General features: G+C 51.8%; 105 protein-coding genes and 1 riboswitch (2 of these 106 cut by a window edge). Of the genes, 27 read left to right on the top strand and 78 right to left on the bottom strand.

Annotated elements, in window-relative coordinates; translation table 11 throughout:
• The 3 genes in view from metH to metA are tightly spaced (each overlapping or abutting the next) and all read right to left on the bottom strand, a layout consistent with a single transcriptional unit that may run on beyond the window.
• Nucleotides 1-427, bottom strand: partial view of a methionine synthase gene (gene metH / locus ABNT34_RS08560; RefSeq protein ID WP_348730626.1) — the 5' end (the start) only. It extends 2201 nt beyond the left edge of the window; the window shows 427 of its 2628 coding nt (coding positions 1-427); it begins with the start codon at nt 425-427; its stop codon lies beyond the left edge, outside the window.
• The gene (locus ABNT34_RS08555; RefSeq protein WP_348730624.1) at nt 427-1491 is read right to left on the bottom strand and encodes a homocysteine S-methyltransferase family protein; all 1065 of its coding nucleotides are present in this window, start codon (nt 1489-1491) and stop codon (nt 427-429) included. The genes metH and ABNT34_RS08555 overlap by 1 nt, the downstream gene beginning before the upstream one ends.
• Entirely contained in the window at nt 1488-2420 is a 933-nt protein-coding gene (gene metA, locus ABNT34_RS08550; RefSeq protein WP_348730622.1) for a homoserine O-succinyltransferase, read from the bottom strand. Before metA ends, ABNT34_RS08555 begins: the two co-directional genes overlap by 4 nt.
• A gap of 146 nt (nt 2421-2566) precedes the next feature.
• Here metA and ABNT34_RS08545 point away from each other — a divergent pair, with 146 nt between their 5' ends.
• Nucleotides 2567-3517 (top strand): hypothetical protein, encoded by a 951-nt coding sequence (locus ABNT34_RS08545; protein ID WP_348730620.1) that lies wholly within the window; start codon nt 2567-2569, stop codon nt 3515-3517.
• A gap of 99 nt (nt 3518-3616) precedes the next feature.
• On the opposite strand, the gene recA is transcribed toward ABNT34_RS08545, so the two are convergent.
• Together recA and ABNT34_RS08535 are read right to left on the bottom strand one after the other, a co-directional pair.
• Nucleotides 3617-4672: a recombinase RecA gene (gene recA, locus ABNT34_RS08540; protein WP_348730618.1), complete on the bottom strand. Its 1056-nt coding sequence runs from the start codon at nt 4670-4672 to the stop codon at nt 3617-3619.
• 42 nt (nt 4673-4714) lie between these two features.
• The gene (locus tag ABNT34_RS08535; protein ID WP_348730617.1) at nt 4715-5227 is read right to left on the bottom strand and encodes a nicotinamide-nucleotide amidohydrolase family protein; all 513 of its coding nucleotides are present in this window, start codon (nt 5225-5227) and stop codon (nt 4715-4717) included.
• 34 nt (nt 5228-5261) lie between these two features.
• Here ABNT34_RS08535 and mutS point away from each other — a divergent pair, with 34 nt between their 5' ends.
• Nucleotides 5262-7838 (top strand): DNA mismatch repair protein MutS, encoded by a 2577-nt coding sequence (mutS, locus tag ABNT34_RS08530; RefSeq protein ID WP_348730615.1) that lies wholly within the window; start codon nt 5262-5264, stop codon nt 7836-7838.
• Between the two features lie 91 nt (nt 7839-7929).
• On the opposite strand, the gene rpoS is transcribed toward mutS, so the two are convergent.
• From rpoS to ABNT34_RS08470, 12 genes are all read right to left on the bottom strand, one after another.
• A complete protein-coding gene (gene rpoS / locus ABNT34_RS08525) occupies nt 7930-8928 on the bottom strand; it encodes an RNA polymerase sigma factor RpoS (protein ID WP_031567858.1) in 999 nt (332 codons plus the stop codon).
• Nucleotides 8929-9006: 78 nt separating this feature from the next.
• Nucleotides 9007-9699, bottom strand: coding sequence for a peptidoglycan DD-metalloendopeptidase family protein (locus ABNT34_RS08520; RefSeq protein ID WP_348730612.1), 693 nt, complete (start codon nt 9697-9699; stop codon nt 9007-9009).
• Between the two features lie 175 nt (nt 9700-9874).
• A complete protein-coding gene (locus ABNT34_RS08515; RefSeq protein ID WP_348730610.1) occupies nt 9875-10453 on the bottom strand; it encodes a YqaA family protein in 579 nt (192 codons plus the stop codon).
• 20 nt (nt 10454-10473) lie between these two features.
• Nucleotides 10474-11130 (bottom strand): protein-L-isoaspartate(D-aspartate) O-methyltransferase, encoded by a 657-nt coding sequence (locus ABNT34_RS08510; protein WP_348730608.1) that lies wholly within the window; start codon nt 11128-11130, stop codon nt 10474-10476.
• Nucleotides 11130-11882, bottom strand: coding sequence for a 5'/3'-nucleotidase SurE (surE, locus tag ABNT34_RS08505; protein ID WP_348730607.1), 753 nt, complete (start codon nt 11880-11882; stop codon nt 11130-11132). Before surE ends, ABNT34_RS08510 begins: the two co-directional genes overlap by 1 nt.
• Nucleotides 11883-12947, bottom strand: a complete 1065-nt coding sequence (locus ABNT34_RS08500) for a tRNA pseudouridine(13) synthase TruD (protein WP_348730605.1) — start codon at nt 12945-12947, stop codon at nt 11883-11885.
• A complete protein-coding gene (gene ispF / locus ABNT34_RS08495; RefSeq protein ID WP_348730603.1) occupies nt 12944-13429 on the bottom strand; it encodes a 2-C-methyl-D-erythritol 2,4-cyclodiphosphate synthase in 486 nt (161 codons plus the stop codon). The genes ABNT34_RS08500 and ispF overlap by 4 nt, the downstream gene beginning before the upstream one ends.
• Nucleotides 13426-14118, bottom strand: a complete 693-nt coding sequence (gene ispD / locus ABNT34_RS08490) for a 2-C-methyl-D-erythritol 4-phosphate cytidylyltransferase (protein WP_348730601.1) — start codon at nt 14116-14118, stop codon at nt 13426-13428. The genes ispF and ispD overlap by 4 nt, the downstream gene beginning before the upstream one ends.
• Nucleotides 14115-14399, bottom strand: coding sequence for a cell division protein FtsB (gene ftsB / locus ABNT34_RS08485; RefSeq protein WP_031567841.1), 285 nt, complete (start codon nt 14397-14399; stop codon nt 14115-14117). Before ftsB ends, ispD begins: the two co-directional genes overlap by 4 nt.
• A 67-nt stretch (nt 14400-14466) precedes the next feature.
• Nucleotides 14467-15150 (bottom strand): hypothetical protein, encoded by a 684-nt coding sequence (locus ABNT34_RS08480; protein WP_348730599.1) that lies wholly within the window; start codon nt 15148-15150, stop codon nt 14467-14469.
• Between the two features lie 122 nt (nt 15151-15272).
• Nucleotides 15273-16565 (bottom strand): phosphopyruvate hydratase, encoded by a 1293-nt coding sequence (eno, locus tag ABNT34_RS08475; protein ID WP_348730597.1) that lies wholly within the window; start codon nt 16563-16565, stop codon nt 15273-15275.
• A 56-nt stretch (nt 16566-16621) separates the two neighbouring features.
• Complete coding sequence (locus ABNT34_RS08470; RefSeq protein ID WP_348730595.1) at nt 16622-18262, bottom strand: CTP synthase; 1641 nt, start codon at nt 18260-18262, stop codon at nt 16622-16624.
• A gap of 243 nt (nt 18263-18505) precedes the next feature.
• On the opposite strand from ABNT34_RS08470, the gene ABNT34_RS08465 reads away from it, so the two are divergent.
• Both ABNT34_RS08465 and ABNT34_RS08460 read left to right on the top strand, forming a co-directional pair.
• Nucleotides 18506-19582, top strand: coding sequence for a helix-turn-helix transcriptional regulator (locus ABNT34_RS08465; protein ID WP_348730593.1), 1077 nt, complete (start codon nt 18506-18508; stop codon nt 19580-19582).
• Between the two features lie 69 nt (nt 19583-19651).
• Nucleotides 19652-20833, top strand: a complete 1182-nt coding sequence (locus ABNT34_RS08460) for a nuclear transport factor 2 family protein (protein ID WP_348730591.1) — start codon at nt 19652-19654, stop codon at nt 20831-20833.
• A 9-nt stretch (nt 20834-20842) separates the two neighbouring features.
• On the opposite strand, the gene mazG is transcribed toward ABNT34_RS08460, so the two are convergent.
• From mazG to rlmD, 3 genes are all read right to left on the bottom strand, one after another.
• The gene (mazG, locus tag ABNT34_RS08455) at nt 20843-21664 is read right to left on the bottom strand and encodes a nucleoside triphosphate pyrophosphohydrolase (protein ID WP_348730589.1); all 822 of its coding nucleotides are present in this window, start codon (nt 21662-21664) and stop codon (nt 20843-20845) included.
• Between the two features lie 67 nt (nt 21665-21731).
• Complete coding sequence (gene relA / locus ABNT34_RS08450) at nt 21732-23921, bottom strand: GTP diphosphokinase (RefSeq protein ID WP_348730587.1); 2190 nt, start codon at nt 23919-23921, stop codon at nt 21732-21734.
• 32 nt (nt 23922-23953) lie between these two features.
• The gene (rlmD, locus tag ABNT34_RS08445; RefSeq protein ID WP_348730585.1) at nt 23954-25291 is read right to left on the bottom strand and encodes a 23S rRNA (uracil(1939)-C(5))-methyltransferase RlmD; all 1338 of its coding nucleotides are present in this window, start codon (nt 25289-25291) and stop codon (nt 23954-23956) included.
• 123 nt (nt 25292-25414) lie between these two features.
• Between rlmD and barA the strand changes: the two genes are divergently transcribed.
• Nucleotides 25415-28225: a two-component sensor histidine kinase BarA gene (gene barA / locus ABNT34_RS08440; RefSeq protein ID WP_348730583.1), complete on the top strand. Its 2811-nt coding sequence runs from the start codon at nt 25415-25417 to the stop codon at nt 28223-28225.
• Between the two features lie 36 nt (nt 28226-28261).
• Here barA and acpS read toward each other — a convergent pair whose 3' ends face one another.
• The 11 genes from acpS to rpoE form a co-directional block, all read right to left on the bottom strand.
• On the bottom strand, nt 28262-28639 hold the full coding sequence (gene acpS, locus ABNT34_RS08435; RefSeq protein WP_348730581.1) for a holo-ACP synthase: 378 nt from the start codon (nt 28637-28639) through the stop codon (nt 28262-28264).
• Nucleotides 28639-29370: a pyridoxine 5'-phosphate synthase gene (pdxJ, locus tag ABNT34_RS08430; RefSeq protein WP_031567821.1), complete on the bottom strand. Its 732-nt coding sequence runs from the start codon at nt 29368-29370 to the stop codon at nt 28639-28641. The genes acpS and pdxJ overlap by 1 nt, the downstream gene beginning before the upstream one ends.
• A gap of 34 nt (nt 29371-29404) precedes the next feature.
• Complete coding sequence (locus ABNT34_RS08425) at nt 29405-30109, bottom strand: DNA repair protein RecO (protein ID WP_348730579.1); 705 nt, start codon at nt 30107-30109, stop codon at nt 29405-29407.
• Nucleotides 30109-31026: a GTPase Era gene (gene era / locus ABNT34_RS08420; protein WP_031567814.1), complete on the bottom strand. Its 918-nt coding sequence runs from the start codon at nt 31024-31026 to the stop codon at nt 30109-30111. Before era ends, ABNT34_RS08425 begins: the two co-directional genes overlap by 1 nt.
• Nucleotides 31019-31690 carry a ribonuclease III gene (gene rnc, locus ABNT34_RS08415; RefSeq protein ID WP_348730577.1) on the bottom strand — a complete coding sequence of 224 codons (672 nt, stop codon included), beginning with the start codon at nt 31688-31690 and terminating at the stop codon, nt 31019-31021. The genes era and rnc overlap by 8 nt, the downstream gene beginning before the upstream one ends.
• Nucleotides 31691-31698: 8 nt before the next feature.
• Complete coding sequence (lepB, locus tag ABNT34_RS08410; protein ID WP_348730575.1) at nt 31699-32562, bottom strand: signal peptidase I; 864 nt, start codon at nt 32560-32562, stop codon at nt 31699-31701.
• A gap of 164 nt (nt 32563-32726) precedes the next feature.
• Nucleotides 32727-34526, bottom strand: a complete 1800-nt coding sequence (gene lepA, locus ABNT34_RS08405; RefSeq protein WP_348730573.1) for a translation elongation factor 4 — start codon at nt 34524-34526, stop codon at nt 32727-32729.
• A 127-nt stretch (nt 34527-34653) separates the two neighbouring features.
• Nucleotides 34654-35187, bottom strand: a complete 534-nt coding sequence (locus ABNT34_RS08400) for a SoxR reducing system RseC family protein (RefSeq protein ID WP_348730571.1) — start codon at nt 35185-35187, stop codon at nt 34654-34656.
• 102 nt (nt 35188-35289) lie between these two features.
• The gene (locus ABNT34_RS08395; protein ID WP_348730570.1) at nt 35290-36252 is read right to left on the bottom strand and encodes a MucB/RseB C-terminal domain-containing protein; all 963 of its coding nucleotides are present in this window, start codon (nt 36250-36252) and stop codon (nt 35290-35292) included.
• Nucleotides 36249-36890, bottom strand: a complete 642-nt coding sequence (locus ABNT34_RS08390) for an RseA family anti-sigma factor (protein WP_348730568.1) — start codon at nt 36888-36890, stop codon at nt 36249-36251. The genes ABNT34_RS08395 and ABNT34_RS08390 overlap by 4 nt, the downstream gene beginning before the upstream one ends.
• A 25-nt stretch (nt 36891-36915) precedes the next feature.
• Entirely contained in the window at nt 36916-37491 is a 576-nt protein-coding gene (gene rpoE, locus ABNT34_RS08385) for an RNA polymerase sigma factor RpoE (RefSeq protein WP_348730566.1), read from the bottom strand.
• A gap of 258 nt (nt 37492-37749) precedes the next feature.
• Between rpoE and nadB the strand changes: the two genes are divergently transcribed.
• Nucleotides 37750-39357, top strand: coding sequence for an L-aspartate oxidase (gene nadB / locus ABNT34_RS08380; RefSeq protein ID WP_348730564.1), 1608 nt, complete (start codon nt 37750-37752; stop codon nt 39355-39357).
• Between the two features lie 84 nt (nt 39358-39441).
• Here the strand turns inward: nadB and ABNT34_RS08375 are convergent, their stop codons facing one another.
• From ABNT34_RS08375 to ABNT34_RS08365, 3 genes are read right to left on the bottom strand one after another with little or no spacing between them, the layout of a single operon-like run.
• Nucleotides 39442-39717, bottom strand: coding sequence for a hypothetical protein (locus tag ABNT34_RS08375; protein WP_051685851.1), 276 nt, complete (start codon nt 39715-39717; stop codon nt 39442-39444).
• A 46-nt stretch (nt 39718-39763) separates the two neighbouring features.
• Nucleotides 39764-40240, bottom strand: coding sequence for a hypothetical protein (locus ABNT34_RS08370; RefSeq protein WP_348730563.1), 477 nt, complete (start codon nt 40238-40240; stop codon nt 39764-39766).
• A gap of 3 nt (nt 40241-40243) precedes the next feature.
• Nucleotides 40244-40495 carry a succinate dehydrogenase assembly factor 2 gene (locus ABNT34_RS08365; protein ID WP_031567789.1) on the bottom strand — a complete coding sequence of 84 codons (252 nt, stop codon included), beginning with the start codon at nt 40493-40495 and terminating at the stop codon, nt 40244-40246.
• Between the two features lie 145 nt (nt 40496-40640).
• On the opposite strand from ABNT34_RS08365, the gene ygfZ reads away from it, so the two are divergent.
• From ygfZ to ABNT34_RS08345, 4 genes are all read left to right on the top strand, one after another.
• Entirely contained in the window at nt 40641-41615 is a 975-nt protein-coding gene (gene ygfZ, locus ABNT34_RS08360; protein WP_348730560.1) for a tRNA-modifying protein YgfZ, read from the top strand.
• A 7-nt stretch (nt 41616-41622) separates the two neighbouring features.
• Nucleotides 41623-42114, top strand: a complete 492-nt coding sequence (locus tag ABNT34_RS08355) for a peptidylprolyl isomerase (protein WP_348730558.1) — start codon at nt 41623-41625, stop codon at nt 42112-42114.
• A gap of 140 nt (nt 42115-42254) precedes the next feature.
• Nucleotides 42255-43286: a DUF2804 domain-containing protein gene (locus tag ABNT34_RS08350; protein ID WP_348730556.1), complete on the top strand. Its 1032-nt coding sequence runs from the start codon at nt 42255-42257 to the stop codon at nt 43284-43286.
• Nucleotides 43287-43344: 58 nt separating this feature from the next.
• Entirely contained in the window at nt 43345-43842 is a 498-nt protein-coding gene (locus tag ABNT34_RS08345) for a CreA family protein (protein ID WP_348730555.1), read from the top strand.
• A gap of 118 nt (nt 43843-43960) precedes the next feature.
• On the opposite strand, the gene ABNT34_RS08340 is transcribed toward ABNT34_RS08345, so the two are convergent.
• The 10 genes from ABNT34_RS08340 to xerD form a co-directional block, all read right to left on the bottom strand.
• Nucleotides 43961-47518, bottom strand: coding sequence for a M1 family aminopeptidase (locus ABNT34_RS08340; protein WP_348730553.1), 3558 nt, complete (start codon nt 47516-47518; stop codon nt 43961-43963).
• A gap of 10 nt (nt 47519-47528) precedes the next feature.
• The gene (locus tag ABNT34_RS08335; RefSeq protein WP_348730551.1) at nt 47529-48410 is read right to left on the bottom strand and encodes an ABC transporter ATP-binding protein; all 882 of its coding nucleotides are present in this window, start codon (nt 48408-48410) and stop codon (nt 47529-47531) included.
• Nucleotides 48411-48649: 239 nt separating this feature from the next.
• Nucleotides 48650-49330 (bottom strand): Fe2+-dependent dioxygenase, encoded by a 681-nt coding sequence (locus ABNT34_RS08330; RefSeq protein ID WP_348730549.1) that lies wholly within the window; start codon nt 49328-49330, stop codon nt 48650-48652.
• Nucleotides 49331-49394: 64 nt separating this feature from the next.
• Nucleotides 49395-51680 carry a catecholate siderophore receptor Fiu gene (locus tag ABNT34_RS08325; protein ID WP_348730547.1) on the bottom strand — a complete coding sequence of 762 codons (2286 nt, stop codon included), beginning with the start codon at nt 51678-51680 and terminating at the stop codon, nt 49395-49397.
• A gap of 492 nt (nt 51681-52172) precedes the next feature.
• On the bottom strand, nt 52173-52715 hold the full coding sequence (locus tag ABNT34_RS08320) for a hypothetical protein (protein ID WP_348730546.1): 543 nt from the start codon (nt 52713-52715) through the stop codon (nt 52173-52175).
• A gap of 340 nt (nt 52716-53055) precedes the next feature.
• On the bottom strand, nt 53056-54582 hold the full coding sequence (gene lysS, locus ABNT34_RS08315) for a lysine--tRNA ligase (RefSeq protein WP_348730544.1): 1527 nt from the start codon (nt 54580-54582) through the stop codon (nt 53056-53058).
• A gap of 158 nt (nt 54583-54740) precedes the next feature.
• A protein-coding gene (prfB, locus tag ABNT34_RS08310) for a peptide chain release factor 2 (RefSeq protein WP_169739306.1) occupies nt 54741-55839 on the bottom strand; the annotation gives its coding sequence in 2 pieces (ribosomal slippage) (nt 54741-55763 and nt 55765-55839; 1098 coding nt in all).
• Nucleotides 55840-55960: 121 nt separating this feature from the next.
• Complete coding sequence (recJ, locus tag ABNT34_RS08305; protein WP_348730542.1) at nt 55961-57685, bottom strand: single-stranded-DNA-specific exonuclease RecJ; 1725 nt, start codon at nt 57683-57685, stop codon at nt 55961-55963.
• Between the two features lie 4 nt (nt 57686-57689).
• Nucleotides 57690-58409 (bottom strand): bifunctional protein-disulfide isomerase/oxidoreductase DsbC, encoded by a 720-nt coding sequence (gene dsbC / locus ABNT34_RS08300; RefSeq protein WP_348730540.1) that lies wholly within the window; start codon nt 58407-58409, stop codon nt 57690-57692.
• An 18-nt stretch (nt 58410-58427) separates the two neighbouring features.
• A complete protein-coding gene (xerD, locus tag ABNT34_RS08295; RefSeq protein WP_348730538.1) occupies nt 58428-59351 on the bottom strand; it encodes a site-specific tyrosine recombinase XerD in 924 nt (307 codons plus the stop codon).
• A gap of 101 nt (nt 59352-59452) precedes the next feature.
• On the opposite strand from xerD, the gene fldB reads away from it, so the two are divergent.
• Both fldB and ABNT34_RS08285 read left to right on the top strand, forming a co-directional pair.
• Nucleotides 59453-59995, top strand: coding sequence for a flavodoxin FldB (gene fldB / locus ABNT34_RS08290; RefSeq protein WP_348730536.1), 543 nt, complete (start codon nt 59453-59455; stop codon nt 59993-59995).
• A 144-nt stretch (nt 59996-60139) separates the two neighbouring features.
• Nucleotides 60140-60228, top strand: a riboswitch (cyclic di-GMP riboswitch).
• Between the two features lie 122 nt (nt 60229-60350).
• Nucleotides 60351-60722, top strand: a complete 372-nt coding sequence (locus ABNT34_RS08285) for a DUF3718 domain-containing protein (RefSeq protein ID WP_348730534.1) — start codon at nt 60351-60353, stop codon at nt 60720-60722.
• A gap of 22 nt (nt 60723-60744) precedes the next feature.
• On the opposite strand, the gene ABNT34_RS08280 is transcribed toward ABNT34_RS08285, so the two are convergent.
• Nucleotides 60745-61941, bottom strand: a complete 1197-nt coding sequence (locus ABNT34_RS08280; RefSeq protein ID WP_348730532.1) for a crosslink repair DNA glycosylase YcaQ family protein — start codon at nt 61939-61941, stop codon at nt 60745-60747.
• 9 nt (nt 61942-61950) lie between these two features.
• Nucleotides 61951-62679, bottom strand: coding sequence for a methyltransferase (locus ABNT34_RS08275; protein ID WP_348730530.1), 729 nt, complete (start codon nt 62677-62679; stop codon nt 61951-61953).
• A gap of 90 nt (nt 62680-62769) precedes the next feature.
• Between ABNT34_RS08275 and srmB the strand changes: the two genes are divergently transcribed.
• Nucleotides 62770-64026: an ATP-dependent RNA helicase SrmB gene (srmB, locus tag ABNT34_RS08270; RefSeq protein WP_348730528.1), complete on the top strand. Its 1257-nt coding sequence runs from the start codon at nt 62770-62772 to the stop codon at nt 64024-64026.
• Nucleotides 64027-64105: 79 nt separating this feature from the next.
• On the opposite strand, the gene ABNT34_RS08265 is transcribed toward srmB, so the two are convergent.
• From ABNT34_RS08265 to ABNT34_RS08245, 5 genes are all read right to left on the bottom strand, one after another.
• Complete coding sequence (locus ABNT34_RS08265; RefSeq protein WP_348730526.1) at nt 64106-66055, bottom strand: hypothetical protein; 1950 nt, start codon at nt 66053-66055, stop codon at nt 64106-64108.
• Between the two features lie 258 nt (nt 66056-66313).
• Complete coding sequence (locus ABNT34_RS08260; RefSeq protein ID WP_348730524.1) at nt 66314-68587, bottom strand: DUF5916 domain-containing protein; 2274 nt, start codon at nt 68585-68587, stop codon at nt 66314-66316.
• A gap of 150 nt (nt 68588-68737) precedes the next feature.
• The gene (locus ABNT34_RS08255; protein WP_348730522.1) at nt 68738-70036 is read right to left on the bottom strand and encodes an inosine/guanosine kinase; all 1299 of its coding nucleotides are present in this window, start codon (nt 70034-70036) and stop codon (nt 68738-68740) included.
• 86 nt (nt 70037-70122) lie between these two features.
• Nucleotides 70123-70905: a peroxide stress protein YaaA gene (gene yaaA, locus ABNT34_RS08250; RefSeq protein ID WP_348730520.1), complete on the bottom strand. Its 783-nt coding sequence runs from the start codon at nt 70903-70905 to the stop codon at nt 70123-70125.
• A gap of 48 nt (nt 70906-70953) precedes the next feature.
• Entirely contained in the window at nt 70954-72573 is a 1620-nt protein-coding gene (locus ABNT34_RS08245) for a response regulator (RefSeq protein WP_348730518.1), read from the bottom strand.
• Between the two features lie 272 nt (nt 72574-72845).
• On the opposite strand from ABNT34_RS08245, the gene tal reads away from it, so the two are divergent.
• The 3 genes from tal (at nt 72846) to ABNT34_RS08230 (ending at nt 75793) form a co-directional block, all read left to right on the top strand.
• Nucleotides 72846-73799: a transaldolase gene (tal, locus tag ABNT34_RS08240; protein ID WP_348730516.1), complete on the top strand. Its 954-nt coding sequence runs from the start codon at nt 72846-72848 to the stop codon at nt 73797-73799.
• 27 nt (nt 73800-73826) lie between these two features.
• Nucleotides 73827-75443, top strand: coding sequence for a glucose-6-phosphate isomerase (gene pgi / locus ABNT34_RS08235; protein ID WP_348730514.1), 1617 nt, complete (start codon nt 73827-73829; stop codon nt 75441-75443).
• 176 nt (nt 75444-75619) lie between these two features.
• Complete coding sequence (locus ABNT34_RS08230; RefSeq protein WP_084164207.1) at nt 75620-75793, top strand: DUF3545 family protein; 174 nt, start codon at nt 75620-75622, stop codon at nt 75791-75793.
• 133 nt (nt 75794-75926) lie between these two features.
• Here ABNT34_RS08230 and ABNT34_RS08225 read toward each other — a convergent pair whose 3' ends face one another.
• The 8 genes from ABNT34_RS08225 to ABNT34_RS08190 all read right to left on the bottom strand — a co-directional run bounded on the left by ABNT34_RS08225 (nt 75927) and on the right by ABNT34_RS08190 (nt 83863).
• Nucleotides 75927-76199 carry a hypothetical protein gene (locus ABNT34_RS08225; RefSeq protein ID WP_348730512.1) on the bottom strand — a complete coding sequence of 91 codons (273 nt, stop codon included), beginning with the start codon at nt 76197-76199 and terminating at the stop codon, nt 75927-75929.
• Between the two features lie 111 nt (nt 76200-76310).
• Nucleotides 76311-76973 carry a uracil-DNA glycosylase gene (ung, locus tag ABNT34_RS08220; RefSeq protein WP_348730510.1) on the bottom strand — a complete coding sequence of 221 codons (663 nt, stop codon included), beginning with the start codon at nt 76971-76973 and terminating at the stop codon, nt 76311-76313.
• Nucleotides 76974-76976: 3 nt separating this feature from the next.
• A complete protein-coding gene (thrC, locus tag ABNT34_RS08215) occupies nt 76977-78263 on the bottom strand; it encodes a threonine synthase (protein WP_348730508.1) in 1287 nt (428 codons plus the stop codon).
• Between the two features lie 55 nt (nt 78264-78318).
• A complete protein-coding gene (gene thrB / locus ABNT34_RS08210) occupies nt 78319-79251 on the bottom strand; it encodes a homoserine kinase (protein ID WP_348730507.1) in 933 nt (310 codons plus the stop codon).
• Between the two features lie 2 nt (nt 79252-79253).
• Entirely contained in the window at nt 79254-81713 is a 2460-nt protein-coding gene (gene thrA / locus ABNT34_RS08205) for a bifunctional aspartate kinase/homoserine dehydrogenase I (RefSeq protein WP_348730505.1), read from the bottom strand.
• Nucleotides 81714-81915: 202 nt separating this feature from the next.
• A complete protein-coding gene (locus ABNT34_RS08200; protein WP_348730504.1) occupies nt 81916-82887 on the bottom strand; it encodes a diguanylate cyclase in 972 nt (323 codons plus the stop codon).
• The gene (locus tag ABNT34_RS08195) at nt 82887-83501 is read right to left on the bottom strand and encodes a hypothetical protein (protein ID WP_031567715.1); all 615 of its coding nucleotides are present in this window, start codon (nt 83499-83501) and stop codon (nt 82887-82889) included. Before ABNT34_RS08195 ends, ABNT34_RS08200 begins: the two co-directional genes overlap by 1 nt.
• Nucleotides 83498-83863: a response regulator gene (locus ABNT34_RS08190; protein WP_348730502.1), complete on the bottom strand. Its 366-nt coding sequence runs from the start codon at nt 83861-83863 to the stop codon at nt 83498-83500. The genes ABNT34_RS08195 and ABNT34_RS08190 overlap by 4 nt, the downstream gene beginning before the upstream one ends.
• A gap of 330 nt (nt 83864-84193) precedes the next feature.
• Here ABNT34_RS08190 and ABNT34_RS08185 point away from each other — a divergent pair, with 330 nt between their 5' ends.
• Nucleotides 84194-85936, top strand: a complete 1743-nt coding sequence (locus tag ABNT34_RS08185; RefSeq protein WP_348730500.1) for an ATP-binding protein — start codon at nt 84194-84196, stop codon at nt 85934-85936.
• 104 nt (nt 85937-86040) lie between these two features.
• On the top strand, nt 86041-86946 hold the full coding sequence (locus ABNT34_RS08180) for a recombination-associated protein RdgC (protein WP_348730498.1): 906 nt from the start codon (nt 86041-86043) through the stop codon (nt 86944-86946).
• 65 nt (nt 86947-87011) lie between these two features.
• On the opposite strand, the gene ABNT34_RS08175 is transcribed toward ABNT34_RS08180, so the two are convergent.
• The 14 genes from ABNT34_RS08175 to ABNT34_RS08110 form a co-directional block, all read right to left on the bottom strand.
• Complete coding sequence (locus ABNT34_RS08175; RefSeq protein ID WP_348730496.1) at nt 87012-87851, bottom strand: HDOD domain-containing protein; 840 nt, start codon at nt 87849-87851, stop codon at nt 87012-87014.
• A 10-nt stretch (nt 87852-87861) separates the two neighbouring features.
• On the bottom strand, nt 87862-88275 hold the full coding sequence (locus ABNT34_RS08170; protein WP_348730494.1) for an HIT domain-containing protein: 414 nt from the start codon (nt 88273-88275) through the stop codon (nt 87862-87864).
• Nucleotides 88276-88285: 10 nt separating this feature from the next.
• On the bottom strand, nt 88286-90904 hold the full coding sequence (locus ABNT34_RS08165) for an ATP-binding protein (RefSeq protein ID WP_348730492.1): 2619 nt from the start codon (nt 90902-90904) through the stop codon (nt 88286-88288).
• Between the two features lie 163 nt (nt 90905-91067).
• Nucleotides 91068-92606, bottom strand: a complete 1539-nt coding sequence (locus ABNT34_RS08160) for a leucyl aminopeptidase family protein (protein WP_348730490.1) — start codon at nt 92604-92606, stop codon at nt 91068-91070.
• 36 nt (nt 92607-92642) lie between these two features.
• Nucleotides 92643-92855: a (Na+)-NQR maturation NqrM gene (gene nqrM / locus ABNT34_RS08155; protein ID WP_031567696.1), complete on the bottom strand. Its 213-nt coding sequence runs from the start codon at nt 92853-92855 to the stop codon at nt 92643-92645.
• 203 nt (nt 92856-93058) lie between these two features.
• Nucleotides 93059-94291, bottom strand: coding sequence for an NADH:ubiquinone reductase (Na(+)-transporting) subunit F (gene nqrF / locus ABNT34_RS08150; protein ID WP_348730488.1), 1233 nt, complete (start codon nt 94289-94291; stop codon nt 93059-93061).
• Between the two features lie 25 nt (nt 94292-94316).
• On the bottom strand, nt 94317-94925 hold the full coding sequence (gene nqrE / locus ABNT34_RS08145; RefSeq protein ID WP_348730486.1) for an NADH:ubiquinone reductase (Na(+)-transporting) subunit E: 609 nt from the start codon (nt 94923-94925) through the stop codon (nt 94317-94319).
• 10 nt (nt 94926-94935) lie between these two features.
• Entirely contained in the window at nt 94936-95565 is a 630-nt protein-coding gene (locus ABNT34_RS08140; RefSeq protein WP_348730484.1) for an NADH:ubiquinone reductase (Na(+)-transporting) subunit D, read from the bottom strand.
• On the bottom strand, nt 95558-96346 hold the full coding sequence (locus tag ABNT34_RS08135) for a Na(+)-translocating NADH-quinone reductase subunit C (protein ID WP_348730482.1): 789 nt from the start codon (nt 96344-96346) through the stop codon (nt 95558-95560). The genes ABNT34_RS08140 and ABNT34_RS08135 overlap by 8 nt, the downstream gene beginning before the upstream one ends.
• Nucleotides 96339-97544 carry an NADH:ubiquinone reductase (Na(+)-transporting) subunit B gene (locus ABNT34_RS08130; protein WP_348730480.1) on the bottom strand — a complete coding sequence of 402 codons (1206 nt, stop codon included), beginning with the start codon at nt 97542-97544 and terminating at the stop codon, nt 96339-96341. The genes ABNT34_RS08135 and ABNT34_RS08130 overlap by 8 nt, the downstream gene beginning before the upstream one ends.
• Before the next feature lies 1 nt (nt 97545).
• Nucleotides 97546-98886 carry a Na(+)-translocating NADH-quinone reductase subunit A gene (locus ABNT34_RS08125; RefSeq protein WP_348730478.1) on the bottom strand — a complete coding sequence of 447 codons (1341 nt, stop codon included), beginning with the start codon at nt 98884-98886 and terminating at the stop codon, nt 97546-97548.
• A 348-nt stretch (nt 98887-99234) separates the two neighbouring features.
• Nucleotides 99235-100425 (bottom strand): enoyl-ACP reductase FabV, encoded by a 1191-nt coding sequence (gene fabV / locus ABNT34_RS08120; RefSeq protein ID WP_348730476.1) that lies wholly within the window; start codon nt 100423-100425, stop codon nt 99235-99237.
• A gap of 118 nt (nt 100426-100543) precedes the next feature.
• Nucleotides 100544-100879, bottom strand: a complete 336-nt coding sequence (locus ABNT34_RS08115) for a BolA/IbaG family iron-sulfur metabolism protein (RefSeq protein WP_348730474.1) — start codon at nt 100877-100879, stop codon at nt 100544-100546.
• A gap of 120 nt (nt 100880-100999) precedes the next feature.
• Nucleotides 101000-101548 carry an alpha-ketoglutarate-dependent dioxygenase AlkB gene (locus ABNT34_RS08110; protein ID WP_348730472.1) on the bottom strand — a complete coding sequence of 183 codons (549 nt, stop codon included), beginning with the start codon at nt 101546-101548 and terminating at the stop codon, nt 101000-101002.
• 123 nt (nt 101549-101671) lie between these two features.
• Here ABNT34_RS08110 and ABNT34_RS08105 point away from each other — a divergent pair, with 123 nt between their 5' ends.
• The 5 genes from ABNT34_RS08105 (at nt 101672) to ABNT34_RS08085 (ending at nt 105840) form a co-directional block, all read left to right on the top strand.
• Nucleotides 101672-102823 carry a methyltransferase gene (locus ABNT34_RS08105; protein WP_348730470.1) on the top strand — a complete coding sequence of 384 codons (1152 nt, stop codon included), beginning with the start codon at nt 101672-101674 and terminating at the stop codon, nt 102821-102823.
• A gap of 2 nt (nt 102824-102825) precedes the next feature.
• A complete protein-coding gene (locus ABNT34_RS08100; protein WP_031567670.1) occupies nt 102826-103386 on the top strand; it encodes a YajG family lipoprotein in 561 nt (186 codons plus the stop codon).
• A gap of 3 nt (nt 103387-103389) precedes the next feature.
• Nucleotides 103390-103977 (top strand): peptidylprolyl isomerase, encoded by a 588-nt coding sequence (locus ABNT34_RS08095; protein WP_348730468.1) that lies wholly within the window; start codon nt 103390-103392, stop codon nt 103975-103977.
• A 121-nt stretch (nt 103978-104098) separates the two neighbouring features.
• A complete protein-coding gene (locus tag ABNT34_RS08090) occupies nt 104099-104419 on the top strand; it encodes a hypothetical protein (protein ID WP_348730466.1) in 321 nt (106 codons plus the stop codon).
• Between the two features lie 74 nt (nt 104420-104493).
• Complete coding sequence (locus tag ABNT34_RS08085) at nt 104494-105840, top strand: MFS transporter (protein WP_348730464.1); 1347 nt, start codon at nt 104494-104496, stop codon at nt 105838-105840.
• Nucleotides 105841-105901: 61 nt separating this feature from the next.
• Here ABNT34_RS08085 and ABNT34_RS08080 read toward each other — a convergent pair whose 3' ends face one another.
• The 3 genes from ABNT34_RS08080 to ABNT34_RS08070 all read right to left on the bottom strand — a co-directional run bounded on the left by ABNT34_RS08080 (nt 105902) and on the right by ABNT34_RS08070 (nt 107658).
• A complete protein-coding gene (locus ABNT34_RS08080) occupies nt 105902-106144 on the bottom strand; it encodes a helix-turn-helix transcriptional regulator (protein WP_031567660.1) in 243 nt (80 codons plus the stop codon).
• 414 nt (nt 106145-106558) lie between these two features.
• Entirely contained in the window at nt 106559-106900 is a 342-nt protein-coding gene (gene erpA / locus ABNT34_RS08075; RefSeq protein ID WP_031567658.1) for an iron-sulfur cluster insertion protein ErpA, read from the bottom strand.
• A gap of 56 nt (nt 106901-106956) precedes the next feature.
• Nucleotides 106957-107658, bottom strand: coding sequence for a DUF6776 family protein (locus ABNT34_RS08070; RefSeq protein WP_348730461.1), 702 nt, complete (start codon nt 107656-107658; stop codon nt 106957-106959).
• An 80-nt stretch (nt 107659-107738) separates the two neighbouring features.
• Between ABNT34_RS08070 and ABNT34_RS08065 the strand changes: the two genes are divergently transcribed.
• The 4 genes from ABNT34_RS08065 (at nt 107739) to hemL (ending at nt 112392) form a co-directional block, all read left to right on the top strand.
• The gene (locus tag ABNT34_RS08065; protein ID WP_348730459.1) at nt 107739-109445 is read left to right on the top strand and encodes a chloride channel protein; all 1707 of its coding nucleotides are present in this window, start codon (nt 107739-107741) and stop codon (nt 109443-109445) included.
• A gap of 63 nt (nt 109446-109508) precedes the next feature.
• On the top strand, nt 109509-109928 hold the full coding sequence (locus ABNT34_RS08060) for a CopD family protein (RefSeq protein ID WP_348730630.1): 420 nt from the start codon (nt 109509-109511) through the stop codon (nt 109926-109928).
• Nucleotides 109929-110082: 154 nt separating this feature from the next.
• The gene (locus ABNT34_RS08055) at nt 110083-111093 is read left to right on the top strand and encodes an aspartate carbamoyltransferase (protein WP_348730457.1); all 1011 of its coding nucleotides are present in this window, start codon (nt 110083-110085) and stop codon (nt 111091-111093) included.
• Between the two features lie 18 nt (nt 111094-111111).
• Nucleotides 111112-112392, top strand: coding sequence for a glutamate-1-semialdehyde 2,1-aminomutase (gene hemL / locus ABNT34_RS08050; RefSeq protein ID WP_348730455.1), 1281 nt, complete (start codon nt 111112-111114; stop codon nt 112390-112392).
• An 18-nt stretch (nt 112393-112410) separates the two neighbouring features.
• On the opposite strand, the gene ABNT34_RS08045 is transcribed toward hemL, so the two are convergent.
• Both ABNT34_RS08045 and ABNT34_RS08040 read right to left on the bottom strand, forming a co-directional pair.
• Complete coding sequence (locus tag ABNT34_RS08045; RefSeq protein ID WP_348730454.1) at nt 112411-114564, bottom strand: winged helix-turn-helix domain-containing protein; 2154 nt, start codon at nt 114562-114564, stop codon at nt 112411-112413.
• Nucleotides 114565-114970: 406 nt separating this feature from the next.
• Nucleotides 114971-115343, bottom strand: the final stretch of a protein-coding gene (locus ABNT34_RS08040; protein ID WP_348730452.1) for a winged helix-turn-helix domain-containing protein. 1778 nt of this gene lie beyond the right edge of the window; 373 of the gene's 2151 nt are visible here — the last part of the coding sequence; its start codon lies beyond the right edge, outside the window; the stop codon is at nt 114971-114973.

Raw genomic sequence — 115343 nt, 5'->3', positions numbered from 1 at the left:
CGGCCTGACCGACTTCATCAAAAGCCATCACGACCACAGCAGCACCATAGCGGCGTAGTAATTTTGCCTGTTGAATAAAAGGTGCTTCCCCTTCTTTTAAGGAAATCGAATTGACCACCGCTTTGCCCTGAATACATTTCAGTGCGGCTTCAATCACTTCCCATTTCGACGAGTCGACCATGATCGGCACCCGGGCGATATCCGGCTCACTGGCCAGCAAATTCAGATAACGCACCATGGCAGCTTTGCTGTCGAGCATCGCTTCGTCCATGTTGATATCGATGATTTGGGCGCCATTTTCGACTTGCTGCCGTGCGACATCCAAGGCGGCTTCAAACTTGCCGTCCATAATCAGTTTTTTGAAGCGGGCAGACCCCGTGACGTTGGTGCGCTCACCAATGTTAATAAAGCGGGCTTGTTGTTGCATCACCACTCCAACGAAAAGGCTTCAAGACCAGCCAGATTAAAACTGTGACTGACCGGCTTCGGCTCGCGCGGCGGTAAGCCGGCAACGACATCCGCAATAACCCGGATATGCTCCGGCGTAGTACCGCAGCAACCGCCGACGATATTAATAAAGTTATTGTTGGCCCAGTCCCTGATTTCTGCGGCCATATCTGTAGCATTCAGGTCATATTCGCCAAATTCATTTGGTAAGCCGGCATTCGGATGCACAGAAGTGGCACATTCGGCGATGGCCGCCATCGTCTCGACATAAGGCCTTAATAGATCCGGGCCTAGCGCGCAGTTCAGGCCAAAACTGACCGGTTCGACATGCGCCAGTGAGTGATAAAAAGCTTCAGTGGTCTGGCCCGATAAAGTCCGGCCCGATGCGTCTGTGATAGTGCCGGAGATCATCACCGGCAGTTTATAACCGAGCTCGTCAAACACCTGCAGCACTGCAAAAGCAGCGGCTTTGGCATTTAATGTATCAAAAATGGTTTCCAGCATGATGAGGTCCGCGCCACCTTCAATCAGCGCGTGAGTCGCTTCGTTATATGCGGCAACCAGCTGATCAAAGCTGACATTGCGATAACCCGGGTCATTCACATCCGGCGAAATCGACGCCGTGCGGTTCGTGGGCCCCAAAATACCGGCAACAAAACGTGGTTTTGCCGGATTTTTCGCGGTGAACTCATCACAAGCCTGCCGCGCCAGACGCGCTGCTTCGCGGTTAATCCGCGCCGCCAGATGCGACATATCGTAATCTGCCATCGCAATAGTGGTGGCGTTAAAACTGTTGGTTTCCAGAATGTCCGCGCCAGCCTCGAGATATTGACGGTGTATGGACAGAATCACTTCAGGCTTCGTCAGGACGAGTAAGTCGTTATTGCCTTTGAGGTCTGAAGGCCAGTCGGCGAATTCAGTGCCGCGATAATCCGCTTCCTGCAGCTGGAAATTCTGGATCATGGTGCCCATGGCACCATCCAAAACCAGAATTCGCTCCGCCAGAATTTGCTTAAAGCGTTCTGCGCTTAACCGGGCACTCATACTGCTCTCCCCTCGCCTACGCGCGCTAAATCAAATGGTGTGGCCTGATAGACATAATAATTCAGCCAGTTACTGAATAACAAAAAGGCATGACTCTGCCACAGTTTCATTGGGCCTTTGCTTGGATCGTTGTCACGGAAATAATTCTCCGGCACTTTGGGGCTTAACCCAGCGGCGAGGTCACGCTGATATTCATCATTTAGTGTAGTTAAATCATATTCCGGGTGGCCAGTGACAAAAATCCGGCTACCGCTGGAATTTTGCAATAAATATGCGCCGGTGGCGTCGGCTTCAGCTAATACGTGAATATCCGGGTGTTGTTGGTATTTTTGCTTTGGCACCTGTGCATAACGTGAATGCGGCACCAGGAAACTGTCATCAAAACCGCGCACTAATGGACACAACGGCTGCACCACATTTTGCCAGTACACACCGGATAACTTCTCGCCACGGATCTCGCGCTGCAAGCCGTAGTAATAGTAAAGAGCCGCATGCGCAGCCCAGCAGAGGAATAAGGTGGATGTGACGTGTCTATCAGCCCAGGCGAGTATTTCGGATAACTGTGGCCAGTAACTGACGTCCTCATAATCGACCAGACCAAGCGGTGCACCAGTGATAATCAAGCCGTCGTAATTTTGCTGTTGTACATCGGAAAAATAACGATAAAAGCAATTCAGATGACTTTCCGGTGTGTGTTTGCTGACATGGTTGTCCAGCCGGATCAGTTCGATATCTACTTGCAGCGGACTGTTCGCCAGCAAACGCAATAACTGAATTTCTGTGGTCACTTTATTTGGCATCAGGTTCAGAATGGCAATACGCAGTGGACGGATATCCTGAGTGCGGGCCCGGCTTTCAGTGATAACAAAAACATTTTCCGCCGACAAGGCTTCCACGGCTGGTAACTGATCTATCACTTTAATAGGCATAAAGGCTCCACAACACCACAAAGATGCGTCACTTTGCCGAATCGCCCATTAATTGTCAACTTCTATACGTTTAGACGTCCATTTGATATTTTGAAATACTGGGTTTTCAGCTCTATGCTGGAAGACATCTTAGATTCGGAGTGACCATGAAATTAATTGGCTGCATCTGTGGTCTGGTGCTCAGCCTGACCTGTACCGCCGAGCCTGTATTACCAAAACCTGAGGAAATTCCGGTTTATATTCGAGACGATGTCTACGAAGATTATCTGAAGTTTCTCAATGGCCGGCCTGTATTGAGCATTGTGGATTTTCGTGGCATCACTATGCGCCGTGATGTCGCAGATATGGTGTTGCTACAGCAAGCATTGGCTTTGGGCGGTTTTACCAAGAATTTTTATTATCAACCTGGCAAGTTTAATTTCCGTAATACCAAGATGCTGGAAAGTGGTGATTCCCTGCTAAGTTTTGATACGTATTGGCTGACAGATGCCAAAGCGCTCGCGGGCAAAGTTTTTATCAGCGAACCTGTGGTGCGGCGCGGTGAATATTTAGCCGGCATTTATACCAGCCCCGAGAATCTGCCAGTGCTTCGCACCCGGACTTTAACCGAGCTACGTAAATTTAGCGGCGTGTCTACACCTAAGTGGCGTACTGACTGGGAGACGATGCAGGCTTTAGGTTTAAAAGAGCTTGTGCAAGAAGATGAATGGCTCAGTCAGGCCCGGATGGTGCATATGCGTTGGGTTGATTTTATGCTGATGCCTTTTTTTCATGATGAAAAAGGTATCTATCAACTGGAACAGCTGCGCTTAAAAGTAGTGCCTGGTGTCGCCATATTACTCAATGACAGTCGGCATTTTGTTATCAGTAAATCTCATCCGGACGGCCGCTTTGCCAATGAGGCGTTGAATAAAGGTCTCAGAATTTTGCGGGAAAATGGCAGGATTGAGCAGTTGTACAAACAAGCTGGGTTTATGTTGCCGGAAAATTCAGTACAGATATTGAATTTACCTGCAGCAAAGCCTAAAACAAAGCCTGCTTTACATTCGACATCGGCCGCGTCGACCGCGCCGACGACTCAAGGGCATGAGCGTTAGCAGTAAAAAATGGCCCACTTGGGCCATTTTCTGTGTCAGTTTTGTACAACAAGTCCGTCAACTGCTGAAAGACTTGTCACACAGTAGTCAGCATCCAGCTTAAAACTCTTCATCAAGCTCAGCGGGTTCAGCGGCTAACTCTTCGATGGCCGGAGCACCTTTGGTCGGTTGCAGTAACAAGCGGTTACGCAGCTCAGTTTCGATCTCCTGCGCCACGGCTGGGTTTTCAGCCAGATACTTCATCGCATTGGCTTTACCCTGACCAATCTTATTACCTTTATAGGCGTACCAGGCACCGGCTTTATCGACCAGTTTTTCAGCAACACCCAAATCAATCAGCTCGCCGGTTTTACTGATGCCTGCGCCATACTGGATAATAAATTCAGCCTGACGGAATGGTGGTGCGACTTTGTTTTTCACTACTTTGACACGGGTCTCGTTACCGACCACTTCTTCGCCTTCTTTGACAGAACCAATACGGCGAATATCCAGGCGGACTGAAGCGTAGAATTTCAGGGCGTTACCACCGGTGGTCGTTTCCGGGTTACCGAACATCACACCGATCTTCATCCGGATTTGGTTGATGAAAATGCACAAGGTGTTTGAGCGTTTGATGTTACCGGTCAGTTTACGCAGCGCTTGGGACATCAGACGGGCTTGCAGACCGACATGGCTGTCGCCCATGTCGCCTTCAATTTCTGCTTTTGGCGTCAACGCAGCTACAGAGTCGACGATGATCACATCTACTGCTGCAGAACGGACCAACATGTCGCAAATCTCTAAAGCCTGTTCACCGGTGTCTGGCTGTGACACCAACAGGTCGTCGATTTTAACGCCGAGCTTGCCGGCATAAATCGGATCCAAAGCGTGTTCGGCGTCGATAAACGCACAGGTTTTGCCAAGCTTTTGCGCTTCTGCAATCACCTGGAGGGTGAGAGTCGTTTTACCTGAAGATTCAGGACCATAGATTTCAACGATTCGGCCACAAGGTAAACCACCAATGCCAAGGGCAATGTCCAAACCCAAAGAGCCGGTAGAGATAGCATCAATCTCCAGCGAGGTGTTATCACCCAACTTCATGATTGAACCTTTACCGAACTGACGTTCGATTTGGCTTAAGGCTGCGCTGAGGGCTTTTTGTTTATTGTCGTCCATCTGGAACTCCGGAAAATGGGTTTCGCCTGAAATGCTGTATGCTCATACAGTAGTTGAATCAGTTTGTGCTGTCAACAACTGAATCATCTGCTGCAAAGCAAAATCGATACTTTGTTGCCGGACCGCCGATCTGTCGCCGTGTAGCAAAATTCGCACTGTCGCGACGGCACCCAGCAGATAAAAACCAAAACAGACAGTCCCCACCGGTTTTAATGCACTGCCACCATCCGGGCCAGCGATACCGGATACCGCGATAGCGCAATCGGCGCCGGCAGCGGCGGCTGCGCCTGTCGCCATTTCACCGACTGTCTCTTCACTGACAGCGCCAAACTGCAGTAATGTCGCGCTTTTAACGCCCAATAACTGCTGTTTGGCTTTGTTGCTGTAAGTGACAAAACTGCGGTCCAGATAGGCAGAACTGCCGGGGATCGCGGTTAATGCATACGAGATACCGCCGCCGGTACAGGATTCGGCGGTGGTGATACTGAGCTTTTTCCGCAATAATAGCTGACCCAGTGCAGAGGCCAGTGTCTCGGTATGGGCCGGAACTGTCATTTTCATTCCATTTTGGGACATCAGAATTTTAATTATGCCGTCAGAAATCCAGACCGGGCAAGCAACAACTGCCCATACGCCGATGATGCAACAATACCTCGCGCTCAAAGCAGAAAATCCGGAGATTTTGCTGTTCTACCGGATGGGCGATTTTTATGAGCTGTTTTATGACGATGCAAAAAAAGCAGCGGCATTACTGGATATCTCGCTGACCAAACGCGGTCAGTCGGCCGGCGCCCCGATCCCGATGGCAGGCGTACCGCATCATGCGGTGGAAAACTATCTGGCGCGTTTGGTACAGCTTGGTGAATCCGTGGCGATTTGCGAGCAAGTTGGCGACCCTGCCACCAGCAAAGGCCCGGTTGATCGCAAAGTGGTACGGGTGGTAACGCCCGGCACTGTCACCGACGAAGCCCTGTTACAGGAACGTCAGGACACTTTACTGGCTGCGGTTTATCTGCATAAACAACAATTTGGCTTGGCGTATCTGGATTTAAGTGCCGGCCGTTTTGTACTCACTGAATTACCGGGCCAAGACGACCTGGCCGCGCTGTTGCAGCGGCTCAATCCGGCTGAATTATTGTATTGTGAAGACCAGCCGCTACCGGAATTAGTGTTGGCCCGCAAAGGCGCGCGCCGCCGTCCGGTATGGGATTTTGAACAAAGCAGCGCCGAACGCGCTTTGTGCCAGCAATTCGGCACCCGTGACTTACAGAGCTTTGGTGTGCAGGACGCCCGTTTAGGTTTGATGGCTGCCGGTTGCCTGTTGCAATATGTCAAAGATACCCAACGCGCCAATCTGCCGCACTTACGCAGTATTTCCTTAGAAAAACACAGCGACCATATAGTGTTGGACGCCGCAACGCGGCGTAATCTGGAGCTGACCCAAACGCTGAACGGCCAATATGCGCATTCTCTTGCTGCAGTGCTCGACCAATGTCAGACAGCGATGGGCAGCCGGTTGTTAAAACGTTGGATCCACGCCCCGCTGCGCGATCAGGCCATTATCACTGAGCGCCATCTGGCGGTCAGTGAATTGCAGCAATATGATGCCGAGTTACAACCACTGCTGAAACAAATTGGTGATATTGAGCGGATAGTCGCCCGCCTGGCGCTGCGCAGTGCCAGGCCACGCGATTTCGCCAGATTACGTCAGGCGTTGCAGCAATTGCCGGAACTGACACCGCTGCTGAGCCAGCTGCAAAGCCGGCGCCTGCAGCAACTGGCTGCAGACTGCGAACCAATGCCGGCCCTGACTGCATTGTTAGAGCGCGCCATTATCGACAACCCGCCAGTGCTTATTCGGGATGGTGGTGTCATCGCAGAAGGTTATTCCGCTGAACTTGACCAATGGCGGGCTTTAGCCAAAGGCGCAACCGATTATCTGGAACAGCTGGAGCAACGCGAGAAAGCCCGCACCGGCATTGCTTCACTGAAAGTTGGTTTTAATAAAGTCGCCGGTTATTACATCGAAACCGGTCGCGCTGCCGCCGATGCGGTGCCGCCGGATTATATCCGCCGTCAGACGCTGAAAAATAACGAACGCTACATTATTCCGGAATTAAAGGAATATGAAGACAAAGTACTCGGCAGCGAAAGCAAGGCCCTGGCGCTGGAAAAACAGCTGTATGAACAACTGTTTGATTTGATAGCACCGGATCTGGCCGCACTGCAACAACTCGCAGCCAGTTTGTCGGAACTGGACGTGTTGACTAACTTCGCCGAACGCGCGGTACGACTGAACTATTGCCAGCCAAGGCTTGTGGCGGAAACAGGCATCCATATCGAGCAAGGCCGTCACCCCGTTGTAGAGCAGATGACCAGTGAGCCTTTTATTGCCAACCCGCTTGAGTTGACTCCCAACCGGCATTTGTTGGTCGTGACAGGTCCGAACATGGGCGGTAAATCGACTTATATGCGCCAAGCCGCCCTTATAGTGCTGATGGCCTATATCGGTAGTTTTGTGCCGGCTCAAGCTGCCACATTGGGGCCGGTGGACCGTATTTTTACCCGGGTCGGTGCTTCTGACGACCTGGCGTCCGGGCGCTCGACTTTTATGGTGGAAATGACTGAAACAGCGACCATTTTGCATCATGCCACGGCGCAAAGCCTGGTGTTGATGGATGAAATTGGTCGCGGCACCAGTACTTACGATGGTTTGTCTCTGGCCTGGGCCTGTGCCGAGTACCTCGCCACTAAACTCAAAGCACTGACTTTGTTTGCCACCCATTATTTTGAACTGACCGATTTACCTGCGTTATTGAGCGGTGTCGCCAACATCCATCTGGATGCGGTTGAACACGACGAACACATTGTGTTTATGCATCAGGTACAGCCGGGTGCTGCCAGTAAGAGTTATGGTCTGCAGGTGGCGCAGCTTGCGGGGGTGCCAAAAACCGTGATCCAGCAGGCGCGGCGTAAACTCGCGGCACTGGAACAACAGCAGCCTAAGGCGGACAGCGCAGCAAAAGCAACCTTGCCGGCGCAGGCCGATTTGTTTACAGAAGCTGCCCCACACCCGGTGCTGACACAACTGGCCGATGTTGACCCGGATGATTTAACACCTCGGCAGGCGCTGGATTTACTCTTTGCGCTTAAACGGCAGCTGTAACCAGCATCAAGCCAATGCCTGCATATCGCAGGCAGAAAAAAGCGGGAGTTGAAGTGCCCCCCGCTTTTTTTGCCTCAGTATGCCGGGCAGTTTATTCCTGAAACAGCGTCTCGATATTCAACCCCTGATGCGTGACAATTTCACGCAGCCGGCGCAGCGCCTCGACCTGAATTTGTCGCACCCGCTCACGGGTCAGGCCAATTTCGCGGCCAACATCTTCTAAAGTCGAAGGTTCATAACCGAGTAAACCAAAACGCCGGGCCAATACTTCACGTTGTTTTGGGTTCAGTTCTTCCAACCAGACCACCAGATGCTGCCGGATGTCGGCATCCTGCAGTTCAGTTTCCGGCCCCAGCTCTTTTTCGTCAGCCAGAATATCCAGCAGTTGTTTTTCCGAAGACCCAGCCACCGGCGTGTCGACTGAAGTGATTTTTTCATTCAGTTTCAGCATTTTGCGCACTTCTTCGACCGGACGGTCTAAGGCAGCGGCAATTTCTTCCGGCGTCGGTTCATGGTCCAGCCGCTGCGATAACTCGCGGGCAGCACGTAAATAAATATTCAGTTCTTTCACCACATGAATAGGCAACCGGATGGTCCGGGTCTGATTCATAATGGCGCGTTCAATGGTCTGGCGGATCCACCAGGTGGCGTAAGTGGAGAAACGGAAACCGCGTTCCGGGTCAAATTTTTCCACGGCGCGGATCAGGCCCAAATTGCCTTCTTCAATCAAATCAAGCAGCGCTAAACCACGATTGATATAACGCCGGGCGATTTTCACCACCAGCCGTAAATTACTTTCAATCATGCGTTTGCGGGCGGCTGCGTCGCCTCTTAAGGCTAAACGGGAAAAGTAGACTTCTTCTTCGGCGCTGAGCAGCGGCGAGAAACCGATTTCGCCGAGGTAAATTTGTGTTGCGTCCATCGCGCGTTGACTGTCGTCACGGGTGAACACATCGTCAGGTGTATTATCTTCTTCGGTGGCGAGGCTTGCCATATCCGGCTCTGCTGATTCGTCATCCAGCATCGCCACGTCTTCTGTCAATTCCGCTTCCTTGAAATCAACTACTTCATCTTCATCTTTTTGTCCCATATCCGTCTCCCAGATCTGCAAGGGTCACGCGTCAGTGCCAGAAATCCGTTCTTCAATGATGCGATTGTGTGCTGTTATTTATTTCAGATAACGCAGCGGATCGACAGATTTTCCCCGATAGCGGATTTCAAAATGCAGTTGTATACGGTCTGCATCGGAATTGCCCATTTCAGCGATGGTCTGTCCAGCTGCCACCGATTCGCGTTCTTTCACCAATAAACGGTGATTGTGGGCATAAGCACTTAAAAAATCGTCATTATGTTTAATGATAATTAAGTTGCCATAACCCCGCAGTGCATTGCCGGCGTATACCACCTGACCTGCTGCTGCCGCTTTAACCGGCGTCCCGTAAACACCACCAATATCAAGACCTTTGTTACCGTGTTCCTGACTGGAAAATTTCGCTAATATCGGGCCTTTCACTGGCCAATGCCATTGCCGAACGTTTCCATTAATGGTACTGCTTGCGGTTTTTTCGGGTTCTTCGACCCGTTCATTTTGACCATAACGCTTTTGATTTTGCGGTGCAACTACTTTAGCGCTTTTTGATGCAGTGTCGGAACTGTTTGAATTTGAATAGTTCTTATTTGATTTGAGACTAGTGGTGGCAGGGTTACGCCCGCTGCCAGCATCTGTACTAGTGTTTGAAACAACCAGAATTTGACCGACATAAATGGTATAAGGTTCAGCGATGCGGTTCAGCCTGGCCAGACTGCGATAATCCATGCCGTTACGAAAGGCGATTGAAAATAACGTATCGCCGCTTTTCACCTGATAGGTGTCTGCCTGCGATAATTTGCTGGCAGATTTGCGGCTCTGCCAGCTGTCGACCGGCGCCGGGCTGCTGTTGACGCCACAGCCGGATAACATCAGACAAAACCAGAAGGTCAGCCCGACCTGACTGACACGCGCCACGCTGTAACCAGCCTGAACTTGTTGCAAAGAATCAGCCATAAATCAGATACGCAAGACCGCCGAGGGCCACAGTGCCCCAGCCTAAGATATCCACGATTTCGCGCAGTTTGGCCTGCATTTTTGCACCGCCCCAGTACATCAAGCCGGCCACCAGAAAAAACCGGCTGGCCCGGCCAATAAAAGACGCAATAACAAAAGGCAAAAACGCCATATGCATCAAGCCGGCACCGACGGTAAACAACTTATAAGGAATTGGTGAGAAACCAGCGATAAACACCACCCAGACGCCATACTCGTTAAACCAGCGCTCAACTAACGCAAAAGTTTCCTGATAGCCCATATATTGAATAAACGGCAATACCACTGGTTCATACAACATATAGCCCAACAGGTACCCAAACATACCACCGAGCACTGACGCCAGCGTCGTCAGCCAGGCCAGCCGCCAGGCGCGTTCCGGGTGCGCCAGTGCCATCGGTGCCAGCATCACATCGGGTGGGATCGGAAAAATCACCGACTCAGTGAAACTCAGGCCAAATAAATAACGCTCGGCGTGACGGTGTTTGGCCCAGACCAGCGCTTTGTCGTACATCCACTGAAAAATCCGCAAAAAAATCTCCTAACAATCAATCAGGCCAGTTCGCCCGGCACTAAAGGCACAAACCGCACCGCTTCAACATCGGTCGACGGATACGCATCCTGCTGTCGGGTATAGACCCTGAGCATTTGCTCCTGTGCGCCCACCGGGATCACCAAACGTCCGCCGTCTACCAGCTGATGCAACAAAGCATCCGGCACTTGGGTTGGCGCTGCGGTGACGATAATACAGTCAAAAGGGGCTTTACTCTGCCAGCCCAGCCAGCCGTCGCCGTGTTTCATTGCGACATTGTGCAGATCCAGTTGATGCAGCCGGCGCTTGGCCTGAAACTGCAACGACTTGATCCGTTCCACTGTACACACCTGCGGAAATAACCGCGCCAGAATGGCGGTCTGATAACCGGAACCAGTGCCAATTTCCAGCACTTTTTTCGGCAACCAGGGCGTATCATCCGTGTTGGGTTGCAACAATAACTCAGTCATCCGCGCGACAATATAGGGCTGCGAAATCGTCTGGCCCTGGCCTATTGGCAATGCGGTATTTTCATAAGCTTTATGCGCTAAAACCATTTCAACAAAATGATGGCGCGGGGTTTGCGCAATCGCCTGTAACACCTCGGTGGATTTGATGCCATCGGCCTGAAGTTTTTGCGCCAGCACCTGGGCGCTGCGGGAAGTCACAACAGCCATCAGAAACGGATCCCTTCCAGCCATTGCTCTAGCGGTTGCAGACTGCGGTACGCCGTCATGTCGATTTGCAACGGCGTAACCGAGGCATAGCCATTGGCGATGGCATAAAAATCCGTGCCTTCGCCAGCGTCCAGTTCCGGCCCTAACGAGCCATACCAAAAAATGCGCCGGCCCCAGGGATCTGTGGTACTGGTCATGGTTTCAGCTTTGTGCCGACGGCCCAGCCGTGTCACCTGAATGCCTTTGAGTTCACTGAGCGGCACACCAGGCACATTGATATTCAGAATTTGGTCGGCCGGTAACGGGTGCGATTTCAGTTGTTGAATGACTTTGACCGTGACATAAGCGGCAGTGGCAAAATGTTCTTCATCGCGGCTCGCCAGTGACACGGCAATGGCCGGTAAACCCAGATGGCGGCCTTCAGTGGCGGCCGCGACAGTACCGGAATACAACACATCATCGCCAAGATTGGCGCCATGATTAATGCCGGCGACGACTAAATCCGGCGTTTTGTCACACAGCTGGCTAATCGCCAGATGCACACAATCGGTCGGCGTGCCGTTTACCGCGATAAAACCATTGTCTAGTTGCTGAGTGCGCAGTGGGTTTAACAGCGTCAGCGAATTACTGGCGCCACTACAGTTGCGATCCGGCCCGACCGTGGTCACTGTGGCAATCTCCGCCAGCGCCTGCTGCAACACTAAAATGCCTTTGGCGTACACACCATCATCATTACTGAGCAAAATCCGCATTTAGGACTCCAGAGCAGCGATATCCCGGCGGATATCCTGATAATTCACCAACTCCCTCAGCACTGAGGTGGCAAAACAACCTGCAGGCAGGGCAAAACTGAGCTCGAGTGTATCATGCTGCCATTGATAACTCAGCGCTTTTGGCACCAGCCGCACCGCGCGGCGTTCGGTATTCACATTGAGCGCCACCAAACCATCCACCCAATGCTGCCACGGCGCTAGTTGTTGCTGCTGCCAGGCAAGCGCCTGATCTTGTTCCAGTATTTTTCCAATTCCGGGCAGAATCGCCGTCGGATGAATATCCTGCTCCAACAACCGGCGCTGAATCTCGCTATCTAACGGGTCCACCTGAAACACTGAGCCTGAGCCATCCAACTGCACGACGCTGCCAGGTAATAAGGTCAGGAAACCTAACTGCTGTAAACGCTGTGACACTTGCTGGTTAAACAGCATCGAGCGGCTGGCAGATAGCGCCAGACCACGAATTTGCCGGTCGCTGATACTGCCGCCACGAAATAGATGTTCGGCCAGTTGCAAATTGCCGCCATCGCGGCCAAAGCGTTGTTCGCCATAATAATTCGGCACGCCAGCGCTGATAAGTTGTAATCGCTGTTCCAGCTCGGCCGCATCGGAGACATTGCGCAGCCGCAGGCGGAAATGGTTTTGTTTGATGGAGCCGATTTTTAGCCGGCGCTGATGGCGTACCGACTGTAAAATCCGCACGCCTTCAATCTGCCAGTCTTGGTAATTCAGTTCCTGCTTGATCGGCACCGGCAAACAAAACCATTGCCGGGTGATGGCATGGCGGTCTTTTAAACCGGCGTAGCTGACTAAACGCGATTTAATGCCGGCCGCTTCAGCGATTTGTTTGCCGACATACTGCGTGTTCTGGCCGATTTTCTCGACCTGCAGCAATAAATGCTCGCCGGCTCCGGTTGGGGTGAAACTCAGTTCTTCATCGACGATAAAATCTTCCGGCGCGCTTCTGAGCAAAGCACGGCAGTTTGGTTCGCCGTACAGATAAGCCAGCGGCGGAAACTGAATATGGGTTGCTGCGTCGCTCATGCGGTTTTCACCAGCAGCACCACGGCTTCAACCGCAATACCTTCTTTGCGCCCGACAAAACCAAGTTTTTCCGTGGTGGTGGCTTTGACATTAACCTGGCTGAATTGGGTTTCCAAATCGGCCGCCAGCACCTGACGCATCGCCTCTATATGCGGCGCCATTTTCGGTGCCTGCGCCATAATAGTCACATCCAGATTGCCGATGGCATAACCCAGCGCTTTGACGTCAGCAAAGACTTTACGCAGCAAGATCCGGCTGTCGATGCCTTTAAAAGCGGCATCCGTATCAGGAAAATGATGACCGATATCGCCGAGCGCAACCGCACCTAACAAAGCATCCGATACTGCATGCAGCACTACGTCGCCATCAGAATGCGCCAATAAACCTTGCGGATAATCGATTTTGACGCCGCCTAAGGTCACCGGGCCTTCGCCGCCAAAAGCGTGCACATCAAAACCGTGGCCAATACGAAAAGGGATCATGCCTGCTCCAGATAAAAGCGTGCCAGAGCTAAATCCTCTGGCTGGGTAATTTTCAGATTGTCAGCGCGACCCGGAATCAGCTGCACCGGATAGCCGGCCCACTCCATCGCCGAAGCTTCATCGGTGATAGCAACGCCAGCCGCTAAGGCGCGTTGCAGCGCATCACGCAGCAGAACGGTAGGAAACAGTTGCGGCGTCAGCGCGTGCCAGAGCTGGCGCCGTTCAACGGTCTCTGCGACCAGACTCGGCCCTTGCGTTTGCACCACGCCTCGTTTCATCGTATCGCGCACCGGGCTTGCCAGAATACCGCCGGTGCCGCTGTGCAGACAGGTGCTGATTAACTGCTGAATGTCCGATGGCTGCACCAGCGGGCGCGCCGCGTCATGCACCAAAGTCCAGGGGAAAATTTCTGCGTCTATCGCCAAGAGGCCAGCCAGCACAGAATCGGCGCGCTCGGCGCCACCGTCAACACGACACACTCTGGGGTCTTTTGCTAAAGATAAAGTCGGAAAATAAGGGTCATTGGGCGATAAAGCTAAAAACAACCGGCGGGCCTGTGGCAATGCCAGTAATTTGCCGGCGGTATGCTCAAGGACGGTTTGATGAGCCAGGGTTAAATATTGTTTCGGCCGGTCGGCCTGCATACGGCTGCCAACACCGGCCGCCGGGATCAACATCGCAATGGTCATTTAGTGCCCTGTTTGGCTACCAGGCGGAAAAACACTTCGTCTTGTTTAATCAGGCCTAATTCGTTGCGCGAACGTTCTTCGATAGAATCCAGGCCACTTTGCAAATCGGCCACGTCGGCCATCAGCATTTTATTACGTTTTTCCAGCTCCTGATTGCTGGCCAAATGCACTTTCAGCTCTTCCTGATGCTTAAAATATTCTTTGACGCTGTGTGGCCCAAACCACAAACGATATTGCAGCGCGCAGACTAGCGCAAACAGGATAATAATTAACAGCCGCATAACAAATCCAAAAATGCAATCTGCCGGTATTATGCAGGCTGTCATCAGCGCTGAAAAGCCCTGCCGCTTATTTTACGCGGCCTGGACGTAAGTCATCGGCTCTGGAGGCATGGGGTTTGGCGAAATTTTGCCAGTTCAGCCGACTCGCCAGCAACATTTCACGCAGACTCAGCAAACGCGGCGTCTTGCGTTCCCCATTGCGCCATTGATGGCCACAGCAGACAGCTGTCAGCACGGCTTTGCTGGGTTTTAACAATAATTTGTTTTGATTATCAGGCTCTTGCGGCCAACCGGCCAGGGCGAACCAGCCATGTTCGTTGCAGTGCAGGCGTTGGCCTTCGCGGTCGATTTCATCAATTGAATCTAACAGGATCTGCTGCAGCCCTTGCTGTGATGCGCTTTGTGGCTGCACATACACCGGCACCAACAAACCTAACTTGGCTGATTTGCTGTAGTAGCTGAAAATACTCTCAGATTCATCCACATGCGGGACCGGGCATTGTTTGCTCTGGCTATGCAGCCAACAGGCATTCTGGCTGTCGAGTGTCAGCGGCGACGGATATTGCAGGATAAGGGTGGCAGCTTCGCGCACATAAAACGGCAAGCTTTTTAACCGGCGCGGTAAAAATGGCAATTGTTCCGGCGGAGATGATGCCAGACGTGCCAGTTCGCGCTCGTACAAGGTATTGCACAGCTCAGCATAGGTCAGGGACTGCTCCGGGTTAAACCAAAGCTGATTTTGCGTCGTCATGGCTGAATGTTAACCAACCCTCTGCTGTTTGACCAGTACTTCAAGGGATTAGCCATAGCCTGGATCACAGGGGCAGTAAGCAAAGAGCCGGCAATTGCCGGCTCTGTGACTTGATCAAAGGATTATTGACCTTTGATTTCTGCACGGCCACGGTACGGTGCTTTCGCGCCCAGTTCCTGCTCAATGCGCAGTAACTGGTTGTACTTCGACACACGGTCAGAACGGCACAATGAACCGGTTTTGATTTGACCAGCCGCAGTACCCACCGCTAAATCAGCGATAAAGGCATCTTCAGTTTCGCCTGAACGGTGCGAAATGACTGCAGTGAAACCAGCATCTTTTGCCATTTTGATGGCCGCTAAGGTTTCAGTTAAAGAACCGATTTGGTTGAACTTAATCAGGATTGAGTTACCGATACCCTGCTCAATACCACGGGTCAGGATTTTGGTGTTGGTGACAAACAGGTCGTCACCAACCAGCTGCACTTTGGTACCAATTTTATTGGTCAGATCTTTCCAGCCATCCCAGTCTGATTCATCCAGACCGTCTTCAATCGAGACGATTGGGAATTTGTCCGCCAGGCCTGCCAAGAAGTCGTTGAATTCATAAGACGTGAATTCTTTGCCTTCACCTGACAGTTTGTATTTGCCATCGATATAGAACTCAGAAGCGGCACAGTCCAGCGCCAGCGTGATGTCTTTGTTAAGCGTGTAGCCGGCAGCAGCTACTGCTTTAGAAATGACGGTTAAAGCTTCTTCGTTTGATTTTAAATCCGGCGCGAAACCGCCTTCATCACCAACCGCAGTATTTAAGCCCTGACTATGCAGCTCTTTTTTCAGCTGGTGGAAAATTTCCGCGCCCATGCGCAGTGCTTCAGCAAAAGATTTGGCACCGACAGGCTGCACCATAAATTCCTGAATGTCGACGTTATTGTCGGCATGCTCACCACCGTTGATGATGTTCATCATCGGCACTGGCATTGAATAGACACCAGGCGTGCCGTTTAAGTCAGCAATGTGCTGATACAACGGGATTTTTTTGTCAGCAGCGGCTGCGCGGGCCACAGCTAAAGACACGGCCAGAATGGCGTTGGCACCTAATTTTGATTTAGATTCAGTGCCGTCCAGGTCGATCATGATCTGGTCGACTTTGGCCTGGTCATAAGCAGACTGGCCCACTAACGCCGCTTTGATTGGGCCATCGATATTGGCTACTGCAGTGCGGACGCCTTTACCTAAATAACGGCTTTTGTCGCCATCCCGCAGCTCTAACGCTTCGCGGGTACCGGTTGAAGCACCTGATGGCGCGCAACCACGACCCATCACACCGCTTTTCAGAAACACATCGGCTTCAACGGTTGGATTGCCACGCGAATCGAGAATTTCACGGGCGACGATATTGATTATTTCAGACATGTTATTCCCCTGTAGACCAAAGCAAAAAAGCCATGCCGACAGGCATGGCTTTTCCATTATTTGGTCGTCTGTTGCTTCTGATATTTATATGCTGCTGCGACAAACCCCTGGAACAACGGATGACCGTCGCGTGGCGTCGAGTTAAATTCCGGATGGAATTGCCCGGCGACAAACCAGGGATGGTTTGGCAGTTCAATCATTTCCACTAACTGATTATCCGCAGATAAACCAGAAATAATCAGGCCAGCCTCTTCAAGTTTCGGAATAAAGTGATTGTTCACTTCATACCGGTGGCGGTGACGTTCACTGATGACGTCCGCGCCATAAGTTTCGCGGGCTTTGGTATTGGCCTTGAGGTTACAGTTTTGGCTGCCCAACCGCATAGTTCCGCCTAAGTCGGAATCGTCAGTGCGAAGTTCGACCTGACCTGCGCTGTCCAGCCACTCGGTGATTAAACCAACCACCGGGTAAGGCGTGTTCTTGTTAAACTCGGTTGAATGCGCGCCTTTGAGACCTGCCACGTTGCGGGCAAACTCAATCAGTGCGACTTGCATCCCCAGGCAAATGCCAAGGTATGGAATTTTGCTTTCGCGGGCGTATTTAGCGGCAATAATTTTACCTTCAACACCACGCTCACCAAAACCGCCCGGCACCAGAATACCGTCCAGGCCTGAGAGAATTGTTGGGCCTTTGGTTTCAACATCCTGTGAATCAATGTATTTGATGGTCACGGTCAGACGGTTTTTTAAACCGGCATGATTCAGCGCTTCATTAACGGACTTATAGGCGTCTTTTAATTCAACATATTTGCCAACCATACCAATGGTCACTTCGCCGGTCGGGTTGCTTTCCTGATACAACACCTGTTCCCATTCGGTCAGGTCTGCTTCCGGACAAGTCATGTAGAAACGACGGACCACTAAATCGTCCAGGCCCTGTGATTTCAACAGCGCCGGGATTTGGTAGATGCTGGACACGTCTTTTAATGAAATCACCGCGCGCTCTTCCACATTGGTAAAGAGGGCAATTTTGGCTTTTTCGTTGGTTGGAATAGCGCGGTCTGAACGGCACACCAGAATATCCGGCTGAATACCGATAGAACGTAATTCTTTCACCGAGTGCTGGGTTGGTTTGGTTTTGATTTCGCCGGCAGTGCCTAAATAAGGCACCAGCGTTAAATGCATAAATAACGCGCGTTCACGACCAATTTCAGTGCCAAGCTGGCGAATGGCTTCCAGGAACGGCAGTGATTCGATATCACCAACAGTACCGCCAATCTCAACGATGGCAATGTCATAACCTTCAGCACCGGCCACAACACGGGCTTTGATTTCATTGGTGATATGCGGGATGACCTGAATGGTCGCGCCCAGGTAGTCACCGCGGCGTTCGCGGCGCAGCACTTCAGAATAAATCTTACCTTGGGTGAAGTTGTTGAGCTTGGTCATCTTGGTGCGGATGAAACGCTCGTAGTGACCTAAGTCTAAGTCGGTTTCGGCGCCGTCTTCGGTGACAAAGACTTCACCGTGCTGGATGGGGCTCATAGTGCCCGGATCGACGTTAATGTACGGATCCAGTTTCAGGATCGTTACCTTCAGGCCACGTGCTTCTAAAATTGCGGCTAATGATGCAGCTGCAATGCCTTTACCTAAAGATGAGACAACCCCACCCGTCACGAAGATGTATCTTGTAGTCATGAGACCCCTGAGACAACGTTGAATTTAATGGACCAATAGCCCATACCCACCAGCAGCAAAGCAGCTTATTCCGGGCGGTAAGATTATTGGTATCAGGACGGGCGGAAAGTATAACAAAGACAAGCTGGCGGCTCAATCAAAATGCCTGCTTGGATCTGTAGTCACTGCCGCTGTCCGCTCCCGGCGCAGCCAAAAAGTGAAAATTATGCTAAAACAGCCAAAGACCAATCACATGCAACTGCTATGACTATTTCTGTACAACTGCTGCTGATATGCAGTGCCTTTGGCGGCCTGAACGGTTTGTTGCTGGCCGGCTATTTCTTTTGCCAGCGCACCGAAGTGCTGACCCACCGTCTGGCCGGCTTATTAGTGCTGATGCTCAGTGTCCGGGTGCTGAAATCGGTGCTGTTTTATTTTAATCCGGAGATTGGCAAACACATTCTGCAGCTGGGGTTGTCGGCATGCTGGATGATTGGTCCGGTGCTGTATGCGTATTGCCTGAGTGTCTGCCAGCCGGAAGCGGCTCAGCGCTGGTATCGCTGGCTGTTGGCGCTGCCCTTTGTGCTGGTATTGCTGACTGGAATGTGGTGGCCCTATGCCGATTATCCAGCCTTGTGGGGTGGCCTGTTATATCGCTTGATAAATTACAGCTGGCTTGGTTTTATTCTGCTGAGCAGCCTTTTGTTATGGCGTCACTACCAGCAAAGCCGCAGCAGCGTGCGGCAATATGGCGTCAGGCACGGTGTGTTATTGCTGCTGTGGTGTAGTAATCTTTTGCTGTGGTGTGCATTTTATTTCGCGTCTTACACCTCTTATATCAGCGGCGCACTGACTTTTAGTCTGTTGTTATGCTGTAGTGCACTGACAGTGTTTTATCACCAACAGCGGCCGGTACCGGCTTATGCCAACAAGAAACTCGATATCAGCACCGCAGAGCCACTGCTGACACAGTTGCAGCACTGGATGCAGACGCAACAGCCTTATCTGGATGCCAGCCTGACGATGCCAAAACTGGCCCGTCAACTGGGCTGGCCAAGCAACAGATTGTCGCAGCTGTTAAATGACAACCTGGCGCAGTCTTTTCCTGATTACATCAACAGCTTGCGTATCAGTCATGCGCAAATACTACTGCGCCGGCAGCCTGTACTCAAAATGCCGGAGCTGGCCGAGCGCTGTGGTTTTAACTCGTTGTCGACTTTTTACAGCGCTTTTAAGAAACACACCGGTATGACACCGGCGCTGTACCGGCAACAGCAGCCCACAACAGTTGCCGGAACAGCTTCCGAAATGATAAATCCGGTATCCGGCATCATGTCCTGAGACTGCGCCTCCCCGCTTCACCCGTTACTCTGAGCGTGGTTTTCATCCCACAGTTCAAACGGAGAAGTTATGCGTAAGATTTACCTGGGTCTGCTGTTCTGTTGTTTTACCGCAAGCGCAGCAGAGCACAGCAAGACCGCCCCCATTGCGCCTGTAATTCAAACCGAAGCCACCAGTCCGGCGGCTTATCAGGCGATCCGCCAGAGTATCCAGCATTATCTGCAGGGCACCTCCTATAACGACCAGGCAAGGATCCGTCAGGCCTTTCATCCGCAAGCCGATTTGTTGCTGGCCAAACCGGAGCAGCCATTCTGGAAAGTGCCGCTGACCGAATATCTGTCCTGGTTTAAGCCAGCCAATGCAGGCCAGTTTACCGGCCGGGTTGGTGAGATCCTCAGTATTGAAATCGACGGCGACATCGCCAGTGCCAAAGCTGAAATTCTGCTGCCGGCAAAAGGCCAGCGCTATGTCGATTTGTTTTTATTAAAACGCATCGATGATCGCTGGCAGATTGTCAGCAAAGCCGCCGCCCAACAAAGCGCCAAACCAACCGGGCAAAGAGTGCTGTTTATTGTGTCCAGCGCGCATTTTCATGGCAACAGCGACCTGCCGGCCGGTGCCAGTTTCTCCGAGCTGGTGAACGCCTACGCCGAATTTAAACAAGCCGGCTATACCGTTGATTTGTTGAGTCCGGCCGGCGGCGCCGTGCCACTGGCCTATATCGACACCTCGGACCCACGGCAAAAAGCCCATTTATACAATCAGGACTTTATGCAGGCGTTAAAACACAGCAAAACTGCGGCTGAACTGAAAGCGGCTGATTATCGCGCTGTGCATTACATCGGTGGCAGCAGCGCCATGTACGGCGTGGCTGAAAATGCGGACATCGCCCGGCTGGTGATGGATATTTATCAACAACACCAAGGCATTATCTCGGCGGTGTGTCATGGTACTGCGGGGATTGTTCATCTGAAAACTGCCGATGGACAATATCTGGTGAAAGGTAAGCGTGTTTCCGGCTACCCCGATGTTTTCGAAAAACAGGATGCTGCGTATTACCGGCAATTCCCCTTTAAGATCCAGCAAACCATCGAAGCGCGCGGTGGCCTGTTCCGGCATGGCAAAGCCGGCCAGCCGCATATCGAAGTCGATGGCCGCCTCATTACCGGGCAGAACTTTCAGTCATCCGCCGGCGTCGCCAAAGCGATTATCGCCCAGCTGCAACAGGAAAAAAAACCGGCCGTGCTTTAGAGTGAAGATTCAGGCAGAGCCGCTGCGCTCTGCCAACTTGACCTGTTCCCAGGCAGCATCCATCTGTGCCAGGCTGGCTTGTCCGACCGGTTCCGGCTGGCTGGCCAGTCTGATTTCAACCTGACGAAAACGCCGCTCAAACTTTTGATTGGCACTTCTGAGTAAAGTCTCCGGCTGAAAACCGGCTTTACGCACCACATTGACCAGCGCAAACATCAAATCACCCAGCTCTTCCGCGAGCGCAGCCTGATCTTGTTGTGGCGCGGCCATTTCCGCTTCGACTTCTAAGATTTCTTCGCGCACTTTGTCCCAGCAGCCGCTGAGATCCGGCCAGTCAAACCCAACACTGGCACAGCGTTTTTGCAGTTTATAAGCGCGGGTCAGCGCCGGTAAGCCGGTCGGTACATTATCCAGCACACTGTGTTGGCCATTGTCACCGCGCTCCGCAGCTTTAATCGCTTCCCAGCCCTGTAAGACTGTGGTCGCATCGGCAGGTGCTGCGCCGGTTGCTTCTGCCGATGCATCCGGAAACACATGCGGATGACGGCGTATCAGCTTGTCACAAATGGCGCGGACGCAGTCGTCAAAGTCAAACCGGCCTTGTTCTTTGCCAATCTGGCTATAAAACACCACCTGAAATAACAAATCGCCCAGTTCGTCCGGCAGCTCATTGATGGCGCCCCGTTCGATGGTGTCGGCCACTTCATAGGCCTCTTCCAGCGTGTAAGGCACTATAGTCTGGTACGTCTGGGCCTGGTCCCAGGCGCAGCCCTGCTCCGGGTCGCGTAATGTCGCCATAATGGCGAGTAAGTCGTTGATATTTTTTGACATCGGTTGAATTCCGGGGATGAATGTGACCGGTATCGCCGTGACAGCAGGCGATACCGGCTCAAGGATTCTACTGCGAGCGCTTCGCCTCAATCACATCGTCAATCTGGCTAACTTTGGTCAGCAATTTGTTCAGTGAATCCAGGTTATACAGTTCGAGCGTCATATAAATCGTCGCCGTTTGCCGGGACACATCGGAGTTACTGCTCATTCTGAGCACGTTGGCTTTTTCATTGGCCAGAATGCTGGTGATATCGCGCAATAGGCCGTTGCGATCGTGCGCCACAATACGAATGCTGGCTTCATACCCTGAAGCATATTGGTCGCCCCAAGTCGCTTCCACCACCCGTTCAGGATGTTGTTCCTGCAGATTTTTAAACTGTTCACAGTCATCGCGGTGCACTGCAATGCCGCGGCCTTGCGTGATGTAACCGATAATGGCATCGCCAGGCAACGGCTGGCAGCAGCCCGCCATATGCGTCAGCAGATTGCCGACGCCCTGCACCACCACATGGCTTTTGCTGTGCGTCTGCATCGGCTTGGAGATCAGCCGCGGGTCAATTTCCGGCGCGTCATGTTTGTTGTGCAGGCTTTGAATGTAATTAATCACCTGCGTGACTTTAATCTCGCCGCCGCCAATGCCAACCAGCAGTTCTTCGATGGAATTGACATTAAAACGCTGCAGCACTTTGACCGGCTGATCTAAAGGCACATTGAGCCGGGCCAGTTCGGTGTCGAGTAACTCTTTGCCAGCCGCATAGTTTTTATCGCGGTCCTGCAAACGGAACCAGTATTGCACTTTAGAGCGCGCCCGGCTGGATCTCAGGTAACCCAAATTCGGGTTCAGCCAATCCCGGCTTGGATTGGCTTCGCGGCCGGTCAGAATTTCGACCTGATCGCCGGTTTTTAACTGGTAGGTAAAAGGCACAATGCGGCCGGAGATTTTGGCGCCGATACACCGATTGCCGACGTTGGAATGCACATAATAGGCAAAATCGAGCGATGTCGAACCGAGCGGCAAATCGACGATATCGCCTTTGGGCGTAAACACATAAACCCGGTCTTCAGTGACCTGATTGCGTAATTCTTCCGCCAGCGAAGAATCGACCACTTCTTCCTGCCAGGCCAGAATTTTACGCAGCCAGCCAATTTTCTCATCCAGCGCACCTTCGCGGCCGGCCGGGCCGCCTTCTTTGTAGCGCCAGTGCGCCGCCACGCCGAGTTCGGCATCTTCATGCATCTGCCTGGTACGGATTTGAATTTCAATAGGCCGGCCCTGCGGCCCCAGCACCACGGTATGGATCGACTGGTAGCCGTTTTGTTTTGGCGTCGCGATGTAATCGTCAAATTCTTTCGGTAAGTGCTGCCAGCTGGTATGCACAACACCCAGCGCGGCGTAACAATCCTGCACCCGTTCGGTCACAATCCGCACGGCGCGGATGTCGTACAGCTGGTCAAATGCCAGATGCTTTTTCTGCATCTTTTTCCAGATGCTGAAAATATGCTTAGGCCGGCCATAGACTTCGCAATCGAGCTTTTCCACCACCATCTGGTCGCGCACCGCCTGCACAAAATCGCGCATATACTGCTCGCGGTCGAGGCGTTTTTCTTCAAGCTGGCTGGCAATTTTTTTATAAACCTGCGGATGCAGATAACGAAACGCCAGATCTTCCAGTTCCCATTTCAGCTGACCAATCCCCAGCCGGTTGGCAAGCGGGGCAAAAATCGCATTGGTTTGTTTAGCGGCCAACACCCGGGTTTCTTCGTCAGCGTTTTTCACGTCCCGCAGATAACAGATTTGTGCGGCCAGTTTGATCACCACAGCGCGCACATCTTCGACCATCGTCAGCAGCATTTTGCGCAGATTGTCAGCTTGCTGCGCATTTGGGGTCTGATTCGGCCCGACCGGGATAGTGCGAATAGCTTCCATCTGGTCCACTGCGTGCAGCATGTTGCAAACCGGCGCGTCGAAATGGGCGTCCAGCGCTGCCACGTCCAGCAGTCTGGCTTCAATCAGCGGGAATAATAAAGCGGCGGTCAGGGCGTCTTTATCCATGCGTAAATCCGCCAGGATCTCAACCATTTCCCAGCCTGTGCGCACTTGTGGACAAGTCGCTTCGGTCAGTTCCTGCTGATTCAGCCACTCGCCTGCGGCCAGCAGGCAAGCGATTTTTTTCTCACTGAGCCCCAAAGAAATCAGCCAGGCCGAGGTTTCCCCTGCATTATATTCCGTGCTGTGTGAGTGCCGGACCGTGACCATGCTTACCTCGAAATATTCAGCGTATTAACTATTTAGCTCAGTTCAAATAATGCCATCAGCTCCAGGTGACTGGTATAGGGGAACATATCCATCACCCCAATTTTGCTAATCTGATAGCGATTTCCCAGTAACACCCGCGCATCGCGGGCAAAAGTAGCCGCATTACAGGAAACGTACAATATCTGTGCCGGTTTGAGTTTGACTATCTCATCCACGGCGCCGGCAGCGCCGGCACGGGCGGGATCCAGAATCACCTTGTGATAGTTTCCGCGGCTCCAGGGCTGGCCTTGCCAGGGTAAATGCAAATCCCCCTGCATGAAACTGCAGTTGCTGTAGCCATTCAATGCTGCATTGGCGGTGGCCCGTTGCACCATATTGGCCACACCTTCGACCCCGGTAACCTGTGCCACCAGCGGCGCAAAGGCCAGACTAAAATTACCGATACCGCAATACAAATCAAGCACTTGATCAGACTTTTCTGGCATAAGCCATGCGATTGCCTGCGCCACCATCGCCTGATTCACCGGCGCATTGACCTGGATAAAATCGGTGGCGTCAAATTGCAGCCGCTGACCAGACGCCAGCCGGTATTCAGGCTGTGGTGTGTCCGGTTGCCAGGCCACAAATTCGTCGCTTTGCGGCTCGCCAATCCACCAGGCTTCCGGCCAGGCAGCTTTTAGCAGGGCTATATCGGTATCTGCCAGCGCTTTGATATGGCGGATCACGACAAAAGCCTGACCATCGGCGTCCAGCACTTCCGCATGAGTAATAGCACTGCCGTGCTGCAACTGAGGCAAAGTCTTACGCAGCACCGACAGCACCGGCGCTATAACCGGGCTTAACACCATACAATGCGGGATATCGAGAATTTCTTTGCCACCGGCCTGGCGAAAGCCAACCTGAAACTGCCGGCTCTGTTTGTCATACCAGACACCAATCCGGGCTTTACGCCGATAACCGCTGCTATTGGCAGACAAGGGGGCTTGCCACAAGGGTGCTTGCCAAGGTAATGCCGACACTTTCAGCTGATGAGCCAGCAAGCCTGCCACCGCCTGTTGTTTTAATTGCAGCGCAGACTCTGGCGCCACAAACTGCAGCTGACAACCGCCACACTGAGCGGCTGACGGACACAGCGGTTTGACCCGTGCTGGCGCCGGCTGCAGCACTTTTTGCACCACAGCGCGGCTATAGTCTTTTTTCTGTTCAATGATACGGCACTGTACCTGTTCGCCCGGCAACGCCGCTTCGATAAAACAAATCTTGCCCTGATGGGTGCTGATGCCCTGCGCTTCGTGGTCCCAGCGCTGCACATCTAAGACGGCGTGTTGAGGCAAATTAGTTTTTTTCTTTGTCTGATAGATGCTTACCATAAATTCCGTTCGGGCCTTGCCTGTGCTGTTCTGCCGTTTGCACCTGGAAAACCGCATAGGTTTTTGCCGGGTGTTATGTCATGATAAATAACCGATAGCCCATTGTAGCAAGCAGTGCCCCAGATGACGAAAATTGCTTTACGCGATTGGATCCTGTTAATTACTTTGTTGCCGACTTTTTTGGCCAGTGCCGGTCTTGGCGGTTATTTCAGTTACGTGCGTTACGCCGATTTATCGCGTTATCTGGCCGATCAGGCAGCAAACATTGCCGAACCTCTGGCTATCGCCTCAGCTTTTGGCCTGCTGCAGCAAGACAAAGCTTACCTACAGCGTTTGCTGGATGTCAGTCATCGTAAAAATTCCCCGCTGGTACGCACCATCGCCATCTTTGACCACCAGCATCAGCTTGTCGCGAGCTCCAATCTGCACAAAGATTTCGCTGAACTGCGCTTAAACAAAGACAGCGCATTGCCTGATTTACCACAGCTTAGCCAGCAGGATAATTACCTGCTGATCCGCGCCCCTATTCAGCTGGAGATGAGCGAAATTCAAGCGCTGGCACTCAGTGCCCGCAGCAATGATGGCCAAACGGCCCGTTTACTGCGCACAGAAGGCCGCCTCGGTTATGTGCTGGTGCAGGTGGATAAAGATAAGGTGATGCTGGCGCAGCAGAGTTCTCTGCTGGTCACGGCTTTGCTGGTGTTGTTATCGCTGAGTCTGGCGCTGATGCTGAGCCTGCGTTTACTCGGCAAACTCAGTCAGCCACTGCAACAGCTGCTGGCGCAGATTGAACGTCTGGCCGAAGGCCGCTTCGAAAGGCACCTGGAGCAACCTTTTATCGGTGAGTTTGACCTGATGCGCCTTGGTGTTAATCAGCTCGCCAACGAGCTGAAACACTATAAAGATGAGATGCAGCATACCGTTGATCAGTCCACCAGCGACTTAATCCAGACCATGGAGCAGCTGGAAATGCAAAACGTGGCGCTGGATATGGCGCGGCGTAAAGCGCAGGACGACAACAAGCTGAAGTCGGAATTCCTCGCCAAAATGAGCCATGAACTGCGCACACCACTGAACGGTGTGTTGGGCTTTACCCGGCAATTACTGAAGACGCAACTCACGCACCACCAGCAGGATTACCTCAATACTATCCAGAAATCAGCCAACAGCCTGCTGTCGCTGGTCAACGACGTGCTGGACTACGCCAAATTAGAAGAAGGCCGCATGCCGATAAATCCGGAGCCTTTTTCCATCCGCGATTTAGTGCACGATGCTGTCGAACTGTTGGCGGTAAACGCTTTTGACAAACAACTCGAACTGGCACTGCAAATAGATGCAGATGTGCCGGATGCGCTGATTGGCGATCCACTGCGCATCAATCAGGTGCTGATGAATATCGCCGGCAATGCGATTAAATTCACCGAACACGGCAGTATTGTGATCAGGCTGCAGCATCAGCCGACTAATGACGACAAAGTCCTGCTGCATTTCGAAATTCAGGACACTGGCATCGGCATAGCCCCAGCGCAGCAGGAACAGCTGTTTCATGGCTTTGCCCAGGCCGACGGTAGCATTGGCCGTCGCTATGGTGGCACCGGCCTTGGTCTGATTATTTCGCAGCGACTGGTTGAAGCCATGGGCGGGCAAATTGGTTTCCACAGTAAAGCGGGCGAAGGTTCAACCTTCTGGTTCAGTCTGGCGCTTTCGGCGCATCACCTGAATGTCAGTGAACCTTTGCCGGTGCAGTTACTGCGGCAAAAAAGCGTGTTGTATCTGGAGCCACAGCAATATTCGCGTGAGTCCACACTGAGTTTACTTAATAGCTGGGGGCTCAGGGTATCAGCCTGCGCCACGCCTGCCCAATTACAACAAGCGTTGGCACAACAAGACCAGTTTGATATTGCGCTGATTGGTCGCACTGTATCGCTGGATCAGCTCAATCCGATTGTTGAGCTGATCCGGCAAATCAAACCACACTGCCAATATTTGTATCTGCTGGTCAATTCACTGTCGCCCAATTTACGTGAAGCTTTACTGCAAAGCGGCGCTCAGGCGTGTCTCGCCAAGCCGGCGCACCAGCGTAAACTGGCGGCTACGCTGGCAAGGCCTTACAACCAGCAGCAAGAGGTGGCCACAACCTCACCCAGTCAGCCCAAAGCGCAGCTGCGGGTGCTGACAGTCGATGACAATGAAGCTAATTTAAAACTGATTAATGCGCTGCTGGGCGAGCTGGTTGAAACGGTCGATTCAGCGACGCAAGGCGCGGAAGCCTGGCAGCTGGCATCACATGCGCATTACGACGTCATTTTTATGGACATCAATATGCCGGTGATGGACGGCGTCACGGCTTGCCAGCGTATTCAGCAAAGTTCGCTGAACGAAGAAACACCAATCATCGCGGTGACGGCGCATACCCTGCCTGGTGAGCGCGAGCGTTTACTGAATCTGGGGTTCTGTGAGTTTTTGAGTAAACCGCTGGACGAACAAATGCTGCAGTACGCGTTAAAAGAATGCTGCCCGGCGTTCAGCCTGCCACAGCTCAGCACTGTGTTCACGCCGCAGGCTCAGTCCGCCGCAACACCTTCGTTACCGCAAAGCCGCCATGTCGACTGGGAACTGGCGTTACAACGGGCGGCGGGGAAAACGGAACTGGCGCGAGACATGCTGCAGCTGCTGCTGGCGAGCCTGCCACAAACCCTGGCCGATTTAGAGAAATATCGCGAGAGTAATCAAAAAGATGCGCTGATCCAGCTGGTGCACAAACTGCACGGTGCCACTTGTTACACCGGGGTGCCGCACATCAAAGCGTTGAGTGAGACCATCGAAACCCAACTGAAAACCGGCGCCAGTTTGTTGCAGCTCGAACCTGAACTGTTTGATTTGGCCGATCAGCTGCAGGATTTACTGGCTGAATCACAGCAGTGGAATTTCTGAGTCTGGCATTGCTGAGGCAGGATTATCGAGTGTGGCTCAGGATTCCAGAATCACAGTAGCCATCGCAAAAGCCTGCTCGTCACTGATCGACAACCAGGTGTGACGTAAACCCAGGCTGGCGGCCAATTCTGCCGCCGCGCCGGTCAGTTCCAGCACCGGACGGCCCGCTTCGTCATTGCGCGTATTAAAGTGCTGAAACGAAATGCCACGGCCGATACCGGTGCCGAGTGCTTTGGCCGCCGCTTCTTTTGCCGCAAAGCGCTTGGCAAAATAACGTGCCGGCTGGGCATGCGCGGCATAAATCACTTGTTCCTCAGCCGTCAGCACGCGCTCAATCAGCCGTGGTGAACGCGCCAGGCTTTGTTCAATCCGGCTGATCTCGACGATGTCCGTGCCAAGGCCAAGAATTGCCATTAGCGACGCGCCTCGACCATCAGGCGTTTCATTTCTGCAACCGCAGGACCCAGGCCGGTAAAAATCGCCTGGGCAATAATGGCGTGGCCGATATTCAGTTCATGCATTTGTGGAATGGCCGCAATCGGCTGCACATTGTGCACATGTAAGCCATGACCGGCATTGACAATCAAACCCAAAGACGCTGCATATTCAGCGGCACTGCGGATACGTTCCAATTCGGCTTTTTGCTGTTTCGGGCAAGTCGCATCGGCATAAGCGCCGGTGTGAATTTCGATATAAGGTGCGCCGCTGCGGGCTGCTGCTTCAATCTGTTTGTGGTCGGCGTCGATAAACAATGACACCAGAATGTTGTTGCTGCTGAGTTCATCCACCGCTGTTTTGATGCGGTCGAACTGGCCGGCGATTTCGAGCCCGCCTTCTGTGGTCAGTTCCTGGCGTTTTTCCGGCACCAGACAGCAAAAATGCGGCTTCAGCTCCAGCGCAATACGCAGCATTTCATCGGTCAGGCCCATTTCAAAATTCAGCCGGGTCTGAATGGTCTGGCGCAGTAAAAACACATCGCGGTCCTGAATGTGGCGGCGGTCTTCACGTAAATGCACAGTGATACCATCCGCGCCATATTGTTCGGCCAACAAAGCGGCATGCACAGGCTCCGGATATTGACTGCCACGCGCCTGACGCACAGTGGCCACGTGGTCGATGTTAACGCCTAAATAAATCGGTTGCATGAATTCTCCGTGACACGCCAAAGCGTGAATAAACTCAGTCTTGCCGGAACAGACTGCGGCTATGCAGTGGTGCCGGGCCCAATAATGGCCGCAGCAACTGCCGGTTTAATTGTTTGGCGCAGCGTAAACTGCTGCTTTTCCAGTCGCCCTGGCTGATGGCGAGCAAATCGGCGCCGAAAAAGCCTTGTGGCGCAGCGACAAAACCATATTCGTGTTGCCACTGGTAATAACAGTCACTATTCAACAGTTCGCCCTGTGCATCGACACTGCAATCCACCGGCACCCCCAGCTCCTGCAGTAACAGCAGCTCAGTCTGGCGCAGCACTTGTTCAAGTTCTGCGCGGGCTTGCTCACTGTTGGCTGCCAGCTGCAACGCCCACAGGCTTTGTACAGCTTGCTGATAAATCTCGAATAACGTATCGGCGAGCACCTGCGCCGGAAACAACCGGCAAATCAGTTCATTCAGATAAAGCGCACTGAACAGCCACTCTTTTTGCAACGGCAAAGCGGCCTGCTGCTCTTCGATACGCCGGACTGTTCTGAGCTCAGTGTGGCCGCTGAGCTCCACCCAACACAAACAAAACAGCGGCCACTGACTTCGGCCGCTGTGTTTTTTCGCTGGCCGGCGGGCGACTGCCCTGATCCGGCCCTGCCCCGGGATCAACAGATCCAGCAGCAACTTTTGGTCCTGAAAGGCCACGCTGTGCAGCAAATAGGCTGAAACGGCGTGTCCGCTCATTAATCTTCGCCGTAACCCAGACTGCGCAAGGCGCGCTCATCGTCGGCCCAGCCGGATTTCACTTTGACCCACATCTGCAAAAACACTGGCTGTTCAAATAAATCTTCCATGTCTTTACGTGCTTCAGAGGCAATAGTCTTAATGCGTTCGCCGGCTTTACCAATCACCATCCGTTTTTGCGTATCGCGTTCGACCAGAATCAAGGCCGCGATGTGGTAGTGTTTTTCTTCCCACTTAAAGCGTTCAATCTCGACCGTGACCGAATACGGCAGTTCGTCGCCGAGAAAGCGCATCAGCTTTTCGCGCACGATTTCGGAGGCCATAAAACGCTGCGAACGGTCGGTGATGTAATCTTCCGGGAAGAAAAACTCGCACGGCGGTAACTGGCTGTGCACAATTTCCCGCAGTTTACTGACGTTGGTGCCTTTTTCTGCCGACAAAGGCACAATTTCCAGGAACTGCAGCTGACTACCGAGCCACTGCAGATGTGGCAGCAGCTCTTCTTTGTCTTTGTATAAATCAACTTTGTTGACCGCCAGGATCACCGGCTTTTTCGCGACAATAAGACGGTTTAACACCATCTGGTCGTCGTCGGTCCAGCGTGTGCCTTCAACCACAAAAATCACCAGCTCGACATCTAAAATCGAGGTGGCGGCAGCTTTGTTCATCAGCCGGTTAATGGCACGTTTTTCTTCGCTGTGCAGGCCCGGCGTGTCGACATACACCGTCTGGTAGTTACCGACGGTATCGATGCCAACAATACGATGGCGTGTGGTCTGTGGTTTTTTCGAAGTAATACTGACTTTCTGGCCAATCAGCTGATTGAGCAATGTCGATTTGCCGACGTTTGGCCGGCCGACGATGGCGACCAGACCAGCAAAAGTCTCGCCGGCGGTTTCTTGTAACAGATCATTCATTTTTTAATTGCTCCAGGATGGCCTGAGCACAATCCTGCTCAGCTTTGCGTCTTGAACTGCCACTGGCCTGCACCGCCTGACGCCCGGCCACTGTACAGCGCACGGTAAAGGTCTGGTCATGGGCTTCGCCTTCGACGGCGACCACGTCATACTGTGGCAGCGCCAGACGCCGGCCTTGCAGATATTCCTGCAACAAGGTTTTTGAATCTTTTTGCACACCAGGTTCGATACTAAGCAGCCGGCTGCCGAACCATTGCAGAATACGCTCTTTGCACGCCTCAGCGCCAGAATCCAGATAAATCGCGCCAAGCACAGCTTCCACCGCATCAGCCTGAATGGATTCACGGCGTGAACCGCCGCTTTTTAATTCGCCGGGGCCTAACCGCAGATGCTGGGCAATGTCGAGCTCGCGGGCTATCTCGGCCAAAGTCACGCCTTTGACCAAAGATGCGCGCATCCGCGTCAAATCGCCTTCACGGGTTTTCGGGAAATTCTGGTACAGCGCTTCGGCGATAACCAGACCTAAGATGGCATCGCCGAGGAATTCCAGCCGTTCGTTATGCTGGCCTTTACAACTGCGGTGTGTCAGCGCCTGCTCAAGCAAGGCGCTGTTGTTGAACTGATAACCGAGCTTTTTTTCAAGTTTACTTAAAGGAGGTAACATTCCCGACCTTATTCAATAGTGCCAAGGCGTTCAAAACGGACGCCAACCGGTACCCAGCTGGGTAACCAGTGATTTGGATCTTCGCTGAATTCAAAACTCATCCAGATAAAGACCGCTTTACCGACCAGATTCTGCTCCGGGACAAAGCCCCAGTAACGGCTGTCGCGGCTGTTGTCACGGTTGTCGCCCATGACAAAATAATGGCCTTCCGGCACGACAAATTCGTTGGTGGCCACGCCCGGCTGACGGTAATAATTATGGATCGGTTCCGGCAACATCGCATTTTGCAGAATGTCATAAGATTTAGTCAGATTCTGCTCAGTGAAGCGTTTCAGTGGATACGGGCCTAAGAAAAACTCGCCTTCGTTTTTAAATTCCTGCCGCAGCGGTTCTACCGTCGGGCACGGCTGATTGCTGGCTTTATCACAAGCCCGCTGAATAAATAACTGTTTGTTTTTGTATATGATTTTATCACCCGGCAGGCCAATCACCCGCTTGATAAAATCTGAAGTCGGGTCTTCCGGATATTTAAACACAGCGATATCGCCATGTTCCGGTTTACCGGTTTGCACCAAAGTGCTGCGCCAGACCGGGTCTTTCACATCATAAGAAAATTTTTCCACCAGAATAAAATCCCCAACCAATAAGGTCGGCATCATCGAACCTGACGGGATCTGGAACGGCTCATAAATGAAGGAGCGGAAAATGGTGATGATTGCGATCAACGGAAAAATATCCCGTGCCGTTTCAGTGACATAAGGCAAAGGCGCGTCTTTTTCGCGTTTTGGTTTAAACACTAAAGTATCGATGAGCCAAATCAGACCTGACACCAGCGTCAGGACGACTAACAGTATTGCAAAATATCCAGCCATGAGATTCTCGTTCCTCGTTCAGATAACCATCTGAGCTTACTGAAAATTGCAGGCCGCTGGCGAGCGCCCTGCCGGATTATATTGTTACCAGCTGTAAGTCCGTTTTGCAGAAAAAACAAAGCACCGGCCTACACAGCGGTGCTTTGTGTGACAAGACAGTAGGTTTATTTACCGACTTTCAGGATGGCCAGGAATGCTTCTTGTGGCACTTCCACGTTACCGACCTGTTTCATCCGTTTTTTACCTTCTTTCTGTTTCTGTAACAGCTTTTTCTTCCGGCTGACGTCACCGCCGTAACACTTGGCCAATACGTTTTTGCGTAATTGTTTGACCGTTGTACGGGCAATCACATGAGCGCCAATCGCCGCCTGGATCGCGATATCAAACATCTGCCGCGGGATCAGTTCTTTTAACTTTTCCGCCAGTTCGCGGCCACGGCTTTGCGCGAAATCGCGGTGGCTGATAATCGCCAGCGCATCAACGCGCTCACCGTTGATCAGAATGTCAACGCGTGACATATCAGACACCTGGAAGCGCTTGAACGAATAGTCCAGCGATGCATAGCCGCGGCTGGTTGACTTCAGCCGGTCAAAGAAGTCCATCACGACTTCAGCCATTGGCAGCTCATACACGACGGCAACCTGACGGCCGTGGTAGCTCATATTCATCTGCACACCACGTTTTTCGATACAAAGGTTAATGACGTTACCTAAGTATTCCTGCGGCACCAGAATATGGGCTTCAACGATAGGTTCACGGATTTCGTCAATATTACCCACCGGCGGCAGGTCGCTTGGGTTGTCGACCATCACTACTTCACCGGCTTTGGTCAGGACTTCATAGACTACCGTTGGTGCAGTAGTAATCAGGTCCAAATCGTATTCACGTTCCAGTCGTTCCTGAATGATTTCCATGTGTAACATGCCGAGGAAACCAATACGGAAACCAAAACCCAGCGCGCTGGAGCTTTCTGGCTCATAAAATAATGACGAATCGTTTAAGCTGAGTTTTTCCAACGCGTCGCGGAAATCTTCATAGTCATCCGAAGACACCGGGAATACACCGGCATAAACCTGCGGTTTGATACGTTTAAAGCCCGGTAACGGCTCAGCAGCCGAGTTTTTCGCTAATGTCAGCGTATCGCCGACCGGCGCGCCTTTGATTTCTTTGATACCGGCGATAACAAAACCTACTTCGCCTGTGCTCAGAATGCCGGTGTTGGTGGCTTTTGGTGTGAAGATACCGACTTTGTCGACTTCATACACAGCGCCACTGGACATGATTTTGATTTTGTCTTTTGCCTGAATTTTGCCGTGTTTAACACGAACCAGCGAGACAACGCCCTGGTAAGGGTCAAACCAGGAGTCGATGATCAAGGCCTGGGTTGGTGCGTCAACATCACCTTCCGGGCAAGGAATGCCTTTGACGATAGTTTCCAGTACATCTTCGATACCGACACCGGTTTTGGCGGAACACTGCACAGCGCCAATAGCTTCAATGCCGATAATGTCTTCGATTTCTTCGGCGACACGGTCTGGCTCAGCCTGAGGTAAGTCGATTTTGTTCAGGACCGGTAATACTTCGAGGTTCATTTCCAGCGCGGTGTAACAGTTGGCAACTGTCTGCGCTTCTACGCCCTGACCGGCGTCCACCACCAGCAGCGCCCCTTCACAGGCAGCCAGCGAGCGGGAAACTTCATAAGTGAAGTCGACGTGGCCCGGCGTATCGATAAAGTTCAGCTGATAAGTTTCGCCATCTTTGGCTTTATAGTTCAGCGTGACGCTCTGGGCTTTAATGGTGATACCACGTTCGCGTTCCAGATCCATCGAATCCAGCACTTGTTCCTGCATTTCCCGGTCAGACAGACCGCCGCAGAACTGGATCAGCCGATCCGATAAAGTCGATTTACCGTGGTCAATGTGGGCAATCACCGAGAAGTTGCGGATATGGGATATTTTAGACATTTTTTCCAATCAAAACTGAGCTGTGAAGCAGCAAGTGAATTCGCAGGCGGCAACGCCGCTGCGCCTTGCGGCAGATTAAAATTGCCGCGAATTGTACTCTAATTCCCTGCTGCTTGCACTGTGTTCTTCAAGCAGAGCGGCCGGCAGCAGAGACCTGTGTTACAGCAAGGTCTGGCAACACCCGGACTAACTGAATTTGCAGCTGACCGGCCCGCCCTTTCTCCACTCGCTGTACGGCCCGGAAAATTGCCGCTGTGGCCAGAACAGCACCAGCAAGCGCTGCTAACTCATGCCATTGCAGCAGTTGGCCGAGTAACAGCGCGGCGATAAATACGGCCAGTGGTAACAGATAAACTAACAACGCAGAACCGAGAATTGCACCAGGCGACACACTGATTTCTACCTGTTGTCCGGGCAATAAAGCCGCTGCGCCCGCCAAAAACAACTGCTGCTGACGCACTGGTAACGCCTTGGCGACCAGGCCGCTGCTGCAGCTGTCCTGTTGATTGCAGCCACTGCAGCTGGTGGAGAGCGGCGTACTGAGCCAAACGCCATCGCCATCCTGCCGCAGCACGGTCGCTGTGACCAGTAACGTCTGCAACGAGACCGCTTCTGGTTGCTGTGGGGTATGGCAGGACTTATCTTCAGAAGGCGTGATCATGGAAAGATCTCAGGCTGAGGCAGAGCACAATTTTACCGGAGCCGCTGGCTGAACTCAATGCAGCAGTCCGCCTGAGGAGCTACTGCATTGGATACAGGCCGATTATTCCACCGCAGCAGCCAGTTTAGCCGCAAGTTCTGGGCGCAATGGCCCGATGACGGTCACGTCCAGATTTTGCCGGGTCGTCACCAGAATAGTAGTGGCGCCATCTCTGAGCTGTTGTTCCGGCAAACGTGCTGTTGGCTGCACAAACACCGAGATTTGATGCAAACCATCACTCAACAACCAATTCGCCAGCACCGGGACACTACGGGTACTGACCGGTGCCTGCTGCGCCAGCAGCTGATAGCCCGGCGGGATCCAATTCAGTTTAAATTGAGCTTGCGGTGCCTGACTGTTCGCCAGCGCATGCGGCTGCTCTGGTAATTGCGCGCTGATCAAGCTTTGCAATTCAGCCGGCAGGCCCGGTTTTAACTGCAGATGCACCACCATCCAGCGGTCCAGCACGACATTTTGTTCATCAACCGTATCGACGCGCAGCGGGAAGCCGGTCTCCGCGTCCTGCCATAACCAATAACTGTAGCGACTGGCGTCACGAGCGCTCAGACGCAGCAGCTGTGCGGTACGGCCTGACAGCGGCACACTGCTGCCCGGTACAATGTCATACAGCTGTTGAATCACCGGCAGCGGCTCAAACAAAATGGCGGGGAGTTCTTTAATCGAGTCATTTTGGGTGACAATCACCGGCGCATCTGGTGCTGCGTAATAGACTTTGTCACCGCGGCGGAAAGTATCAGTGCCAACGCCGTCCTGTAATAACAGCCGTTCCAGTTCCAGCGGCACAGATAAAGAACCAGACTGCTCGTGAATGCCGTGCAGCCAGCGGTAGGTGATTAGCTGATTGGGTCTGACCTGGACAAAGGAGACGTCAAAATTGAATTTACGCACCGCTTGCTGAGTGCGCTCAAACTGCTGCCAGTCGTCGGCCAGCGCCGACAGACTGCAGAGGGCAAGTGCCAGACTGCAGAACCAGCCGGCACTGAAACGGAATGAGGTCAGACTCACTGCTGTTGACCTTTACCCTCATCCGTCGTGTCTTTTTTCGCTTGCTGAGCTGCAGCCTGTTCCATCAGACGGATTTGTTGCTGACGCGCCTGCATCAGTTCCTGCAGCCGGCGTTGTTGTTCCAGCTGCTGTTGCTGCTGCTGCGGGGTAAAGCGGGATTCGACAGAAGTCTGGCTCAGACTCACTGGCGCCGCGACACCACCAATTGGGCTGGTCTGCAGCACCGGCAGCGGCGTAGTCAGCGCATCATCCGGCTTTTGTTGGGTCTGTTGCACGCCAACGACAGCCACAATAGCGACACTGGCAGCAATTGCACCTTGCATCAGCATTTTCCACCAGCCTTGATTCGCCGCTGGTTGAGACCCACCGACAGGGCTTGCAGTTGCTTGCTGTAACACCGGCACTGGTTCTGCCACCAACTGATGGCTGTCTTCCTGTTCCAGCATCGCAGCGAAACGGTCAGCGAAAGCGGTATCCAGCTGCGGCGCCAGTTCCTGCCGGATCACTGAACCCGCCAGCTGATAACGTAACCAACTGGCCTGTAACTGTGGATCAGACAATAACGAATCGAGCTGCTCTGCACTGACGCTTTGATTATCACTGGCCGCGGAGAGCCATTCTTGATGTTCAGACGACATACTAATTCCTGTCTTCGTTGATAAATCAGCCAACAAGTGGCTTCAACTGGGTGTCTATCGCTTCCCGGGCTCTGAAGATCCGGCTGCGGACGGTGCCGATTGGGCAACCCATCACTTCAGCAATTTCTTCATAACTCAGACCGTCCAATTCGCGTAACGTGATAGCGGTACGCAGCTCTTCCGGTAGTTTTTCAATCGTGTCAAATACGACCTGGCGGATCTCTTCGGTTAACAGCAGCTTTTCCGGTGAGTCCTGCACTTTCAGTGCATCGCTGCCTTCGTAAGAATCTGCTTCCTCAGCATCCACATCGGTTGACGGTGGCTTGCGGCCATTGGCAACCAGATAATTCTTCGCACTGTTTACAGCTATCCGGTACAACCAGGTATAAAAGGCACTGTCACCACGAAAGCCCGGTAAAGCCCGGTAGGCTTTAATGAAGGCTTCTTGCGCCACATCTGCTACATCGCCGTGATTAGAGACATACCTTGAGATTAAGTTCGCTAACCTGTGCTGATATTTTCTGACCAGCAGGTTAAAAGCAGCTTTATCCCCTTGTTGTACCCGTTGGACAATCTGCCAATCCAATTCTTGCTCGCTCATCTGGGAGCCGTTCCCCTGTCTCAATACTGCTTTAAATTGTCACTGGCTCTTCTCAAGCGTACTCACTCAGATGAAGGGCTGCGGAAAAAGTTCGGTTTCACCGATAAAAAAGTTACAATAAAATGATCGCCATGCTGTTTTTCGGCATAAAAAGGCGTTTTTCGTTCAGATCATTTGCAGGTTGCGAGCCGTGCGAACGGTAGCGACAACCCGGCAGATCTGGTTAAGATCCTGTTTTTTGTCGGGTAAGTGTATCGCATGCATCATCAAAAAGAACATCGCTGTGACGTTTTAATTGTCGGCAGTGGCGCGGCCGGTTTAAGTCTGGCACTGCAGCTGGCACAGGATCTGAACGTGATAGTGCTGAGTAAAGGCCCGCTGCGCGAAGGTTCGACTTTGTATGCACAAGGCGGCATCGCGGCGGTGTTTGATGAAAACGACAGTATCGCATCCCATGTCAATGATACGCTGATCGCCGGCGCCGGCCTTTGCGAAGACGCCGCCGTGCAATTTACCGCCGAAAACGCCAAAACTGCGATGGAATGGCTGATTGCCCAAGGTGTACCTTTTGATCAGTATCGCGATGACGACGGCGTGCTGAAATACCACCTGACCCGCGAAGGCGGCCACAGCCACCGCCGTATTTTGCACGCTGCAGATGCTACTGGTCGCGCCGTGCAAATCACGCTGGTTGATCAGGTGCGCCGCCATCCAAATATCCGGCTGCTGGAAAATTACAACGCCATCGACCTTATCACAGACCAGAAGCTTGGCATCGACGGCAATCAGTGTCACGGCGCTTACGTCTGGAACCGGGACAACGAACAGGTCGAAGTCATCGCCGCCCGTTTTGTTGCGCTGGCAACCGGCGGTGCCAGCAAAGTATATCTGTATACCTCCAATCCGGATGTCGCGTCCGGCGACGGCATTGCGATGGCCTGGCGCGCTGGCTGCCGTGTTGCCAATATGGAATTTAATCAGTTCCACCCGACCAGTCTGTATCACCCGGACGCACAGAACTATCTGATCACCGAAGCAATGCGTGGTGAAGGCGCTTATTTAAAACGGCCGGATGGCACGCGGTTTATGCCGGATTTTGACGAGCGGGCCGAACTGGCACCGCGTGATATCGTCGCGCGCGCCATCGACTTTGAAATGAAGCGTTTAGGCGTGGCCTGTGTTTATCTCGACATCAGCCACCAGCCAAAAGATTTTATCCTTGAGCATTTCCCGACAATTTATGCCAAATGTTTAAGTGTTGGTATCGACATCACCAAACAGCCCATTCCGGTAGTGCCTGCCGCGCATTACACTTGTGGCGGGGTTATGACCAACCTCAATGGCCAGACTGATATGCCAAATCTGTACGCCATCGGTGAAGTGGCTTACACCGGTTTACATGGTGCCAACCGTATGGCGAGTAACTCGTTACTGGAATGTGTAGTCTTCGCCCAAAGCGCGGCACGGCATATTTTGCAGCAATGGCCGACATCAAAGCCTACACCGGCGCTGCCAGACTGGGATGAAAGCCGGGTCAGTAATTCGGATGAAGAAGTGGTGATCACCCACAACTGGCATGAACTGCGGATGTTTATGTGGGATTTTGTCGGCATAGTGCGCACCACCAAACGGCTGGAGCGGGCGCTGCACCGGGTCGAATTGCTACAGCGTGAAATTCAGGAGTATTACCGCCATTTCAGAGTCAGCAATAATTTGCTGGAACTGCGCAATCTGACGATGGTAGCGGAACTCATCATCAAAAGTGCCATGCAACGCAAAGAAAGCCGCGGTCTGCATTACACGCTGGATTATCCGCAGCAGGCGGCGCACAGCAAGCCGACAGTGCTGCAGCCAGGGCGTGACTAGGTCATTCGCCAGAGACCACGCAAAAGAAAAAGCCGGATTTAATTTCCGGCTTTTTTGTCCCTCAACGCACAGTCAGACGCCTGATTAGGCTGTGGTTTCCGGTTTCTTGCGGTATTTGATAATCAACATCACCACATAAATCTGCAGCGCAGCGGTTGCCAGTTGACCAAGAATAGACTGCAGTTCAAAGTACTTTTCCGCATAGATGTACAAACTGATATTGCCCAGCGCAAAAGCAGCCCAGGTCAGGGCCGGTACGCCGGCAGATTCTTTGGTGCGCAGTAAATGCACAAGCTGCATCAGGGTGGCCACCGGAAAAATAATCGCCGGAATATATCCGACTAATTCAACAAAACTCATAAGAACTTCCTGTTTTTGCAGAGAGGAAAATCGCTGCGATAGTGGATCAACTAAACCACTGCATCAGACCAGCCGGCGCTGGTGGTTGTTGCCAGCGCAGCTGTTGAATGTGGCGCGCCAGCGCGCGCACATCGGCTGCCGATAATGCATCCTGAAACAGCCAAAGCCGCTTTGTCTGACCATCACCGCTACGCCATTGCAGCCAGAATCCCAGCCAGCACTGTTGGCTGTCTGGCAATAACTCACCTTGTTGCATGGATAACTGTTGCTCTGGCGAAGTATCCGCCGAATCTACCGCATCGCTGCGTATTTGCAAACCGCAGTCGAAACTTAGTACCCAACTGCGTTTGGATGGTTGTATCGCAGCAAAACAATAATAAAACACCGGTAACCAGCCGCACTGCAGCCACCAGGACGCAATGACCCCAACACTTCCGGCACTGAGCAGCGCCAGCGACAGCAAACAACAGAGCAGCCGGACATGCCAGACTGAATGCCCGACGCGCAGCGTCCGGCATTGCATATTTTACACCCGCACCCGGTTCAGGATCACCTGAACCAAGGCTTGTAGTTGCGGGTCTGGCGATTGGGCATGGCCCATAAACCAGGCAAATAAATCAGGATCATCACAGGCCAGCAGGCGTTCAAAGATATGTTTTTCCGGCTCTGTCAGCGCGTCGTAACCATGTTCGACAAAAGGCGCCAGCAATACGTCCAGCTCCAGCATGCCGCGGCGGCAGGCCCAACGTAATTTCGGTTTGGTCATTAAAGCAGTCATAACATTCCTGTGAGTACAGCGTGAAACGCCGAGGCAGATAAGGGCTAAATTCTAACAAAAAAATCGCTCAGGGGTTGTGCTTTTGCCGGCTACACCCAATGATCAAGCAACTGTAAATGGTTTCAGTCGGGAGCCCTCCGCTGTTATGCAAAGTTTCTGGATGAGTGCTGAGCAACTGGCTCAGCTGTCAAATAATCTGTCTTCCGCTTTTGTCAGCCCCCTGCCAGCCTTTCAGCTGTTAAAAATCAGCGGTGTTGACCAACAAAAGTTTCTGCAAGGTCAGGTCACCTGTGATGTGACACAAGTCAGCAGCGAACATTTCCTGCGCGGTGCCCACTGTGACGCCAAAGGCAAAATGTGGGGCACTTTCCACTTGTTGCAGGCAGGCGACGACTTGTTATGGCTGGCGTTTCGCGACGAGCTGCAGGCTTCGCTGGCCCAGCTGAAAAAATACGGCGTCTTTTCCAAAGTCAGTTTCACCGAAGTGCAGGACCAATACGCGGTCTTTGGTATCGGCGGTGCAGACAGTGCGGCTTTACTGAGCCAGCTTGGTTATTCGCAACCGGCCATCGGCCAACAACAGGCCGTTGATGGTGGATACTTATTAGGCCTCGCCGCCGATCACTTTGTGTTGATTCTGGCAATCGAACAAGCCAAAACCCTGTGGCAGCAACAACAAGCGCTGATGGCCGCACCAACCCGCTGGCTGGCGCAACATATCGCACACGGCATGCCTTATCTGGAACAGCCGCTACTCGGCGAATACGTGCCGCAGCAGCTGAATCTGCAGGCGTTAGACGCTATCAGCTTCACTAAAGGCTGCTATATGGGCCAGGAAATGGTGGCGCGGATGAAGTATCTGGGCAAAAACAAAAGAGCCATGTACCTGCTCAAAGCCGATACCGAGCATACGCCGGTCGCCGGCAGCGATATCGAACTGCAGCTGGAGCAAAACTGGCGGCGCAGCGGTGTGGTGGTCAATGCGGTGAATATTCAGGGCCAACTGCAACTGCTGGCCGTATTACCAAACGATATCAGCGCAACCGACCATTTCCGGCTGGCGACAGAGCCGGATGTCAGCTTACAATTACAACCTTTACCATATTCCATCACTCCCTGAGGTCCTCATGACTATTCAACACAATAAAGTCGTCGCCATGCACTACAGCGTCAGCGATGCCAACGGCAACGAACTCGACAGCTCTTTTGGCGCCGAACCTTTAGTGTTTATCCACGGCACCGGTTCGCTGATCAGCGGCCTTGAGAAGGTTCTGACCGGTAAACAGGCCGGCGACAAGTTCACAGTTGCTATCGCTGCGGCCGATGCCTACGGCGAACGTCATGACGAACTGACTCAGGCAGTACCTCGCTCGTTATTCGAAGGCATGGAAGTGGAAGTCGGCATGCGTTTTCGCGCTGCAGGCCCGGATGGTCATGAACAATCCGTGATCGTACTGGATGTGACTGACGAAGAAGTAGTCGTCGATGGCAATCACCCACTGTCCGGTATCGACCTGACGTTTGATATCGAAGTGTTGTTAGTGCGTGACGCTACTGCTGAAGAACTGGCGCACGGCCATGCCCACGGCATTGATGGCCACGCTGGTCACGATCATTAAGACACTACGGCTGCCGGGCCACCGGCAGCCGTTTTCATTTTTACCCGCTCCGCCTCACACTTTTCTGCACAACACCAGCCGCTTGGTCTGACCAGAAAAAGCTGATATAAATCTGCTATCTCTGTTTGCGGATCACGCTGATGTCCGAACCTCAATGTTACCAGCCGATGTTGACCCCAGCACCGCTCACGCTGATAAACGCACAAGGCCGCCTGCAACAAGGCCTGTTTGATGCTTCAGTTGCTAATTTGAATCTATCGGCCTTCCATCTGCATTCAGTGCTGGATAAACCGGTCAGCCGGTTGACACAGCATTTTGGCTATAAACAGTTCCAGTTTGTTTGTGTCAGCGGTCCGGACTGGCTGCTGGCAGTGGCCATTGCCGATGTGCGTTATGTTTGCTCTGGTTTTGCGTATCTGTATCAGCAAGGCAAACCAGCGCGCGAATTTGCCCTGTTGGCGCCACTGGGATTTGGCTGTCTCACCAGCGAATCGCCGCAACAAGGCAAAGCGAGCATGGGCAAAGGCGCCAAACAGTGGCAAATCGACTGTGCCGCTACCCGCTGGATATTGTCTGTACAAGCACCCGGCTTGCAGGCAGAACTGCAGCTTAATTTTGATCAGCAACAGCCATTGGCGTTGGCGGCCCCCACCGGTTACAACGGCTGGACTTACACCGAAAAAAACAATGCACTGCGCGTCAGTGGAACCTTGCAGCTCGATGGTCAGCCGCTGGATCTGACTAAAGCCCGCGGCGGCATCGATTTCTCCGCAGGTTTTATGCGCCGTGAAACCAGCTGGCGCTGGAGTTCCATCAATGCTTTATTGGACGGCGTGCCTTTTGGTTTGAATCTGGCGGCGGGTGTTAACGAAACCGGGCTTTGCGAAAACGCCTTGTGGTATGACGGCAACATCCAGCATTTAAGCCCGGTCCGCTTTGAGTTTGATCGCGGTCAAGCCACGCCGTGGCGCATCCGCACATTATGTGGCGAAGTCGATTTAACCTTTGCGGCCGATTTCTGCCGGCAGGAAAAACTTCAACTTGGTCTGTTGGCGAGCAATTTCCGCCAGTATGCCGGGTTTTACAGTGGTACCCTGCGGTTACGCGATGGCCGGGTGCTGCAGCTTGAGCAATGTCTGGGGCTGGCGGAAGATCATTACGCCAAATGGTAACCAGATTCTATGCTGGTTCAGACCATAGGCAATTAATCAGATAAAACAAGGAGTTGTGATGATTCATCTTAAGCGTGTGTTGGCGGCAGGTCTGGTGTTCACTGCGCTCAGTGCCTGTTCACCCAAAGAAGTCGGTGATGTCAGTCTCGGGCTTTTTACCACCAAAGATATTAAAATTCAGACCTTTAACGACCCGGCCATTCCCGGTGTCACCTGTCATATCAGCCATGTTGAAGCCGATTTATCACTGGCAGACCCATCCGATATGTCGATCGCCTGCCGCCAGACCGGTGAAATCACTGCAGCGATGCTGAGCAAAATCGACAAGTCCAAATCCGGCGAAGTGATTTTCACCGCATCGAAAAGTATTTTGTTTAAGCATCTGAAAATCAGACGGATTTTTGATGCCGATAACAGAACTCTGGTGTATTTGTCGTATTCAACCAAAGAAAGTGCCGGCAGTGACAAACACTCGCTGACCACAGTGCCGCTGTGGGGCAGCCAGGCCTGGCAGGAACTGGAAGCGCAGCAGCAGGCGGCTAAAGCGGGTAAATAAGCCAGGCGCCAGAGCTTCGCCGGCAACAAATCAGTGGCAGCAATTCAGTGGTTTTTCCGCAGTTATTGCCGGAAAAAAGAAACCCGCCTATTGGCGGGTTCCTTTTATCAGGAGCTGTTCAAAGCTTGCGGATATTATCCGCCGCATCGCGGTCAATCAGCTTAATCAGCGGGTCGACGCCGATATAAGCCGTGCCTTTTGGCACCACCACACGCAGCTGCTGTGTACCGGATTTGATCCGGTGTTTTTGCAAATAAAGCAGCTGGTTATCGGCCGAAAACTTATCCGGATCTGCGCTGAAAGCACCAATATCGATGTCTTCGTCCAGCGGTTGCTCGGTTTCCGCACCTTTGCCGTCGGCACTGAGCCGTGCCGCCTGAATAGTTAAATCCAGTTGCAGCTGACCGTCCGGTAACTCGGTTTTCTGCAAGTCCAGCACGCGTAAATCATACAAAGTGATGAGCTTGAATTGCTGCTCGATAAAGGCTTTATCTTCAGCGCTGACACCAGCTGTTAAATGACGCAGTAAATCCAGCGTGGTCGGATACGGGTTTTGTTTGTACTGAAATTCCTGCAAAAACGCCTGCAGGTTTGCATCCAGCCGCTCTACACCAATCCGGTCTTTGATTGCCATCATCACGATAGAACCTTTGCGGTAATGGATATACCCCTGGCCTTCGGCGCGCAGCAGCGGTTCTTCCGCCACTTTCTCGTCGGTGCGACCGCGTAAATACCGGTCCAGCTCATATTTTAAGAACTGACGTAATTTGGCCTGACCATATTTGGTTTCCATCACTCTTAGCGCGCTGTATTGCGCCAGCGTTTCCGGGATCACGGCACTGCCCTGCACATTGGCGCTGCCGACCTGATGGCCCCACCACTGATGCGCCATTTCGTGCGCTGTGACGTAATACGGCATGTCGATGCTGTCTTCATTACGCAGGTCATTGATAAAACCAATACCCTCCGAATACGGTACCGTATTGGCAAAGGACTGAGCAAAATCACGATAGCCCGGGAACTCAATAATGCGCATCTGCTGGTGCTGATACGGCGAAAACGCCTTGTTGAAATAATCCAGCGAGTCCTGCATCGACAACATCATCCGGTCAATATTCCATTGATGCGCCGGGTGATAATAGACTTCCAGCGACACGCCCTGATAATCCTGCTTTTTCACCGCCAGCCGCGCCGACAGGAACGAATAGAAGTTAAACATCGGCGCATTCATTTCATAGCGGAAATAACTGCGGCCATCTTGCTGCCATTGTTTTTTCAGATAACCCGGCGCCAGCGCGGTTTGCTCCGAAGCGGTAGAGACAGTCGCGCTGAAATCAATAAAGTCTTCGGCACGGCCAAAACCACTTTCGTTGTAACGACTGCTGTCTTCCAGTTTATGCGCGCGCTGCACTGGCTCCAGGCCTCGTTTACTGCGCTCATGTCGTTCCTGCAGTTCAAAACCGGCGTTGTAACCAAACTGCGGCAACAGCTCCATGTTGTTGATAAAGGTGCCGTTTTCGACCACGGCCACATCAACATCATCATCCTGAAAACCCGGATTGGTGCGGCTCAGTTTAATCGTCATCGCCAGCGTTGCCCCCGGTTGCACTGGTGTGCTGAACTCCAGCCAGGCGGTGCCGAGGCGATTATCGCGTGGGCTTAACGTGGCGCCCGGCGCGATGATCTCCAGCGTGCGGGTGTATTTCGGCCAGTTCACCAGCATCTTGCTGACCGGCTTGTCGAATTTATTCACTAATGTTTGTTCAATCCGGGCATCAACCTGACGTTTCTCCGGATAGATATCAACAAAAGCTTCGACTTTGCTGGCCACCAGAATCGGGTCGTCAGCACCGGCTTTATAGGCTTTTTCATAATCGGCCTGTAAATCCATCTGCTGTTCGACGCTGTCGTATTGATTCAGCACGCGGGTGTTGTAATAAATCCAGCCACCGCTACTGACAAACACCAGACTACCCAGCAGGATCACGGCCTGACCGCCGGCGCCAATCTGATAACGCAGCTGCTGATAACGCACCGCCAGACTCTGTGCCGGCCCGCGCTGGAACATACCAAAACCCAGCACAAACAAAATGGCCGTCAGTCCACCCCAATACAACATGTACCAGCTATGACTTTCTAAGGTCCAGCCAAAGCGGTTTAAGTCGGAGAATGGCGCGGCCGGCGAGGCGGCAAAATGCCACATGCGGTGGTTAAAACCCCAGGCATCCAGCACTTGCGTCACAATGAAATAGACCACAAAGATGCCCATACCGGCATATTTGTTCGGGCTTAACACCTGAATGAGGAACGCCAGTACCACGGTCAGCATAAAGGGCAGGAAGTTAAAATAACCGAGGCGCACCAGATATTGCATCAGGTCCAGATCGTCAAAACCTTTCAGCAGCTGATAACTGATAGTGGCCAGAGCAAAGGCCAGATACATCAGCAACATAGCGCCGGCAACCGCCAGCAGTTTTGACAGCCACAGCACCATATTGGCCACCGGCGTGGCATCGATAATATCGCCAATACCTTGTGAACGCTCGCGCCAGACCACTTCTGCGCAGTAATAAGTCAGGATCAGCACCAGTAATAAACTGCTCGAATCCGTCACTAACTCAATCATAGTCTGGGTTAACGGCCAATCGGCCGTGCCGTAAAAACGCTGTGGCATAAACAAAGGCGCCAGCAGGTTAAAGATACAAATCAGCAGCAACATAAAAAATGGCGCACTGAATATCACTTGTTTGAGTTCAAAGCCAAGCCGCGTGCAGAACTGCGCCCATTGCGACGGGGCCTGCGCTTTGGTTTGCAAGCTCTGAATGGCAAACACCGGCACTGCGCTTTGCGCTTTGGCTTTGCCGGCGCGGGCTTTTGGCGTGAGCGCCAGCGGCTTAAATAAACCACCAAACAATGCCAGCAATATCACGCCCACCGCCAGCCATAACAGCCGGTTTTGCAACAAGACACCGCTGAAACTGACACTCAGGGTATTTTTCTCGACAATAGTCCAGTACCGGGACACGTCGGCAAAAGAGCGTAAACCAAAAGGGTCCAGCAGCGCCGCCATAGTGCGGTACTCCGGCGACTGGGCAAAACTGCCGGCAATCAGATAGAGCACAAACACCACCACAGCCACCAGATACATGGCCTGCATCGATTTAAACTTGCTGGCGATGGTGTAAAACAGCGCCGACAATACAAAGAGCGACGGCAGCGCGAAAATCAGGTAAGCGTCGACATAATAACTGAGCACTGTCGGACCAAACCGCGCCTGGTCGACCCAAGGCATCAGCGAGCCTAATAAAGTCCCGAGCGGCACCATGGCAAACACCAACACCAGCACCAGATAACTGCCAAAAAACCGGCCGAGCTGGTAAGACAAAGGCGGCACCGGCTTGGTACAGACCAGTTCTTCCATTTGGCTGGCGTGGTTACGCAGCGCCGCACTGCTGACAAAATTCACCACCAGAAACATCGAAAAGATCAGCATGGTCGTGATGGTGCGGGTGATGGCAAAAGGCCCGTTGCCCCAGACTTCACCGCCACCACCAATTTGCACGTTATCCGATGCTGTAGCAAAAAACGCCAGTAAAAAAAACAAGATTGAGGTGACATAAAAAGACGGCTGGCGCCGGTAATAACGCCATTCAAACTGGATCATCTGCAGGAACATAAGGTGCTCCTCAGACAGACTGGCGCTGGCGCGCCTGATGCAAACAAGAGAAATACACATCTTCCAGATTGGCGGCGCATGGGCTGAAGCCAACCGGCTGACTGATGGCAAACACGTTCAGCACAGTACGGCCGGCAAACAGTCGTTTAGAGATCACCGGTAATTGCTGCTCCAGTTCGTGCGCTTCGGCCTGACTGACCGTTTTAGTCCAGACCTGACCCTGCAATTCGTCGACCAGCTGCAGCGGGCTGCCAGTCAGCAGGATTTGGCCGCCGGCCAGCACCGCCATCTGTGGGCACAGCTCTGCCACATCATCCACAATGTGTGTCGACAGAATAATGACTTTATCTTCACCAAGGCTGACCAGCAGGTTGTGGAAACGGTTGCGTTCTTCCGGATCGAGGCCGGCAGTCGGTTCGTCGACAATCAGCAGCTGCGGGTCACCGAGCAAAGCCTGCGCGATGCCAAAGCGCTGGCGCATGCCGCCGGAAAAACTGCTGACCGCTTTGTCTTTGTGTTGATATAAATTGACGTGCGCGAGTAAAGCTTCAACAGTTTCACGCCGTGATTTTTTCTCGTTCAGGCCTTTGAGCACCGCCAGGTGATCCAGCAAATCTGCCGCGCTGATGCGCGGATAGACCTGAAAATCCTGCGGCAGATAACCCAAAGTACGACGCAGCGCGTTCGGGTCTTTTAATACATCAATGTCGCCAAAGCGGACGGTTCCGCTATCGGCTGATTGCAAAGTGGCGATGGTACGCATCAGGCTGGATTTGCCGGCGCCATTTGGCCCCAGCAAACCATACATGCCTTTAGGGATATTCAGACTGATATTCTGCAGCGCTTTAACGCCGTTATCATATGTTTTGCTTAGATTTGTAATTGTGAGCATGACCGGGTTGTTCCTGACAAAAGAAGACCAACACAGCATGCCAAAGGCGGTTGTTGACGCCCAGTTAAATACCTTTACAAATTGTGTCGGCTATTTCTTCAATGAAAAGACCTATCCCCAAAGTCATTGGATATTCGGGTAGGCGGCAACTGAGCGAATCGGCATGAGCATAGTTGTCTATGCGATTGCCGTGAGTGAAGGCAGCCAACACCCCCGAATTTTCAAGGACGAAGGGGATATTATAACTCAGCCCACATCCGAACTAGATTATGATAATGCCCGGTCAGTGCCAATACTTCGCTACTATCACCAAGCTGCTGGCGCAGGCTCTGAATTTGCTGGTCCAGCGAATATAACAACGCGCGTTTGGCGTCATCACGAATTTGGCTCTGACTCCAGAAGAAGCTGCAGACCCGTTCGCCACGAGTGACCGGCAATACCTGATGCAGGCTGGTCGACGGATATAAAATCAAATCACCGGCCGGCAGTTTGACCTGATGTTCGCCATAAGTGTCCATGACTTGCAATTCACCACCGTCGTATTCGTCCGGTTCGGATAAAAACAAGGTCGAAGAGACGTCTGTTCTTAAACTTAAAGTGCTGCCCGGTAAAATCCGGATTGCGCCATCGACATGCAAACCATAATGCTCACCGCCGCTGTAGGCATTAAACAATGGCGGCACAGTGCGCAGCGGCAAGGCGGCCGACAAAAACTGCGGATGCTGATACAAACGCTGCAAAATTATCGCGCCCAGTTCACGCGCCAGTGGGCTGTCGACCGCTAACTGGCGGTTATGCTTCACTTGTGCCCCTTGCGGCCCGACTGTGGCACGGCCGTCGGTCCAGCTACTTTGCGCCAGCAAACGGCGGAACTCGGCCACTTCGGCTTTGCTTAACACACCAGGAATATGTAATAACATCAGTTACCTCAATGCGAACAGGCAGCCCGCAGGCTGCCTGAATTGATGACATTATCTATCTTTATCAGAACGCGACATTAACACCCAACTTGGCCGAACGTGGCGCGCCCTGATGGTAACGGCCACCGCCGTTATTCAGTGACTGCACGTATTCTTCATCCAGCAGGTTATAAAGGTTAAATTGCACTGTCACTGTCGGATTCACCTCATAGGTCGCCATCGCATCAACCACCCAATAATCCGGCACTTCCAGCAGCGAATTTGTAGCCGCAACCAGGTTTGTAGTATTCGAGCGGGCCACTGAATCCATGTAACGGGCACCACCACCCAGTTTCAGTTTCTCCAGTGTGTAAGTGCCCCACACTGTGAAAGTGGTTTTTGGTGTCCACTGGATCAGGCCACCGTCGGTTGGCGCACCGCTGTATAAAGCACCACGGGTGATTTTTGGATTCATCAGCGCGATACCGGCATTCAGTTCAAAATTCTGCAGTGGTGAACCAACCAGCGCCAGCTCGAGGCCACGTACGGTTTTCTCGCCAACTGGGACATAAGTATTCAGGTCATCCCGCACCAGTTCGTTTTTATTGACGGTTTCAAACAGCGCTGCGGTCGCGAACAGGTTTTTATCCAGTAACTGCCACTTAGTGCCCAGTTCCAGGTTGGTGCCTTTTTGCGGCTCCAGCATCGGGTTGTTCTGGTTCGTCGCAGCAGTGCTCAGCGAGAAGTTGGTACCGCCCGGTGGCAATTGCGACGTGGCATAAGACAGATACACAGACCCATTTTCTGTTGGTTTGTATGTAGTGCCTACTTTATAGCTCAACAGATTGTCTGATTTGCGCGCTTCAGAGGCGACTAAAGTACCAACCGGAACCGTCTGTGGTGTAGCCGTGCCCTGCACAGTAATGAGGTTAGTATCGGTGTTGTAGTGCTCAGCGCGCACACCGGCACTGACTTGCCACTGCGCATTTAAATCAATGGTATCAAGCAGATATAAAGCGGCAGTACTGGTGTTGCCGTCAGTTTTGGCGCCGGTGCGGACTGGTAATGCGAACACGTCTGCAGTCGACGGGTTATACAGATTGGCATTGACCTGTGTGGTGCCGGTCGGTAAACCCAGTGTGTAGTTCAGCTGGCTTTCAAAGCTGAATTCGATACCAGAGGCAATATTGTGCGTCAGGCTGCCTTGCTGCAAAGTGGCATTCAAGTTGGTCTGGTTAATCAGCAGCTGGTTTTGCTGATCTTTGCCCTGGCGGTTACGGTTCACTGTCCAGGTATTCAGGTCATTTTTAGTCGCCGCCGGTACTGTGATGCCATTGCCGGTATTGATGCCGGTCAGCACATAGTCTTGTGACGACACGCCATAACGGCTGGTATTTTGCAGCTTCACGTTGTCGGCAAAATCATGTTCGACCTTCAGTGTCAGCATATCGGCGACGACGTGGTCAAAATCATTTTTGTTGCCGTAAAAGCTTTCGCGGTCCACTTTGCCAAAAGCCGGCGCCGTGTTGTTCGGGAACGCTGTGGCAATAGCGGCACTGTAGAAGCCTTCCAGACCAATGGTCGGCACGCCGCCGTCCGGGATATTGTCTTGCTGCACATGCAGCAGGTTCAGTGTGGTGCGGGTTTCAGTGTTCAGGCCAAACGCCAGCGAGGTAGCAATACCGGTGATATTGTTTTCCACCACATCACGACCCGGCACACCACTGTCCTGGCGCAGTAAATTCACGCGAATGGCAGCATTATCGATGGCCAGAGTCTGGTTCACGTCGGCACTGACGCGTTTATGCGAGCCTGTACCCACTGTCGCGCTGCCAGTGATAAAGCTATCCAGCGTCGCCGCTTTGCTGCTCATATTGATATAGCCGGAGGACGCGCCACGACCGTTATCGACGCCAGCCGGGCCTTTGGCAATTTCCACTTGTTCAGTGTTAAAAGTATCGCGGCTGATTGTGCCTAAATCGCGGATGCCGTCGACATAAATACTGCTTTGTGTATCAAAACCACGCATAAAAATCGAATCACCGGTCGCGGTGTTGCCGTTTTCCCCCATCAGCATGGTGATACCCGGCGTGTTGCGCAGCGTTTCAGATAAGGTGTTGGCCTGCTGTTGTTGGAACAGCTCTTTTTTCAGCACCACAATGGTCTGTGGTGTATCGACCAGCGGTTTCACTTGTTTGGCAGAGCTGGCTTTTTCGGCAATGAGTTCAGTTGAAATCGCGCTGCCTTTTACTTCGACTTCGGCCAGCTTACCAGTGTCCTGCGCATAAGCAGCCGGCATCGCCAGCATCAGCGCCGAGGCCAGAGCGGCCGGATACGGTTGAGAATGTTTCTTTGATTTGATTAACGACATGGTCAGATCCCTTTTTACTGCCGGTACGGCTGCTTTATTTTTCGGGCGCCATGTTATCGAGATCCATTCTTATTTGCAAATAGGAATTACTCCTATTCGTATTTTATTGATATTTGGCATGGGTTGATGCAGCCTTTGGTGTAGACGTTTGATTGGCTAGCGGCGAAAAACGGTTTGTTGGGGGGCTGGTCTAGCGGCTTTGAGTTAAGGGCTATTTGTCGAGGCAAAGCCAACACCGCCACCACTGCGTTCGCCCGTTCGCGCCTCCCGCGCTCACTCTTGATCGCTCACTCCGCGGCTGCCGCTGCTGGCTTTGTTGGGGTTTGGAGGTAGTAGCTTTAAGCGAAAAGCAGCTCTTGAAGTGCCTGATTTTCGGAAAAACTAAATGACAGTCTTGCTGCTATTGCAGATATTGTTGGGATCTGTCGTTGGTGCTTGAAAAAAACGAACACCCATAGTCCAGTGGAAGCTATGGGTGTCTCAGATTACTTTTTATGGGATAAATGTTTCATTTGAAACAGCTATAAACCCGTGAACAAACCATTCTGGGTAGTCTTTTGAAAATAATTTTATGTCCAGTAAAGATGAATCTATCTGTTTTGACTTTAGAAACTCAGTAGGTGGAATATAAAAATATTTTTTTAATATTAAAGAGCATAGAGACACCGGGACAGCATACTTCACAGACGCCGATTTATTTTCAATGTCATAATATTTTTGAATTTTCACACTAAACTGGTACGTCGAATTAGGCGGCAATATAATAAAATTTTTTGGTTCAAAATCGACATATTGCTCGGATTCACCAATATATGTAGCTTGCGTACCTTTCGTTTTAACATAAAAGCTATCACTAAAAACATCAGGGGAAAAATCACTGGATCTAATGCAATGCGCTTCAGAAGAGTTATTTGTATATCTATACACCACTCTGTCACTCACATCACTGTAAGCCGATTCAAAGTTGTACTTTTCTTTACTTGCAGCATAAAAGCTTGAAAATGCAGCAATAAATATTAGTGTGGAATGCTTCATCTTAGTACCCACAGTAAGTCGGAATAGCTTGACAGGCATGGGGCCTTAATCGACCAGCAGCGACATACAAGGCCCCCCAAACCCTAACATTAACATTTCAGCAACCATAGTAAAAGCCTACCCTCGACACGGACCGGCAAGGAAACACAATGCCCATGCCCCATAATGTGACTCCCAATCATTTATATGCAGCCGTGCCGTTTGCTACGGATTCGCCCTAAACATTTTTGATTTCCATCCGTTTGCGACTGGCACATACGGCACGCTGTGCATAGTGTGCGCTGGGGATGCACATATAAAAAAACCACCCGAAGGTGGTTTTTTTCATCACATCAACAGCTTAGCTGCCGTGTTTATCGCTGTGACGCATATGCGGGAACAGGATCACGTCGCGGATGCTTGGCGCGTCGGCCAGTAACATCACCAAACGATCGATACCGATGCCCTGGCCTGCGGTTGGTGGTAAACCGTGTTCCAGTGCTGTGACGAAATCTTCGTCGTAGTACATGGCTTCATCGTCACCGGCTTCTTTTTGCGCCACTTGTTCGCGGAAGCGTTCTGCCTGGTCTTCCGCGTCGTTTAACTCGCTGAAGCCGTTACCCAGTTCACGGCCGCCGATGAAGAATTCAAAGCGGTCAGTGATCTCCGGGTTATGGTCATTGCGGCGCGCCAGCGGCGAAATCTCGGCTGGGTATTCAGTGATAAAAGTTGGTTGTTGCAGCTTGGTTTCAACAAGTTCGTCAAACACTTCCATCAGGATACGGCCATGACCGTAATTGGCTTTGACTTCAATGCCTAAGGATTTGGCCAGTGTCGCCACCGCTTCACGCGTGGTCAGCTGCTCCAGCTTCACATCCGGGTTGTAGTGCAGGATGGATTCTGTCACTGACATGCGGGCAAATGGCTTGCCGAAATCAAAAATATGGCCCTGATATGGCACTTCTGTGGTGCCCAGCACCGACTGCGCCAAACCACGGAACAGCTCTTCGGTCAGGTCCATCAGGTCGTTGTAATCAGCATAAGCCCAGTAGAATTCCAGCATAGTGAATTCCGGGTTATGCCGCGTCGACACGCCTTCGTTACGGAAGTTACGGTTCAGTTCAAATACTTTTTCAAAACCACCGACCACTAAGCGTTTTAAGTACAGCTCTGGCGCGATACGCAGGAACATTTGCATGTCCAGCGCATTGTGGTGGGTTTCAAACGGCCGGGCTGAAGCGCCACCCGGAATGCTTTGCAGCATTGGGGTTTCGACTTCTAAAAAGCCTTTGCTGTTAAAAAACTGGCGAATGTACGCCACTGTTTTTGAACGGATTAAGAAAGTTTTACGCGACTGCTCGTTGACAATCAGGTCCAGATAACGCTGACGGTAACAGGCTTCCTGGTCAGTTAAACCGTGGAATTTGTCCGGCAGTGGACGTAATGCTTTGGTCAGTAAACGGATCTCATCCAGCCACACGGTTAGTTCACCGGTTTGGGTTTTAAACAGCGTGCCGCTGCCACCGACGATGTCACCTAAGTCCCACTTTTTAAAGCCTTCGTTGTAGACGTTTTCTGCCAGGCTGTCGCGGGCGACATACAGCTGGATTTTCCCACCAACGTCCTGAATCGTGGTGAAGCTGGCTTTACCCATAATGCGGCGCAGCATCATGCGGCCGGCCACAGTCACACGGATTTTTTTCTCTTCCAGCTCTTCTTTGCTCAGGTGCTCATATTGCGCCAGGATTTGCTCTGAAGTGGCGTCACGGCGGAAATCATTCGGGAACGGATTACCCTGTTCACGCAATGCAGCCAGCTTATGTTTCCGCTCGGCGATCAGCTTATTGACGTCCTGATGTTCTTCAATCGGATTGTTTTGCTCAGACATATTCAGTTCCTGATAATAAGCTTTAATACCCTTCACACTTGAAGCCGCAGCTTTGTTGCCTGCGTTCACTCGCCCCAATCACATAGTAAACTATGCTCATGGGGTCTCGTTCTCTGGTCGTCGCGCTGCAACTTCAATTGTTTTGGGTAAACGATGTTTTACAAACCGGCTTTTAAGCTGGCTTCGATAAATTTATCCAAATCCCCGTCCAGCACAGACTGGGTATTGCGCGTTTCGACACCGGTGCGCAAATCTTTGATGCGCGAATCATCCAGCACATAAGAGCGGATTTGACTACCCCAGCCGATATCGGATTTGGTGTCTTCCAGCGCTTGTTTTTCGGCATTTTGTTTTTGCAATTCAAACTCATAGAGTTTGGCGCGCAGTTGTTTAAAGGCGTTGTCGCGGTTTTTGTGTTGCGAACGGTCGTTCTGACACTGCACCACAATGTTGGTCGGAATGTGGGTGATCCGCACCGCAGAATCAGTGCGGTTAACGTGCTGACCACCGGCGCCTGAGGCCCGGTAGGTGTCGATACGCAAATCGGCCGGATTGATTTCGATTTCGATGTCGTCATCGATTTCCGGCGACACAAACACCGAGGCAAAAGAAGTATGACGGCGGTTGCCGGAATCAAACGGGCTTTTGCGCACTAAACGGTGCACACCGGTTTCGGTACGTAACCAGCCGTAGGCATATTCGCCGGTAAAGTGAATGGTACAACCTTTGATGCCCGCGACGTCGCCGTCGGTGACTTCGTAAAGTTCCGGGCTGAAACCTTTGGCTTCGCCCCAGCGCAGATACATCCGCATCAGCATGCTGGCCCAGTCCTGCGCTTCAGTACCGCCAGAGCCGGCCTGAATGTCGAGGAAGCAGTGGTTGGAGTCATTTTTGCCGGAGAACATCCGGCGGAATTCGAGTTTGGCGAGCTGGGCTTCGAGGTCTGCCAGTTCAGTCTGGGCTTCGACAAAAGTCTCTTCGTCTTCAGCTTCAACCGCCAGCTCAACCAGACCAGCAACATCTTCGAGGCCCTGGTCCAGTTTATCGATGGTGTTGACGATTTGTTCCAGCGCTGAACGCTCTTTGCCGAGCGCCTGGGCTTTTTCCGGATTATTCCAGACGGCGGAATCTTCGAGTTCGCGCGAGACTTCTTCTAACTTTTCTTTCTTTGCATCGTAGTCAAAGATACCCCCGAAGCACGTTGGTGCGTTCAGTTAAGTCTTTGATACTGTTATAAACCGGATTGACTTCAAACATGATTTTGCCAGACACCTGAAAAAATAGGCGCCGATTGTAGCAAAATTTCAGCCTGAGGTGCAGCCTTTTCCGGCGTTATGGATGGCCGAAAAGCAGCCAAGAGTTCGACTGCTGGCCGGCGTCAGGCCGGCCATAAATGCCGCACCAGCAATTGCAGATTCTGCTGGTCGCGAAACTCGTTAATGTCCAGCTGATACGCCAGCTCCACTTGCTGAATTTGTGGATTGGGCCAGCTTTTGATGTCGGCATTAAACCAGATGGCATCAAAGAGTTTACCGTCTGCGCCCTGCAGCATCATTTTCAGATGCTTTTCCGCCAGCAACCTTTGTTGTACCAGCTTAAAACGACCATGAAATACCGGCTCCGGAAAGGCCTGGCCCCAGGGCCCGGCGTTTTGCAGCAGCTGCGCCAGACTGATATCCAGCTCCTGCGGCTGTAATTCACCGTCGCTGTAGACCACAGCAGTTAAGTGTTCTGGCTGGATAAAACGGCTGGCCTGTTGGCTTAATGCCTGCACAAAAGCCTCAAACTGCGCTTCAGCGATGGTGAGACCCGCCGCCATGGCATGACCGCCGAATTTTTTAATCAGGCCAGGTTCTGCCGTCGATACCGCTTCGAGCAAGTCGCGCATATGCACACCGGCGACCGATCGGGCTGAGCCTTTTAATTCACCGTTGTCGCCACGGGCGAAGGCTATCACAGGTCTGTGCCAGGCTTCTTTGACGCGTCCGGCCAGAATACCGATCACGCCCTGATGCCAGTCACTCTGGTATAAACATAAACAAGAAGGTAAATCAGCGCTTTGCAACGACAAGCGACTCAGCGCCGCCATGGCTTCCGTTTGCATGCCCTGCTCTATTTCGCGCCGCTCTAAATTCAGGCTATCCAGCTCTGCTGCGAGACGCCGCGCATTGTTGATATCGGGCGATAACAAACAGGCGATGCCAATCGACATATCATCGAGCCGCCCGGCGGCGTTTAAGCGCGGCGCTAAAGCAAAGCCAAAATCCTGCGCGGTCAGCTTAGCCGCTTTGCGGTTCGCCACATCAATCAGTGCCTGAATACCCGGACGCACTTTGCCGCTACGAATACGCTGCAAGCCCTGATGCACCAGAATACGGTTGTTATGATCAAGCGGCACCACGTCCGCCACAGTGCCAAGCGCAACTAAATCCAATAATTCAGCCAAATTCGGCTCTGGTATTTGTGTAAAAGCGCCCTGCTCACGCAGTGCAGCCCGTACTGCTAACAGTAGGTAAAAAGCCACACCGACGCCCGCCAGCGCTTTACTGGGGAAGTCGCAACCGGGCTGATTTGGATTAACAATGGCATCGGCGTCCGGCAATTCGCTGCCGGCCAGGTGATGGTCCGTGACCAACACCCGCACGCCGGCCGCTTTGGCCCGTGCCACGCCTTCGATGGCGGAAATGCCGTTGTCGACAGTGACAATCAGTTCAGCGCCATGCTTAAGCGCCAGCTCAGCCATTTCGACCGACAAGCCGTAGCCATATTCGAAGCGGTTTGGCACCAAAAAATCGACATTGGCAAAACCAAGCGCACGTAAACCAGCCAGTAATGTGGCGGTGCTGGTGGCGCCGTCTGCGTCAAAATCGCCGACAATCAGAATGCGTTGTTGGCGTTGCCGGGCGTCTAGCAACAAGGCCACCGCTTGCGGCATACCTTTGAGCAGCTGATAAGGCAACAGTTGCTGCGCACTGCGCGCCAGTTCAGCAGCGTCAGCAATACCGCGATGGGCGTACAGGCGTTGCAACACCGGATGCACCGGCAATGACAAAGCGGCCGGTGTCAGCACCGGCCTTTGTTGTAAGGTTTTAACCAGCGTCATCAGCTTAGCGTTTCGCCAACTGCGTCAGTGCGGCGGCTAAAGCTGCTGCCGGCTGATAACCTGGAATCATACTGCCGTCTGGTAGAACTATGGCCGGTGTGCCGCTGATGCCAAAGCTTTGTCCCATATGGTACTGTGCCGCGACGTTGCTGGCACATTTAGCCACAGAAACTTCACTGCCCGACTTGGCTTTATTCATCGCACCCTGTTTGTCTTTTGAGCACCAAATTGATTCTAAGGTACTGAACGTCTGGCTGTTTTCACCACCACGCGGGTAAGCCAGATAACGCACTGTAATGCCGGCATCCAGATAATCCTGCATTTCGCTATGCAGTTTGCGGCAATAACCACAATCGGTATCGGTAAACACTGTCACAGCGAATTTTTCATTTTTCGCTTTAAATTCAATCGCTGACGCCGACATTTGCTTAACACCGGCCTGACGCATCGGCTTCATCACTTCTTCATTAACGTGCACTTTGTTTTTTAAATCAAAAACTTCACCCTGGATCAGATACTGGCCATCCGCGCTTGCGAAAAACAAACCCCGGTCAGTAAACACCTGCAGCAGCCCCGGAACCGGCGCATTGGCAACCGATGTTGGTTTGATCCCCAGTTCAGCCAGTTGCTGGGCTAATTTAGGCTCAACCGGCAGGGCCGCGGGAGCCGCCAGTAAAGACACCGAAGGCAATGCCAGCAGCAATGCGGCACAGAATTTTTTCATGATAATTCCTTGTTCATCCTAACCACGCGGATGATGTAACTGATGTAACTGTTTTAACCGCAACTGGGCAACATGGGTGTAAATCTGTGTCGTCGACAGATCACTGTGGCCCAGTAACAACTGTACGACGCGCAAATCCGCGCCGTGGTTCAATAAATGGGTAGCAAAAGCGTGGCGCAGCGTATGCGGCGACAACTCTGCATCGATGCCGGCCACTTTCGCATAAAACTTAATCCGGTGCCAGAACGTCTGTCGCGTCATTTGTGCGCCCCGCTGACTCGGGAACAACACATCAGTCGGTTCGCTCAGTAACAAAGGCCGGCCATGCGCCAAATACCGCTGCAGCCAGTCCGCGGCTTCTTCGCCAAATGGCACCAGCCGCTCCTTCGAGCCTTTGCCAAAGACCCGCAGCACTCCCTGACGGGCATTCACCTGCGGCAAGCTCAGACTGACCAGCTCGCTGACCCGCAGGCCAGACGCATACAACAGTTCCAGCATCACTTTGTCGCGAAACTGGATGGCTTCATTCAGATCAGGCGCAGCCAGCAAGGCCGTCACATCCGCTTCTGATAAGGTTTTTGGCAGTGGCTGGCCCAGCTTTGGGTTGATGACGCCGGCCAGTGGATTCTGCGCAATGTCGCCGCGTTGATGCAAAGTCTGATAAAAACGCCGCAGGCTACTGAGCAGTCGTGCTGTACTGCGCGGTGACAAGCCTTTGTCGTAACGGCTGGCCAGAAAGGCTTCCAATAAAGCCGAATCAGCCTGCGGAAATGGCCGGCCTTGTTGCTCGGTGAAACAGGCAAGCTGGCGCAAATCTGTGCCATAAGCCGCTAAAGTGTGTGCACTGACGCCATCACTGAGCCACAGCTCATCAAGAAACTGTGTGATCAGCGCCTGACTTGCCGCCGATGGCTGTTTTGCGCGTTGCCGGCGATCAGCCATGACTAACCTTCGCAACATTGCTGCGCTTGGGCTGGCTTGGCCCCTCTGATACAATCCGCCCAGCCTGGCTCGCGCCAACACCGCTTTTTTGGATGTGATTGATGAATATTGCCATTTTCTACGGGTCCACCACTTGTTACACCGAGATGACTGCTGAGAAGCTGAAAGTCTTGCTGGAGTCGGATCCGGCTTTGCCAACCAACAGCAGTGTATCACTGCACAACGTCAAACAGCAGCCACTGCAGCGGATGCAAGATTATGATGTGTTGGTCCTCGGCATCTCGACCTGGGATTTCGGTGAACTGCAGGAAGACTGGGAAGCACATTGGGACGACATCGCCGGCGTGAACCTTGACGGTAAAATTGTCGCCATTTTCGGCATGGGTGACCAGATTGGTTACACCGAATGGTTTGTCGATGCGATGGGCATGCTAAGCGATGCCATTGCCGGGCAAAATTGTCAGCGTATTGGTTTTTGGTCGGCCGACGGTTATCAGTTCGAAAAATCCAAAGCCCTGACGCCGGACGGAGAATGGTTTGTTGGTCTCGCGCTTGATGAAGAAAATCAATATGACCAGACCGACAGCCGGCTGCTGCAGTGGAGCACACAGATCCTTGCAGAAATTGCGGAGTTAACCAGTTAATCGCGCTGCAGAGCGCATTTTTGCTGGTTTTCTCATCAAAACGACGCTAAGTAACTGATTCTGTTCAGACCAGTTTTGGTGGAAAAAAGTGCACAAATGTTAAAATAATCCTTGCTACTGCCATTTTATCTGCATAAAATGCGCGGCATCGAAAGGCAAGACAGTTGAAAGACTGCTCACGCAAAGCTTCGGGTCTAAGGGTTGAATCAACCTATGACAGCCGGGCTGCCATCCCAACATCACCGGGATGAAGATCTGCAAAACGTGCTACGTTTTTGCGTCTGTGCAGGAGTCCTGCTCGCCTTTCATCGTATCCCCCTGACTTGATAATTGCCTGACGGCACCGGAGTTAACGATGAACTTTAAAGCACTGTCTGTAATCGCTGTTGTAGTAAGCCCACTGTTTGCCATCACCCCAGCCAGCGCCGACGAGCAAATCGCCCAGTCTCTGTGTGCATATGTCGCAGCGAACGACAAAAACAGCATCCGTAAAACGCTGTCAGACAACCGCATGCGCATCAAAAACGTCTATGATGGTATTCAGTGTGACGGCCTGCCGCTGATCCGCTTTGCCATCAAACACAATGCGGCTGATGCTGCTGAATTTATCGTCAAGCAGTTACCAGGCAGCCAGGTTGCCGGTTCAGGTGACGTGGAATGGGCACAAAGCAATGGCTTCGCTGCATCACCAATCATCGAAACAATCAAAGCCCGCAGCGCCAGCTAATTTCCGCTTTTAGCGCAGAACATCAGCCCGCTTCGCTTTGCAGCAGCGGGCTGATTTCATTGTGGAACCACTGTTGTAGCTTTGGTTCTGCCCGCACTAACACCACCTCAGTACAGCCATTAAAACGGGCATAAGCCTGCAGTGCTTTAGAAAACTGCTGCACAAACCGACTTTTCCCAAGCCATAACGGCGCCAGCAGCAAGTGCTGCAATAACAACACCCCTTGGTCGCGCTGCGCTTTGACATCCATCAGTCCGACATAGGTTGTGCCGTAAAATACCGGCAAACTGTAATAACCAAATTGACGTTTTTCCGCTGGTACATAGATTTCCAGCTGATAGTCCGCAGCAAACCAATGCTGTAAACGCTGGCGCTGGATCAGCAGATTATCAAACGGATTCAACAAATAGACCTGCGTCGCCTTCGCTGGCAGCTGCCATTGCGAGGGATCTGCGTAATAGCTTTGCCCCTGATACTGAAAACAATGCAACACCCCGCTGTGCGCCAGCTCTTTGAGTAAATGGGTCACCGGCGTTTTCATCCCAGGGCGCAGGTAACTGATTTGGCTGGCGGTACCTGCGACATGGCATTGCAGATAACGCTCAATCAGATGCATCGCATATTCACGCTCGTCCGGGACCCGGCAATCGGTGCCGGCCGGTAACACCCGCTCTGTCAGGTCCAGCACTTTCTGAAAACGTTCACGGCGCACCACCATCAGCTCGCCTTGCATAAAGAGCTGCTCTAAAGCTTTTTTGGCCGGCTGCCAGTCCCACCAGGGGCCACTGGCCTCAGTCGTTTTGGCAAAGTCCGCCGCTTTTAACGGCCCTTCGGCGCGGATACGGGCCCGCACTTCGCGCATTTGCTGATGATCTGGTGTGTACCAGTGTTTCTGACCTTGCTGGAGCTGCGTTTTGCGATACAGGCTGAAACGAAAATCCCGCATCGGCAAAAATGCCGCCGCATGCGACCAGTATTCAAAAATCTGTTTTTCAGCCAAAAGGTCATCCAGCCACTGTGGCTGATAGTTTTTCACCCGGTTAAACAACACATGATGATGGGCGCGCTCAACGACGTTAATCGAATCAATCTGCACATAACCAAGCTGTTCAATAACTTGTAACGTGCCGCTGCGCCGGCTTTGCGGGGTACTCAGTTGCTGTTTTGCCAGCAGCAGCTGTAAAAACTCAGCGGGTGACAGTGGTAATGCAGTCGACATCACAACCCCTTAAAAATTCAGATAAAAACCCGCCAGCAATCGGCGATAAGCCGGACTATATTGCCCTTGTTCGTCGCGCACCAGCAATACCGGCAGCTGCTCGGTGGCGACCGGAGCAAGCCCAAGTTCCAGCAACAGCCGCGCCGGGCTTTTGTCCGGCTGGCTCTGTACTGCCTGTGAGCGCAATAAATGCCAGGCACTGTCTCTGGCCAAACCCAGCAAACGCTCTGCTTCCTGTACCGGCAAAATCAGACTAAAACGGCCGTTTGGTACGAGCAATGCGGCTGCGACCTGTAACAAACCGGCAAATGGCAGCTGGTCATTATGGCGGGCCAGTTGTTTTTGCTGGTCCGGATTGGTCAATGCGGCGGTGAAATATGGCGGATTTGACGTGATCTGCTGATAGCGGCGCTGTGCCAAGTGGTCAGCGCTGCCCGGATAGGTTAAAATATCCCGTTCGATAACCCGGATCCGGCTTGGCCATGGACTCTCGAGTACGTTCTGCCGGGCTTGCGCGGCAGCCGCACTGCCCAGCTCGACTGCATCGATAAGCTGCAACGACCCGGTACGCTGCGCCAGCATCAGACTCAGAATGCCGCTGCCACAGCCAATATCCAGGCAATCGCCGCTGGCCGGCACTGAAGTCCAGGCGCCCAGCAACAAAGCATCAGTGCCGACTTTCATCGCACAGTGCTGATGCGACACAAAAAACTGTTTACAACGAAAGCCTGCAGCCATAGCGCCCCGCGCAAAAGGTTGCAGTGTAACGGAAGCTTCAGCTGTCAGTACAGCGTGGCTCCGCCAAGTTAACCCAAAAGGTATTTGACTGTGACTGACCTGACGAGCCCGGATGAGATCCTCCGTTTTGCTGATTTTGATCTGGACCCTGCGCTGGCCCGCGCTTTGGCTGAAGCTGGTTTTGAAAAACCGACCACCATTCAGCAACAAGCGATCCCGGTGGCCCTGGAAGGCCGCGACATTCTGGCCAGCGCGCCAACCGGTACCGGTAAAACTCTGGCGTTTTTGCTGCCGGCACTGCAGTATCTGATTGATTTCCCACGGCGTGAGCCAGGCTTTGCCCGGGTGCTGATCATGACGCCGACCCGCGAACTGGCGTTTCAGATTTTTGAACAGCTGCAGATGCTGACCAAACACAGTGACCTGAACTGCGGCGTGATCACCGGCGGGATCAACTACGGCAGTCATAAAGAAACCTTAGAAAAAAACAACGACATTCTGGTCGCCACCCCTGGCCGGCTCATTGAATACATGAACGAAGAAAGCTTCCAGTGCGACGAAGTGGAAGTGTTAATTCTCGATGAAGCCGACCGCATGCTGGATATGGGCTTTGTCGCCGAGATGGACCGCATTATCAGCGACGCCAGACGCCGCCGCCAGACCATGTTGTTCTCCGCGACCCTCGAAGGTGTTGCGATTGAACGTTTTGCTAAACGCGCCTTAAAAGAGCCGGTGACTGTCGAAGCCGAATCACCACGCCGGGAAAAAGCCAAGATCCAGCAGTGGATCCACCTGGCCGATGATGCTGACCACAAGCTCGCACTGCTGACGCATTTATTGCAACAGCCGGAGATGACCAAGGTCATCGTCTTTATTAAAACCCGTGAGCGGCTGGCGAGTTTAGCGGGTCAGCTTGAATCGGCCGGCCTGAAAACCTGCTGGTTACAGGGTGAAATGCCACAGGACAAACGCCTGCTGGCCGTGTCGCGTTTCAGTAAAGGCCTGGTGCGGATTTTACTGGCCACCGACGTCGCGGCGCGGGGCCTCGATATCGACGACATCAGCCATGTCATCAACTTTGATATGCCGCGCACTGCGGATGTTTATGTGCACCGCATCGGCCGAACCGGCCGCGCTGGCAAAAAAGGTATCGCCATTTCACTGGTTGAGGCGCATGACATTGATATGGTTGGCAAAGTTGAACGCTACACCGAAACACCGTTAAAACGCCGGGTGATTGAAGGTTTAAGACCGAAACACAAAGAAGCCCGGCCTTCGACCAAAACCAAAAAGCCAAAAACAGTCGCGAAGAAAAAAGCGCTGAAAAAAGCCGCTAAAGCCAAATAAATCCGTTTTTAGCGGGCAAAGGGCGCCGCGGGGCGCCCTTTTTTTGCCTGCAGTTAGCTGTCTTTGCGACAGGCAACAGTCAGTTTTTCAGACAAACCGACGCACTACCCTGCACCGGCACGCCGCTATACAGCAAACCACTGAGCTGGACCTGCACCTGACCGGGCAACCAATTGCTGCTTTCATTGGCAAAATGGCACAGCAGATCTGGCACTGTGTCGGCATTTAAATCACTGCTTTGGCAGGCCGGCGCTTTGCCTTTGACCCTGAGCTGCAAATCGCCAAGTTTCAGGCTGCTGTCGATTCTCAAATCCGCGACCCGAATTGTGCTGCTGCCGTAAATGGCCGTTGTCAGCATGCCGTTTAACTTCGGATTGATACAACCCGTGCTGTCGGGTCGGATGGCAAACTGCAGCGGCAGTACTTCCGGCACAAAATCACAGTCGCTGCAAGCCGGCGTTATCGCTTCAGCCAGCGCCTGCACCAACGCCGGTGGTGCATCCGGGGCAAAATTCACCCGCAGCGTATGGCTGGCATCAAGCTTGCCGTTTTGCAATGGTGCCGGATGACTGGCACTGGGCCATTGCCATTTACCGCGAGAAGGCGTCTGCATCGACGTTGCGACAATAAATGCTTGATCAGGCGTCAGTTGCGGCGGTTCCTGGCTCAGTGCAGTGCCATCTGCTGCCGCCGGTTCACCGTTGATGGCACAGCGCACCACTTTGAGCTGACGGGCCTGCGCGCCTTGCTGCAACGGGTTATCACTATCACTGTGATACATCGCAGTCGCCATAATACTACCAGCAGGCCAAGGGCTGCCGTCGGGCAGCAGATGACTGGCTTCGCTGCCACACTGCAAACTATTAAAATTCGCCACCGCGCCTACTGCCAGCGGCGACACCTGGCTGCTGTTGATCAGCGTCAGCACTGCACCAATCGAGGCGCCACCAGCTTTGATACCGGTTTGAATTGCCGGGTTTGGATCTGTCCAGTTGCTGATGATGTCATAAGTCAGGTCGACCACCAGCGGTAATACTGTGGTACCGGTGCCGCTGTACTGATATTGCTGGAAGGCCAGCAAATTGGCGTTGTTACGGCTAATGTCCACCGGTAACGAACGGCCCTTGAGCACCGGCAGCGCGACCGGGCCGCTAAAACTCATCTCGCCATAAGTTTCACCGAGCGCGTTACCACCGAGTACAGGCGCAAAACTCTGCAGGAAATTACCACTGCCAAGCCCACCACCCTGCAATGCGGCCAGCGCCTGTGCACCACCGGCGACAATACAGTCATCACCATAAAAAGCGCTGGCCGGGTTCAGATCAGGCGCAGAGCAATCGCGGGCCGATAAGAAAAACTGGCCGCCAAAATCCGGCACGCGGATGTCATCAATTTGCGCAATGACACAATTACCACTGCTATCACAGGCCTGAAATACCCTTGTTTCCAATCCGGCCAGGCGCGAGTCCGGTAACAGCGGCAGCTGTGGTCCTGAATATAAATTCTGTTTGGTCGGATCTGGTGTGCGCAGAATCACCGACATCGATAACCCATCGGCGCTGGTGGTGCCTAAAGTGATGCCTTCTAAGGCACTGCTGCTGCCATTGGCCGGATCGGTGAAGCTGTCGCGCAAGATGGCAAAACCGTTATTTGGGTTATAAGCCGGGTCCAGATTGGGACTGCAGGGGTTACATTCGGCGCCGTCGCCACCGACATACAGATCAAACTGCAGTTGCGGCAAGGTGTAATCATAGCGGGCGCCGTACAGCGGGTTTTGCGGCGCCAGCGGATCTGTACCCCGGCCGTATCTGGTGCGGTATGGTGTCACGCTGTGATCAAACCGGATCAAAATCCGCATACTGGCACCGGGCACAAACTCTGGCGGTACATCAGACAAACCGACATCTGTGATAGTGGCCCGCAGCTCCCAACCGGTCGGATACGCCGACACCGGTGCACTCAGCAGGCCAATCAGACAAAAATTCAGGAAAAATATAAAGCGACGCAACAGAACAGAAGTCTTCAGCATAAAGATCCCCTTCGTTGTAGCAGGTCCGGGGCAGATACAACGACGGGCTTCCGGCATCGCAGGAATTCAGGCGCCGGACAAAATCACCTGAGGCTTGTCATCTGTGGAGCGCCAGTCATGCATAAGATATTCCTAATATTTATTAGTTGCATTTACATGGACTTGGCAATCAGGCTGACAGCTGGTTGTAAAATGAATCGACACTTTAGCGCGGATAAGGCGGCCAGCTTTGACAAAAGCTGGCCGCGCAGATGGGAATTACAACATCCAGGCGTAGCTGAATTTCAGGAACACTGAGCGGTCATCGCGGGTTAGCTGCTGGATCTCATCGTCGCTATAGGCGTGGTCGCTATAACCGGCAAAAAACAGCGTCTGCGGATTCAGCTTGTAGCTGTACAACAGCTGCATGCCTAAATCCTCTGACTGTTCAGTGACAGGGCCGAGATTATTCGCCGGGTTCTGCCGGATGTCAGAATAAATCAGTGCCAGCCGGACAAAACTGCGCACCGAAAACTGATAACTGAGGCGTAAATCCGTCAGATTGGCCGTAAACACTTCGGCATCATCTGCATCCAGCGTGCGGTAGGTATGTCGCAGCGCGACCTGGGCATGCATATTGGCGTTCCAGCGGATCTCCGGCGCAATCTCCAGGCCATCGCCTAAACGGTTATTGCGAAAATCCAGCTTGTCGCCAAATTCAGATTCCACTTCGATATAAACACCGGACCATGGCTGCACCAGCGCATAAGTGCCAATGGTGTGTTCGGTAAAGAGTGCGGTATTGGCATCAACCACTAACCGGCTACCATCCAGCCGGCTGCCGACGCGGTCGCGCTCAGTCAGCATCAACGACAGCTCTGACTGCAGCGGACCATGCACAATCAACTCAGCTTCGGCTTCTTTTTCCAGCAGTTCACCGGCCTGACTATGACTGATATCCCAGTCGCCACGCAGCTCGATGTTGTTCCACCACTGGCTGTCTGAGAACCACTGATACCCTGCACCGTGCACATATTTGTTCCAGTCGGTCTGCGGCATATAGCCCATATCAGCACGGAAACCGTCGCTGTAGCCGAGATAGCGGCTGTACCAGGTAAAGCTGCGGCTTTCGTGTTCATACGCCAGAAACTGACCAACACCGGACAAATCCTCACCGAGGCGCAACTTCGCTTCACCATCAAACTGCGCCGCCAACTGCTGTGGGTAAGCACTGTCGCTGTGCAGCAGCTGCGCGACCACTTTATCTTGTGCCGTCGCCTGATATTTCAGGTCGAGGCCATGCACATAGTTGTGATAATCGTCGCTGCTGCGCAAGGTGCTGATCCAGCCAAGCGACAGTTTTGGGTTCAGGTCATAGCGATAACGCAGCACGGCGTTGTCGCTTTTTGCATTGATATACCCTAAATCTGAGCTGATATTGCCGGGGATAATAAAAGTGGTGTCTTTGTCATTGGCGGCGAACACGGCAAAAGACTGCTGATCAACGCGGCCAGTCAGCTTCAGACCTGCATCCGGCGATGACACATTACGGGTATACACCAAATCCAGCGGCGAGCTGAAATAGTCGGCATTATCAAGGAAAAACGGCCGTTTCTCGTCAAAAAACAGTGCAAAAGTATCGTTCATCGACACTTGCGCTTCGTCGGCTTCAATCTGGGAGAAATCCGGATTTAACGTGGCATTCAGGCTGATATCCGGCGTAATACCCCATTTCACATCGAGGCTCGGTTCGATATTGCGGTCGCTTTGCCAGTCGCTGTTGCCCTGTGGCGTCACATCGCGTTGCTGCTCTACGCCCATCACCAAAGACGGTACTAAAGTGAAGTGATTGCCCTGGCGTGCACCGCGAAAACCTTCCACAGTTTGCATCTGACAAATCCAGCATGGATCTTCACGCAGAATTTTATTTGTTGATAAGCGGTGACGCACATCCCGCGGATAAAACCGCAGTAGTTCCAGCTTCCAGCGTTGTAAATCGAGCCGGTCGTTAAAATTTAATAACCGCAGCGGAATAGCGACTTCAATCTGATAACCGGTCGCGGTGATTTTACCGGCGCTTTGCCAGATGCCATCCCAGGCGTCGCTTTCGGTTTTGGTGATCTCGTTTTCAATAGCATCGCCTTGTACACCTAAGGCATTGACAAAGAACTGGTAGGCCAGCTTGCTGTCATCATAAGTGTCGAGTTTGATACCGATGCTGTCGTCATCCCACATTTTATCGCGGTCACGGTAATAAGCGCGGATTTGGCTTGGGTCCGGATCTTCGGCGACAAAGCTGATATAAAAAAACTCGCCATCTTCCATCACCCGCGCCATGGTTTTCACCGGCGCCGGCGTGTTTTCTGCCGGCCAGGTGTTATACAAAATCGGCATTTCCCGCGCTTGTTGCCACTGCGGCTCGTTCAGCTCAGCATCCACAACAATTGCTGGCGTGACGCGTGGGATAGACAGCGACTCGGCGGCCAGCACTTCAGCGGAAGTGCTACCGAGCAGCAGCAAACAATAAAATAATGGGGATTTTAAAACAGGCATGCAGCATCCATGAACAAGGCAATCGGGAGTCCGGCGCCAGGCGCCGAAAAATCAGCCAAGTATAAAGATGCCGGCCGGCCTGTACAGAACCATGCGGTCAACACAGGGCAAGACACGGTCAGCGGTCTTGCCTGTTTTCAGGAGTGAGAATTAACGCTCCCAGTAGGCCTCTTCCAGACTGTCTTCTTTTTCCGGCAAACCGCGCGATAAACGTGGTGCACTTTGATTCAGAATGGCGTAGCTGACACGGTTAGCGTATTTACAGATCTGCGCAAAAGACGAATAAGCCAGACAACTTTGTTCATGTTTGCTCGACAACGGCAGCGCGTGACGATGAAAATGATTGGCAGCAATGTCATGCAAAATCGCGGCTAAGGCGCCATCGCCAGCGCCATTGGTATTCTTAATTCGCTCAGGCCCGCCTAAATAGGGGTCGATATGCGAATAGACTTTCAGCGGCTCGGCACAATGCTTTTTCTGCATAGGCCGGCTGAATTCAAATTCGTTGTAATCTGGCAAAGCACCGGATTTAATCGGGTTGGTGGTTTCGCGTTTGACGCTGGCATCGGTGTAACCGCAGAGGTATAAACCTTCAGGACCAGCAGTGACCAGCACCATATCGGTCAGCTCCAGCGCCGCTTCGGCCGCGAGCAGCGGGTCGGTAATGCCGGTCAGCGCTGCTGCTTCTAATTCATTCATCGCCAGCATGTCGACATAGTCGGTGACGGTTTGCAGAATGAGTTCGCGATGTTCTTCCACCAAATGTTTGGTTCCCAGGCTCATCACCACCGGCACACCGTGGCGCTTGGCCAGCTCCAGTGTGCGCAGCATCGCCTGCTGAATGGGCTGGCCGCTGGCGCGCAGCGGGTAAGCGCTTAACACCAGCGCAGCGGCTTTAGCGATAATATCTTCCGGAATAGCATCGGCATTGAGTTCATCCATCGCGCCCGGGTCAATGACAAAAGTGCGCTCGCCATCGGGAGTGATCATCGTAATGCCGCGACCAATATCACCGGCCACGCCTTGCAGATGATTCATGTCGACTTTGCTGCTGGTATGACACAGATAATGATAAGCCGGCGAGCCTAAGGCGATATTGGCCGACATCACGCCAAGCAGCACCGATTTGTCATCGGCCAGCACTGAATAGTTATGGATGGTATTGCCGATAGTGCCGCCGGCGAAATGATCGGAAATCGCCGCACTTTGCACCAGTTCCTGATAAATCTGGTCGGCTTTGCCGTGTTCGACCAGATTCGATAAGCCTTTGCCAATACCGTATTTTTGCAGGAATTCGTCACTGACATTGGCCACCACATCGACAATGGTCTGGTCCAGGCCGACCACATAAGTATCGAGTTCAGGCCTGACCTCAAAACTCGGTAACTGTGGTTTTGGTGAAGACACCGGGAAATAATGCTTCAGTTTACGGCGGCCAGGAAATTTCATAACGGATTCTCAGAGAAGGTCAGTCCAGTATTTTAGCAAAACTGACCTGTGGCGGACTAGGATAAAAATAAGCGCAATGCGCTAGCTCAGCCAGCAGCGACTTCGTCGCGCAAAAACGTCAGTTCATGCGCTTTGGACAGCTCAGGACTAAAACGATAACCCGCCACGTCGAAATGCCGCAGGCCTTCGAGCGAATCCACTTGTTGTTCAATCACATAACGCGCCATCATGCCGCGGGCTTTTTTGGCAAAAAAGCTGATGATTTTATACTGGCCGTTTTTCTGATCTTTAAACTGCACGTTAATCAAAGGCTTCGCCAGCTGTTTGGTTTTGACCGCTTTAAAATATTCCTGCGACGCCAGATTGAGTAAAAACGGCGCTTGCAGTTGTTCAAGTTGCTGGTTGAGACTGTCGGTGATTTGACTACCCCAGAACTGGTACAGGTCTTTGCCGCGCGGATTCATCAGGCTGGTGCCCATTTCCAGCCGGTATGGCTGCATCAGGTCCAGTGGCCGTAACACGCCATACAGACCGCTTAAAATACGCAAATGCTGCTGGGCGTAAGCAAGCTGAGCGTCCGACAAACTTTGCGCCTGCAAGCCCTGATACACATCGCCATTAAAGGCAAACAGCGCGGCTTTGGCATTGTCTGAGGTAAATGGCAGGCACCAGCTGGCAAAACGGGCGGCATTCAAACCAGCCAGTTTGTCGCTGATATGCATCAGCTGACTGAGATCGGCCGGCGTCAGTTCGCGGCACACCGCGTTTAATTCAGCTGCCTGTGGCAGAAAATCTGGCTGCGTCAGCGGTAATTGGCGCGGTAACGGCGCAAAATCCAGATCTTTGGCCGGAGAAATAACCATCAACATCGAAGCATATTCCTGAAGGTAAAACTGCGGCGCGACTATAAGCTGCGCTCAGCTCAGTTGCAACAAGCTGTTCAGCTCTTTCATCACTGCGGCAAACCTTTTGGTGTTGCCTTCATTCAGTTCGCTTTGTTCCAGAATTTCCACGCAGCGCCGCGCCAGTTTAGCGGTGTCTTTCGTCACGCCGCCGATTTTGCTGATGGTCTGTAATAAATTCAGTGCCAGACTGGGGTTGTAAGGCATGTAATCAAAGGCTTTATTAAAAAACTCCAACGCCCGGCCATAATAGCCATTCTGATAGGCATCCAGGCCGTCGTTGTTGAGCGTTTTAATCTCTTCGCGCAGGTTGTCATGCGCTTTGTGTTCACCCTGTATCAGTACTGTCAGCGTATTAGCCAATAAATCGTCGTACTCGGCCATCTCTTCCAGTTGCTGCATAAATTCGTCACTGCGCGACAAATTACCGGCTTCGAAATAGGCTTTGGCTTTGTCGAGACAGGCTTCGGCGCTCAGTGTTTTGCCAGTCTGTGCGGCGTCACTTTTAGCCAGCAGGTCTCTGGCCTCGTCAATGTTGCTGCGTAATATCGCCACGCGCGCCCGCACAGCCAGTTCTTCGTGCAGATAAGATTCCAGCGCAAAACGTTTGCCGATATTGGCCAGAATTTCATCAATCTTTTTGAAATGCCGGGTCTGTTCCAGCTTATTAGCGTCTTTGGTCAGCTCCAGAATGGCGCGGGCATAATTGAGAAAATTGTCTGGCGTATCAAAAATGGAATAACGCGCCGCCTGCTGCAGCCGGGCGTAAATTTTTACTGCATCTTCTTTTAAACCATTGATATTGGCCAGATTCGCCAGCGCTTTTTGCCTTTTATAGTTTTTTGGCGACAGCTTGGTTACTTCGTTCAGCGTTTCGTAGGCATCTTTGTACAGCTGGCGTTTGAGAAACAGACGCGACAACCAGTCCAGTGCTTCTACGCGGGTTTCATCCATTTTGCTCAGTTCCCGCAGCTCAAATTCGGCCTCCAGCCAGCGCTGCTGACAAAAACGGGCAATGGCAAGACCAAGCTTGGCCCAGGCATAGTCCCGCCGGTTCAGAATCGACAAATACAGCTGCTCAGCAGCCTGATAATGTTCAATTTTCAGCAGCAGCTCACCACGCAGCCGCAAAGCAAACACCGCAAATTCCGGGTCGTTTTTAATCACGAGCTCGCAGGAGTTTGCCGCTTCAATAAACAAGTCTTCAGCGATCTCCTGGTAAACCTTATTTAGCACATGTTTGATTTCAAAAGCGCGCATCAGGCGCTTTTCGAGCTGGACAAATGAAAAGGGTTTGAGCAGATAAGAATCCGGTTGCAGTTCAATCACGCCGTGCACTATCTGGCGGTGACTCTCAGCGCTGATAATGATAAAACAGCAGCCTGGCTTTAATAATCGTAAATGTTTCAGCGCTTCAAATAGTTGATAACCATCTTTGCCTTCGCCGAGGTTGAAATCGGATAAAATGAAGTCATATTGGATTTCTGTACAATTGGCAATGGCAGCATTGGCATCCGGAGCTTGGGCAATATGTTCGAAACCGATTTTTTGTAGCATGCCTTTGATGGATGCGCGCACCGGGTCGCAGTCATCCACGACCAACACTTTTTTTGCTTTATAAAATTTGGGATTCAAATGTTGTACTGCCTTCACAAATTGCGACCAAACTGCCGTACATGGCGCAACAGCTTTCTGTCTTTGTTAACACGATCAGAGACAAAAACGCTATATCCGTATGAGGCCGGAACAACCGACTGGAACCAACTATAGTAATCTGACAAAAAATCAGCAACAGACCCGACAGAATTCTGTGTTTTCACGCGTTTTCTGTTGTAATATTTCTACATAATCACGCTTTTAAACGGCCGTACGGCTAAAAATGCGACTAAAAATGGTTAAATAACAATATGACAACACTCCTTGATCAACTCAAAGCTGTCACTACCGTCGTCGTCGACAGTGGTGACCTGAACGCCATCGAACAATTCCGTCCGGTCGATGCCACCACTAACCCTTCATTGTTATTAAACGCCAGTGCTTTGGATTTCGCGAAGCCGCTGCTGAGCGCTGCCGCAATCTACGCCAAAAGTAAAACGGCAGATAAAGCTGAACAGCTCAGCATCGCCAGCGACAAATTCGCCGTTGACGTCGGCACCGCCATCAGCAAATTGGTGCCGGGCCGGGTTTCAACCGAAGTCGACGCCCGCTTAAGTTTTGATACCCAAGCAACTATTGCCAAAGCCCGTCAACTGGTTGCCTTGTATGCAGAAAATGGTATCGGCAAAGACAAAATTCTGATCAAAATCGCGTCGACCTGGGAAGGCATTCAGGCGGCACGCGCGCTTGAGCAGGAAGGCATTCAATGTAACCTGACGCTGTTATTCCACCTGTGTCAGGCGCGCGCCTGTGCCGAAGCCGGCGTATTCTTAATTTCGCCATTTGTTGGCCGTATTCTGGACTGGTACAAAGCCAGCACAGGCCAAAGCTATGATGCTGAAACTGATCCGGGCGTGATTTCTGTGCGCGAAATTTACAATTATTTCAAACAGCATGGCCATAAAACTATTGTGATGGGTGCGAGTTTCCGTAACGTCGGCGAAGTTTTAGCACTGGCCGGTTGTGACCGCTTAACCATTGCGCCAACGCTGCTCGATGAACTCAGTAAACAAAGTGGCGAGCTGGTTGTGCATTTGCGCGATCAAGGCACAACCACTGCAAAACCAGCGGAGCTGACCGAACAGGCGTTCCGCTGGGCGCTGAATGAAGATGCGATGGCCACCGAAAAACTGGCCGAAGGCATCCGTAAATTCGCTATCGACCAGCGCAAACTGGAACAAGTGATCACTGCTGCGCTTGCTTAAGCGCAGCTTTTTTAACAGGAGTTTATTATGTCGTCTGCAGTTTGGAGCCAGTTGGCCACACTGGCCAAAGCCCCGCTGAACCTGCGTCAGGAGTTTGCTGAAGATCCACAGCGCGCAGCACGTTTTACCGCCAAAGCGCTTGGTATCACGCTGGATTATTCAAAAAACCTGATAACCCAAGGTATCTGGCAACAACTGCTGGATCTGGCAACACAAAGCCCGCTCGCCGCAAAACGGGCCGCCATGTTTGCCGGCGACAGAATCAACAACACCGAAGACCGTTCAGTCTGGCATGTGGCACTGCGTGCCCCTGCCGACCAGCCATTACAGCTGGACGGCGAAGATTTACAGGCGCAAATCGCCGCCTGCCGCGCGCAGATGTATGCGTTGGTTGAACAGCTCAATAACCGCCAGTATCTGGGATATCAGGGCAGCCCTATTACCGATTTAGTCTGGATTGGTATCGGTGGTTCCCTGCTTGGCCCGCAGATGGCGCTGGAAGCTCTCACCCCCTACAACCAAAGCCCGGTCAAAGTGCATTTTGCCGGCAATATCGACGGCGCTGTAGTCAGTGATGTGGTGAAACCGCTGAATCCGGCCACCACGCTGGTGTTTGTTGCGTCAAAATCTTTTGGCACTGAAGAAACCAAACAAAACGCCTTAGCGGTACGCCAGTGGTTCCTTGACCATGGCGCCGATAAAGCCGCTATTGCCCAGCATTTCTGGGCAACCTCGTCCAACATCAAAGCAGCGAGCGAATTTGGCATTGATGCCTCACATATCCTGCCGATGTGGGATTGGGTTGGTGGCCGTTATTCGCTGTGGTCGGCTATTGGTTTTCCACTGTGCCTGACGCTGGGTGTGGCGCAATTTGAAAACCTGCTGGCCGGTGCCCGTGATATGGACAGCCATTTTTGCGACGCGCCGCTGGCGCAGAATTTGCCAGTGATTTTGGCGCTGTTAGGCGTCTGGTATATCAATGGCCTGGGTTGTCAGACGCAGGCACTGTTGCCGTACAGCCATTATCTGCGGTTGTTGCCGTCTTATGTGCAGCAACTGGACATGGAAAGTAACGGCAAAAGTGTTGATGTTGATGGCGCAGCACTGACGGCTGCCACAGCTCCGGTGATTTGGGGCGACGCCGGCACCAACGGCCAGCATGCGTATCACCAGTTATTGCACCAAAGTGCCTTAGCGGTACCGGCTGACTTTATTCTGCCAATCAAAGTCTCTCACGATTTGGCTGATCACCATCACCGCCTGGCGGCGCATTGTTTTGCTCAGTCTCAAGCGCTGATGCAGGGTAAAACCATTGCCGAAGCCAAAGCTGAAGTGCTGGCACAAGGTGGCAGCGAAGCCTTAGCTGATTTCCTGGCGCCACACAAAGCATCGCCAGGCAATAAACCCAGCAACACGTTGTTGCTGCCTGAGTTATCGCCCTATTACCTTGGCGCTTTGATTGCACTCTATGAGCACAAAGTCTTTGTGCAAGGCGTGCTGTGGAATATCAACTCGTTTGACCAATGGGGTGTTGAACTTGGTAAGCAGTTATCCACGCCGATTTATCAGGTGTTATCCGGTGCTGCCAGCCATGCTTTTGACAGCTCAACTGAGCAGCTGATCAAACAATTTCAGCAAGCTTAACCTGTTGCCTCCGCTCATTTTTTAAGCACAAAAAGGAACCATAAGGTTCCTTTTTTTTCGCTGCCATTTGCCATTCATCTGCGATTCATTTTTCTGTCATCGAAGTATTTTATTTTGCTAAAAAATGTGGTATCAATTTTGGTGAGAATAACAACAACAATGTAGCGAGGTGAAGTATGGAAAGCTTTGACGACTTACTGACTATGTTGGAACGACCAGCCGCGAAAGCCCGGCCGGTGAAGCGCAAATGGCGCGAAATCGAAGCCGTAAAGGAGCGGCAGCGTCTGAGGAAAGAGCTCGAAGATATCGACTGGAGCTTAGAAGACGACCTGATTGAACAACTGATTTAATGTAAAGAGCCCGACCTTCCCAGGTTGGGCTTTTTACTTTTAAAACTTTGCTCAGTCAGCGATCGCTGATTTGCCTGATAAAAAAACCGGAGGAAACTCCGGTTTTTTATTTGGGCCGGACTTTCACTAACGCCTATGCAGCCCTATCAGGATTGTCACCCACGCGGTTTTCAATGACCGACTCAACCTGCTCGATCGCCTTATTTTGCATGTTCAGATATTTCGTTTTCCAGATATAAAGTCCAAGCAGCAAAACTAAATGTACGTATGATATTGGCGCCCCGCGAGTGAACAAATAAACATCTATCGCAGCCAAAATTATTAGCGCGGCTATAAAACTGTTAAAAAACTTAATGTTATAAGTTTTATGATTTTTTAAACGAAGCAACACCAGCTCGTAGTCCATCTAGCCATTCATCCTTTTTATCTGCTAATCACTATTGGTTTGGATCGGCGCTATGTTTCTGAAACTACAGCCCATCTGCAATCTTTCCATCTACACATGGTAAGCACCGTATCACACCTGCCAATCCACCGGCGTTTTGCCCATCTGCGTCAGCAACTCATTGGCTTTAGCAAAATGGCCGCAACCTAAAAAACCGCGATGCGCCGACAACGGCGATGGGTGCGGCGCGGTCAATACATGATGGCGGCTTTTATCGATAAATTTTTGTTTATTAATCGCGTGGGAGCCCCACAGCAAGAACACCACAGGCTCAGCCTTGGCGCTAATGGCTTTAATTACATTGTCGGTGAAGGTTTCCCAGCCGAGGTTTCGATGTGAATTGGCTTCGTTCGCTACTACGGTCAGCACAGTGTTGAGCAGCAATACGCCCTGGCGGGCCCAGCTTTCCAGATAACCGTGGCTGGGGATGACAAAATCCGGGTATTCCAGCGCCAGTTCTTTGTAGATATTTTTTAAACTCGGTGGCACCGCCACGCCGGGGCGCACCGAGAAACACAGGCCATGGGCCTGATTGGGCCCATGGTATGGGTCCTGGCCGATGATGACGATTTTCAGCTGGTCAAAGCCGGTATAACGAAACGCATTAAACACATCGGCTTCGGGCGGATAAATCACCGTTCCCGCAGCGCGCGCTTGTTTGACAGCTTCAACAGTTTGCTGAAAATACGGCTGCGTTTTTTCCGCGCCAATCACATCTTGCCAGGATAATTGCACTTTTTACTCCAGACTGAGCAACACTTTGCGCAATTCTACAAAATCAGCGGCCAAATCGCCCGCTAAACTTGTTTCCCCCGCCACAGCCGCTAAAGCTGGCGGTAACGCAATCGGATTGCCAAGGATGTTTTCCACCGACTCTTTAAACTTGGCCGGATGCGCAGTGCCGAGGAATAAACCATATTCGCCCGGCTGTAATTCACGTTTTAACGCGCGATAGGCCACAGCCGCATGCGGTTCAGACAGATATCCCAGTTGCGACAGCTGACGCACACCCAGCTGCGTATCTTCTTCATCCACCACTTGCGTCGACAGCGCAGATCTGTGGATCACGCCTTGCGCCAGCAAATCTTCGACCCGCGGCCAGTTGTTCGGTGCGCTGACATCCATCGCGTTAGATAAAGTGGCAACGGTTTTATTGACCTGCCACTGCCCGCTTTGCCAATAACGCGGCACTGTGTCGTTGGCGTTGGTGGCAGCAATCATGCGTTTAATCGGTAAGCCCAGCACTTTGGCGATCAGGCCTGCTGTCAGGTTACCGAAATTACCACTTGGCACTGAGATCACCAGCTGTTCGCGCTGGGCTGGGGTTAACTGCGCAACGGCTTCAAAGTAATAACAAACCTGAGCAAACAAGCGGCTGATATTAATCGAGTTAGCCGAGTTGATATTAAGGCGGCTGACTAAATCGCGGTCATTAAACACTTCTTTGACTAAGGCCTGACATTGGTCAAAATCACCATCGACCGCCAGCGTGTGGATATTGTCGCCAAGGGTGGTGAACAGTTTTTCCTGCAGCACTGAGATTTTGCCTTTCGGGAACAGGATCACCACTTGGACACCCGGTTGACGATAAAACGCATGGGCCACTGCAGCACCAGTATCGCCGGAAGTGGCAGTCACAATAGTTGTGCGGCTGACATTGGAACGTTGTTGCGCAGCGAGTAATGCCCGCGCCATAAAACGGCCACCGAAGTCTTTAAAGGCGAGTGTCGGGCCATGGAACAGTTCCAGACAACCAATGTCTTCAGTGACCGCTGCGACCGGTGCCGGGAAATAAAAGGCCTCGCCAAGCATTTGCTCAAGCTCCGCCAGTGGCAACTCATCACCAATCAGCGCATGTAACAGATGCGCGCTGCGTTTGGCAAAAGGCATCGCCAGCAAGGCGTCGACATCTACTTTCGGCCAGCTGGCCGGAAAAAATAAACCTTGTTGATCACCGAGGCCGATACGCACCGCATCTAAAAAACTGACCTGCTGAGCCGGCACTTTGATATTTCTTAACAACATAATAGTTCCTGGAGCATTGCTCTTAAATCATTGAATTTATTGTTCAAATAACAACTTACAAGGCGCGCGCCCCTGTGGTTGAAAGCCGGCAAATGTGCGTCATCGCATCGGCATTTTTCTCGTAATGCGCCGCCAGATAAGCACGGGCGAATTCCGCCTGCGCTGGTGTGCTGCAAAGCGCAAACAAAGTGGGGCCTGCACCGGAAATGCCGACATGGCCTATGCCCTCTGCCATCAGCGCGGCGCGAATCGCCGGCAACTCCGGAATTAATGGTGTACGTGCTGGTTCTGCCACGACATCTTTGAGTGCCGCAAAAGCCTCGACTTCATCGTCGCTATATAAAGCAGCGACAAAACGCGCCACAGTGCCGGCGAACTGAATACTGTGTTTGAGTGTCAGCTGCTGCGGTAACACCGCCCGCGCCGCTTTAGTCGACAGCACTGTGCCCGGATAACTCAGCACCACTTGCCAATTGGCAAACCACGGCAGCTTACGATACAACAACGGGCTTTCCGGCAACATCAGCTGCAAGCCACCATGTAACGATGGCGCGACGTTGTCATAATGCACACCGCCACTGACGCCGCCCTCACAGACGGCGGTCAGTTCCAGCAATTCGCGTTCGCTGAGCGGATGGCCGAAGTAGTCGTTGAAGGCATAACAAGCCACCACGATGGAACAAGCACTGGAGCCCAGGCCACTACCAACCGGCAGATGCTTCACCAGCCTTAGTTTCAGCCGAGGTAATGTGCGGCCAACCTTCAGCTCAAAAGCGTAAAAGCTGGTCAGCACCAGATTATCGTTGCTGTCGCCGGGTAACTGATGAACATAACGGCCCGCCAGCTCCAGCGACATGGTTTCGGCTTCGCCGAGAATTTGTAACTCATCGCCGAGCAAAGTGCCGTCGATGGCTTCAAAGGCTGCGCCGAGTAAATCAAAACCAACCGAAAAATTCCCGGTGGAAGCCGGCGCAAAATACGACTTCATGCTCAAACCTCCTGCTGCCAGCCGAGTGTGCGCATCACATCGCCAAACACACCGGCCGCTGTCACCGCAGCACCTGCGCCATAACCACGCAGTACAAATGGGATCGGCTGATAATAGCGGGTATGGATCGCCAGCGCGTTTTCACCGTCTTTGACCTTCGCCAGCGGATGGTCCAAATCTAAGGCTTTGACTGCGACTTTACACTGACCGTCGGCGATTTCGCCGATAAAACGCAGCACTTTGCCGCCAGCTTGCGCCGCCGCTACTTTGTCGGCGTACCAGGCGTCCAGCTCTGGCAACTTGGCCATAAAAGTCGCCACATCAGTGCCTGGCGCAAAATCAGCCGGCAACACACCTTCAACTGTGACATCGGCTAAATCCAGCTCGAGACCGGCTTCACGCGCCATGATGAGCAGCTTACGCGCCACATCCATGCCAGATAAATCGTCACGTGGGTCTGGCTCGGTAAAGCCCATTGCTTTGGCTTTGGCGGTCACTTCCGACAGCGGCAGGCCTTTTTCCAGTTCACCAAACAGATAACTTAAGCTACCCGACAAAATGCCTTCAAAAGCGACCAGCTCATCACCGGCGTTTAACAGGCCCTGCAGCGTATCAATCACCGGCAAACCAGCACCGACAGTGGTTTCATACAGGAAACGACGGCGGTGACGCTGCGCAACCTGACGCAATTCACGGTAATAATCCAGGCTTGTGGTATTAGCCTTTTTGTTCGGCGTCACGACATGGAAACCGGCCGCGAGGAACTGGCTGTACTGCGCCGCAATAGCTTCTGAGCTGGTGCAGTCAATCAACACCGGGTTGGTTAAATGATGTTCCTGCACAAATTTATCGAGTACCGCCAGCGAGAACTGGGCTGAGGCTGAAGCCATAGCACCCTGCCATCCTGTCAAATCAATGCCCTGACCGTTTAACAATAACTGGCGCGAGTTGGCGATGCCGTACACGCTTAAACGCACGTTCCGGCCCTGCAGGAACTGCTGCTGGCGCTGGAACTGCGCTAATAATTCACTACCCACCACGCCACAACCGACCAGGAACACGTCGATACTGGGCACATGGCTGAAGAAGTTCTCATGGCAAACTTTCACCGCATTCTGGCAACTTTGTTGCTCGACGACTGCAGAGATTGAGCGTTCGCTGGAATCCTGCGCAATCGCCACGACGTTAACGCGGGCTTGCGATAAGGACGCGAAAAACTTCGCCGCCACACCGCGGTGCTGGCGCATACCGTCGCCGACTAAACTGACAATCGCCATGTCGGTCTGAATTGCCAGTGGACGCAGCAATTTGCCCTGCAGCTCCAGCTCAAATTCAGCTTCGAGCGCGCGTTTGGCGGCGGTTAAGTCGAGCTGTGCCACACAGAAACTGATGCTGAACTCACTGGAGGACTGGGTGATTAAATTCACCGACACCTGCTCGCGCGCCATAGTGGCAAAAATGCGCGACGCCATGCCCACTACGCCTTTGAGACCAGGGCCGGATACTGTGATGAGCGCCAGGTGTTCCAGGCTGGAAATACCTTTGACCAGGCTGTCGCCGCTGTTGTGATTGTCGATACAGCTGCCCGGCGCCTGCGGGTTTAAGGTGTTTTTGATGTAACAAGGGATTTGATAACGCGCCAGCGGCCCAATGGTTTTCGGGTGCAGCACTTTGGCGCCGAAATAAGATAATTCCATCGCCTCGTCGTAAGATAAGTGGTCAATCAGCTTGGCATTTTTGACCTGGCGCGGATCTGCGCTATAAACGCCATCTACATCGGTCCAAATCTCACAGACTGATGCGCGCAGCGCGGCGGCGACAATAGCGGCTGAATAGTCAGAGCCATTGCGGCCCAACAGGCAGAGCTCGCCTTGTGCATTGCTGGAGACAAAACCGGCCAGCACATAAACCTGCGCCGGCTGTTTTTTCACTGCTACGCCCAGCGCAATTTCTGACGCAGGCACATCCGCCACCGCGTTCAGATAATCGCCTTGGCTTTTCACGCATTGCACCGAATCGAGCAGGACAGCTTTCACCTGCTGCGCCAGCAGTAATTCGGTCATCAGCGCGACACTGAATTGCTCACCAAGCCCCAGCAACTGCGCCTTGATATGGTCCGGGCAATAATGCAGTAATTCAACCCCTTGCAACCGGTTGCTCAGTGTCGCATCTTGTGCAGCAACGACCGACTGCAGTCGTTGTTGAGCAGCACTGTCGAGCACGGCTGCCGCATCAGCCAACATTTTCTGCAGCCGTTGCCGCCAGCCATTTAACGCATCCTGATAACCGGTGCCCAGAAAGGCCAGGTCCGTCAGTTCCACCAATAAATTGGTCACCCCATGCGGCGCAGATAAAACCAGTCCAACCGGCTCGGTTTGTGGTTGCGACCGCACAATAGCCGCAACTTCCAGAAACCGCGCCACAGACGCTAACGACGAACCCCCAAACTTAAGCACCCGCATTTTTTGCTCCTCAGATAAAACGCAAAAGGCCCGTGACTGTTGAGGTCACGGGCCTTTTCTCAAGACAATACGCCGCCGACCTCCTACCCCGCAGGGCTGGTGGTAATAATCGTGGTGGTTGTATTGATATTTTTGGTATATTTCATGCGTCTTATATGCGCATTGTTTTAGACGTCTGTCAATCTAAATGTTTAGATTAATTTCAGTTCGCCTTTTTCTGATAGTCCGTTTCGCCGGCCTGATAACAACATACCCGGTTCCGGCCGGTTCTTTTCGCGTTGTATAATGCCATGTCTGCGCAACGAATTAAATCGTCATGCAAGAAATGTTGTTTCGGCTGAAATTCGGCCACGCCCATACTGAGCGTCGCCCGGATAGTCTGCTGGTTAAACAGCATCGAATATTCCGCCACAGCCCGGCAGATCCGCTCGGCAACCTCTGCAGCCCCTTCCAGACCCGTATCAGGCAAAATAATGCCAAACTCTTCGCCGCCATAACGGCCGAGTAAATCGGAATCTCGCAGCAGGCTGCCGATAAACGACGCCAGCTCGACCAACACAAAATCACCGCCCAAATGGCCGTATTTGTCATTCAGATCTTTAAATTTATCCAGGTCAAACAAAATCAGGCTGAGTGAATGCTGATAACGCTGAGCGCGGTGGATTTCCTGCTTCAGCTGCTCTTCCCAATAACGGCGGTTCTGCACTTTGGTCAAGCCGTCCTGCCGGTTGGCTTTTTCCAGTTCAATCAGCGTGCGGCTTAAATGCTGCTGATAAACAAAGGCATCGGTGGCATCTTCAATCAGAATACAAATCAGTGGTTGTTCATGTTGTGCTGTGGCGAGCGGCAGCATAGTACAGTTTTGCGCCATGTACTGGCTGCTGCTGGTGATAGGCCGTAAATGCGGCAGCTTGAATATGTATTGGCGCTGCTCCCAGCTGCTGAACGCCGGCGAATTTAAATCCAGCACACTCATCAGTTTGCGTTTGAGCCAGGCTTCCGGTAAATCGGCAAACACACTGAACAATGACTTCCCCGCCACTTCGCTCAGTTGCAGATTGCCATGCCGTTCAATGAAGGCGTTCAGATAACGGATGTTGTATTCATCATCAATAACAATGACGCCGCTATTGAGTGCAGCAAGAACCGGATTGCAGAGCATCTCCTGAAACATCAATAGGCTTCCAGGATCCGATCCAGAATGTTTTTGATATTACTGACCGCTTCACCCGGGATCAGCAAAATCATATCGCAGTTAAAGGAGTGATCGATAAGCTGATAACTGATATCCACTTTTAGTGCATGCTCCCAGTGAAACGAAGTATTTTTCAGCACATCGGCAACATTGCCGTGGCGCGACGACAGTATTCTGGGCGCAGAATATGACAAACTGTTTTCAATCTGGTCGGCTAAACCGTTTAAGAAAGTGGTGGTCAAAATAGAACTGATGTCAGTCAACATCTCAATTTCTGAGACATCGCCGGCTTCATAACCGAGCAAAGCCGAAATTTTGTGCGCGTTTTCCATTTGATAAAGCACTATGGCTTCACCACGCACGCCTTCATTACCAAAAAAACCCTGACTGACTAATGCAGCTTCAGCATCCTGATAACGGTTTTCGAATTCTTCCGGGATATGCATTGCGCCGACTAACGCGATAGACGGCACCTGCAGATGGACAAAGGTATTGAGGAAACGCGCCAGTTTGTCGCTGGCAAGGCCCATAGCGACGTTGATGATTTCCTGCAGGCAGTCACGCTGCTCTTCACTGAAGCCGAGATTATTCATATGAAACCATACTGTTTCAGCACGCCAATGATTTTATCTTCATTCACCGGTTTTTGCACAAAAGCTAAAGCACCGAGCTCCATCACCCGCTTTTGCATTTCCGGCTGGATGTCGGCAGAAATGACAATAACAAAACAGTCGATGCCTTCGGCCTTAATCGCTTCAAGTACACCGACACCATCTAATTCCGGCATGGTTAAATCAAGAAACACCAAGCCAATTTCCTGACTGCGCAACACGGCCAGCGCTTCCATACCATTGCCTGCTGTCTGAAATTCCGCATCGAAAGATTCCGGGAGACTTTTTCGGACTTGCTTACGGGCTAAAATTGAATCGTCACAAATCAGGACTGGCAAAGCCATGCAGAACTGCCTCTGTATTTCTAATAATTATTTGAAGTTACGGGCAAAATATAACCACTTGCCCCTTTGATTGCAACATCCGTGCGCAGGCTATTGCAAAATGCAGCAGCAGTTTTACTAACCTGCCACGGACTCCGCAGAGTCAGATTTGGGCTATAGTTTGGCAGCCGCATTGCGATGCTGGTCTCTGATCCATTTATTGCGTCACACACAGTGGCCAAATAATGTAGTAAAGTATTTTAATTATTGTTTTTTTTAGCTAATTTTATAGCATTGGCTGGCAGCTCCAGAGCTCTACTGGCGGCGCATTCAGAATTCACAGGATGTCAGATGCAACAAAAAAGCCTTTCGCGTAAGCTGCTGACCAAAGTATTGTCAGTGTATTTCATCCTGACCTTTGTCGTGACCCTCGGCCAAATCGTCGCCGAATACTTTAACACCAAAAACCATATCAACGGCGAACTCGCCACCCTGCAACAGACCATCTCAGGTTCGCTAACCCGGGCGATTTGGGAACTCAACACCCAGCAAGCGCTGATTATTGCCGACGGTCTGTTAGCCATCCCGTCGATTGAAGGCATCATAGTGCGCGATGACAGCGGCGCTGTGATCACCCAGCTTGGTCAGTATGTCGATATCAGCGAGCGCTACAGCAATCAGCTGGTCAAAGAAGGTGTGCGTCTGACCGAACAACAAAGCGGTTTGTTTGGATACACCTTCCCACTGATTTTTGAATTCTCCGGCCGCGCTACCCAGGTCGGCGATGTCACGCTGTTTTCCAGCCGGACTATAGTGCTGGACCGGATTAAAGTGGGCATCTACTTTCTGATCGGCAATGCCGTGTTAAAAACGACCTTCCTGATCATTCTGTTTTTGATCGCATTTCGCAAACAACTGACCTTGCCACTGGCTGAGCTGACCCAACAGATTGAGGAGCTTGAACTCGACAATCTCGAAGGAACCAAAGTCGAAATTCAGCATGGCGACACCAACGAACTGGCCGTGATGGCCGATGCTTTTAACCGCCTGATCGCCCGGGTACAGGATTACAAAGGTCAGCTTGAAAGCACACAAAAACAACTTTTGCAGAGTAATGAAAAACTCGACCAGCACAATCTCATTCTGGAACAGGAAGTAGCCCGTAAAACCTCAGGCCTCAGTCAGGCCATGATGGACCTGCAACAGCAAAAACAAGAGTTGGAAGTGAAACAGCAGGCACTGCGGGAAGAAATAGAGCGCCGCCGTCATACCGAAGACGCCCTGCGCAATAAACAAAGCGAACTGGAAAAACTGGTTAATGATTTACGTCAGGCGCAGGACCGGCTGGTGCAATCCGAAAAAATGGCCGCCTTAGGTGGTTTAGTCGCCGGTATTACCCATGAGGTCAATACACCTGTGGGTATTGGCGTCACAGCCACCAGCTTTCTGGCGGAAAAACTCGCTGCATTAGAACATGCTTATCAGGAAAAAAGCCTGTCGCCCAAAGCCTTGGAACATTTTATTGAAGAAGCCAAACAAGGCACTGAGCTGTTAAACACCAATCTGGTGCGCGCTTCTGAACTGATTGCCAGCTTTAAACAAATCGCAGTAGACCAAACCAGCGAAGCAATCCGCACTATTCAGTTGCAGGAATATCTGAACGAAATTATCCGTTCATTGCAACCACATTTCAAAAAAACTAAGCACTATATCGAAGTGAACTGCCCGGAGAATTTGGTGTTAAGTTGCCCTGCTGGCGCTATTTCGCAGATTTTCACCAATCTGCTGATGAATTCGTTAATCCACGGTTTTGAAGACATGGAAGAAGGCAATATCAACATCACCGTCATCGACGAAGGCAACATTGTTGATATCAATTACAGTGATAATGGGAAAGGCCTGACGGCAGAGCAACTGGAAAAACTGTTCCATCCGTTTTTCACCACCAAGCGGGACCAAGGCGGCAGCGGCCTTGGCACACATATCACCTATAACCTGGTCCGGCAGACGCTCGGTGGTAGTATTCAGGTGCGCAGTGAGCCTGGTCAGGGTCTGGCCTACCATATTCGTTTCCCCAAAGTGCTGAAACGTTGAGCAATCATCCAACCGGCGACGTTGCTTTCTGACGTCGCCGGGTTGTCGCCTTCACCTTTCCGGTTATACTGAGCCCCTTTTCTGAATTGCGGACTCTGCTGACTATGTGGTTTAAAAACCTGCGTGCGTATCAAATTACTGAACCGTTAAACCTCAATATCGACAAACTGGATGCCGCACTGGCTGAGCATAAATTTACCCCCTGCATGGGCCAGGATGCGCTGAAACTTGGTTTTACCTTTCCACTGCACCCGAGCATCAAATCTTATGCCCACCAGCTGGAGCATTTGTTTGTCTTCGCATTAAAACGTCAGGAAAAAGTGCTGCCTGCCGCCGTCATTAACGAAGAATTGCAGCCTAAAATCGACGCGCTGGAAGCGGAAAAAGGCCGGCCATTAGGACGCAAAGAAAAACAGGCGCTGAAAGAGGAGCTGGTCCAAACACTGTTGCCACGGGCATTTAGCCGTTCGACTGTGACGCAGGCGATCTACGATGCGAAAAACAACTGGTTTATCGTTAACACCAGTTCTGCCAGCCGGGCGGAAGATTTACTGGCACTGCTGCGTAAGGCGCTTGGATCTTTACCGGCAGTGCCATGGATTGACAGCAATCAGCTGAGTCAGTCGATGCAGCAATGGCTCAGCAATCAGGCGTTACCGGCAGGCTTCAGCCTTGGTCATGACGCTGAGCTGAAAGCGCCGGATGAAGAAGGTGCCAAAGTACGTTTCAGTAACCACCTGTTGACTACTGATGAAGTACAAAGTCATCTCGAAGACAAGCTGGTGACCAAATTAGAGCTGGTGCAGCCAGAGCTGCTGAGCCTGATGGTTTGTGAAGATGGCAGCATCAAAAAGTTGCAGTTTGAAGAACTGCTGGCAAACAAAAACGATGAACTGGGCTGGGAAGACTTAATCCTGCGCCTTGACGCTGATTTGTTGGTTATGGCAAACGAACTGGCGCAGGTGCTGCAGGTTATCAAAGACCAGGTCCAGCCGCTGGTCAAAGCCTGAAAACAAGCCGGGGCGAATTATTCTCCCCGGTTTAGTTGTCTGGCAGCAGAACCAAAGTACGGCGCCTACATAAACATGGTCTTGGCGTCCTGATAGTTCTGCGCTATCTGCGGGTCCTGCATAAAATTCACCTTAGGGATCAACCCCTGCGCTAAATAATACTCCAGTAACTGTGGTTCATTACTGCGCCGTGGAAACTGTTGCCGCGCAATCGCCGCCAGCCGGACAAAATCGGTATAACAGACGGCATCAGCGGTTTGCAACCCCGCCCAATCCTGTGTCACTTTGATAAAAATGTCAGCAAAACCCCAGCTTTGTAAGATCACGACGCCAATACTGGCCGACAGATCGCGGATCGCATGCCGCAGATAAGTCGGCTCGGCAAACACAGCCGGATACTTTTCAGCCTCAGTTAAAATCGGTAAAGCGCCAATCTGATACACCAGAGCGGCGAGCGTCAATGTATCGAGGTTCAGCGGCACATGCTTATGGTTTTGCTGATAAAACTTCAGGCACGCCATCGCGATACAGGTAATTTCGATAGTGTCGCGCCACAATTCACTCATTTGCTCCAGCACCTGTGGATGCTGGCTGACAAAAAGCTGTTCTAAAGCCATCGCCGTTGCAATATTTTTCACCTGAAACAGGCCAATCCGCGTCACCGCCTGATTTAAGGTATTGACCTTAATACTACGACCCAGAAATGCGCTATTGGCGACTTTCAGCATACGGGCAGACAGCGCCGGATCGCGCGCAATCACTTCCGCCATAGCATGAAGGTTAATATCCGGATCTTCGGCCGCCTGACGGACACGGACCGCAATCTCAGGCAAAGTCGGCAACACCAATAAATTGTTGCGTAGTTTTTCCATCAACAACGTCAATAAAGCATTATCCGCCGACATAGACACTCCTTTAAACCGGTGAACGTGCAGACCAGCGTTGCTGGATCTCGGTTAATTGTAACGCGGAATAAGCCTTGGCAGGGTATTTCCCCCAGACAGGGGCAGGCCAGCTCGGATCCTTTACAAACCGGGCGATATGGTGCAAATGCAACTGAGGCACCATGTTACCAAGTGCCGCCAGATTCAACTTGTCAGGCTGATAATCCTTACGCAGATAAAGACTCAGCGCCCGGCTTTCTGCCCATAACTGCTGCTGCTCAGTCTCAGTTAAATCAATGACATCCCGTGCACTGTCACGTCTTGGTACTAAGATAAACCACGGATATTGCTGGTCATTGATCAGCCTGAGCTGACATAAAGGCCAATCGGCCAAAAACACCGAATCGGCCGCTAACTGTGGGTGTAACTGAAAACTGTCTTGCATAGTTTGACTCTTAAACGACGGCCGCTGTCTGGCCGGTATGTTGCTGCATCCGCTGGATAATCAGCTGACAGGCAAAAGCATCCTTGGATTTCGCCGACAACTCGAGTTCAGCCGCCAACTGGGTAATTTCCGGAAACCCCATACTACCGGCACAGCCTTTCAGGCTATGGGCTTCATACTGCAACGCAGCCAGATTCTGTTCCAGATGTAACTGGACGAGCTGCTGCAACTGTGCCGGCAGCCGCTGGGCGAAGTCCTGTTTCAACGCAATAATGGCCGGATCCTGTTCAAGTTTTAATGCCAACTCGTCTTCAAGCTGACGATCTTTCCGCGTGTATTGACGGATCATCGCGTAAAAATCGTGTTGTACAATCGGCTTGCCCAACAAGGCCTGACAACCCGCTTCCAGATAACGCTGGTGGTCTTCCCGCATCACGTTTGCGGTAAGCGCAATAATAGGTACATCAATACCGGCATGGCGGATCAGTCGGGTCGCTTCTTCGCCTCCCATCTCCGGCATCTGCATATCCATAAACACCAAATCAAAGTCTTCAAGCAGCAGCTTTTGCACTGCCTGATGACCATTCGCCACCATAGTGAATTCGGCGTTAATTTTGCGCAGCAATACAGCGACCAGCAACTGGTTATCGGTATTATCTTCGGCCACCAGAATACGGAGTTGCGGCTGGCAATCAGATTCCGGCTGGATTTGCTCCGGATTCGCCACCGGTTCAAAATGGTCAACCAGACTGATTTGTTGGGTGTCGCAATGCATTTGAATTTCAAAGCAGCTACCAAGCCCTTTTACGCTTTCGGCCCTGATATCGCCGTTCATCTGCTGCATCAATTTCTTCGAAATCACCAGACCCAAGCCGGTTCCGCCAAAATTACGGGTTACGGTAGCGTCGGCCTGAACAAAGGGCTGGAACAACTTGGTCAGTTCCTCAGCACTCATGCCAATCCCGGTATCTTTAATCCGGATGACCAGCAATTCTTCGCCTGACTGGTAACTGACCTGGATCACCACTTTGCCGCGCTGTGTGAACTTCAGCGCATTGCTGGTCAGATTTAACAGCACCTGCCGAAAACGCAGTTCATCAGTGCGCAGATAAGCCGGCAAGGGGTAATTCAGCTCCAGCACACAATCGAGCGCCTTGGCCTGCGCCTGATTGCGGGTTTGCTGGTAAATATCGTCAATCACCTGCAGGAAATTAAACTGGGCGTAAGACAATTCCAGTTTATCGGCTTCGATTTTCGACAGATCTAAGATGTCATTGATCAGATTTAATAAATGATCGCCACTTCGCAGGACGCGTTTCAGGTAATCATTCATTTGTTCCTGATCCTGTTCGACCAGCGCTTGTTCACTAAAACCGATGATGGCCGTCAGCGGCGTGCGGATCTCATGGCTCATATTGGCGAGGAATACGCTTTTGAGCCTGTTGGCTTGTTCAGCGGATTCACGTGCCAAAATCAGCTGCTGGTTCGCGCTGGCCAGATTGCTGTTTGCCCGCGCCAGATCCTGTGTCCTTTTCTGTACTTTCTCTTCAAGCTGCTGCTTATAAGCCCGCTCACGCTCGCGGTAAACGCGAAGCTGACGGACCATCACGTTAAATGCGGCGAACATATCACCAAGTTCGTCCTGCTTTTTCACCGTCAGCAGTGTACTCAGGTCACCCCGTCCCACAGCAGTTTTTGCCTCAGTCAGCACTTTGATTGGCTCAAAAATATAGTGGACCAGCAACCAATAGCATAACAACGGCAGGCCAACCGCAAATAAGATGCTGGCCAGAAATAACAGCACCGGCAAAAACTCAGAAACATCCATCAGTTCAGTTTCATCAACCGCACTGACCAGCATAAAGCTGCCAGGTAATGCAGCGCCAAGCACCTGCATCGGTTTACCGAGCAACACAATCGACTGCAGATGTTCAGAGCCGACTGATTGCTGTACTTGAGAGAAGTTGGTTGGCGCCAGCGCACTACCGATTAAACTGGCTTTATCGGCATAAGCGATTGTCCCGCCGGCACTGACAATCAAATTCACATTGGATGGTAACAGGCGGTTTTGGACAATTTCGTCCAGCAAATCCACGTTCAGATTCACCACCAGGTAGCCCCAGAGCCGATCAATTTCGCTGCTATTGTTCGCCAACTGATAAATTTTTTGCGCCAGAATGACGTGCAGTTTTTGTTGTTCAGATTCCCGGCTGATGAAAATTCCTGAATCCTCGATCATGCCTTGCAGTGCGGTGAAATAGTCAGCGCGAAACCGGCTGCCCGCAGGGTCAACGCCATTTTGCTGTGGCAACTGAAACATCAGTTCGCCGTTAAGCCGCAATAATTTAATTTGCTCAACGTCAGGATTAGCTTTCTGATATTGCCGGAATTGATTTTTCAGCCGTGGCAGGTCAGCCGTCTTAGTATCGAGAAAAGCCAAAGTGCTTTCACTGCGGCTCAAATGCTGCAGGTGCATCTGATGATTATTCAGATAACTGCTGAGTTTTTCCTGCTGGATTTCCAGATGCTGCGCCACCTTAATAAAGGCTTGCTGCACAAACGACGACTCGCTGTAACGGAATGCCAGATAGCCAAAGGCTAAGGTTGGCAAAACCATTAAAGGAAACATATAGATAACAAGGGTTTCGCGGAGTCTCATTCGTCCATTAACCTGACTCGAACCTGTCGCAGATATTCGCTACAGCATAAACAGACAACAAGCAGCCGACAACCAATTTCAGTCAGCACAATCAGGCTGCAGCAGTGTATACCTCTGCTGCAGCCTGCCGGGATTAACGCAGATAAGCCGCAGCCAGACTCGCCACTGGTGCCGCCGAAGGTTTACCATGTTGCCAGTCACCGCCATCGACCCCACTGCCGGCGATATCGATGTGGACATAAGCTAAACCATCAGACAAAGCTGAATTTTGCTCCAGACCCGCGGCAACCACTAAAAATGCCATCGGGAACTGATGACCACGCGCAGTCACTGAAGATGGTGCGTTATTACAACTCAGCACATCGTCGGCACAGCTGCGGGCTTTGATAAAAGCGAAATCCTCACGCCGGCTCGAGGATAACTCGGACGGGTCCCCCCAAACTTCACCAGCCTGAGCGATCTTTGCCGACACACCGGCTTTGCGCGCTGCACCATTTTCGACTAAGGCCGTGTAAGGACCAACAGCTCGGGCTGCGTGACCAGTCAGGGTAGCAATCGAGAACAAAGTCGGGTTAACAGCATCTTTAGCCTGTAGGCGTAAGTGCGACATTAAATCGGCCAGCACCAGACGACCTTCGGCATCGGTATTACCGATACGAACCCGCACACCGGCATGACTGGTGATGATTTCGTCGGCGACAAAAGCGTCAGAACCGATACTGTTACGTACAGCGCCGATTTCCGCGACCACCTTTAAGCCGGCTGGTTTTAACATCGCCACCGTCTTCATAAAACCGGCTACTGCAGCGGCGCCGCCTTTGTCACGGCTCATACCCGCCATGCCGCCGTTGATTTTCAGATCGGCACCACCGGTGTCATAGACCAGACCTTTACCAGCCAGCAATAACGTTTTGCTGACAGGGCCCGGTGGATTGTATTCCAGCCGGATCACGGCCGGTTTATGCCGGGCCACAGCTAATGAGCTACGGGCAACAGCCATCAACAACGGGTAGTCGGCCAGCAACTGCTCAGTGTTGGTTTCCACTTTAACCTTGACGTCAGTATGGGCAAAAGCATCGACGCAATAGTCCGCGAAACGCAGCGGCGCCATCCGCTCTGGCTCTGTACCACACAAATCACGCGCCAGCCGGCGTCCCGCTTCAGTGGCGTCTAGGAAATGAGCTTGCTCCGAAGAAAGACCAAGCAAACCAATGTGTGACACTGGCTCAACTTGTTGCTCTCCGCGAGCCTCACGGCCTTCGAGTGGCTGCCACAGCGCCTGGGCAGCGGCCAGGTATGCGACAGCTAATGCTTCGCTATACCGCGGATCTGTGGGTGTTTGCAGCCACAGCAGAGGTCGCACCGCACCTGCCGCTTTCGCCTGCGAAATCGCAATTTTGGCGACATCAGCGATACAACGCACATCATCAAAATCACGTAATAAAGGGCCGGTCGGGGCCAGAATCAGGCGCTGGCCAGGTGCGCTGGCACAAATAATAGTGACCGTCTCACGACCGATCCGCTGATCGATCTGCTGCTGAGACCTGACGAAATCAGTCAAAGCAGCATCAGGTAACTGCTGGAAATTTTCTGCGATACAAATCAGTGCATCCCAGTCAGCCGGGGCGGCGGATTGGAGGGATGGCACTGCAACGGGTGTAGGGTATGCCATTTGTATATCCTTAACAGGCAGCCGGGCTGCCAGAGATCAGATGATTTTATTTTCTTGCCAGAGTTTTTCTTTGCGCATCCGCTCCTGGCGTTTTTCGCACGGATTTTCACAATCACAGGCTTTTTCAATGCCCAGCGCATCCAGACCGCCGCAGCTGCCGGCGATAGTTTTGCGTTGCACAATGTAACCAACAGCCATAGCCAACACGACAATTAACAACACTGCAAACGTCAACAGAAATACTTCCATGACAACCTCTCTACGCATTGAATAAAAAATTAGTGGCTGGCAGATCACTGACGCCGCGGGAGCGCTATTTTAACGCCAAATCAGGCCAGCGACTATGCTTTCCCGCCGAACCACCATCAGTATCATTGCAGTATCGGTCGGTAACAGGAAACGCAGGCATAAAAAAACCAACCCGAAGGTTGGTCTTTTAATGCTGTCAGTGATTAACCACCGAAGTCGTCCAATAAGATATTGTCGTCTTCCACACCTAAGTCTTTCAGCATGTTGATAACCGCTTTGTTCATCATCGGCGGACCACACATGTAGAATTCGCAATCTTCCGGCGCTTTATGGTTTTTCAGGTAGTTTTCAAAAATAACATTGTGAATAAAACCTGTGTAACCAGTCCAGTTGTCTTCCGGTTGCGGATCTGACAAGGCCACGTGCCACTGGAAGTTTTCGTTCTCAGCCTGCAGCATGTCGAAGTCTTCAACATAGAACATTTCGCGCTTAGAACGGGCACCATACCAGAAGCTGATTTTCCGTTTGGATTTTAACCGGCGCAGCTGGTCAAAAATGTGTGAACGCATTGGCGCCATACCAGCACCACCACCGATAAACACCATCTCTGCATCAGTGTCTTTCGCGAAGAATTCACCAAATGGACCAGAAATCGTCACTTTATCACCGGCCTTCAGGCTCCAGATGTATGATGACATTTTACCGCATGGCAGCGTCAGGTTGTTCGGCGGCGGGGTTGCGATCCGCACGTTCAACATGATGATGCCTTCTTCTTCCGGATAGTTCGCCATAGAATAAGCACGAATAGTCGGCTCATCCACTTTAGACTCCAGTGTGAAGAACTTAAAGCGTTCCCAGTCACCACGGTATTCCGCAGGAATATCGTAATCGGCATATTTCACATGGTGTGCAGGTGCTTCAATCTGAATGTAACCACCGGCACGGAATGGTACTGATTCGCCATCCGGGATCTGCAGTTTCAGTTCTTTGATAAATGTCGCCTTGTTGTCATTCGAAATAACAGAACAAGCCCACTTTTTGATACCAAAGATCTCTGGCTCCACTTCGATGTCCATGTCAGTTTTTACACTGACCTGACAAGCCAGACGGCAGCCTTCACGACGCTCGCCTTTGGTCAGGTGACCAAATTCGACCGGCAGCACATCACCACCACCTGAGTGAACATGCACCCGGCATTGACCACATGAACCACCACCACCACAGGCTGATGACAGGAAGATACCCCGATCTGCCAGTACGCTGAGCAGTTTGCCACCAGCACTGACTTTCAGCGCTTTGCTGGCATCGCCATTGATGTTGATGGTGACTTCACCCGCAGAAACCAGTTTCGCCTTGGCCACTAAAATCATGACGACCAGCGCGACAACCAGCAGGGTGAACATACCAACACCAAGATAAATCTCAGTATATTGCATTGTTTTTTCCTTCTACTACTGATGGTTACAGGGAGACGCCTGAGAACGACAGGAAACCCAGACTCATCAGACCCACCATAAAGAAGCGTGAACCCAGACCACGTAAAGCCAGCGGCACATCGGCGTATTTCAGTTTTTCACTGACTGCGGCCATGACTGTGATAGCCATAGTCCAGCCGATGCCACTACCCAGACCAAACACTGTACTTTCAGCCAGGGTGTAGTCACGTTCAACCATGAAAGCAACAGCACCAAAAATCGCGCAGTTTACTGTGATCAGTGGCAGGAAAATACCCAGAGCGTTGTACAGCGCCGGCACGTATTTATCCAGGAACATTTCCAGTACCTGTACTAAACCGGCAATTACACCGATATAGGCAATAAAGCCCAAAAAGCTCAGGTCGGTATCAGGAAAACCAGCCCAGGCTAAGGCGCCAGGAGCCAGAAACTGTTTAAACACGATGTTGTTTAATGGCACTGACAGGGCCAGAACCACAGTTACTGCAACACCTAAACTAAACGCCGTTTTGACCTGTTTAGAGATAGCAATAAAAGTACACATCCCTAGGAAAAACGACAGCGCCATGTTTTCAACGAAAACAGCACGCACAAACAAACTTAAATAATGTTCCATTTGCTACTCCTTAGTGCTGTTCTTGCTGCTCTGGACGCCAGGTCCGCAGGGCCCAAATTAACAGGCCAATGATGAAGAATGCACTTGGTGGCATTAACAGAAGACCATTTGGAACATACCAGCCGCCCGCACTGACCAGAGGCAGTACTTCATGACCTAGAATAGTTCCTGAACCAAAGATCTCACGGATTGTTGCCACGATAACCAGCAACACTGTATAACCCAGACCATTACCGATACCGTCCAGGAACGACATCAGCGGCGGGCTCTTCATGGCGTAGGCTTCAGCACGGCCCATCACGATACAGTTGGTGATGATCAAACCAACGAACACTGACAGCTCTTTTGCCACGTTATAAGCATAAGCTTTCAGGATTTGGTCAACCACGATAACCAGAGACGCAATAATGGTCATTTGCACGATAATCCGCACACTGGAAGGAATGTGGTTACGGATCATCGAGATAAACATACTGGAAAACGCTGTTACCAGCATCAGCGCGACACCCATGACCAGTGCTTTATCCAGTTTAGTTGTCACTGCTAACGCAGAGCAAATACCCAGAACCTGCAGAGCGATAGGGTTGTTAGCAAACACTGGTCCAAAAACCAGTGATTTCATTTCTTTTGCACTAGCCATTGTTTAATGCTCCTTGACGGACTTTAGTCAGGAATGGGGCGAAACCTTTAGCACCGGACCAGAAAGTAAAGGTATTTTGCACACCGTTACTGGTCAGTGTGGCACCAGATAATCCATCGACTTCAGAAGCAGCCGCTGGGTTTGCATTACCTGGTTTCAGGATCTTGATAGCCGGGTGACCTGATTCGTCCAGTAATTTCTTACCAACGAACTGAGCAACCCATTTCGGGTTTTGAATTTCACCACCCAAGCCCGGAGTCTCGCCGTGCTCATAGTAGTTCAGGCCTTTGATTGTGTTACCGTCTTTGTCCAATGCAAGGAAACCATGCATGGTTGACCACAGGCCGTAGCCATGGATCGGCAGCACTACATAAGACACATTCTTAGACTCAACGCCATCAACATAGGCCAGATAGACCGGTGCAACTTTCGCGCGGCTTTTAATCTTTGCCGGGTCATCTTTTTCATCCAGCGTGTTACTGCCAGCCGGGTCTTTCATCATCTTGCGGTAGTCGTAAGTCAGCGGGTCCTGATCAACAAATTCACCAGTGTCCAGATCCACCAAACGTACCTGCACGTGTTTTTCAAACTGTGCTTTGATGTCTTCACCATTGAGCATACCGGTCGCAATCAGAATATTTTTCTGCGCATCCAGCAACTTGTTTTCGGCTTGTTTTGGCCGTAAGCCCACAGCTGATGCAGCGACAAATATCGCACAAATCAGACACAGACCAATCACGACAAAAAACGTTTTGCCGATGCTTTCGTTATTATTAGACATTACGAGCCAGCCTCCGCTTAATGTTTGATTGCGCGACCATATAGTCAAACAAAGGCGCAAACAGGTTGGCGAACAGAATTGCCAGCATCATGCCTTCCGGATAAGCAGGGTTCACCACACGAATCATTACCACCATAAACCCAATCAGAATCCCGTATGCCCACTTACCGGTGTCGGTGAATGAAGCAGATACCGGGTCTGTCGCCATGAAAAACAGGCCAATGGCAAAACCACCTAATACCACGTGCCAGTACCAAGGCATCGCGAACATAGAGTTAGTTTCTGAACCAATCAGGTTGAACATGGTTGCAAATACAATAGTGCCAATCAGCACACCACTGACGATGCGCCAGGATGCAATACGCAGATAAATCAGTGCTAAACCACCAATCATCAGTGCCAGTGTTGAAGTTTCACCGATAGAACCCGGGATGAAACCATAGAAAGCATCCCACCATTGTTGATTGACAGACCAGTCCGTCACTTCACCATTCGCGGCTTTTGACAGCCAGGTCGCGCCGGCGTAACCGTCAGCAACAGTCCAGACTTTATCGCCGGAAATTTGTGCAGGATAAGCGAAGAACAGGAAAGCACGGCCAGCTAATGCCGGGTTCAGGAAGTTACGGCCTGTACCGCCGAATACTTCTTTTGCTACGACAATACCAAAGGAAATACCCAATGCGGCTTGCCACAGTGGAATAGTGGCCGGCAGGATCAGCGCAAACAGGATAGAAGATACGAAGAAACCTTCGTTGATTTCGTGCTTACGCACCGAAGCGAACAATACTTCCCAGAAACCACCAACGATAAATACCGTGGCGTAAATTGGCAGGAACCAACAGGCACCGTACCACATCTTCGCGCCCCAGCCTGAATCAGGTGTCAGTTCACCGCCAAAGGCATGGAACAAGGCAACCTGCCAGGTATCCGGTAACTTAACCGTTTCTGACAGCACGATAGCAGCTTGATGGCCAACGTTAAACATACCGAAGAACATTGCCGGGAACAGCATTAACCAGACAAAAATCATGATGCGTTTCAGGTCGATACTGTCACGAACATGAGTCGCTGATTTAGTGACTTTACCAGGGGTATACAGAATAGTGGCGACTGCTTCGTACAATGCGTACCACTTTTCGTGTTTGCCGCCTTTTTCGAAATGCGGCTCCAGACTCTCTAAATAATGCTTCAAACTCATCTTAGCCTTCCTTCTGGATGGTCGTCAGCGCATTTCGCAGTGCCACGCCGTAGTCATACTTACCAGGGCAGACAAAGGTACAAAGCGCTAAATCTTCTTCATCCAGTTCTAAACAACCCAAGGTTACCGCGCCGTCTGAATCGCCGACCAGTAAATCCCGCAGCAATAATGTTGGCAGGATATCCAGCGGCATCACACGCTCGTAGTTGCCGATTGGCACCATTGCGCGATCTGAACCGTTGGTCGTTGTGGTCATATTAAACAGACGTTTCGGGCTTAAGTGCGACAGGTAGGCACGGGTCACTGAGAACTTACTTGCGCCTGGCGAGAGCCAGCCAAGGAATTCTTTTTCAAACCCTTCCGCCAACACAGAAATCTGGTTATGGAAACGCCCCAGATAAGCATGGACGCCAACAGCTGTTCTGCCTGCGAGCACTGAGCCTGAGATAATACGGTTGCTACCGTCCTGCAGCTCACCCTGCACCAGCTCTGCGATAGAAGCACCCAGTACAGTCTTGATTAAACGAGGATTTTTAACGACAGGACCAGCCAGAGAAACGACACGCTCAGCATGATATTCACCATTGGTGAATAATTTGCCGATGGCAATGACATCCTGGTAGTTAATGTGCCAAACCACTTTGGTCAGCGATACCGGCTCGAGGAAGTGGATATGAGTACCAGGCAGACCCGCCGGATGCGGACCGGCAAATTCTTCAACCTGAACCTGACCCGCTGTCGGCACATTGGCGCCAGCTGCTTTACAAACATACACTTTATTTGTGGTCAGTTTGCTCAGTACTGTCAGACCATGCTGGAAATCAGCAGCTGCAGCTGCAATAACCACAGCCGGGTCTGCTGCTAATGGGTTGGTGTCGATGGCAGTGACAAAAATAGCGCGGGGCTCACTGTCAATAGCCGGAATGGTGCTGAATGGGCGGGTGCGGAACGCTGTCCACAGACCGGAATCCAGCAGTTGCTGTTTCACTGCACCAGCGTCAAGGCCGTTCAGGGCATCAGCAGAAAATTTGGGGAATTGCACCGCGTCAGCTGAACCGTCTGCTTCAATCACTAAAGATTGCAACACACGTTTGGCACCACGGTTAATCGCAGTAACGGTTCCCGAGATAGCGGCAGTAAATTTCACGCCGGGATTCTTTTTGTCTTCAAAAAGACCCTGACCTTTTTTTACTTTGTCCCCAACCTCAACCAGCATTGTAGGACGCATACCGACATACTCTTCACCCAGTAACGCGACCGATTTGACGGCAGGACCGTCATGGATCACTTGTTTAGGACTGCCCGACAGGGGAATGTCCAATCCTTTTTTAATTTTAATCATACGTACTTGCACTACTTTAACGGGAAGAAACAGGGCCTGGTTTTTACGGCTGCTCGCCTCGCAGCGCACCTGGCGAAAGCTGGCTGATTTTTAACCGGATTTCAACAGATACACGTACACAGCGGCGGATTTTAGCACTAAACCCACAGACCAGCTATGATAAATAACACTTTTATGCAGCCAGGACAGCGACTGTCGGCAAGTGTAGTCAACTTTGAATCTATTGCGCAAAATCTGCGCAAATTCGCTGAAATTCAGCGGCATTTTCCGTTGTTGCCTGAAATACCCCGTCCTGTCCTCTTCGTCCAACGTTCAAACAAAAGCCGCCCAACAGGCGGCTTTATTATCTTAAGCTAAATTTGCCAGCGTCACCATCGGAGAAACATCGGCGTCGTAATCAACATGGCTGTAGCCAAAGCCAAACAAGCGCAGAAACTCCTGGTGGTACCCCTTGTAATCTGTCAGCTCATCGATGTTTGCGGTTTCAACCTGCTGCCACAGAGCTGTCACTTCGGCCTGAATGTGGTCCGCCAGTTCTTTGCCATCCATTCGTAAACGGCCGGCTTCATCCAATACGCGTGACGGGTTGTACAGACATTGCCGGAACAGGCCGTAAATTTGCTCAATACAGCCCTCGTGCGTGCCTTCAGCTTTCATCACCCGATACAACAAAGAGATATACAGCGGCATGATTGGGATCGCAGAGCTAGCCTGCGTGACCAGTGCTTTTAACGAGGCAACATAAGCGTGACCACCCTGCCCTGCCAGTTTAGTCGTGATAGCTGTCGCCGCACGATCCAGATCTTCCTTCGCCCGGCCGATGGTCGCTTTACCATAAATTGGCCAGGTCAGTTCCTTACCGATGTAGGTGTAAGCAACTGTTTGCACGTTTTCAGCCAGCACACCGGCAGCGTGCAGCTGATCTAACCAGCGTTCCCAGTCTTCACCACCCATGACTTTGACTGTATTAAAAATCTCATCGTCGTTGGCCGGCTCTACTGAAACTTCTTCAATTTCGCGTTTGCTGGTGTTTAAATTTTTAGCGGTGTAAGACTGACCGATAGGTTTTAACACCGAGCTGTAAATTTCGCCGCTGACCGGGTCTTTGCGACGCGGTGCCGCCAGACTGTACACCACCAGGTCAATCTTGCCCATTTCAGCGCGGATCAGCGAAATCGCCTGTGATTTCAGCTCATCGGTGAAAGCGTCACCGTTCAGGTGTTTATTCCATAAACCTTCGGCATTCGCTGCAGCTTCAAAAGCTGCAGTGTTGTACCAACCGGCCGAACCGGTTTTACCTTCAGTCGCTTCTTTTTCGAAAAAGATACCCAAGGTTTTCGCGCCGGAGCCAAAAGCGGCAGTGATACGAGACGCCAGGCCATAACCAGTCGATGCACCAATCACTAATACATTTTTCGGTCCATTTTCGACCTGGCCATGTTGTTTGACATAGGCAATTTGTTCACGGACATGCTCAGCACAGCCGACCGGATGCGCATTGGTACAGATAAAACCACGGATTTTCGGTTGAATAACCATAAAAAATAACCTGTGTGATGACAGAAACCGCGGTTAGTGTAAAACACTGACCGCGGCAACAGGTCTGATCAGCTTAAATAAACTGCCAGTTCAGCGCAGATAGCGCGAAATTTGCCGATCAACCCAGCGCTTTTGCATCTTTTTTCGAGCCACCAAAACACTTAGGAGAAGCCGGTGGTTTTTCGGCGTAGTACTCATACCACTCACTCGGTGTATAGGTATGCAGCGCCAAAGCGTGGATTTTCTCTGCCAGTTCTTCAGCGACCACCGCGTTCACTGCGCGATGGCGTTGCAGCAGCCGCATGCCATCAAAAGCCGGCGTGACGATCACGACTTTAAAATGTGATTCTGAACCAGGCGCCACACTATGCATGTGGCTTTCATTGATCACATCCAGAAACACCGGTTGGAAGGCTTGCAACAATTTCTGTTCGATAGACGTATGGATCAGCATGATTGTCAGCTCCTTCGTTGGTTGTTTATTCAGACTAGCTACTGCATTTTGCCCTGTCTGCTCAAAATCAGCTGCAAAAAAAGATAAAAAATTGCCCTTGCTAAAACTGGTTTTACTGCATCAGCGTTGCGGCAAATAGCGAAAGGTCAGATTAAAGCGTTCAGACTGGGCCCGGCTCTGCTTAGGTACCCGGTGTTGCCAGAAGCGCTGACAAGTACCGGCCATCACCAATAAATCACCGTTATTCAGCTCAAGACTTAATTGTGTATTCAAATACTTATGCTTTAAATCAAAACGACGGGACTGACCGAGACTGAGCGACAGAATGACCGGGTCCGGCCCAAGCTCCCACTCATCATCACTGTGCCAGCCCATATGATGTTCGCCATGTTGATAATGATTAAGCAGCACCGCATTGAGCGGATGCCCGGTGTGGCGCACCAAGCGCTGACAAAGCTGCTGTAAACCGGGCTGCCAGGGCTCGGGCTGAAAAGTCACCCCCGAATAGCGGTAGCTGCAATGCGGATCGCCCATCCAGATTTGCCGACGTGGGATAGCCACTTCACGGCCATACAACCGGATCTGTGGTTGTTGCCAGTCAAGTCCGGCTAGCTGCAGGCTTAAATGCTCTGACTCAGCTGTAGTGAGAAATGCCGGTAGCAGATACACCTCTGCATCCGGTAAAAAATAACGCTGGATCGACTGTCCGGGAGCTGTGGTCCCCGCTCTCGCGTTGTGCCCTGACTGCGCTTCTGTCAAAATAACCGCCTTTTGTTTCTGCCGAACCTTATTATGTCCAGCCAATTTACCCTAGACCAGATCCAGCTGCAGTTGGATCGTTTTCCGCCGGAGCAGAAAACCCGTAGTCTGCAGGCCTGGGATGCTGCCGATGAGCTGTTGATCCGCTACGCCCTGCAGCAGTTGTCCGGCGCCGATACCCCGGTATTAGTGGTCAACGACCAGTTCGGCAGCCTCGCCTGTGCGCTGCATCATTTAACGCCAGTGCAGTGGAGTGACTCTTATATCAGCCAGCTCGCGACGCAACACAACCTGCAACAGAACGGTCTGAGCGCGGTGCGGCAAGTCGCAAGCACCGAAGCCTGCCCTGCTTTTGCTGCGGTGTTACTGAAGCTACCCGGCAATCACAGTTTTCTGCGTTATCAGCTCCGTCAGCTGAAACAACAGCTGGTTGATGGTGCCAAGCTTGTCGCAGCTGCTAAAGCGAAAGATATTCACGCCAATCTGCTACAGATTTTTGCCGAAGAAATAGGCCCGGTCAGTGCCTCTTTAACGGAAAAAAAATGCCGGCTGATCACTGCCGTCTGCGATAAAAAGCTGCCGGTTCCGACCCGTCCGCAGTTTCCATTGACCTGGCCGGTAGAATTACCAGCGCCACAAGGACCATTGACTCTACCAATCATCAATCACGCCAATGTGTTTGCCCGTGAGCAATTGGACGTCGGCGCCCGGTTTTTTCTACAGCATTTGCCGCAGGTACAGGCAGGCCAGCGCGTGATTGATTTAGGTTGTGGCAATGGTGTGATTGGCCTCGCCGTACTTGCGGCTGAACCTCAGGCGCAGCTGCTGTTTTGCGACGAGTCCTTTATGGCGGTGCAATCTGCCAAAGACAATGTCAGCGCGTTTTTTCCCGCAGCCACTCAATGTGAATTTCTGGCCGATGACAGCCTGAGTCAACAAGCTGACTTATCTGCCGACTATATTTTGTGTAACCCACCGTTTCACCAGCAACAGGCCGTCACAGATCATATCGCCTGGCAGATGTTTGCCGATGCTAGGCGTGTACTGAAAATCGGCGGCCGGCTGCGCATTGTCTGTAACCGTCACCTTGGCTATGGTGAAAAACTGACCCGGCTGTTCGGCGGTTGTATTCACGTAGCCAGTAATGCAAAATTCAGCGTCTTTGAAGCTATCAGAAGGAAATAGTTATGCGTTCAATCCTGCTTGCCGCAGTTTTCGCGGTTGGTGTTGCCGGTTGTAGTAATCCGGTGCCGTCTTTTATTGTTGCACCCCAAATCTTCTGGAATCAGTCGAACCAGCTGACCAACACCGCCTTTGCGCTGAACGTACAGGACAACAGACCGACCAACGGCACCCTGGTGATGCGCGATGGCGATTCCGTCAAGTCTTATCCGACCACCAATGATCTGACCGGTCAGTTACAGCAGACGCTGAGCAGCGCATTAACTCAGCAAGGCGCGCGCATTTCCGGCGCTGAGCCTGTGATTGTCACCTTACAAATCAACCAGCTGGAAGCCAATGCCGAATTAAAAGCAGTGGAACACGTGGTGAAAAACAGTGTTGAGCTGACCTTGTTAATTGAGCGGGACTCTGGCTCATTTAACAAAAGTTACAGCGGCAAAAGCAGCTTCTCTGGCCCGTTTAAACTCGATACCGCAGTCGCAGAACGCGAGTTACGTGTGCTGACCGAGCAGGTGCTGGGCAACATGCTGCGTGACCCAAGCTGGCAGGATTTTCTGAGGAACTAAGCGATGAAACATCTCTTTGTTTTATTCTGCCTGCTCAGCAGTTCGCTGGTTTTTGCCGCAGGTGAACATCTGCAAAAAGACAACCTGTTTCCACGAGTGAAACTGGTCACGACTGAAGGCGACATCGTTATCGAACTGGACCGGATGAAAGCGGCGTTAACTGTGAATAACTTCCTGACCTACGTCGATAAAAAGATGTATGACGGCACAGTGTTTCACCGCTTAGAGCCGGAGTTTGTGCTGCAGGGTGGCGGTTACGATCGCGAATATGCTGCCATCAAAAACCTGGCGGAGATCCCCAATGAGTCAGGCAATGGCCTGAAAAACATTCAGTACAGTGTGGCGATGGCGCATCAGGAAAAAGGCCCGCATACGGCTTCGAATCAGTTTTTTATTAACCTCAACGAAAACACCAGCTTAAATCCAGGTAAAAACTGGGGTTACGCCGTGTTTGGCAATGTGGTGGAAGGAATTGAGACCATTGAGAAAATCCGTAAAATCGAAACCGGTCTGAACGAAAAACTAGGCTGGGAAAACGTGCCGAAAAAACCCGTGGTGATCGCCCGCGCAATATTACTTCCTGCTAAATAATACCGTCTATACTTGCCCTTAGTCACAGTGCTGAAGATACAGCACTGTGCTGTTCAACCCGCACCTGCTGTGGGGTTAACCAAAGTGGCCAGCCGCCACCTTTGTTAAACAGGGTGTCCGAATGTTAGATACATTTTTGGAGCAAAAATCCAAGCAACTGGTGTTTTTCCTGTCCCGGTATCTGCGCGGGCAGCTACCGCACCGGGAAATGCATTTGTTTGTCTGGGATACTCTGGAAGAATGGGCGCAACTGCATGTCAGTAACAAAGTCCCACAATCATTTCGTGAAATGGTGTTTTGGCACCTCATCTATCAACTCGAGCTGTGTTCCGAAACCGAACTAAAATCTGACCGCCGGCTCCGACGGGAATTACACCAGTGTATGGGATATCTGCTTGGGAAAACCCAGGTACCAGCCGACTTTGTTGGCGTGCGGCCCTAAACGGTTATTTTGCTTTGCAACAAACGCTTTGTTAATGTGGCGTCTTTCTGTCTGCCGCGCTGGAGTCATGCCGGATGTCTGAAGTCGTACGCCCGGAGCAAGGCTGGTTAGCCACCATCCGCATTTATCAAGATCCCCGTCTTTGGTTTATTTTTTTGCTGGGCTGCTCGTCCGGCTATCCTTGGGTCTTAATCAGCAGCGCGATGACCGGCTGGTTAAAAGATGCCAATTTGTCACGCGCTGCCATTAGCTATTTTGGTTCTGTCACAGCAGTTTATGCCATCAATTTCCTCTGGGCGCCGTTATTGGACCGCGTCAAACTACCGTATCTGACACATCAGCTTGGCCAGCGCCGCAGCTGGATTTTATCTCTGCAGCTGTTGATCGTGTTGTTTACTCTGGGGATTTCCATGACCAACCCGGCGGCCAGCCTGATGTGGACATCCTTGCTGGCACTGGCGATTGCTGCAGCTGCCGCCAGTATGGATGTCGCCATCGACGGGTACCGGATTGATATTATCGGTCAGGAAGCACAGAAGCTGCCAGCGGCCGCGGCGATGGGCGTTGCTGGCTGGTGGACCGGATATTCTTTGCCCGGCTATCTGGCATTTCACTATGCCGACAGTTACGGCTGGTCAGCTATCTATCTGGGGCTCGCGGCATTGCTAGTCGTGTTGGCACTTGGGACATTTTTTGTGCGCGAACCAGCTTCCAACCGCGATTTGCTGCAGCAAAAAGCGGCGGAGCGCTACCAGAACAGCCAGTCGCATCCGGCCTTACTCTGGCTGCAGGTCACTGTGCTGGAGCCCTTCGCTGAGTTTGTCCGGCGCAATGGTCTCAAAGTCTCAGTGCTGCTGATTTTGTTTATCCTGACCTTTAAATTAGGTGAATCCTTCCTCGGCCGGATGTCGATCCAGTTTTACCGGGAAGTCGGGTTTTCCAATGAACAAATTGCTGAATATTCGAAACTGATCGGCTGGGGTGCCACAGTGTTTTTTACCTTGTTAGGTAGTCTGCTGAATACCCGCTTTGGTGTCTTTAAAGGATTGGTGATCGGTGGCCTGGCGATGGCTGCCAGTAATCTGATGTTTGCCTGGCTGGCGCAAACCGGCCCTGATGAGCACTTGTTGTTCTGGACTATTATTCTGGACAATTTCACCACGGCATTTTCGATTGTGGCTTTTGTGTCGTTTTTATCAGCATTTACCGGCGTGGCCTTTTCTGCCAGTCAGTATGCGTTGTTAGCGTCAGTCGGAAATTTTGGCCGCACCTCGATGGCATCTTTTGGTGGTAGTCTGGTGGATTGGCTCGGCGGCGACTGGTCGTTGTTTTTCCTGCTCACCTCGCTGATGGTGCTGCCGGCGCTTGGCTTATTGTGGTACATCATGCTGCTGCTGAGACAGCGCGGACAACAACTCTAACCCGCTGAACGCCATAAAAAAAGCCAGCTGATGCTGGCTTTTTATTCAGTTGGCTCAGCGCTTAAGGCTGAGTCACCTGCCGTAATCCTTCCGCTGGGTCCACTTCCAATGCCTGGCAATACCGGACAAATTCCACGACATCTAAACGACGTTCCTGATTCTCTACTTTTCCAATAAAAGAATGTGGTGTGCCTAATACTTCAGAGAGGCTGCGCATGGTATGTCCTTTATCCTGGCGCTGGCGTTTCAGCCACAAGCACAATCTTTTATTTTCGTCAGAAATGACGCTTTTGGTACCTTTCATAACTAAATAGTCTCCCAGCGTTGAACGCTTTTTTTATGTAAAACACTTCCTGCCAAATAAAAATCCAAACCTTATTGGTGTCCCAATAAGCAATAAAAATCGGTTCATTAAACCATAGGATGCGACGAGCGTACAGTTACAACAGTTAAAATTTGTCCGGCGCCATACATTGTCGTAACACATATGTAATTTATTGTTTTAAATCAGACTGATAACCCACGAGTCACTGATAATTCGCGACAAAAGTCGGCGCTATTCCGCTAGTGAACACCAGCCAATCGTAATATTTTTGTTATAAAAAACACGCCATTCTAGTACAAGTCGGCAGGGGATGTAAGATTCGATGAAAAAATCAGCGGTAAAATCGGGGAGGACAGACCAGCCAGTGCGACACTGGCCGGCAATAAGCAGAGATCAGACAGAGAAACTGGAACCACAACCACAAGTGGTAGTGGCATTTGGGTTTTGGACAATGAAACGGCTGCCTTGCAGACCTTCGGTGTAGTCCACCACACCACCGACCAAGTATTGCAGACTCATCGGGTCTACCACCATGGTCACGCCGTGTTTTTCGATGGTCAGGTCGCCTTCGTTAACCTTCTCATCAAAAGTAAAACCGTACTGAAAACCTGAACAACCACCGCCAGTGACATAAACCCGCAACTTTAACGCCGGGTTTTCCTCATCGGTGACCAGAGCCAGTACTTTATTGGCGGCAGCATCAGTAAACTGGATCGGCATCTGCATTTCTGACATCACGACTCCTGACAGGGACAGAAAAATGGAGCGAAATTATCTAATACCTGAGCATTTTAATCAAGTATTTCACTTTGGCCATCCCAGACCAGCTCTTTCGTCAGGGCGATGGTACTGCCGCCCTGGCCGGAATTACTGTTCAGCCGAATTTGCAGTTTCTCGGGAACAAAGCCGGCAGGCAACACAAACTCACCCTCGACAGTGCGAAAGTTTTTAATCACCAGTCGTTTGGTTTTATTGGTATAACCGGCCAGTTTGAGCAAATCGACTTCGACCGATTTTTTCTTGCGCTTACCTTTAAGTTTGATTTCAAGCTGAGCCCGCGTCTGTTTTTTCTGTTTGTTCTGTTCAATTAACAGCACACTGAACTGGTAGCGACCGACCGCACTGCCCGGCTGCAGGCGGAAACTGTCAATCACCAAGGTGCCACTTTCAGGTACCGGCGCGACAATCTTCTGATACACCGCCAGCTCTTTTTTCAGATCAAACAACTTTTGCTGCTGCTCTTTGATGTCCTGTTGCAACAGCTGATTGGTGTTTTTTTCGACGGCCAGTTCAGTGGCAACAAAATCACGTTGTCGCAAAGCTTCGGCTTTTGCCTGTTCACTTTGTTGTATTTGCTGACTTTGAACCAGGCTCTGCTGCTGATAATGCGCTAATTGCTGCAACAACTGCCAATTGCCAAGCCCCCAGCTCAGTAGTGCAACCAGCAGGGTCAATGGCAACAACCACCAGTATTGGCGAAACCACAGGGTCATAGCGGGATTAATCCGAAGTTTCATCAGCAGACTCAACATGTTATCTTTGAACTATCAACAGCTTTTTCCGGTACTTTACCATGAAACGCGTGCAACAGTGGCTGCCGCCATTGCGACGTCGGTTAGCTTTACCGGTCACCTCCTTGCAACTGTGCCTGCTGGGCGCCGTCGGCGGTGTTGTTGCAGCGCTGTTGATCGTATTGTTCCGCCTTTGCATTATGGCAATCCAGAGTTTTTATCTGACCCACTTTGACGATTTCACCAGCCTGCCATTGCAACTACGCGCCTTGCTGCCATTTATTGCAGCCGCCGTGATCACTTGTTTTGGCTTATTGATTGGTCTCAAACACTACCGGCTCGGCATTCCCTTTGTGATCCATCGCATCAAACTGAAATATGGCCTGATGCCGTGGAAAAATACCCTGCATCAGTTTTTTGGTGGTGTTGCTGCACTCAGCGCCGGCTTTTCTGTCGGACGGGAAGGTCCTTCTGTGCATTTAGGTGCCTTTGGCGCCAGCATGTTCGGTAAATATCTGCGTCTGCCGTACAACAGTATCCGCATCTTGGCAGGCTGTGGCATTGCCGCCGGTATTTCCGCTTCTTTTAATACGCCGCTGGCTGCGGTGATTTTTGTCATGGAAGTGGTGCTGCGCGAATATCGTATCCATGTTTTTGTGCCGATTATGCTTGCATCGACCATGGGCGCTTTAGTGACTCAGGCTTTTTTTGGCACCGGCAATGACCTGCATACGCTAACAATGGTCACACTGAGCAACTGGCATCTGCCTTATTTACTGCTGGCTGGTGTGGCGATGGGCGTGGTGGCGACGTTTTTTAATCAAAGTCTGATGCTGACAATGCGCACCTTTCAGCGCTGGCACCTGGCTCTGCGATTGCTTCTGGCGGCCTTATTAACTGCGGCTATCGGCAGTTTAGTCCCACAGGCGCTGGGGGCTGAAACCGGCGCTATCCATTATGCCGTGTCAGCGCCGAATGAGTTGCTGCTGTTATTCGCGATTTTTGCCGGCAAGATTTTGTTAACAGTGATAGCGCTGGGTCTCGGCATTCCCGGCGGTATTGTCGGGCCTGTGTTTGGCATTGGCATTGTGATGGGCACTATTCTGGCATTTGTGCCGTCATTATTCAGTGGCGACCACAGTGCAGCCGGCACCTATGCACTGCTCGGTATGGCCGGCATGATGGCGGCAACTTTACACGCCCCGCTGGCAGCTTTGGTGGCAGTGATGGAACTGGCGTCCAATCCACAGTTAGTGGTGCCGTCGATTCTAGTGATCACGGCTTCTTATGTCACTGCCGTGCAGTTTTTCCATACCAAATCTATCTTCCTGCAACAGCTGGATTTTTTGCAGCTGCCCTATAAACTGGCGCCAGCCGACGATGTACTGCAGAAGGTCGGCGTGCTGGCGATGCTGCAACAGAATTATCAGCTATTAGACAACCCGACCGACGCCCAGGTGATTCAGGCGCTCGATAATGCCGCCCCAGAGCAACAAGTGTTAGTGCGAAGGCAATATGCTGTTGATCACCAGTTTGAACTGGCTTCTTATGATGTCAGTCTATCGATGACTGGTGACAGTGCTCTGCGCTTCGTGCCGGTCGGCGCTGTCAGTCATCAGGCTACGATGGCGGAAGTCTTTGCTGAAATCGGTGATGCCCGCGAAGGTGCAGTGCTGGTGTATGACGATGAACAGACCGAACAGCCGCTCGGGCTGGTCAGTTGGGAACAAGTCCGGGCTTTGTTACTGCGGCAAAATAACTTGTTGTAATGCTAATGAATGCGGCACTGCCATTCAATAAAACAAAACACAGGAAAGTCCATGAGTTGGTTACTGATCTATAAAGCCCTGCATATCGCTTTTATGGTGGCCTGGTTTGCCGGCATTTTTTATCTGCCGCGTTTGTTTGTCTATCATGCTCAAAACCAATCAGCTGAAGTGGATGCGCAGTTTAAAGTGATGGAACGCCGCCTGCTGTTTTTTGTCACGCCTTTTGCCATCCTGACGGCGGTGTTTGGCGCGCTGTTAATTCACGGCTATGGCAGCGCCTGGTTTGCTGCCAGTCACTGGTTACATGTCAAACTGCTGCTGGTGGCACTGCTTTATGGATATCACGGCTACTGTTTTAAATTGCTGGCAGATTTTAAACACAACCGGAATAAACGCAGTGCGCGGTTTTACCGCTTTTTTAATGAAGCACCAGTGCTAGTGCTGTTTGCTGTGGTAATACTGGCGGTGGTAAAACCATTTTGACCCTGCGAATTGCCCGGCGTGGTTGCTGGTTTTAAACAGCTGCAGCTATAGGTTTGTCCGGCCGCTTTGATTATAATGGCGGCCAGTTTGCGGGCCGGTGTTAACCAGCTTAGGCCGGACCGCTGTCTGCCACTTCAAGTTATAGGCCCCAAGCATGAACTTCAAAGGTCAACATATTCTGTCGGTCAAGCAATTTGACCGTGACAGTATTTCGCACGTTTTCCGCATTGCCCGTTCGATGGAACCTTATGCCTTGCGGCAAAAACGCACCAGGGTGCTGGACGGTGCGATTTTGGGTAACCTGTTTTTTGAACCCAGTACCAGAACCCGGGTCAGCTTCGGTTGTGCTTTTAACTTGCTAGGCGGTGAAGTGCGCGAAACCACCGGTATCCAGTCCTCTGCCCTCTCCAAAGGTGAATCTTTGTACGATACCGCACGTATGATCAGCAGTTACAGCGATGTGATTGCGATGCGCCACCCGCAAGCCGGCAGTGTCGCCGAATTTGCTGAAGGCAGCCGGGTGCCGGTATTAAACGGCGGCGACGGCGCCAACGAACACCCAACTCAGGCGCTGCTGGACCTGTTTACGATTGAACGTGAACTGGCCGCTTCGCAACAAAGTGTCGAAGGTATGCATATCGCCATGATCGGCGATTTAAAATTCGGCCGCACTGTGCATTCACTGTCAAAACTGTTGTGCCTGTATAAAAATATTCAGTTCACGCTGATCGCGCCCAATGAACTGGCGATGCCGGACGAAATTGTCGGCGCCATTGAAAACGCCGGTCATAAAGTGCGGATCACCGACCAGCTGGCCGGTAATATCGATGCCGATATCGTCTACCAGACCCGCATCCAGGAAGAACGTTTTCCGTCGCAGGAAGAAGCCAATAAATACCGCGGCAAGTTCCGGCTCAATCAGGAGATTTACACCAAACACTGTAAATCCAACACTGTGATTATGCATCCGCTGCCGCGGGATTCCCGGCTTGAAGCCAATGAGCTGGATAACGACCTGAATAAAAACCCGAATCTGGCGATTTTCCGCCAGGCTGACAACGGCGTATTGGTGCGTATGGCGTTATTCGCCCTGACGCTCGGTGTGGAAGATTTGATCCACAAATACGAATGCGAAGTGCCTTGGTACAGCGCCAAACACAAATAACTGAAGTGGATTTCCGTAATGACTTTATCTGAACAACTGTTCGAACGCGCCCAGCAAACGATCCCTGGTGGCGTCAATTCGCCAGTGCGCGCTTTTAAAAGCGTCGGTGGTACACCGGTATTTATCGACCGTGCCGACGGCGCTTATATCTATGATGTTGACGGTAAACAATATATTGATTACGTCGGTTCCTGGGGCCCGATGCTGCTGGGGCACAACCACCCGTCTATCCGCGAAGCAGTTATTAAAGCTGCAGAAAAAGGCCTGAGCTTCGGCGCACCTTGCCCGGCAGAAATTGACATGGCGGAACTGGTCAGCAGCCTGGTGCCTTCGATGGAAATGGTGCGGATGGTGAGCTCAGGTACCGAAGCGACGATGAGTGCCATCCGTCTGGCACGCGGTTATACCGGCCGCAGCACCATAGTCAAGTTCGAAGGTTGCTACCATGGTCATGCCGATTCGTTGCTGGTCAAAGCAGGCTCAGGCGCTTTAACTCTTGGTGTACCAAATTCTCCGGGGGTTCCGGCCGATTTTGCCAAATATACCCTGACCTCAGAGTTTAATAACCTGCCGCAGCTGGTCGCGCTTTTTGCGGAACATGGTGCTGATATTGCGTGCATTATCGTCGAACCTGTGGCCGGTAATATGAACTGTATCCCGCCTCAGCCTGGCTTTTTACAGGGGTTGCGGGATTTATGTGACCAATATGGCAGCGTGCTGATTTTTGACGAAGTGATGACCGGCTTTCGCGTAGCTTTAGGCGGTGCTCAGGCCTATTACGGCATCAAACCAGATTTGACGACGCTGGGTAAAATCATCGGCGGCGGCATGCCGGTGGGTGCTTTTGGCGGTAAAAAAGCCATCATGCAGCACATTGCGCCGCTGGGACCGGTGTATCAGGCGGGCACCCTGTCGGGCAACCCGATCGCGATGGCAGCGGGTTTAGCAGCATTAAAAGCTATCAGCCAGCCCGGCGTTTATGAAGCGCTGACGGCAAAAACCGCCACCTTACTGCAAGGTCTGAAACAGGCGGCAGCAGAAGCCGGTGTGGCGTTATCCACTAATCAGGTTGGCGGTATGTTCGGCATCTTCTTTACGGAACAGACCGAAATCAGCAGCTATCAGCAGGCGACGCAGTGCAACATCGACGCATTTAAGCGCTTTTTCCATCTGATGTTAAACGAAGGGGTTTATCTGGCACCTTCTGCCTACGAAGCTGGCTTCTTGTCGCTGGCTCATACCGATGAGGATTTAGCCCGGACTATTGCGGCGGCCCGTCGCAGTTTTGCAGCGCTTTAATTCCCTGACCAGCCCCACTTACTGAAACTGTTGTGGTTGTAACCAGACCACATCAGTTTCAGGCTCCCGCGCCAATTGTAAAAATAATTGTTCCTGCTCCAGCTGACCATACAAACCAGTAACCTGTAACAAGCCTTGTGGTTGCACTAATTGCCGGTGCTGCAGCTCCCAGCCACTGAGCCATAACTGACCTTGTTCGTCCTGCCAATACAGCCCTTTACTGGTGCTCGCCCAGCTATTGCCACTCAGTCGCCGCCAGTTCAGCGACCAAGGTAAAGTCACAAGCTTGTCTTGCTCAGGCCAGAACCGCAGCACAACCCCATCCTGCTGCTGTAATAACAAACTTTGTTCAGGCGCGCAGCGCAGGTCAACAATGTCGGCGCGCAGCTCTATCGGGTGCATGTCGCTATTCATCGTTTTCAGCTGCCATTGCTGATGATTAAACTCAGCCCAAAACCAGCGATTATGGCAATAGGCAAAATGCCGCAGCTGCCTGTCCTGAAACAACACTGCGGTTAAACTGCCATCTTGCAGCGATACCTGATGCAATTGTTGATCTATCACCGCATACAGCTCAGTCCCAGCCCAAAGTAATTGGGTGATTTGCCGCCATTGTGTTAAGCGGGTCAGCTGACTGACTTTATTGCCATCAAACCACCAGATTTGCGGTAAACCGGACCGTTCGGATACTAAGGCCGCCTGAGCGGCATTCCAGCTCAACAGCTGATCGGTTTTGTTACTGCTCAGCCAGGGCGACGCCGACAACAAGGTGGAACTGCGGCCTGCGCCATTGATTTGCAAAGGCAGCAGATCGGCCAGATCGTGCGGGATCTGTGTCGCTAATAAACGCTCCCCCACCCGATGCTGATCGGTATAAGCCCCACTGGCCAGCTGCAAGGCGATAAGCTGAGATTGCGCCGGCTCAAAAATAAATGAGCCTGAAGGCCCCGACAGCAGCAGTTTCTTTTCATCCCATCGGGACATCGTATGAAAGGCATAAGGGAAATCAGCCACTTTGTGTAAGGCCGCTGTAATCAAGTCATAACGGAACAAACTGGTATTAAAATCATCCTGCTGCAACAACACCCAGACCTGACGTTGACTTAACAGCGCTGCCACAGGCCTCTGATAGGACTCGGCAAAACTTTGCTGCAATTCGGCTTTCTGGCCATTAAAACGCCATAGCTGCGTGACTCCGGAATCTGGGTGCTGGTCCAGCCATACCAATTCCTTGTCATCAGCAGCCAGTCCCTGCGCAATAAACTGCTGGCACGGCAACCAGGACGCAAGCTGTTGTTCCAACTGATGCACCTGCATCCGGAAAATATCACAGCGTTTGCCGCTAACCGCCTGAAACACAAAGTCATGACCCAGCCATTGCCCGGCCCCGATGGCATCAAATTGCTGCATCTGTAATTGTTTACGATGGCTGTTCAGGTGGTGGGCAATCCAGCGCCAGCGTTGATTGCTGGTGCGTTGCTGGTAATACAGGGTTTGGCTATCAGGACTCAATATCGGTCTTTGTTCCTGACCGGCCATCGCACTAATCGTCACTTGTTGAGTAAAGACCGGCACAAAGCTGTTTTTACCGAAAAACAGCAACAGACTGATGACTAAAGCCACCACAGCACAGAGAAAAAAAGCCGATAGCAGCTTCAGCCGACGTTGTTGTTCAAGCCGGCTTTGCTGTTGTGTCTGAGGTTGTGCGCGTGAGATTGACTGTGCTGCTTCAGAATCGTCTTTTGTCTGCAACACCGTCGGTTTGAGCTTAAGCTCAACTTTATCCGGCGCCGGCTTCGCCAGCAGCTGGATAGGCGCCACCCAACGATAACCTCTTTTGGGCAGCGTTTCGATATAAGAAGCGGGTTTAGTTGTGTCGTTTAATAATTTACGCAGGACTCCGATAGCACGCATCAATGCAGCATCAGTGCCTTCAGCATCGCCCCAAATCGCATCCAGCAGGTCGGCCTTGGCATGGATCACGTCAGGTTTGGTTAAAAAGTGATTTAACAGTTTATGTAAGCGGGGTTCCAGCACCAAAGGCGCCAGTTCAGGCTGGTAAGTTGGATTGCTATCAGCAGAGACGGCATAGGGTTCCAGCAGCCACAAAGTACCAGTCCCGGGACTGTACTTCCAGCTACCAAAACTTAAAGTGGTATCAGCCAACTGCATGCAACACCCCCGCCATCAGATAGCGGGGAGTATACATGAGTTCTTTAGAAAAACAGCGTTAGCTTGTTAGGGCTTTAGTAGTTAAGCCTGCTGTTTACATTAACTTTTTTCAATGACGCAGTACGGCCAATCGCCGCATACAGGGCTTTGGGGTACTGGCGTCGGCTCAGACGGCTGAGTGTTCTCTACAGGCTCTGGCGTCGGTTCAGGATCGCTAAACGCAAAGCCCGGAGCAGACACCGAACATAGAAACACTGTACATAACATTGATGAACGCAACACCTTTAAAGTTTTCATTAAAATCCCCTCTCAGCTTGGTTGTATGTCTAAAAACAGCTTTTGACTGTAAATACTTCCCTGAGAAATTTTTTAAGGTTTTTATGATAAAAACTTGATAAAGTTGCGTTCAGAATTTCAGTTCGGCGATATCTATATCTCCGCGCTTCCCGTCGTCCTGATAGATAAAATTTTCATCCAGGCTGACGTCAAAACGTCTACCTAAATACTTCTGTTCAACACCAGTACTTTCAATCTGCAGTGTCTTGAGGTTAAAGCGGAAAATCTCCACTTTGTCCGGACCACTGGCTTTGGAAAAATAAATTCCTTGCTCGCGTAAAATAATTCTGGGCGAGAGGAACTCAAACTTAGGCATATTAATCAGTTTGATAACGTCCTGAGAATCTTTATACACCAGTTCAATATGCGGTTCCCCCGGCAAATGGCGCAATTGGTAAGCACCATTCGGGCTCTCCTGAAAAAAGTCCCATTTATCACTGAGA

The organism is Rheinheimera texasensis, from assembly GCF_964031785.1.
GTDB classification, from domain to species: domain Bacteria; phylum Pseudomonadota; class Gammaproteobacteria; order Enterobacterales; family Alteromonadaceae; genus Pararheinheimera; species Pararheinheimera texasensis_A.
This window is presented reverse-complemented; position numbering and strand designations above follow the sequence as displayed.

Bases quoted from the DNA above. Each gene is read 5' to 3' on its own strand.
- mutS (WP_348730615.1), top strand. From the start codon at position 5,262: ATGCCGTCAGAAATCCAGACCGGGCAAGCAACAACTGCCCATACGCCG.
- ABNT34_RS08070 (WP_348730461.1), bottom strand. From the start codon at position 107,658: ATGACCCTGTGGTTTCGCCAATACTGGTGGTTGTTGCCATTGACCCTG.
- ABNT34_RS08190 (WP_348730502.1), bottom strand. From the start codon at position 83,863: ATGGCTTTGCCAGTCCTGATTTGTGACGATTCAATTTTAGCCCGTAAG.
- dsbC (WP_348730540.1), bottom strand. From the start codon at position 58,409: ATGAAAAAATTCTGTGCCGCATTGCTGCTGGCATTGCCTTCGGTGTCT.
- ABNT34_RS08320 (WP_348730546.1), bottom strand. From the start codon at position 52,715: ATGAAGCATTCCACACTAATATTTATTGCTGCATTTTCAAGCTTTTAT.
- ABNT34_RS08125 (WP_348730478.1), bottom strand. From the start codon at position 98,886: ATGATTAAAATTAAAAAAGGATTGGACATTCCCCTGTCGGGCAGTCCT.
- ABNT34_RS08135 (WP_348730482.1), bottom strand. From the start codon at position 96,346: ATGTCTAATAATAACGAAAGCATCGGCAAAACGTTTTTTGTCGTGATT.
- fldB (WP_348730536.1), top strand. From the start codon at position 59,453: ATGAATATTGCCATTTTCTACGGGTCCACCACTTGTTACACCGAGATG.
- ABNT34_RS08465 (WP_348730593.1), top strand. From the start codon at position 18,506: ATGACTATTTCTGTACAACTGCTGCTGATATGCAGTGCCTTTGGCGGC.
- tal (WP_348730516.1), top strand. From the start codon at position 72,846: ATGACAACACTCCTTGATCAACTCAAAGCTGTCACTACCGTCGTCGTC.
- ABNT34_RS08140 (WP_348730484.1), bottom strand. From the start codon at position 95,565: ATGGCTAGTGCAAAAGAAATGAAATCACTGGTTTTTGGACCAGTGTTT.
- lepA (WP_348730573.1), bottom strand. From the start codon at position 34,526: ATGTCTAAAATATCCCATATCCGCAACTTCTCGGTGATTGCCCACATT.
- ABNT34_RS08425 (WP_348730579.1), bottom strand. From the start codon at position 30,109: ATGAGCGGACACGCCGTTTCAGCCTATTTGCTGCACAGCGTGGCCTTT.
- ABNT34_RS08275 (WP_348730530.1), bottom strand. From the start codon at position 62,679: ATGGCTGCAGGCTTTCGTTGTAAACAGTTTTTTGTGTCGCATCAGCAC.
- thrA (WP_348730505.1), bottom strand. From the start codon at position 81,713: ATGCGGGTGCTTAAGTTTGGGGGTTCGTCGTTAGCGTCTGTGGCGCGG.
- ABNT34_RS08095 (WP_348730468.1), top strand. From the start codon at position 103,390: ATGAAACATCTCTTTGTTTTATTCTGCCTGCTCAGCAGTTCGCTGGTT.
- rlmD (WP_348730585.1), bottom strand. From the start codon at position 25,291: ATGGTAAGCATCTATCAGACAAAGAAAAAAACTAATTTGCCTCAACAC.
- ABNT34_RS08510 (WP_348730608.1), bottom strand. From the start codon at position 11,130: ATGGCTGTTGTGACTTCCCGCAGCGCCCAGGTGCTGGCGCAAAAACTT.
- ABNT34_RS08545 (WP_348730620.1), top strand. From the start codon at position 2,567: ATGAAATTAATTGGCTGCATCTGTGGTCTGGTGCTCAGCCTGACCTGT.
- yaaA (WP_348730520.1), bottom strand. From the start codon at position 70,905: ATGTTGATGGTTATTTCTCCGGCCAAAGATCTGGATTTTGCGCCGTTA.
- ABNT34_RS08555 (WP_348730624.1), bottom strand. From the start codon at position 1,491: ATGAGTGCCCGGTTAAGCGCAGAACGCTTTAAGCAAATTCTGGCGGAG.
- nqrF (WP_348730488.1), bottom strand. From the start codon at position 94,291: ATGCAATATACTGAGATTTATCTTGGTGTTGGTATGTTCACCCTGCTG.
- acpS (WP_348730581.1), bottom strand. From the start codon at position 28,639: ATGGCAATTCTTGGCCTTGGCACGGACATCGTCGAGATCAGCCGGATT.
- ABNT34_RS08170 (WP_348730494.1), bottom strand. From the start codon at position 88,275: ATGCAAGACAGTTTTCAGTTACACCCACAGTTAGCGGCCGATTCGGTG.
- pgi (WP_348730514.1), top strand. From the start codon at position 73,827: ATGTCGTCTGCAGTTTGGAGCCAGTTGGCCACACTGGCCAAAGCCCCG.
- nadB (WP_348730564.1), top strand. From the start codon at position 37,750: ATGCATCATCAAAAAGAACATCGCTGTGACGTTTTAATTGTCGGCAGT.
- ftsB (WP_031567841.1), bottom strand. From the start codon at position 14,399: ATGCGGCTGTTAATTATTATCCTGTTTGCGCTAGTCTGCGCGCTGCAA.
- ABNT34_RS08330 (WP_348730549.1), bottom strand. From the start codon at position 49,330: ATGTTATTACATATTCCTGGTGTGTTAAGCAAAGCCGAAGTGGCCGAG.
- ABNT34_RS08225 (WP_348730512.1), bottom strand. From the start codon at position 76,199: ATGGACTACGAGCTGGTGTTGCTTCGTTTAAAAAATCATAAAACTTAT.
- relA (WP_348730587.1), bottom strand. From the start codon at position 23,921: ATGGTCACGGTCCGGCACTCACACAGCACGGAATATAATGCAGGGGAA.
- ABNT34_RS08460 (WP_348730591.1), top strand. From the start codon at position 19,652: ATGCGTAAGATTTACCTGGGTCTGCTGTTCTGTTGTTTTACCGCAAGC.
- ABNT34_RS08260 (WP_348730524.1), bottom strand. From the start codon at position 68,587: ATGCCTGTTTTAAAATCCCCATTATTTTATTGTTTGCTGCTGCTCGGT.
- eno (WP_348730597.1), bottom strand. From the start codon at position 16,565: ATGTCTGAAATAATCAATATCGTCGCCCGTGAAATTCTCGATTCGCGT.
- ABNT34_RS08160 (WP_348730490.1), bottom strand. From the start codon at position 92,606: ATGGCATACCCTACACCCGTTGCAGTGCCATCCCTCCAATCCGCCGCC.
- metA (WP_348730622.1), bottom strand. From the start codon at position 2,420: ATGCCTATTAAAGTGATAGATCAGTTACCAGCCGTGGAAGCCTTGTCG.
- surE (WP_348730607.1), bottom strand. From the start codon at position 11,882: ATGCGGATTTTGCTCAGTAATGATGATGGTGTGTACGCCAAAGGCATT.
- ABNT34_RS08355 (WP_348730558.1), top strand. From the start codon at position 41,623: ATGACTATTCAACACAATAAAGTCGTCGCCATGCACTACAGCGTCAGC.
- era (WP_031567814.1), bottom strand. From the start codon at position 31,026: ATGAATGATCTGTTACAAGAAACCGCCGGCGAGACTTTTGCTGGTCTG.
- ABNT34_RS08265 (WP_348730526.1), bottom strand. From the start codon at position 66,055: ATGCTGAAGACTTCTGTTCTGTTGCGTCGCTTTATATTTTTCCTGAAT.
- nqrE (WP_348730486.1), bottom strand. From the start codon at position 94,925: ATGGAACATTATTTAAGTTTGTTTGTGCGTGCTGTTTTCGTTGAAAAC.
- ABNT34_RS08165 (WP_348730492.1), bottom strand. From the start codon at position 90,904: ATGTTTCCTTTAATGGTTTTGCCAACCTTAGCCTTTGGCTATCTGGCA.
- ABNT34_RS08285 (WP_348730534.1), top strand. From the start codon at position 60,351: ATGAACTTTAAAGCACTGTCTGTAATCGCTGTTGTAGTAAGCCCACTG.
- ABNT34_RS08400 (WP_348730571.1), bottom strand. From the start codon at position 35,187: ATGATCACGCCTTCTGAAGATAAGTCCTGCCATACCCCACAGCAACCA.
- fabV (WP_348730476.1), bottom strand. From the start codon at position 100,425: ATGGTTATTCAACCGAAAATCCGTGGTTTTATCTGTACCAATGCGCAT.
- nqrM (WP_031567696.1), bottom strand. From the start codon at position 92,855: ATGGAAGTATTTCTGTTGACGTTTGCAGTGTTGTTAATTGTCGTGTTG.
- pdxJ (WP_031567821.1), bottom strand. From the start codon at position 29,370: ATGCAACCGATTTATTTAGGCGTTAACATCGACCACGTGGCCACTGTG.
- ABNT34_RS08085 (WP_348730464.1), top strand. From the start codon at position 104,494: ATGTCTGAAGTCGTACGCCCGGAGCAAGGCTGGTTAGCCACCATCCGC.
- ABNT34_RS08080 (WP_031567660.1), bottom strand. From the start codon at position 106,144: ATGAAAGGTACCAAAAGCGTCATTTCTGACGAAAATAAAAGATTGTGC.
- barA (WP_348730583.1), top strand. From the start codon at position 25,415: ATGACGAAAATTGCTTTACGCGATTGGATCCTGTTAATTACTTTGTTG.
- ABNT34_RS08090 (WP_348730466.1), top strand. From the start codon at position 104,099: ATGTTAGATACATTTTTGGAGCAAAAATCCAAGCAACTGGTGTTTTTC.
- ABNT34_RS08350 (WP_348730556.1), top strand. From the start codon at position 42,255: ATGTCCGAACCTCAATGTTACCAGCCGATGTTGACCCCAGCACCGCTC.
- lepB (WP_348730575.1), bottom strand. From the start codon at position 32,562: ATGGCTGGATATTTTGCAATACTGTTAGTCGTCCTGACGCTGGTGTCA.
- xerD (WP_348730538.1), bottom strand. From the start codon at position 59,351: ATGGCTGATCGCCGGCAACGCGCAAAACAGCCATCGGCGGCAAGTCAG.
- ABNT34_RS08200 (WP_348730504.1), bottom strand. From the start codon at position 82,887: ATGTTTCAGGAGATGCTCTGCAATCCGGTTCTTGCTGCACTCAATAGC.
- ABNT34_RS08345 (WP_348730555.1), top strand. From the start codon at position 43,345: ATGATTCATCTTAAGCGTGTGTTGGCGGCAGGTCTGGTGTTCACTGCG.
- ABNT34_RS08180 (WP_348730498.1), top strand. From the start codon at position 86,041: ATGTGGTTTAAAAACCTGCGTGCGTATCAAATTACTGAACCGTTAAAC.
- ABNT34_RS08115 (WP_348730474.1), bottom strand. From the start codon at position 100,879: ATGCTGATCCATACGTCTATCGAACAGAAATTGTTGCAAGCCTTCCAA.
- ABNT34_RS08370 (WP_348730563.1), bottom strand. From the start codon at position 40,240: ATGCAATGCCGGACGCTGCGCGTCGGGCATTCAGTCTGGCATGTCCGG.
- ABNT34_RS08335 (WP_348730551.1), bottom strand. From the start codon at position 48,410: ATGCTCACAATTACAAATCTAAGCAAAACATATGATAACGGCGTTAAA.
- ABNT34_RS08375 (WP_051685851.1), bottom strand. From the start codon at position 39,717: ATGAGTTTTGTTGAATTAGTCGGATATATTCCGGCGATTATTTTTCCG.
- ABNT34_RS08480 (WP_348730599.1), bottom strand. From the start codon at position 15,150: ATGACGACGCAAAATCAGCTTTGGTTTAACCCGGAGCAGTCCCTGACC.
- mazG (WP_348730589.1), bottom strand. From the start codon at position 21,664: ATGTCAAAAAATATCAACGACTTACTCGCCATTATGGCGACATTACGC.
- ABNT34_RS08045 (WP_348730454.1), bottom strand. From the start codon at position 114,564: ATGCAGTTGGCTGATACCACTTTAAGTTTTGGTAGCTGGAAGTACAGT.
- ispF (WP_348730603.1), bottom strand. From the start codon at position 13,429: ATGATCCCTTTTCGTATTGGCCACGGTTTTGATGTGCACGCTTTTGGC.
- ABNT34_RS08055 (WP_348730457.1), top strand. From the start codon at position 110,083: ATGAACTTCAAAGGTCAACATATTCTGTCGGTCAAGCAATTTGACCGT.
- ABNT34_RS08175 (WP_348730496.1), bottom strand. From the start codon at position 87,851: ATGTCGGCGGATAATGCTTTATTGACGTTGTTGATGGAAAAACTACGC.
- rpoE (WP_348730566.1), bottom strand. From the start codon at position 37,491: ATGAGCGAGCAAGAATTGGATTGGCAGATTGTCCAACGGGTACAACAA.
- rnc (WP_348730577.1), bottom strand. From the start codon at position 31,690: ATGTTACCTCCTTTAAGTAAACTTGAAAAAAAGCTCGGTTATCAGTTC.
- ABNT34_RS08365 (WP_031567789.1), bottom strand. From the start codon at position 40,495: ATGACTGCTTTAATGACCAAACCGAAATTACGTTGGGCCTGCCGCCGC.
- recJ (WP_348730542.1), bottom strand. From the start codon at position 57,685: ATGACGCTGGTTAAAACCTTACAACAAAGGCCGGTGCTGACACCGGCC.
- ispD (WP_348730601.1), bottom strand. From the start codon at position 14,118: ATGACCATTGCGATGTTGATCCCGGCGGCCGGTGTTGGCAGCCGTATG.
- ABNT34_RS08230 (WP_084164207.1), top strand. From the start codon at position 75,620: ATGGAAAGCTTTGACGACTTACTGACTATGTTGGAACGACCAGCCGCG.
- ABNT34_RS08470 (WP_348730595.1), bottom strand. From the start codon at position 18,262: ATGACTACAAGATACATCTTCGTGACGGGTGGGGTTGTCTCATCTTTA.
- ABNT34_RS08500 (WP_348730605.1), bottom strand. From the start codon at position 12,947: ATGAGCGACGCAGCAACCCATATTCAGTTTCCGCCGCTGGCTTATCTG.
- ABNT34_RS08105 (WP_348730470.1), top strand. From the start codon at position 101,672: ATGTCCAGCCAATTTACCCTAGACCAGATCCAGCTGCAGTTGGATCGT.
- ABNT34_RS08195 (WP_031567715.1), bottom strand. From the start codon at position 83,501: ATGAATAATCTCGGCTTCAGTGAAGAGCAGCGTGACTGCCTGCAGGAA.
- ABNT34_RS08535 (WP_348730617.1), bottom strand. From the start codon at position 5,227: ATGACAGTTCCGGCCCATACCGAGACACTGGCCTCTGCACTGGGTCAG.
- ABNT34_RS08100 (WP_031567670.1), top strand. From the start codon at position 102,826: ATGCGTTCAATCCTGCTTGCCGCAGTTTTCGCGGTTGGTGTTGCCGGT.
- ygfZ (WP_348730560.1), top strand. From the start codon at position 40,641: ATGCAAAGTTTCTGGATGAGTGCTGAGCAACTGGCTCAGCTGTCAAAT.
- hemL (WP_348730455.1), top strand. From the start codon at position 111,112: ATGACTTTATCTGAACAACTGTTCGAACGCGCCCAGCAAACGATCCCT.
- rpoS (WP_031567858.1), bottom strand. From the start codon at position 8,928: ATGGGACAAAAAGATGAAGATGAAGTAGTTGATTTCAAGGAAGCGGAA.
- recA (WP_348730618.1), bottom strand. From the start codon at position 4,672: ATGGACGACAATAAACAAAAAGCCCTCAGCGCAGCCTTAAGCCAAATC.
- ABNT34_RS08340 (WP_348730553.1), bottom strand. From the start codon at position 47,518: ATGTTCCTGCAGATGATCCAGTTTGAATGGCGTTATTACCGGCGCCAG.
- ABNT34_RS08255 (WP_348730522.1), bottom strand. From the start codon at position 70,036: ATGAAATTTCCTGGCCGCCGTAAACTGAAGCATTATTTCCCGGTGTCT.
- ABNT34_RS08280 (WP_348730532.1), bottom strand. From the start codon at position 61,941: ATGTCGACTGCATTACCACTGTCACCCGCTGAGTTTTTACAGCTGCTG.
- ABNT34_RS08325 (WP_348730547.1), bottom strand. From the start codon at position 51,680: ATGTCGTTAATCAAATCAAAGAAACATTCTCAACCGTATCCGGCCGCT.
- thrC (WP_348730508.1), bottom strand. From the start codon at position 78,263: ATGTTGTTAAGAAATATCAAAGTGCCGGCTCAGCAGGTCAGTTTTTTA.
- ABNT34_RS08065 (WP_348730459.1), top strand. From the start codon at position 107,739: ATGAAACGCGTGCAACAGTGGCTGCCGCCATTGCGACGTCGGTTAGCT.
- erpA (WP_031567658.1), bottom strand. From the start codon at position 106,900: ATGTCAGAAATGCAGATGCCGATCCAGTTTACTGATGCTGCCGCCAAT.
- ABNT34_RS08390 (WP_348730568.1), bottom strand. From the start codon at position 36,890: ATGTCGTCTGAACATCAAGAATGGCTCTCCGCGGCCAGTGATAATCAA.
- ABNT34_RS08185 (WP_348730500.1), top strand. From the start codon at position 84,194: ATGCAACAAAAAAGCCTTTCGCGTAAGCTGCTGACCAAAGTATTGTCA.
- lysS (WP_348730544.1), bottom strand. From the start codon at position 54,582: ATGTCTGAGCAAAACAATCCGATTGAAGAACATCAGGACGTCAATAAG.
- ABNT34_RS08130 (WP_348730480.1), bottom strand. From the start codon at position 97,544: ATGAGTTTGAAGCATTATTTAGAGAGTCTGGAGCCGCATTTCGAAAAA.
- thrB (WP_348730507.1), bottom strand. From the start codon at position 79,251: ATGAAGTCGTATTTTGCGCCGGCTTCCACCGGGAATTTTTCGGTTGGT.